Source organism: Pseudomonas quasicaspiana, assembly GCF_021147825.1.
Classification (GTDB): domain Bacteria; phylum Pseudomonadota; class Gammaproteobacteria; order Pseudomonadales; family Pseudomonadaceae; genus Aquipseudomonas; species Aquipseudomonas quasicaspiana.
Genome location: NZ_JAGTPI010000005.1, coordinates 56,538 through 170,647, shown reverse-complemented (window position 1 = coordinate 170,647; position 114,110 = coordinate 56,538). Strand labels below are relative to the sequence as shown.

The 114,110-nt window shown below is 57.4% G+C and carries 111 protein-coding genes and 1 other RNA gene (2 of these 112 cut by a window edge); 35 read left to right on the top strand and 77 right to left on the bottom strand.

All coding sequences use genetic code 11. The annotated features are described in order from the left end of the window. Window positions 1-645, top strand: the 3' end of a protein-coding gene (locus tag KDX30_RS05870) for a DUF58 domain-containing protein (RefSeq protein WP_406643754.1). Its footprint begins 699 nt before the window's first position; the window shows 645 of its 1,344 coding nt (coding positions 700-1,344); its start codon lies off the left edge, out of view; the stop codon is at window positions 643-645. Window positions 646-755: 110 nt separating this feature from the next. On the opposite strand, the gene KDX30_RS05865 is transcribed toward KDX30_RS05870, so the two are convergent. Next, window positions 756-1,115: a PilZ domain-containing protein gene (locus tag KDX30_RS05865; protein ID WP_231666322.1), complete on the bottom strand. Its 360-nt coding sequence runs from the start codon at window positions 1,113-1,115 to the stop codon at window positions 756-758. Between the two features lie 234 nt (window positions 1,116-1,349). Then, on the bottom strand, window positions 1,350-1,724 hold the full coding sequence (locus KDX30_RS05860) for a tetratricopeptide repeat protein (RefSeq protein ID WP_027900594.1): 375 nt from the start codon (window positions 1,722-1,724) through the stop codon (window positions 1,350-1,352). 176 nt (window positions 1,725-1,900) lie between these two features. Here KDX30_RS05860 and pyk point away from each other — a divergent pair, with 176 nt between their 5' ends. Then, window positions 1,901-3,352, top strand: coding sequence for a pyruvate kinase (gene pyk / locus KDX30_RS05855; RefSeq protein WP_027900593.1), 1,452 nt, complete (start codon window positions 1,901-1,903; stop codon window positions 3,350-3,352). Between the two features lie 144 nt (window positions 3,353-3,496). Here pyk and KDX30_RS05850 read toward each other — a convergent pair whose 3' ends face one another. Together KDX30_RS05850 and KDX30_RS05845 are read right to left on the bottom strand one after the other, a co-directional pair. Then, window positions 3,497-4,435 carry an iron-sulfur-binding ferredoxin reductase gene (locus tag KDX30_RS05850; protein ID WP_231675232.1) on the bottom strand — a complete coding sequence of 313 codons (939 nt, stop codon included), beginning with the start codon at window positions 4,433-4,435 and terminating at the stop codon, window positions 3,497-3,499. Further along, window positions 4,428-5,546, bottom strand: coding sequence for a GGDEF domain-containing protein (locus tag KDX30_RS05845; protein ID WP_231675242.1), 1,119 nt, complete (start codon window positions 5,544-5,546; stop codon window positions 4,428-4,430). Before KDX30_RS05845 ends, KDX30_RS05850 begins: the two co-directional genes overlap by 8 nt. 378 nt (window positions 5,547-5,924) lie before the next feature. On the opposite strand from KDX30_RS05845, the gene KDX30_RS05840 reads away from it, so the two are divergent. Further along, complete coding sequence (locus KDX30_RS05840) at window positions 5,925-7,448, top strand: fumarate hydratase (protein WP_122708130.1); 1,524 nt, start codon at window positions 5,925-5,927, stop codon at window positions 7,446-7,448. Window positions 7,449-7,626: 178 nt separating this feature from the next. Here KDX30_RS05840 and KDX30_RS05835 read toward each other — a convergent pair whose 3' ends face one another. The 6 genes from KDX30_RS05835 to KDX30_RS05810 form a co-directional block, all read right to left on the bottom strand. Continuing rightward, a complete protein-coding gene (locus KDX30_RS05835; protein ID WP_231675231.1) occupies window positions 7,627-8,319 on the bottom strand; it encodes an RES family NAD+ phosphorylase in 693 nt (230 codons plus the stop codon). Beyond that, on the bottom strand, window positions 8,313-8,717 hold the full coding sequence (locus tag KDX30_RS05830; protein ID WP_099270889.1) for an antitoxin Xre-like helix-turn-helix domain-containing protein: 405 nt from the start codon (window positions 8,715-8,717) through the stop codon (window positions 8,313-8,315). The genes KDX30_RS05835 and KDX30_RS05830 overlap by 7 nt, the downstream gene beginning before the upstream one ends. Window positions 8,718-9,074: 357 nt before the next feature. Next, complete coding sequence (locus KDX30_RS05825) at window positions 9,075-10,232, bottom strand: phospholipase D-like domain-containing protein (protein ID WP_231675230.1); 1,158 nt, start codon at window positions 10,230-10,232, stop codon at window positions 9,075-9,077. A 3-nt stretch (window positions 10,233-10,235) separates the two neighbouring features. Further along, window positions 10,236-10,817: a YceI family protein gene (locus tag KDX30_RS05820; RefSeq protein WP_122708138.1), complete on the bottom strand. Its 582-nt coding sequence runs from the start codon at window positions 10,815-10,817 to the stop codon at window positions 10,236-10,238. Window positions 10,818-10,897: 80 nt separating this feature from the next. Beyond that, on the bottom strand, window positions 10,898-11,230 hold the full coding sequence (locus tag KDX30_RS05815) for an amidase (protein ID WP_231675229.1): 333 nt from the start codon (window positions 11,228-11,230) through the stop codon (window positions 10,898-10,900). 233 nt (window positions 11,231-11,463) lie between these two features. Then, the gene (locus tag KDX30_RS05810; protein WP_231675228.1) at window positions 11,464-12,513 is read right to left on the bottom strand and encodes a serine hydrolase domain-containing protein; all 1,050 of its coding nucleotides are present in this window, start codon (window positions 12,511-12,513) and stop codon (window positions 11,464-11,466) included. Window positions 12,514-12,827: 314 nt separating this feature from the next. Here KDX30_RS05810 and olsB point away from each other — a divergent pair, with 314 nt between their 5' ends. Next, on the top strand, window positions 12,828-13,583 hold the full coding sequence (gene olsB, locus KDX30_RS05805; protein ID WP_231675227.1) for an L-ornithine N(alpha)-acyltransferase: 756 nt from the start codon (window positions 12,828-12,830) through the stop codon (window positions 13,581-13,583). Beyond that, window positions 13,583-14,422 (top strand): lysophospholipid acyltransferase family protein, encoded by an 840-nt coding sequence (locus tag KDX30_RS05800; protein WP_231675226.1) that lies wholly within the window; start codon window positions 13,583-13,585, stop codon window positions 14,420-14,422. Before olsB ends, KDX30_RS05800 begins: the two co-directional genes overlap by 1 nt. Here the strand turns inward: KDX30_RS05800 and KDX30_RS05795 are convergent. Next, entirely contained in the window at window positions 14,383-14,979 is a 597-nt protein-coding gene (locus KDX30_RS05795; RefSeq protein WP_231675225.1) for an acyl carrier protein phosphodiesterase, read from the bottom strand. The genes KDX30_RS05800 and KDX30_RS05795 overlap by 40 nt on opposite strands. 160 nt (window positions 14,980-15,139) lie before the next feature. On the opposite strand from KDX30_RS05795, the gene KDX30_RS05790 reads away from it, so the two are divergent. From KDX30_RS05790 to KDX30_RS05780, 3 genes are all read left to right on the top strand, one after another. Beyond that, window positions 15,140-15,454 (top strand): ArsR/SmtB family transcription factor, encoded by a 315-nt coding sequence (locus KDX30_RS05790; protein WP_231675224.1) that lies wholly within the window; start codon window positions 15,140-15,142, stop codon window positions 15,452-15,454. Window positions 15,455-15,578: 124 nt separating this feature from the next. Then, on the top strand, window positions 15,579-16,745 hold the full coding sequence (locus tag KDX30_RS05785; RefSeq protein ID WP_122708151.1) for an MFS transporter: 1,167 nt from the start codon (window positions 15,579-15,581) through the stop codon (window positions 16,743-16,745). Between the two features lie 21 nt (window positions 16,746-16,766). Then, window positions 16,767-17,816, top strand: coding sequence for an alkene reductase (locus tag KDX30_RS05780; protein WP_231675223.1), 1,050 nt, complete (start codon window positions 16,767-16,769; stop codon window positions 17,814-17,816). A gap of 98 nt (window positions 17,817-17,914) precedes the next feature. Here KDX30_RS05780 and KDX30_RS05775 read toward each other — a convergent pair whose 3' ends face one another. The 3 genes from KDX30_RS05775 to KDX30_RS05765 all read right to left on the bottom strand — a co-directional run bounded on the left by KDX30_RS05775 (window position 17,915) and on the right by KDX30_RS05765 (window position 21,020). Beyond that, window positions 17,915-18,769, bottom strand: a complete 855-nt coding sequence (locus KDX30_RS05775) for a hypothetical protein (RefSeq protein ID WP_027900297.1) — start codon at window positions 18,767-18,769, stop codon at window positions 17,915-17,917. Between the two features lie 78 nt (window positions 18,770-18,847). Continuing rightward, the gene (locus KDX30_RS05770) at window positions 18,848-19,840 is read right to left on the bottom strand and encodes an NAD-dependent epimerase/dehydratase family protein (RefSeq protein WP_122394646.1); all 993 of its coding nucleotides are present in this window, start codon (window positions 19,838-19,840) and stop codon (window positions 18,848-18,850) included. 280 nt (window positions 19,841-20,120) lie between these two features. Then, on the bottom strand, window positions 20,121-21,020 hold the full coding sequence (locus KDX30_RS05765; protein ID WP_231675222.1) for a LysR family transcriptional regulator ArgP: 900 nt from the start codon (window positions 21,018-21,020) through the stop codon (window positions 20,121-20,123). 117 nt (window positions 21,021-21,137) lie between these two features. Here KDX30_RS05765 and KDX30_RS05760 point away from each other — a divergent pair, with 117 nt between their 5' ends. The 9 genes from KDX30_RS05760 (at window position 21,138) to KDX30_RS05720 (ending at window position 32,483) form a co-directional block, all read left to right on the top strand. Further along, window positions 21,138-21,740: a LysE/ArgO family amino acid transporter gene (locus tag KDX30_RS05760; protein ID WP_122394644.1), complete on the top strand. Its 603-nt coding sequence runs from the start codon at window positions 21,138-21,140 to the stop codon at window positions 21,738-21,740. A 465-nt stretch (window positions 21,741-22,205) separates the two neighbouring features. After that, on the top strand, window positions 22,206-22,787 hold the full coding sequence (locus KDX30_RS05755; RefSeq protein WP_027900293.1) for a superoxide dismutase: 582 nt from the start codon (window positions 22,206-22,208) through the stop codon (window positions 22,785-22,787). A 304-nt stretch (window positions 22,788-23,091) separates the two neighbouring features. Beyond that, entirely contained in the window at window positions 23,092-25,143 is a 2,052-nt protein-coding gene (locus KDX30_RS05750) for a putative bifunctional diguanylate cyclase/phosphodiesterase (protein ID WP_027900292.1), read from the top strand. Between the two features lie 492 nt (window positions 25,144-25,635). Continuing rightward, entirely contained in the window at window positions 25,636-26,997 is a 1,362-nt protein-coding gene (locus KDX30_RS05745; protein ID WP_027900291.1) for an imelysin family protein, read from the top strand. A gap of 188 nt (window positions 26,998-27,185) precedes the next feature. Next, window positions 27,186-27,644: a thiol-disulfide oxidoreductase DCC family protein gene (locus KDX30_RS05740; protein WP_231675221.1), complete on the top strand. Its 459-nt coding sequence runs from the start codon at window positions 27,186-27,188 to the stop codon at window positions 27,642-27,644. A 72-nt stretch (window positions 27,645-27,716) separates the two neighbouring features. After that, window positions 27,717-28,502, top strand: coding sequence for a hypothetical protein (locus KDX30_RS05735; protein ID WP_231675220.1), 786 nt, complete (start codon window positions 27,717-27,719; stop codon window positions 28,500-28,502). A gap of 341 nt (window positions 28,503-28,843) precedes the next feature. Next, window positions 28,844-30,271, top strand: a complete 1,428-nt coding sequence (locus KDX30_RS05730; RefSeq protein WP_231675219.1) for a di-heme oxidoreductase family protein — start codon at window positions 28,844-28,846, stop codon at window positions 30,269-30,271. A gap of 33 nt (window positions 30,272-30,304) precedes the next feature. After that, window positions 30,305-31,369: an imelysin family protein gene (locus KDX30_RS05725; protein WP_099270906.1), complete on the top strand. Its 1,065-nt coding sequence runs from the start codon at window positions 30,305-30,307 to the stop codon at window positions 31,367-31,369. Window positions 31,370-31,385: 16 nt separating this feature from the next. Then, window positions 31,386-32,483, top strand: coding sequence for a DUF1513 domain-containing protein (locus KDX30_RS05720; protein ID WP_122708338.1), 1,098 nt, complete (start codon window positions 31,386-31,388; stop codon window positions 32,481-32,483). Window positions 32,484-32,578: 95 nt separating this feature from the next. Here the strand turns inward: KDX30_RS05720 and KDX30_RS05715 are convergent, their stop codons facing one another. The 10 genes from KDX30_RS05715 to KDX30_RS05670 form a co-directional block, all read right to left on the bottom strand. Continuing rightward, complete coding sequence (locus KDX30_RS05715; protein ID WP_099270907.1) at window positions 32,579-32,806, bottom strand: hypothetical protein; 228 nt, start codon at window positions 32,804-32,806, stop codon at window positions 32,579-32,581. Further along, on the bottom strand, window positions 32,806-33,522 hold the full coding sequence (locus tag KDX30_RS05710) for a lipopolysaccharide kinase InaA family protein (RefSeq protein ID WP_231675218.1): 717 nt from the start codon (window positions 33,520-33,522) through the stop codon (window positions 32,806-32,808). The genes KDX30_RS05715 and KDX30_RS05710 overlap by 1 nt, the downstream gene beginning before the upstream one ends. 5 nt (window positions 33,523-33,527) lie before the next feature. Next, complete coding sequence (locus tag KDX30_RS05705; RefSeq protein WP_231675217.1) at window positions 33,528-34,208, bottom strand: class I SAM-dependent methyltransferase; 681 nt, start codon at window positions 34,206-34,208, stop codon at window positions 33,528-33,530. A gap of 208 nt (window positions 34,209-34,416) precedes the next feature. After that, entirely contained in the window at window positions 34,417-35,697 is a 1,281-nt protein-coding gene (locus tag KDX30_RS05700) for a sensor histidine kinase (RefSeq protein WP_231675216.1), read from the bottom strand. Beyond that, window positions 35,687-36,370, bottom strand: a complete 684-nt coding sequence (gene colR, locus KDX30_RS05695) for a two-component system response regulator ColR (protein ID WP_027900279.1) — start codon at window positions 36,368-36,370, stop codon at window positions 35,687-35,689. The genes KDX30_RS05700 and colR overlap by 11 nt, the downstream gene beginning before the upstream one ends. 498 nt (window positions 36,371-36,868) lie before the next feature. Continuing rightward, a complete protein-coding gene (gene groL, locus KDX30_RS05690; RefSeq protein ID WP_027900278.1) occupies window positions 36,869-38,515 on the bottom strand; it encodes a chaperonin GroEL in 1,647 nt (548 codons plus the stop codon). A 51-nt stretch (window positions 38,516-38,566) separates the two neighbouring features. Beyond that, entirely contained in the window at window positions 38,567-38,860 is a 294-nt protein-coding gene (locus KDX30_RS05685; RefSeq protein WP_020292988.1) for a co-chaperone GroES, read from the bottom strand. Between the two features lie 258 nt (window positions 38,861-39,118). After that, the gene (locus KDX30_RS05680; RefSeq protein ID WP_099270911.1) at window positions 39,119-39,601 is read right to left on the bottom strand and encodes an FxsA family protein; all 483 of its coding nucleotides are present in this window, start codon (window positions 39,599-39,601) and stop codon (window positions 39,119-39,121) included. Between the two features lie 66 nt (window positions 39,602-39,667). Further along, window positions 39,668-40,399, bottom strand: a complete 732-nt coding sequence (locus KDX30_RS05675) for a HugZ family pyridoxamine 5'-phosphate oxidase (protein WP_231675215.1) — start codon at window positions 40,397-40,399, stop codon at window positions 39,668-39,670. A gap of 489 nt (window positions 40,400-40,888) precedes the next feature. Next, window positions 40,889-41,896, bottom strand: a complete 1,008-nt coding sequence (locus KDX30_RS05670) for a DUF481 domain-containing protein (RefSeq protein ID WP_099270912.1) — start codon at window positions 41,894-41,896, stop codon at window positions 40,889-40,891. Window positions 41,897-42,094: 198 nt separating this feature from the next. On the opposite strand from KDX30_RS05670, the gene KDX30_RS05665 reads away from it, so the two are divergent. Continuing rightward, a complete protein-coding gene (locus KDX30_RS05665) occupies window positions 42,095-42,424 on the top strand; it encodes an MGMT family protein (protein WP_122708340.1) in 330 nt (109 codons plus the stop codon). A gap of 42 nt (window positions 42,425-42,466) precedes the next feature. Further along, window positions 42,467-44,023, top strand: a complete 1,557-nt coding sequence (locus KDX30_RS05660) for an AmpG family muropeptide MFS transporter (protein ID WP_231666313.1) — start codon at window positions 42,467-42,469, stop codon at window positions 44,021-44,023. A 104-nt stretch (window positions 44,024-44,127) separates the two neighbouring features. Here KDX30_RS05660 and KDX30_RS05655 read toward each other — a convergent pair whose 3' ends face one another. Together KDX30_RS05655 and KDX30_RS05650 are read right to left on the bottom strand one after the other, a co-directional pair. After that, on the bottom strand, window positions 44,128-44,973 hold the full coding sequence (locus KDX30_RS05655; protein WP_099270914.1) for a mechanosensitive ion channel family protein: 846 nt from the start codon (window positions 44,971-44,973) through the stop codon (window positions 44,128-44,130). A 120-nt stretch (window positions 44,974-45,093) separates the two neighbouring features. Further along, entirely contained in the window at window positions 45,094-45,579 is a 486-nt protein-coding gene (locus tag KDX30_RS05650; RefSeq protein WP_027900271.1) for a YajQ family cyclic di-GMP-binding protein, read from the bottom strand. A gap of 157 nt (window positions 45,580-45,736) precedes the next feature. Here KDX30_RS05650 and KDX30_RS05645 point away from each other — a divergent pair, with 157 nt between their 5' ends. The 3 genes from KDX30_RS05645 to KDX30_RS05635 all read left to right on the top strand — a co-directional run bounded on the left by KDX30_RS05645 (window position 45,737) and on the right by KDX30_RS05635 (window position 49,359). Continuing rightward, window positions 45,737-46,657, top strand: coding sequence for a putative 2-dehydropantoate 2-reductase (locus KDX30_RS05645; RefSeq protein ID WP_231675214.1), 921 nt, complete (start codon window positions 45,737-45,739; stop codon window positions 46,655-46,657). A gap of 76 nt (window positions 46,658-46,733) precedes the next feature. Then, window positions 46,734-48,770, top strand: a complete 2,037-nt coding sequence (locus KDX30_RS05640) for a sensor histidine kinase (protein ID WP_027900269.1) — start codon at window positions 46,734-46,736, stop codon at window positions 48,768-48,770. Between the two features lie 13 nt (window positions 48,771-48,783). Further along, window positions 48,784-49,359 carry a cob(I)yrinic acid a,c-diamide adenosyltransferase gene (locus tag KDX30_RS05635; protein ID WP_231675213.1) on the top strand — a complete coding sequence of 192 codons (576 nt, stop codon included), beginning with the start codon at window positions 48,784-48,786 and terminating at the stop codon, window positions 49,357-49,359. 117 nt (window positions 49,360-49,476) lie between these two features. On the opposite strand, the gene KDX30_RS05630 is transcribed toward KDX30_RS05635, so the two are convergent. From KDX30_RS05630 to secA, 4 genes are all read right to left on the bottom strand, one after another. Further along, window positions 49,477-50,421: a Nudix family hydrolase gene (locus KDX30_RS05630; protein WP_231675212.1), complete on the bottom strand. Its 945-nt coding sequence runs from the start codon at window positions 50,419-50,421 to the stop codon at window positions 49,477-49,479. Further along, complete coding sequence (locus KDX30_RS05625; protein WP_231675211.1) at window positions 50,418-51,050, bottom strand: glutathione S-transferase family protein; 633 nt, start codon at window positions 51,048-51,050, stop codon at window positions 50,418-50,420. Before KDX30_RS05625 ends, KDX30_RS05630 begins: the two co-directional genes overlap by 4 nt. 195 nt (window positions 51,051-51,245) lie before the next feature. Beyond that, window positions 51,246-52,463, bottom strand: a complete 1,218-nt coding sequence (gene argJ, locus KDX30_RS05620; protein ID WP_231675210.1) for a bifunctional glutamate N-acetyltransferase/amino-acid acetyltransferase ArgJ — start codon at window positions 52,461-52,463, stop codon at window positions 51,246-51,248. 132 nt (window positions 52,464-52,595) lie between these two features. Further along, entirely contained in the window at window positions 52,596-55,328 is a 2,733-nt protein-coding gene (gene secA / locus KDX30_RS05615) for a preprotein translocase subunit SecA (protein ID WP_231675209.1), read from the bottom strand. Between the two features lie 307 nt (window positions 55,329-55,635). On the opposite strand from secA, the gene KDX30_RS05610 reads away from it, so the two are divergent. Further along, window positions 55,636-56,091, top strand: coding sequence for a DUF721 domain-containing protein (locus tag KDX30_RS05610; protein ID WP_027900263.1), 456 nt, complete (start codon window positions 55,636-55,638; stop codon window positions 56,089-56,091). 528 nt (window positions 56,092-56,619) lie between these two features. On the opposite strand, the gene KDX30_RS05605 is transcribed toward KDX30_RS05610, so the two are convergent. The 12 genes from KDX30_RS05605 to KDX30_RS05550 form a co-directional block, all read right to left on the bottom strand. Continuing rightward, window positions 56,620-57,294, bottom strand: a complete 675-nt coding sequence (locus tag KDX30_RS05605; protein ID WP_099270922.1) for a general secretion pathway protein GspN — start codon at window positions 57,292-57,294, stop codon at window positions 56,620-56,622. Next, on the bottom strand, window positions 57,291-57,728 hold the full coding sequence (gene gspM / locus KDX30_RS05600) for a type II secretion system protein GspM (RefSeq protein WP_122394975.1): 438 nt from the start codon (window positions 57,726-57,728) through the stop codon (window positions 57,291-57,293). Before gspM ends, KDX30_RS05605 begins: the two co-directional genes overlap by 4 nt. Beyond that, the gene (locus tag KDX30_RS05595) at window positions 57,725-58,843 is read right to left on the bottom strand and encodes a type II secretion system protein GspL (protein WP_147471334.1); all 1,119 of its coding nucleotides are present in this window, start codon (window positions 58,841-58,843) and stop codon (window positions 57,725-57,727) included. Before KDX30_RS05595 ends, gspM begins: the two co-directional genes overlap by 4 nt. A gap of 14 nt (window positions 58,844-58,857) precedes the next feature. Next, window positions 58,858-59,448, bottom strand: coding sequence for a PulJ/GspJ family protein (locus KDX30_RS05590; RefSeq protein WP_122394973.1), 591 nt, complete (start codon window positions 59,446-59,448; stop codon window positions 58,858-58,860). After that, window positions 59,445-59,810: a type II secretion system protein gene (locus KDX30_RS05585; RefSeq protein WP_122394972.1), complete on the bottom strand. Its 366-nt coding sequence runs from the start codon at window positions 59,808-59,810 to the stop codon at window positions 59,445-59,447. The genes KDX30_RS05590 and KDX30_RS05585 overlap by 4 nt, the downstream gene beginning before the upstream one ends. After that, a complete protein-coding gene (gspH, locus tag KDX30_RS05580) occupies window positions 59,807-60,256 on the bottom strand; it encodes a type II secretion system minor pseudopilin GspH (RefSeq protein ID WP_099270926.1) in 450 nt (149 codons plus the stop codon). Before gspH ends, KDX30_RS05585 begins: the two co-directional genes overlap by 4 nt. Window positions 60,257-60,258: 2 nt before the next feature. Further along, window positions 60,259-60,696: a type II secretion system major pseudopilin GspG gene (gene gspG / locus KDX30_RS05575; protein WP_122394971.1), complete on the bottom strand. Its 438-nt coding sequence runs from the start codon at window positions 60,694-60,696 to the stop codon at window positions 60,259-60,261. A gap of 18 nt (window positions 60,697-60,714) precedes the next feature. Then, window positions 60,715-61,917 (bottom strand): type II secretion system inner membrane protein GspF, encoded by a 1,203-nt coding sequence (gspF, locus tag KDX30_RS05570; protein WP_231675208.1) that lies wholly within the window; start codon window positions 61,915-61,917, stop codon window positions 60,715-60,717. A 3-nt stretch (window positions 61,918-61,920) separates the two neighbouring features. Beyond that, window positions 61,921-63,369, bottom strand: coding sequence for a GspE/PulE family protein (locus KDX30_RS05565; protein ID WP_122394985.1), 1,449 nt, complete (start codon window positions 63,367-63,369; stop codon window positions 61,921-61,923). A 5-nt stretch (window positions 63,370-63,374) separates the two neighbouring features. Beyond that, window positions 63,375-65,261, bottom strand: a complete 1,887-nt coding sequence (gspD, locus tag KDX30_RS05560) for a type II secretion system secretin GspD (RefSeq protein WP_122394984.1) — start codon at window positions 65,259-65,261, stop codon at window positions 63,375-63,377. Between the two features lie 62 nt (window positions 65,262-65,323). After that, window positions 65,324-65,743 carry a pilus assembly protein PilZ gene (locus tag KDX30_RS05555; protein ID WP_122394983.1) on the bottom strand — a complete coding sequence of 140 codons (420 nt, stop codon included), beginning with the start codon at window positions 65,741-65,743 and terminating at the stop codon, window positions 65,324-65,326. A 5-nt stretch (window positions 65,744-65,748) separates the two neighbouring features. Continuing rightward, window positions 65,749-67,401: a bifunctional UDP-sugar hydrolase/5'-nucleotidase gene (locus KDX30_RS05550; RefSeq protein ID WP_122394969.1), complete on the bottom strand. Its 1,653-nt coding sequence runs from the start codon at window positions 67,399-67,401 to the stop codon at window positions 65,749-65,751. A 232-nt stretch (window positions 67,402-67,633) separates the two neighbouring features. Between KDX30_RS05550 and KDX30_RS05545 the strand changes: the two genes are divergently transcribed. After that, entirely contained in the window at window positions 67,634-69,664 is a 2,031-nt protein-coding gene (locus tag KDX30_RS05545; protein ID WP_231675207.1) for a PhoX family protein, read from the top strand. Window positions 69,665-69,715: 51 nt separating this feature from the next. Here KDX30_RS05545 and gspK read toward each other — a convergent pair whose 3' ends face one another. Further along, a complete protein-coding gene (gspK, locus tag KDX30_RS05540; protein ID WP_231675206.1) occupies window positions 69,716-70,678 on the bottom strand; it encodes a type II secretion system minor pseudopilin GspK in 963 nt (320 codons plus the stop codon). Between the two features lie 161 nt (window positions 70,679-70,839). On the opposite strand from gspK, the gene tatA reads away from it, so the two are divergent. The 3 genes from tatA to tatC are packed head-to-tail and all read left to right on the top strand — an operon-like array spanning window position 70,840 to window position 72,103. Continuing rightward, complete coding sequence (gene tatA, locus KDX30_RS05535; protein ID WP_049826930.1) at window positions 70,840-71,049, top strand: twin-arginine translocase TatA/TatE family subunit; 210 nt, start codon at window positions 70,840-70,842, stop codon at window positions 71,047-71,049. Beyond that, window positions 71,049-71,339, top strand: coding sequence for a Sec-independent protein translocase protein TatB (gene tatB / locus KDX30_RS05530; protein ID WP_122394966.1), 291 nt, complete (start codon window positions 71,049-71,051; stop codon window positions 71,337-71,339). The genes tatA and tatB overlap by 1 nt, the downstream gene beginning before the upstream one ends. Beyond that, window positions 71,336-72,103, top strand: coding sequence for a twin-arginine translocase subunit TatC (gene tatC, locus KDX30_RS05525; RefSeq protein WP_231675205.1), 768 nt, complete (start codon window positions 71,336-71,338; stop codon window positions 72,101-72,103). The genes tatB and tatC overlap by 4 nt, the downstream gene beginning before the upstream one ends. A 35-nt stretch (window positions 72,104-72,138) precedes the next feature. Here tatC and KDX30_RS05520 read toward each other — a convergent pair whose 3' ends face one another. The 19 genes from KDX30_RS05520 to rsmI all read right to left on the bottom strand — a co-directional run bounded on the left by KDX30_RS05520 (window position 72,139) and on the right by rsmI (window position 92,843). Continuing rightward, window positions 72,139-73,095, bottom strand: a complete 957-nt coding sequence (locus KDX30_RS05520) for an alpha/beta fold hydrolase (RefSeq protein ID WP_231675204.1) — start codon at window positions 73,093-73,095, stop codon at window positions 72,139-72,141. Window positions 73,096-73,446: 351 nt separating this feature from the next. Beyond that, complete coding sequence (gene lpxC / locus KDX30_RS05515; protein WP_027900249.1) at window positions 73,447-74,358, bottom strand: UDP-3-O-acyl-N-acetylglucosamine deacetylase; 912 nt, start codon at window positions 74,356-74,358, stop codon at window positions 73,447-73,449. 112 nt (window positions 74,359-74,470) lie between these two features. After that, the gene (gene ftsZ / locus KDX30_RS05510; RefSeq protein ID WP_027900248.1) at window positions 74,471-75,658 is read right to left on the bottom strand and encodes a cell division protein FtsZ; all 1,188 of its coding nucleotides are present in this window, start codon (window positions 75,656-75,658) and stop codon (window positions 74,471-74,473) included. Window positions 75,659-75,725: 67 nt separating this feature from the next. Further along, window positions 75,726-76,985, bottom strand: a complete 1,260-nt coding sequence (ftsA, locus tag KDX30_RS05505) for a cell division protein FtsA (protein ID WP_027900247.1) — start codon at window positions 76,983-76,985, stop codon at window positions 75,726-75,728. A gap of 14 nt (window positions 76,986-76,999) precedes the next feature. Next, window positions 77,000-77,866 carry a cell division protein FtsQ/DivIB gene (locus KDX30_RS05500; protein ID WP_027900246.1) on the bottom strand — a complete coding sequence of 289 codons (867 nt, stop codon included), beginning with the start codon at window positions 77,864-77,866 and terminating at the stop codon, window positions 77,000-77,002. A 3-nt stretch (window positions 77,867-77,869) separates the two neighbouring features. Next, window positions 77,870-78,829, bottom strand: a complete 960-nt coding sequence (locus KDX30_RS05495) for a D-alanine--D-alanine ligase (RefSeq protein WP_099270933.1) — start codon at window positions 78,827-78,829, stop codon at window positions 77,870-77,872. Next, the gene (gene murC / locus KDX30_RS05490) at window positions 78,826-80,286 is read right to left on the bottom strand and encodes a UDP-N-acetylmuramate--L-alanine ligase (RefSeq protein ID WP_231675203.1); all 1,461 of its coding nucleotides are present in this window, start codon (window positions 80,284-80,286) and stop codon (window positions 78,826-78,828) included. The genes KDX30_RS05495 and murC overlap by 4 nt, the downstream gene beginning before the upstream one ends. Then, window positions 80,279-81,349: an undecaprenyldiphospho-muramoylpentapeptide beta-N-acetylglucosaminyltransferase gene (murG, locus tag KDX30_RS05485; protein WP_231675202.1), complete on the bottom strand. Its 1,071-nt coding sequence runs from the start codon at window positions 81,347-81,349 to the stop codon at window positions 80,279-80,281. The genes murC and murG overlap by 8 nt, the downstream gene beginning before the upstream one ends. Next, on the bottom strand, window positions 81,339-82,553 hold the full coding sequence (gene ftsW / locus KDX30_RS05480; protein WP_027900242.1) for a putative lipid II flippase FtsW: 1,215 nt from the start codon (window positions 82,551-82,553) through the stop codon (window positions 81,339-81,341). The genes murG and ftsW overlap by 11 nt, the downstream gene beginning before the upstream one ends. Further along, complete coding sequence (gene murD / locus KDX30_RS05475; RefSeq protein ID WP_231675201.1) at window positions 82,550-83,896, bottom strand: UDP-N-acetylmuramoyl-L-alanine--D-glutamate ligase; 1,347 nt, start codon at window positions 83,894-83,896, stop codon at window positions 82,550-82,552. The genes ftsW and murD overlap by 4 nt, the downstream gene beginning before the upstream one ends. Window positions 83,897-83,901: 5 nt before the next feature. After that, window positions 83,902-84,984: a phospho-N-acetylmuramoyl-pentapeptide-transferase gene (gene mraY / locus KDX30_RS05470; RefSeq protein ID WP_027900240.1), complete on the bottom strand. Its 1,083-nt coding sequence runs from the start codon at window positions 84,982-84,984 to the stop codon at window positions 83,902-83,904. Continuing rightward, window positions 84,984-86,354 (bottom strand): UDP-N-acetylmuramoyl-tripeptide--D-alanyl-D-alanine ligase, encoded by a 1,371-nt coding sequence (locus KDX30_RS05465; RefSeq protein WP_231671662.1) that lies wholly within the window; start codon window positions 86,352-86,354, stop codon window positions 84,984-84,986. The genes mraY and KDX30_RS05465 overlap by 1 nt, the downstream gene beginning before the upstream one ends. Then, window positions 86,347-87,810, bottom strand: a complete 1,464-nt coding sequence (locus tag KDX30_RS05460; protein WP_231675200.1) for a UDP-N-acetylmuramoyl-L-alanyl-D-glutamate--2,6-diaminopimelate ligase — start codon at window positions 87,808-87,810, stop codon at window positions 86,347-86,349. The genes KDX30_RS05465 and KDX30_RS05460 overlap by 8 nt, the downstream gene beginning before the upstream one ends. Then, the gene (locus tag KDX30_RS05455) at window positions 87,810-89,546 is read right to left on the bottom strand and encodes a peptidoglycan D,D-transpeptidase FtsI family protein (protein ID WP_027900237.1); all 1,737 of its coding nucleotides are present in this window, start codon (window positions 89,544-89,546) and stop codon (window positions 87,810-87,812) included. The genes KDX30_RS05460 and KDX30_RS05455 overlap by 1 nt, the downstream gene beginning before the upstream one ends. Then, the gene (gene ftsL, locus KDX30_RS05450; RefSeq protein WP_027900236.1) at window positions 89,543-89,836 is read right to left on the bottom strand and encodes a cell division protein FtsL; all 294 of its coding nucleotides are present in this window, start codon (window positions 89,834-89,836) and stop codon (window positions 89,543-89,545) included. Before ftsL ends, KDX30_RS05455 begins: the two co-directional genes overlap by 4 nt. After that, window positions 89,833-90,774, bottom strand: a complete 942-nt coding sequence (rsmH, locus tag KDX30_RS05445) for a 16S rRNA (cytosine(1402)-N(4))-methyltransferase RsmH (protein WP_080238117.1) — start codon at window positions 90,772-90,774, stop codon at window positions 89,833-89,835. The genes ftsL and rsmH overlap by 4 nt, the downstream gene beginning before the upstream one ends. A gap of 2 nt (window positions 90,775-90,776) precedes the next feature. Then, window positions 90,777-91,232, bottom strand: a complete 456-nt coding sequence (mraZ, locus tag KDX30_RS05440; protein WP_004881513.1) for a division/cell wall cluster transcriptional repressor MraZ — start codon at window positions 91,230-91,232, stop codon at window positions 90,777-90,779. A gap of 307 nt (window positions 91,233-91,539) precedes the next feature. After that, window positions 91,540-91,898, bottom strand: an RNA gene (rnpB, locus tag KDX30_RS05435) — RNase P RNA component class A. Window positions 91,899-91,970: 72 nt separating this feature from the next. Next, complete coding sequence (gene rsmI, locus KDX30_RS05430; protein ID WP_027900234.1) at window positions 91,971-92,843, bottom strand: 16S rRNA (cytidine(1402)-2'-O)-methyltransferase; 873 nt, start codon at window positions 92,841-92,843, stop codon at window positions 91,971-91,973. A gap of 283 nt (window positions 92,844-93,126) precedes the next feature. Here rsmI and KDX30_RS05425 point away from each other — a divergent pair, with 283 nt between their 5' ends. The 4 genes from KDX30_RS05425 to KDX30_RS05410 all read left to right on the top strand — a co-directional run bounded on the left by KDX30_RS05425 (window position 93,127) and on the right by KDX30_RS05410 (window position 96,658). Continuing rightward, window positions 93,127-94,941, top strand: a complete 1,815-nt coding sequence (locus tag KDX30_RS05425; protein WP_231675199.1) for a penicillin-binding protein activator — start codon at window positions 93,127-93,129, stop codon at window positions 94,939-94,941. Beyond that, window positions 94,942-95,313, top strand: coding sequence for a YraN family protein (locus KDX30_RS05420; protein WP_231675198.1), 372 nt, complete (start codon window positions 94,942-94,944; stop codon window positions 95,311-95,313). A gap of 176 nt (window positions 95,314-95,489) precedes the next feature. Then, a complete protein-coding gene (locus KDX30_RS05415) occupies window positions 95,490-96,083 on the top strand; it encodes a phosphoheptose isomerase (protein WP_027900231.1) in 594 nt (197 codons plus the stop codon). After that, window positions 96,080-96,658, top strand: coding sequence for a BON domain-containing protein (locus KDX30_RS05410; RefSeq protein ID WP_122394958.1), 579 nt, complete (start codon window positions 96,080-96,082; stop codon window positions 96,656-96,658). Before KDX30_RS05415 ends, KDX30_RS05410 begins: the two co-directional genes overlap by 4 nt. A 70-nt stretch (window positions 96,659-96,728) precedes the next feature. Here the strand turns inward: KDX30_RS05410 and KDX30_RS05405 are convergent, their stop codons facing one another. From KDX30_RS05405 to rplM, 7 genes are all read right to left on the bottom strand, one after another. Then, window positions 96,729-97,142 carry a ClpXP protease specificity-enhancing factor gene (locus tag KDX30_RS05405; RefSeq protein ID WP_231675197.1) on the bottom strand — a complete coding sequence of 138 codons (414 nt, stop codon included), beginning with the start codon at window positions 97,140-97,142 and terminating at the stop codon, window positions 96,729-96,731. Between the two features lie 17 nt (window positions 97,143-97,159). Continuing rightward, a complete protein-coding gene (locus KDX30_RS05400) occupies window positions 97,160-97,777 on the bottom strand; it encodes a glutathione S-transferase N-terminal domain-containing protein (protein ID WP_027900228.1) in 618 nt (205 codons plus the stop codon). Between the two features lie 225 nt (window positions 97,778-98,002). After that, window positions 98,003-98,785 (bottom strand): cytochrome c1, encoded by a 783-nt coding sequence (locus KDX30_RS05395; protein WP_231675196.1) that lies wholly within the window; start codon window positions 98,783-98,785, stop codon window positions 98,003-98,005. Then, entirely contained in the window at window positions 98,785-99,996 is a 1,212-nt protein-coding gene (locus KDX30_RS05390; protein WP_231675195.1) for a cytochrome b, read from the bottom strand. The genes KDX30_RS05395 and KDX30_RS05390 overlap by 1 nt, the downstream gene beginning before the upstream one ends. Further along, a complete protein-coding gene (petA, locus tag KDX30_RS05385; RefSeq protein WP_231675194.1) occupies window positions 99,996-100,589 on the bottom strand; it encodes a ubiquinol-cytochrome c reductase iron-sulfur subunit in 594 nt (197 codons plus the stop codon). The genes KDX30_RS05390 and petA overlap by 1 nt, the downstream gene beginning before the upstream one ends. Before the next feature lie 251 nt (window positions 100,590-100,840). After that, window positions 100,841-101,233 (bottom strand): 30S ribosomal protein S9, encoded by a 393-nt coding sequence (gene rpsI / locus KDX30_RS05380; RefSeq protein WP_002555064.1) that lies wholly within the window; start codon window positions 101,231-101,233, stop codon window positions 100,841-100,843. 14 nt (window positions 101,234-101,247) lie between these two features. Then, window positions 101,248-101,676, bottom strand: a complete 429-nt coding sequence (gene rplM / locus KDX30_RS05375; protein ID WP_027900224.1) for a 50S ribosomal protein L13 — start codon at window positions 101,674-101,676, stop codon at window positions 101,248-101,250. Window positions 101,677-101,932: 256 nt separating this feature from the next. Between rplM and KDX30_RS05370 the strand changes: the two genes are divergently transcribed. After that, window positions 101,933-102,970, top strand: a complete 1,038-nt coding sequence (locus KDX30_RS05370; protein ID WP_122394955.1) for an NADP(H)-dependent aldo-keto reductase — start codon at window positions 101,933-101,935, stop codon at window positions 102,968-102,970. A gap of 453 nt (window positions 102,971-103,423) precedes the next feature. After that, window positions 103,424-104,344 (top strand): GlxA family transcriptional regulator, encoded by a 921-nt coding sequence (locus KDX30_RS05365; RefSeq protein ID WP_176560700.1) that lies wholly within the window; start codon window positions 103,424-103,426, stop codon window positions 104,342-104,344. Window positions 104,345-104,465: 121 nt separating this feature from the next. On the opposite strand, the gene zapE is transcribed toward KDX30_RS05365, so the two are convergent. The 3 genes from zapE to KDX30_RS05350 all read right to left on the bottom strand — a co-directional run bounded on the left by zapE (window position 104,466) and on the right by KDX30_RS05350 (window position 107,625). Next, window positions 104,466-105,560 carry a cell division protein ZapE gene (gene zapE / locus KDX30_RS05360; RefSeq protein WP_027898482.1) on the bottom strand — a complete coding sequence of 365 codons (1,095 nt, stop codon included), beginning with the start codon at window positions 105,558-105,560 and terminating at the stop codon, window positions 104,466-104,468. A 61-nt stretch (window positions 105,561-105,621) separates the two neighbouring features. Next, window positions 105,622-106,971, bottom strand: a complete 1,350-nt coding sequence (locus tag KDX30_RS05355; RefSeq protein ID WP_231675193.1) for a tryptophan--tRNA ligase — start codon at window positions 106,969-106,971, stop codon at window positions 105,622-105,624. 24 nt (window positions 106,972-106,995) lie between these two features. Continuing rightward, complete coding sequence (locus KDX30_RS05350; RefSeq protein WP_231675192.1) at window positions 106,996-107,625, bottom strand: alpha/beta hydrolase; 630 nt, start codon at window positions 107,623-107,625, stop codon at window positions 106,996-106,998. 145 nt (window positions 107,626-107,770) lie between these two features. Between KDX30_RS05350 and KDX30_RS05345 the strand changes: the two genes are divergently transcribed. Continuing rightward, window positions 107,771-108,208: a YhcB family protein gene (locus tag KDX30_RS05345; protein WP_027898485.1), complete on the top strand. Its 438-nt coding sequence runs from the start codon at window positions 107,771-107,773 to the stop codon at window positions 108,206-108,208. A 340-nt stretch (window positions 108,209-108,548) separates the two neighbouring features. On the opposite strand, the gene KDX30_RS05340 is transcribed toward KDX30_RS05345, so the two are convergent. The 5 genes from KDX30_RS05340 to KDX30_RS05320 form a co-directional block, all read right to left on the bottom strand. Continuing rightward, a complete protein-coding gene (locus KDX30_RS05340) occupies window positions 108,549-109,037 on the bottom strand; it encodes a hypothetical protein (protein ID WP_231675191.1) in 489 nt (162 codons plus the stop codon). Window positions 109,038-109,431: 394 nt separating this feature from the next. Next, entirely contained in the window at window positions 109,432-111,330 is a 1,899-nt protein-coding gene (gene cysN / locus KDX30_RS05335; protein WP_231675190.1) for a sulfate adenylyltransferase subunit CysN, read from the bottom strand. Between the two features lie 53 nt (window positions 111,331-111,383). Further along, window positions 111,384-111,725 (bottom strand): four helix bundle protein, encoded by a 342-nt coding sequence (locus tag KDX30_RS05330; RefSeq protein WP_095096900.1) that lies wholly within the window; start codon window positions 111,723-111,725, stop codon window positions 111,384-111,386. A gap of 58 nt (window positions 111,726-111,783) precedes the next feature. Continuing rightward, a complete protein-coding gene (gene cysD, locus KDX30_RS05325) occupies window positions 111,784-112,701 on the bottom strand; it encodes a sulfate adenylyltransferase subunit CysD (protein ID WP_099270954.1) in 918 nt (305 codons plus the stop codon). Between the two features lie 152 nt (window positions 112,702-112,853). After that, window positions 112,854-113,612: a Nif3-like dinuclear metal center hexameric protein gene (locus KDX30_RS05320; RefSeq protein WP_027897824.1), complete on the bottom strand. Its 759-nt coding sequence runs from the start codon at window positions 113,610-113,612 to the stop codon at window positions 112,854-112,856. A 170-nt stretch (window positions 113,613-113,782) separates the two neighbouring features. Here KDX30_RS05320 and algW point away from each other — a divergent pair, with 170 nt between their 5' ends. Further along, window positions 113,783-114,110, top strand: the 5' portion of a protein-coding gene (algW, locus tag KDX30_RS05315; RefSeq protein ID WP_027897825.1) for a Do family serine endopeptidase AlgW. 836 nt of this gene lie beyond the right edge of the window; the window shows 328 of its 1,164 coding nt (coding positions 1-328); the start codon lies at window positions 113,783-113,785; its stop codon lies off the right edge, out of view.

Genomic DNA, 114,110 nt, shown 5'->3' with positions numbered 1-114,110 from the left:
GCCCGTGAGTATCAGGAGGAAACGGATCAACAAATCATTTTCATGCTCGACTGTGGTCGACGCATGCGCAGCCTGGACGGCGATCTTTCGCACTTCGATCACGCGCTCAACGCCCTGCTATTGCTTGGGCATGTAGCCTTGCGTCAGGGCGATGCGGTAGGTCTGTCGACCTTTGCCAGCGAGCAGGACCGCTACCTTGCTGCGGTCAAAGGGCCGAGCCAGTTGAATGTGCTGCTCAACAGCGTCTATGACCTGAACAGCAGTCGAAGAACCGCAGATTACAGCGCGGCTGCTCGCCAGTTGATAGCACGCCAGAAGCGCCGCGCGCTGGTGGTATTGATGACCAACTTGCGCGATGAGGATGACGAAGAGCTGTTGTCCGCGGTCAAACTGTTGGGCCAGAAACACAGGGTTCTGATCGTCAGTTTGCGCGAAGAGGTGCTGGATACCTTACGGCACGAACCCGTTCAGACTTACGAAGACGCATTGATGTACTGCGGAACCATCGACTTTCTGAACGCCCGTTCCGAACTGCATGACCGCTTGAGCGCACACGGCATTCCAATTCTGGATTCCCGCCCGGCAGAACTCGGGCCGGAACTGATCAGTCGCTACTTGAACTGGAAAAAAACCGGTGCGCTATGAAAGCGCCTTACCAACATCCGCTGTCGCATAGCGATCGCCGGTCTGTCTGGAAAAACGCTTCGCAGCCTTCGGCAGCTCCTACGCAATTAGCGTCAGTCAGTTAGTCGCTCTCAGACCGATGCTTCCATCGGATAAAAGCTGAAGTAATGCCTTAGAGCACCAATCAGTTCCGCGTACTCCGGCGGTGACTCCGTCAATATGAAACCCGAGTCATAGCTACCCGGCGTTTCATCTTCGTGACACCACAGACAGGTCGCCGTCACCTCCAGAGTGACAGGCATTCCACGCTCACAAGGTACCTGCAGACGCAATTGAAATTCAGCTCCCACCATCATCGGCAGATCACTGATCAGCATCAATCCCTTCTCGGACACGTTGCCCAGACAACCCAATTGCTTGTTGGTGTAGCGGTTGAACACCCGCAGATAGCCAGGCAATTGATGCCGTTCGATCCTTCGCTCTTTCAACATAAGTCAGCCGCCATAGGTAGCCATTGAGCATGGCCGCGCTAAAACTCCTGGGGTAGCCAACACTGCGCATTGGCACCGTCAATACGGACAAACTTGAGTTTGTCGTCGCAGAAACGAGACTCTGACCCGATACAGGCGCCACAAGTCACGTACGTCCGTCTGCTTTTCGTAAGACTAGACCACTTGCGGCATACAGCCACTCAAAAACATTACAAAGGATCCAAACGAATGTAATTAACGCTTTACAGGGCTAACCTGAGCAGTCTGGACGCGTGGATAGTGACCCAACTGCTGCAGCGTCTCCAGGCGAGCTCTCGCTCTGAATGCGTACTCGCTGTAAGGGTACTGAGTAATGATGAACTGATAAGTCTGTGCCGCGTCGACAAACAGTTTTTGCCGCTCCAGACATTGCCCGCGCAACATCGATACTTCTGGCTGAACGTAACGACGCGAGCGGCTTTGACGATCAACCTTGGAGAGGCTCAACATCACAGCCTCGCAATCACCCCGATCATAGGACCGGTAAGCGCTGTTCAAATTGGAATTCATTGCCATTCGGGTACAACCACTGACGGCTGCCAGCAATACTAAAATCATCACGATTCGCATGGGACTCTCCTGTGCTCTGCAATATATCGACCTGAAACAGGATTTCTTCAAGCAGTTTTCGGCACCGGTCGTCTGCCGGTTACCGGCTCGCAAAATCTCGCGACAATGCAAAGAAACATGACTACAGATCAAGACAGTAGTAGCCTCTCGCTGCGCTTCATATAAGGAGTTTATGCATGACCGTTCGCCGCACTAAAATCGTCGCCACCCTTGGCCCTGCCAGTAACTCGCCGGAAGTCATCGAACAATTGATCCTCTCGGGTCTGGACGTTGCTCGTCTGAACTTCTCTCACGGCACTCCGGATGAGCACAAGGCACGCGCCAGGCTGATCCGTGAGATCGCCGCAAAGCACGGGCGCTTCGTCGCACTGCTCGGCGACCTGCAGGGTCCGAAAATTCGTATTGCCAAGTTTGCCGGCAAGAAAATAGAACTGAAAGTCGGTGATAAATTCACTTTCTCCACTGTTCACCCGCTGACCGATGGCAACCAGCAAATCGTGGGTATCGACTACCCGGATCTGGTCAAGGACTGCGGCGTAGGCGACGAGCTGCTGCTCGACGACGGTCGCGTGGTCATGCGCGTTGACACCCAGACTGCCGACGAACTGCACTGCACCGTGCTGATCGGTGGTCCATTGTCGGACCACAAAGGCATCAACCGCCGTGGCGGTGGCCTCACCGCTCCGGCCTTGACCGAAAAAGACAAGCAGGACATCAAGCTCGCTGCCGAAATGGACCTGGACTATCTGGCCGTTTCCTTCCCGCGCGATGCCGCTGACATGGAATACGCCCGTAAGCTGCGTGACGAGTCGGGCGGTACCGCCTGGCTGGTGGCGAAGATCGAACGTGCTGAAGCCGTGGCCAACGATGAAGTGCTGGACGCATTGATCCGCGCCAGTGACGCGGTCATGGTTGCCCGTGGCGACCTGGGCGTTGAAATTGGTGACGCCGAGCTGGTAGGTGTTCAGAAACGCATCATCCTGCACGCTCGTCGCCACAATAAAGCGGTAATCGTGGCAACACAGATGATGGAGTCGATGATCTCCAGCCCGATGCCGACACGCGCAGAAGTGTCCGACGTGGCCAACGCCGTGCTCGACTACACCGACGCCGTCATGTTGTCCGCTGAAAGTGCTGCCGGTTCCTACCCGATCGAAGCCGTGCAGGCCATGGCCCGTATCTGCATCGGCGCTGAAAAGCACCCGACAGGTAAAACCTCCAGCCACCGCATCGGTCACTCGTTCACCCGTTGTGACGAAAGCATCGCGCTGGCAGCCATGTACACCGCCAACCACTTCCCTGGCGTGAAAGCGATCATTGCCCTGACTGAAAGCGGTTATACCCCGCTGATCATGTCGCGCATTCGCTCCTCGGTACCGATCTACGCGTTCTCCCCGCACCGCGGTACTCAGGCCCGCGCAGCAATGTTCCGTGGCGTTTACACCGTACCGTTCGACCCGGCCAACCTGCCACCAGGCCAGGTCAGCCAGTCTGCGGTAGACGAACTGCTCAAGCGCGGTCTCGTTGAGCAAGGCGATTGGGTCATCCTCACCAAGGGTGATAGCTACCACACCATCGGTGGCACCAACGGCATGAAGATCCTGCACGTCGGCGATCCGTTGGTCTAAGACGGTCGCGCGCAGCAAACAAAAAGCCCCGGTTCGCGAGAGCCGGGGCTTTTTTGTGTTTGATGACCGGGAGTGAATAGCAGCGCATTTCTGTAGGAGAGGCCCCGGCGTCTATGGCACCGCGCCATCTCGCGTTTGAATGCCTTATTCACGCCCCACAAACACATCCGCCAAGACCTGATTACGCGGAATACCCGCCAGATAAAGTCGCTTGGCAAAGGTCTCTACACTTTGTGGACTGCCGCAGACCAGCGCCATGGTCTTGCGCGACAACATGCGCAAGTCGGCCAGCGTCGCGTCCAGTTCATCAGACGTCACCAGTTGGACCTGAACGCTGCCATGAGTACTTGCCAACTCAGCCAATTCGGTACGCAGGTAATGTTCACTGCCATCGCGCGCCAGATGAATAAGCCTGACAGGTCCCTGATGCTCTTGACGAAGCGCCTCTCGAAGCACGCCCCACAAAGGTCCGAGACCCGTTCCAGCGGCCAACAGTAACAACGGCCGGTCTTGCCAGTCCGGATCATATTGCAATGCCCCACCTCGCAACTCGCCTAGCCCGATGCGCTCATCCACACGTAAATGGCGAGCTACGTCAGCAAAGGCGCCCGCCTGACGACAGTCGATGTGAAACTCCAGAAAGCGATCTTCGCCGGGTATGCTCGCCAGCGAATAAGGCCGCGCGACGCCGCTATCCGTCCACAGCACCAGATGCTGACCAGCCCGATAACGCAACGGCCGTTCTGGCTCCAGACGTAAACGCAGTACCGACGGGCTGAGCCAGTCACATTCTGCGACCCGGGCTGACACCCCATCACGTTGTGGATCAAATACCTGGACGGTCAAATCCTGCATCACCCGACACTGGCAGGCCAGACGCCAGCCTTGCTGACGCTTACCCGCATCCAGCGCCTCAGGCAGGGCATCCGCCGGTTCGCCACTAATGCAGCGCACCAGACAGGCATGGCAACTTCCGGCCCGGCAGCTATAGGGGACCCTGACGCCAGCCTGATTGAGGCTGTCGAGTACATTGCTTCCTGCCTCGACCGTCCAGTGACGCTCGCCTACATGCAGCTCAGGCATCAACGTTTTCCCAACCCGCCACACATCGGTTACGCCCACCACGCTTGGCGCGATAAAGCGCCTGATCTGCGCGGTGTAGCGCTTCATCCAGATTGTCACCCCGTTGCAGCAAGGTCATCCCCACTGACAGGCTGAGATTTGAGCCGGGTAACGCCGCCAGTTCAACACGGCTGAATGACTCCCGCACACGCTCACAACAATCCACCAGTTGTTTTTCGTCACAGAGCGGTATCAACAACACAAATTCCTCTCCACCGTAGCGCGCCAACACATCGCTCTCGCGCAGACAGTCCTGAGCGCGGGCTGCAAAAGCCTGCAACACCTGGTCGCCAGCCGAATGGCCATGGTTATCGTTGATGCGCTTGAAGTGATCAAGGTCAATCAAAGCCAGCCCGTGAGAAGTGTCATCGTTGAGTTGATTCAACTCCCGGGCAGCCATGCGCAAAAAGTAGCGGCGATTATACAGGCCGGTGAGTTCATCGGTTGCAGCCAGTTCCTCAAGCTGAGCCATCATGCCGCGCAAGGTGTCCTGGTGGGCTTGCAAGGCGTAGCGACGCTGACGCATTCGCTGGCGCTGGGCATGCACATAACCGGCAAACAGGCTGAGCCATAACAGCATGACGAACAGGGCACTGATCTGCAGAAGTACGGTGCCCGGTTTCTGCAGGGTTCCGTTGAAAAACTCCCACGCGTTGATGCCTGTGAAGCTCAGCAGTACGAGCAAGGCGCAGCGGGCGAAAACCATGGGCGTGAGCTGAAACAGACCGAACAGAAGGATCGGCGCATAGATAACCAGGAACACACCGCGCGCTTCGCCCAGGCATGACAACAGCCAGGTCAGCCAACACAAGGCCAGCACTACCTGGAATTCAGTCAGGCTTGCATCAGTGAAGCGCTGATTGAATCGGGTGAGGAAAACGATCAGCAAAACCAGTTGGCTGAGCAGCACCGATACACAAGTGATCGCCGCCACATGCAATGGTTGATGCAGCTCTCCAGCGTAAATGGCCAGCCCGCTCAGTAACAAAACCAATACGTAGGTCGCCACCGCCAAACCAAATCGCTTCAGGAAAATGGACTGCGTGGTCGGAGATATTTCCCGTTTGCTCATCGTGCTCAAAAGGATTCCTTCCCGTAGTGGCACCAAGCCCAGAACTTTAGACTCGCGTCAAAAAGTTTCCAGCGACGGGGGATAAATACGTTCAAATAGGTTCAATTGCAACTGACGCGGGGTAGCTCAAGTACACGGATTACACGGCTTGCAGCCTTTACGCATGAAAAATCCCGCAGTAGTAGGGATAAACCAGTCAGCGGTCCAATCCTGGCAAGGCGCAAAACCGATGGATGGACCAGCGAGGTTGCGGGTTATACTGCCGCGCCTTTTTGTCGCAGCCAGCGATGCTGCCGTAGCAATGAGACATCGCAACATGGCAGATGACTCAGACAATATTTTTGAATGTTCCCGTCCTAAACAGAGGAGCGCGCCCACATGACCGTGATCAAGCAAGACGACCTGATTCAGAGCGTCGCCGACGCCCTGCAATTCATTTCCTACTACCATCCGGTGGATTTCATTCAGGCGATGCACGAAGCGTATCTGCGCGAAGAGTCGCCTGCTGCCCGTGACTCCATGGCGCAGATCCTGATCAACTCGCGCATGTGTGCCACCGGCCATCGCCCGATCTGCCAGGACACCGGAATTGTGACCGTGTTTGTGCGCGTCGGTATGGACGTGCGTTGGGATGGGGCCACCATGGGCCTGGACGACATGATCAACGAAGGTGTGCGCCGCGCGTACAACCTGCCGGAAAACGTTCTGCGCGCTTCGATCCTGGCCGACCCGGCCGGTGCTCGCAAAAACACCAAGGACAACACCCCGGCCGTCATCCACTACTCCATCGTTCCGGGTAACACCGTGGAAGTGGACGTGGCTGCCAAAGGCGGTGGTTCGGAAAACAAATCGAAGATGGCGATGCTCAACCCGTCCGACTCGATCGTCGACTGGGTCCTGAAAACCGTTCCAACCATGGGTGCAGGCTGGTGCCCGCCAGGCATGCTCGGCATTGGTATCGGCGGTACTGCCGAGAAAGCCGCCGTCATGGCCAAGGAAGTGTTGATGGAATCCATCGACATCCACGAGCTGAAAAAGCGCGGCCCGTCCAACCGTATCGAAGAGATGCGTCTGGAGCTGTTCGAGAAGGTCAACCAACTGGGCATCGGTGCCCAGGGCCTGGGCGGTCTGACCACCGTGCTCGACGTGAAAATCATGGATTACCCGACTCACGCCGCTTCGCTGCCGGTGTGCATGATTCCTAACTGTGCCGCCACCCGCCACGCGCATTTCGTGCTCGACGGTTCCGGACCTGCATCCCTTGAAGCCCCGCCGCTGGACGCCTACCCGGAAATCGTCTGGGAAGCAGGCCCGTCAGCCCGTCGCGTCAACCTCGACACCCTGACCCCGGAAGACGTGCAAAGCTGGAAGCCGGGCGAAACCGTTCTGCTCAACGGCAAGATGCTCACCGGTCGCGATGCTGCCCACAAGCGCATGGTCGAAATGCTCAACAAGGGCGAAACCCTGCCGGTTGATCTGAAAGGTCGCTTTATCTACTACGTTGGCCCGGTTGATCCGGTGCGCGAAGAAGTGGTTGGCCCGGCTGGCCCGACTACAGCCACGCGGATGGACAAATTTACCCGGCAGATCCTCGATCAGACCGGCTTGTTGGGCATGATCGGCAAATCCGAACGCGGCCCTACCGCTATCGAAGCGATCAAGGACCACAAGGCCGTGTACCTGATGGCGGTCGGCGGTGCTGCTTATCTGGTGGCTCAGGCGATCAAGAAGTCGAAAGTCGTGGCCTTTGCCGAACTGGGCATGGAAGCGATCTACGAGTTCGAAGTCAAAGACATGCCGGTTACCGTTGCAGTCGACAGCAAGGGCGAATCCGTCCACGTCACCGGCCCGCAGATCTGGCAGAAAAAGATCAGCGACAGCCTGGCGGTGGAAGTGCAGTAAGCACGTCGGCCTCAATAAAAAACCTGCAGAGATGCGGGTTTTTTATTAGCGTTCGAGGGCTACTGTAGGAGCTGCCGAAGGCTGCGAAGCATTCATCCTGACACACCGCCATCGCAGCCTTCGGCAGCTCCTACAGGTCCAATGGTTTCTGCGCGACAGCGCGGCGCCATTAACACCTTCAAGCATTCGAAAGCCGACTCACACTGGTGATCTGCCCACTCCAGATCATTTCGTAATGCGCAGTCTGAACAATCGACTTCACATGCCTGGGTGTCATCAATGCCCAGCAATGATTGCCCGGCGAGCGAACCGAGTTGTAGCGCAGCCCTGGGCACCCTGCCCGCTTGGCGGCGTGGCCCAACTGGCGAGCACTGGAATACTCATCAGGATCGTAGATCGGCTCTGAAAGTGACAGCCCGGTAGCATCGCGATTGGCTACTTCATCGAAGGTGCAGAGCAGGCCACGAAACAGAAAACGCTCATAGTTGAGCCCTGCCACTCTCGACCAATAGTGGTTCTGGTGATGACGCACCTCGGCGATGGCGGTTTCCATCACATCGGCCAGATACAGCACCCCGAAAGCCCCTGAACTGAAACGCGAGCCCGCCGGATTCACATGGGTGAACGGCCCTACCGCGTAAGAACAGCCGGGAATGCCAAACGGAATCTCAGCAACCGGGATCAACGCGATGCGCCCGATTTCATTCTGCAATCGTGGATTGGTCATCGCCTGTAGCTGATACAGCCCCTCAAACTCGGCAGCATCGGCAACATCGTCGAACAGATCGATGGGCGGGAATCTGGAATTGACCAACCGATAAGCCCGCTGCTCTTGCTCGGCAAGAAGTGGCAGGCTGTCGAGCGTCACCATTGCGCGCCCCGGAGTGCGTCGACGCGGCGGAAGGTTTCATACAGTGAAACGATGTCGCCCTGAGCCATGATGTCCAAGGGCTTGCGACCGTTGAAAAACTCGTTGTCATTGGCCATGGCCGGGAAGCCGTACACGTTGTCCGGGTTGTCGAAAACCGTGCGCAGTGCCGCATGAATGTTCAGCACGAAGCTGATGCGGTGCATCTGATCCATGTCCAGCCCGACCGACCATTCAGAGCCTGTCTGCTTGGCGCGGGTATACGTGCTGCGGGAGATACGCAGAATCCGACACGCCTGCTCGCTGGACGCATCCCACTTGTCGAGAATGCGCAGCGCGGTGCGCAGACCGGAAACGCATTGTTCTTTGGAAAGAGGCTGGAGTTGTGGGACGGCGGACATGAGAAACACCTTTTGCATCTATAGACTCAAACATTAGCAATAAGACTCTCTAGATGCAAATCGATCTCTACGCCTTACGTCGCTCCCACTGGATCGCATCCAGCCAGCCAGAGGTGTGGCGCAAGTGATTCCCAGAATGGCCACAGCCCTGTGGGAGCCGAGCTTGCTCGCGATGAACGATAAAGCGATATACCTGCCACTGCGCTCGGCTTATCGCGGGCAAGCCCTGCTCCCACAGAACCTGCACAGTCCCGTAGGAGTGGCCTTAGCCGCGAGGCGTCGGGACATTCACTACATATTCCTCGTCAGAAATACCGCTCTCCCGGCTAAAGCCAGTCCTACGGTTTCAGCAACAGCTCAGCCGCGCCGATCCAGCAAGTTCACCACCAACCGATCCACCCACCCCCAAAGCCGCTGTTTGACCCGGCTCCACAATGGCCGGGCTTTCCATTCAGCCAGGGTGATTTGCTTGCTCACCGCAAAGTCTTTTTCGAAGCTGGCGACCACATCCCGCGTCAGTCCAACGTCAAGGGCTTCAAGGTTGGCTTCCAGGTTGAAGCGCAGGTTCCAGTGATCGAAATTGCATGAGCCAATGCTGACCCAGTCATCGATCAGGACCATTTTCAAATGCAGGAAGCACGGCTGGTATTCAAAGATTTTCACGCCCGCACGCAGCAAGCGCGGGTAGTAGCGATGCCCGGCGTAGCGCACTGAAGGGTGATCGGTGCGCGGACCGGTAAGCAGCAGTCGCACATCAATGCCTTGGGCCGCAGCCTTGCGCAATGAGCGGCGAACTTTCCACGTTGGCAGAAAATACGGCGTCGCCAGCCATATGCGTTTGTGACCACTGTTCAGTGCCCGCACCAACGACTGCAGAATGTCGCGGTGCTGGCGGGAATCCGCATAGGCAACACGGCCTAGCCCGTGACCGAAAACAGGAACCTTCGGCAAGCGCGGCAAGCCGAAATTTTCTGCGGGGCGCCAGGCCGTACGACGCGGGTTGGCGTGGAACTGGCGGTCGAACAATGCCTGCCAGTCGATGACCAGCGGACCGGTGATTTCCACCATCACTTCATGCCACTCACTGACGTCCTCGGCAGGCTGCCAGAACTCATCGGTAACGCCGGTGCCGCCGACCACTGCGAGCTTTTTGTCCACCAACAGCAGTTTGCGATGGTCGCGGTAGAAATTACGTATCCCGCGTCGCCAGTTAATGCGGTTGTAGAACCTGAGGATCACGCCCGAATCGGTCAGGCGCGTTCTCAGCCCCAAGGTGAAGGCCTGGGCACCGAAATCATCAAACAGGCAGCGCACGATCACGCCGCGTTGAGCCGCATCGACCAAAGCCCGAACCACCGCCTCGGCACACGCGCCCGCCTCGACCAGATAAAGCTCCAGCTCGACCTGCTGCTGAGCGCCGTCAATCGCGGCAATCATGCGCGGAAAGAACGCTGGGCCGTCGATCAACAACTGGAACTGGTTATTCTCACGCCACGGAAAAATCGCCCCGGCCATACTTCAGCGCGCCGTGAAGATCAAGACGGCACCCACGGGCACCGCGAGGCTGACCGCCGATAACCCGGCCGCATTGCGCAGTGTCGTGAAACCAGGCACCAGATCAAAATCCTGAGCATTGACCACTAAAGGCTCAAGGGTCACGACCTGAAAGCGTCGCTCATCAAGACGCGTGGCGAGCAGTTCAGCCCGGTAACTGTGGGATTTGCCATGCAGTTGCACCACCAGCGGCAGACGCAATTCCAGCTGCGCGCCGGGCGCCAGATCATTGATCGGGCCCAGGTCGAGTTGAGCATTGATTTTCGCTCTGGGAAATTTCGCGACGTTAAAAACCTGCTCACGAATACGCTCATCGCGCAGGGCGATGCCGGTGCTGACTGACTCCAGCTCGACTTCAAGCTCGGCCGCACCTTTACGATCGACTTTGCCGTGCAAGGTCAGAAAGCGATGCACTTCAGCAATGTTGGCGTTTTTAGTGGAGGTGAACGACAGCCGTGAGGATTCGTTGTCCAGATACCAGTTCGCCTGAGCGGGCAACGCTGTCAGCGCCAACAAGGCCAGCAGCAGGCGGGTTGTGATGGGCATGCAAACTCCAGATGCGCATTAAGGGGCAACCGTACCGCCTGTCTGACCGCCGGCGAGCTGCTACGTTCGCATTCGGGCTTTCAAGGCGCTGACGGTAGCAAGCGACAGCCTTGTCGCTCGCCCTGCCAGGTCGCCACATTACTGAGGCCAAGACCTTCGGCAGTTACCCGTTTATTCGCCGCGTCGTCGAGCAAACTGCTCGGTACGTACTGTTTGACGTAACCACGGCAATACTCGGCGGAATTAAGCATGACGTAGCGACAGGAGCAATACTCTTTGGCGGTATAAGCGCTGATGATGCTCGGAAACGCCGCCAATGCGACGCGGTTTTGCCAGACCAGTACGCCTATTACAATCAATATCAATAGCAGCAGGCTGCTGAACGGACGACGACGAATAAAACCTGTGGTCATTGGCCTCCCCTCTTTGGAATGCATTTTTTCGGAACCGCCGCACCGCCTTCGACGCTGCACTATCGCGCAGCAAACACAGCCCTGTAGGAGTGAGCTTGCTCGCGATTCGGTCTGTCAGTCGATGAATATGTTGCCTGTGCTGACGCTATCGCGAGCAAGCTCACTCCTACAGGGGCTGTGTTTGCTTCACGATAGTGCGGTCTCAGGGACACAGCGCAATCTCCTACAGAAAATCATTTAGGGCTTGGGCTCTCCCTGCTGAACGCCGCCATGGCCAGTTTTAGAAGCTGATCATGGGAGTAACTGCCATCCCGATCATCGGCATAGCGAACGATCACCAGCCCGGCACTGGGTATGACGTACAACGCCTGCCCCCAATGGCCCAGCGCCGCGAAGGAATCAGCGGGTGCGTTAGGCCATGGGCCTATTTGACCGCTTGCGGTGCGGTTGAGCCACCACTGGCCGCCAGAGACCTCGGCGTTTGGCTGTTGATTGGCGAACGGCGTCAGAACGAAGTCGACCCAGGCTTTGGGCACTAACTGTCGGTCATTCCACAGCCCGCCGCGTTGCACCAATAAACCGATACGGGCCAGATCCTGTGCGGTCATGTAGGCGTAGGAAGAACCGACAAACGTGCCGCTTGCGTCGGTTTCCCACACAGCGCTGCGAATGCCCAGCGGCTCGAACAGTGCAGCCCACGGATAGTCCGCGTAGGCCTTTTCCCCGACCATGCCTTTCAGCGCGGCAGACAGGATGTTGCTGTCGCCACTGGAATACAGGAACGACGTACCCGGTTTGTGGGCACTGCGGTGCTCGGCTGTAAAGCGCGCCATGTCGTCCCGGCCACGGGTGTAAAGCATGGCGACAACCGAAGAATTGAGAGGCGCGTATTCATAGTCCTCCTGCCAATCCAGGCCGGAGGTCCACTGCATCAGATGTTTGATCGTAATATCAGGATGAGCGCGCAACGGCGGATAGAATTTTGCGGCGGAATCATCCAGCGTGAAGCGTCCTTCACCGAAGGCTACGCCCAGCACTGTCGCCATGATGCTTTTGCTGATGGACCACGTGAGGTGTGGCGTTTGGGCAGTGGTCACTCCGGCATAGCGCTCGTACACCACCTCACCGTCACGCAGTACCAATAACGCGTCGGTGCGAATGCCCTCCCGGGTTTGATCGTTGCGGGTCGGGAATGCGTAACCTTCAAGGGATTTCACTGCCGCCGAGGGTTCAGCATGGGCATTGAAGGCCACAAACAAAAGCACCAGCCAGGCAAGCCGCATCGGGACACACCTCAAAATTGAATCGCCGGACTTTAGCAGGGGGTTGTGACAGATACAGGTAGTGAGAGCTCTGTGGGACCGAATTTATTCGGGAAGGCGGCATCACGCCGGACAGATATGCAGTGAACGCACGGCCCTTTCGCGAATGAATTCGCTCCCACAGGAAATACAGCGTTCCCTCAACCAGCGTCACACAACCATCACCAAACCTTCATGGTCATGACATCGCCTCTCCTTAGCCTGAGTTTGTACAGCAGCGCCAGGCCATTACAGCCAACGCCCGCACTTGCAGGGCAGGCTAACGGAGACTTCGCATGACTCAGATCGCCCGCATTCGCGACACAGCATCCGACCGCCGCCTTCAGGCAGAACGCCTGACCGGCAGCAAAGCCTTGCAGGAAGCACAGGCCCTGCGCTTCAGTGTGTTCAGTGGTGAATTCAATGCAAAACTCAAAGGTGCTGACCAAGGCCTGGATATGGACGATTACGATGTGCACTGCTCGCACATCGGCGTACGAGATCTGAACACCGGCAAGCTGGTCGCCACGACACGCCTGCTGGATCACAAGGCTGCCAACACCATCGGCCGCTTCTACAGCGAAGAAGAATTCGCCCTGCATGGCCTTGGCCATCTGCAAGGTCCGATCCTGGAACTGGGTCGTACCTGCGTGGATCCGGATTACCGCAACGGCGGCACCATCGCCGTACTGTGGAGCGAGTTGGCCGAAATTCTCAACGAAGGTGCCTACAGCTACCTGATGGGTTGCGCGAGCATCCCCATGCAGGATGGCGGCATTCAGGCCCACGCGATCATGCAGCGCTTGCGCGAGCGTTATCTGTGCAACCAGAACCTGCGCGCCGAGCCGAAAAACCCGCTGCCAGCCCTGGATCTGCCCAACAACGTGATCTGCGAAATGCCGCCGTTGCTTAAAGCCTACATGCGCCTGGGTGCGAAGATCTGCGGCGAACCGTGCTGGGACGAAGACTTCCAGGTCGCCGATGTCTTCATCCTGCTTAAACGCGACGAGCTGTGCCCGCGTTACGCACGTCACTTCAAGGCAGCAGTGTAATGAGCCGCTTGCGTGGCTACGCCCGAGTCGCACGGGTGCTGCTGGTCATTGCGTTGGGGCTGACCATTGCTGGCACGTTCGCCTGCATGGAGCGCATGAAGATCGGCAATTCAATGGCCCGGCGTCAGCGCTGGAGTCGATGGTTCATGGCGCGCCTGACCGCTGCCCTGCCGTTTCGCGTAACCGTCAGCGGCGAGCTGCCGCGTCAGCCGATGCTGTGGGTGAGCAATCACGTGTCCTGGACCGACATTCCGCTGCTGGGCATGTTGGCCCCGCTGTCATTTCTGTCCAAGGCTGAAGTACGCACCTGGCCAGTCGCTGGTTGGTTGGCCCTGAAAGCGGGCACGCTGTTCATCCGTCGCGGTTCGGGTGACAGCAAGCTGATCCAGAAGCAGATGGGCAATCACTTGCAGCAGAATAATGCGCTGGTGATTTTCCCGGAAGGCACCACCACTGACGGTACTGGCCTGCGTACATTTCATGGTCGCCTGATGTCGAGTGCGATTGATAGTGGGGTGTTGCTGCAACCAGTGGCGATTCACTATTCACGCAACGGCCAGCCAGACCCTATCGCGCCCTTCATCGGCGACGACGATTTGCTATCGCACTTGCGTCGACTGTTCGCCAACGAACAAGGCGACGTGCATATCCAGTTGCTGACGCCGATTGCCACCGAAGGCAAGGAACGCGCCGCGCTGGCTTATGAAGCGCAGCAAGCGGTGCAGATCGCTCTGTTTGGCGAGCCACCTGTGGTTGCCGAGCCTTTGGTTACCAAAAGCGACGAAGCAGTATCAGAAGTTCAGACTGCCGAGAGCCCGCGCTCGGCCAGGGCGGCCTGAGAGAAGTCCTGCAAGATCGGATAGAACTCGGCAAAGTCCGCGCTCAAGGGTTGGTAGAGGTCGCGCAATTCCTGCATGGCACCTGCCAACCCTTGCGGTCGTGACAAACGTCGGGAAATCCCCGCCAGTACCTGCTCCAGCACCGCAAACTCCTGATAGGAACCCAGCCAGTCGTGAGCGGCCATGTGCGGCGCGATCCTGGCCAGTCGTTCGGGCAACTCCGGCTCGGCAGCCAGCACGCCGTACACCTTGCGCGTGAACGCAGCCAGCGGCACATCCGCGTAATGCGCCCAGTCCCGGGCCAGGCAATGATCGAAAAACACGTCCAGCACGATGCCCGCGTAACGCCTTCGCTCGGACGGAAAGCGCGCAATCGCTTGCTTGATCAGAGGGTGACTGTCGGTGAATGCATCAATGCTGCGATGCAACTGGATCGCCTGCGCCAGATCATCGGGAAAGCGCCCGGCCACAGGCCCTTTGACGAAATCGCCATACAGACTGCCGAGGAGTTGCGCCGGACGTTGGCCGCCAAGGTGCAAGTGTGCGAGATAGTTCATGGCGCAAGCCTACGCCGAATTACGCCTCCCGCCTATATCGATATAACCCGATATAGCGTTTCTGACTATTCTCAGCAGAAAATCATATTTGTATATCGCGAAATACAAATATAAAGTTCGCTCCATCGCGATATAGCGTTAAACCCATATTGAGAACGACATGCCTATCGACCTCGACGAAATAATAAAAGCCCTGGCCCACCCTGTTCGCCGGGAGATTCTTGTCTGGCTGAAGGACCCGCTCAGTTGCTTTCCGGACCAGACCCACTCGACGGAAAACGGCGTTTGCGCGGGCCAGATCGACCAGCGCGCCGGGCTCTCGCAGTCCACGGTTTCGGCCCACCTGGCAACCCTGCAACGCGCTGGCCTGATCACCAGCAAAAAGGTAGGGCAATGGAGCTTTTTCAAGCGTAACGAAGAGGTGATTGCGGCCTTCGTCGAAGCGCTGGAGCTCGAGCTGGGTCCGCCGTCTTGAAATAGGAAAATTCCCCGTAGGAGCTGCCGAAGGCTGCGAAATCTTTCTTCCTGAAACACCGGGAATCGCAGCCTTCGGCAGCTCCTACAGGATTAACGAAACCTTTATCAACAGGAGACGCCCAGTGCCTCTTTCACTGTTTATTCTGGCGCTCAGCGCCTTCGCTATCGGGACGACCGAGTTCGTCATCATGGGTTTGCTGCCCGAAGTCGCTGCCGACCTGGGGGTTTCCATCCCCGGTGCTGGCTGGCTGGTAACCGGCTATGCGCTGGGCGTCGCGATCGGTGCGCCGTTCATGGCGATGGCCACTGCCAGGCTTCCGCGCAAGGCTGCGCTGGTCACGCTGATGGGCATCTTTATCGTTGGTAATCTGCTGTGTGCCATCGCCGCCGATTACAACGTATTGATGTTTGCCCGTGTGGTCACAGCGCTGTGCCACGGTGCGTTTTTTGGTATCGGTTCGGTTGTTGCTGCGGGCCTGGTGCCTGCCAATCGTCGCGCTTCGGCCGTTGCGTTGATGTTCACTGGTCTGACCCTGGCCAACGTGCTGGGCGTGCCGCTGGGCACTGCGCTGGGCCAATACGCTGGCTGGCGCTCGACCTTCTGGGCCGTCACCGTCATCGGTGTGATTGCATTGATTGGCCTGATGCGCTTCCTGCCCACCAACCGCGAAGAGCTCAAGCTCGACATGCGCGCTGAACTCGCCTCGCTCAAAGGCGCAGGCATCTGGCTGTCGTTGAGCATGACCGCGCTGTTCTCGGCTTCGATGTTCACCCTGTTCACTTACGTCGCCCCGCTGCTGGGCGAAGTGACCGGTGTTTCGCCAAACGGCATTACCTGGACGCTGCTGTTGATTGGCTTGGGCCTGACTGTAGGCAACGTGATCGGCGGCAAGCTGGCTGATCGTCGTCTGGCCGCGACGCTGATTGGAGTGTTCATTGCCATGGCTGTGATCTCCACTGCCCTGAGCTGGACCAGCGTCGCGCTGATCCCGACCGAAATCACCCTGTTCCTCTGGGCCACCGCCGCGTTCGCTGCCGTACCTGCCTTGCAGATCAACGTCGTGACCTTCGGCAAGGCCGCGCCAAACCTGGTGTCGACCCTGAACATCGGTGCCTTCAACGTCGGCAACGCACTGGGCGCATGGGTCGGCGGCAGCGTTATTGCCCATGGCCTGGGCCTGACCAGCGTGCCGTTGGCGGCTGGAGCACTGGCGATACTCGCGCTGATCGTGACCCTGATTACTTTTCGCCAGGGCGGCAACGCCGATCTGGCCCCTGCTATCAACTGATCAATTCAAGAGGTTTCACGCATGACTACTATCTTTGACCCGATCACCATGGGCGATCTGCAGCTCGCCAACCGCATCGTCATGGCGCCGTTGACCCGCTGCCGCGCCGATGAGGGCCGTGTGCCGAACGCGATGATGGCCGAGTATTACGTGCAACGTGCGTCAGCCGGTCTGATCATCAGCGAAGCTACTTCAGTCACGCCAATGGGCGTCGGCTACCCGGATACTCCGGGCATCTGGTCCACCGACCAGGTCCGTGGCTGGAGCAATATCACCAAGGCTGTTCACGGTGCAGGCGGCAAGATCGTTCTGCAACTGTGGCATGTGGGGCGTATTTCCCACCCTTCGTATCTGAACGGTGAAACCCCGGTGGCACCAAGCGCTATCAAACCAGAAGGCCATGTCAGCCTGGTTCGTCCGCTGTCTGACTACGTCACACCTCGTGCGCTGGAACTGGAAGAAATCGCTGACGTGGTAGAGGCCTATCGCACCGGCGCAGAAAACGCCAAGGCCGCTGGCTTTGACGGCGTGGAAATCCATGGTGCCAACGGTTACCTGCTGGATCAGTTCCTGCAAAGCAGCACCAACCAGCGTACCGATCAATACGGCGGCTCTCTGGAAAACCGTGCGCGTCTGATGCTGGAAGTGGTCGATGCAGCGATTGATGTCTGGGGCGCGGGCCGTGTCGGCCTGCATCTGGCACCGCGTGCCGACTCCCATGACATGGGCGACGACAATCTGGCCGAAACTTTCGGCTACGTTGCGGCAGAAATGGGTAAACGTGGCATTGCGTTCATTTGCTCCCGCGAGCATGAGGCTGGCGACAGCATTGGTCCGCAATTGAAAAAGGCTTTCGGCGGTGCGTACATTGCCAACGAGAAATTCACCAAGGACAGCGCCAATGCCTGGCTGGCCAATGGTTCAGCCGATGCGGTGGCCTTCGGTGTTCCGTTCATTGCCAACCCTGACCTGCCGGCACGTTTGAAGCAAGATGCGCCGCTGAACACTCCGCACCCGGAAACCTTCTACGGCAAAGGGCCAGTGGGTTATATCGATTACCCGGCGTTGTAATACATCTGCAGGAGGCAACTTGTTGGCGTGGCTTTGGACCTGAACACTGAGGAAGATCGCCTCGCGAACAAGTTCGCTCCTACCGGGGGATATAACTATTAACGACGCGCATTCACCTGCTGGGACAGGTTCTGAATCTGGCTCTGCAGGGTGTTGATGTTGCGGGTCATCTGCGCACGGAAGGCATCAAACTCAGCAGTGTTGCTGCTGGCCGCCGCTGGAGCCGGACGGTTTTCCTGTTCGCTTTTGAGCACGATCAAATCCTGCTCGAGACGCTCGATGGTTGCTGTCGGGTTGCCCTGCTTCTTCAGTGCGGCAACATCGGCGCTGAGGCTTTTCAGTTGGGTATCGACTTGATCGAGATTACCCTGAGCCGCTTTATGATCCGGAATCGAAGCCTTCACTGCGGCCAGCTCAGTGGTGACGGTTTTGAGCTGTTCCTGCAGTTGCGTATTGCTCGTCTGCAGCTGGGTCGCCTGCGTCGTGATCTGTTCCAGACGTTGCTGCAACTGGCTCTGCTGCCCGGTTGTGCCTTCCTGCTGTTTGTCCTGGTCAGCCAACTGGTCCTCGATAAGCTTGATGCGCTGCTTGAGCGCCTCTCCGTCCACCGCCACTGATTCAGTCGCAACCACTTTGCCGGAGATGTCCTGCAAACGGCCAGCGGCTTCTTCGCTGATGCGTGCAAAGCTTTCCTGAGTGGCCACCAGTTGCTGCTCCATCAGGGATATCTGCTGAAAGCTCCACCAGCCCAACCCGCAGAACGCAATGAACAACGCACCCACCAAGGCCCAAAGCGGTCCGGTGCTCGGTCCTTTGACTTTCACCACAGGCGTATCCCGGGAATACACCGTTGTGCGTTTGCGTGCCGCCGTGGTCGGCGCGAAATCGTCGTCATCGTCCTTGGCGCTGAGATTCGGAACGTCATCGACGTCGTCATAAGGATCGTTACGCATGAGTAACCCTGTGTAGAACCGTGATGAAAACTGCTTGAAGTTCGCGAGTATAACCGCTGAGGCCGCAGCCTAAAGCGCTCACCTGCTTTGTTGCGTTTGCCACCAGTCGCAAAACTCATCCAGTGCCGCCCACAGGCTGACTTGCGGGTCGTAGTCCAGATAATGCCGGGCGCGGCTGATATCCAGGGTGAAATCCTTGCTCATGACCTGCATCCCCAAGCGCGACAAGGTTGGCTCCGGGCGGCCCGGCCACAGCATGCACGCAGCCTCGTTGATCGCGGCTGCCGAATAGGCCAGGCCACAGGATCGATACCGCGTGACCTGTGGCAGCTGCATCCGGCGCATCACGTAGTTCACCGCATCCCACAGCGGCACAGGCGTCCCGTTGCTGATGTTATAGGCCTTGCCCAACGCCGACCTGTCAGCCAGCAAACTGCTGATCAGGGCCTGATTGAGGTTGTGCACACTGGTGAAATCAACCTTGTTCAAACCGTTGCCGACAATCGACAGACGCTTCTTGCGTTGCATGTGCAGCAGCCGCGGGAAGATGCTGGTGTCGCCTGCTCCGGTTACGAAACGCGGTCGCAGGGCGATCACTTCCAGTCCGAACTCTTCCGCGCCAAACACCTTCTGCTCAGCCAGATATTTGCTGGCGGCGTAGTGGTTGTTGAAGCGTTTGGGCACCTGTTCTTCTTTGAGGTCCAGGTGCGAGTGGCCATCGAAGTAGATTGAAGGCGACGACAAATGGACCAGCCTTCTGACCCTTTGTTTCAGACAGGCCTCAACGATGTTCTCAGTGACTTGCACGTTGCCCTGCAAGAAATCCTGCTTGCGCCCCCAGACGCCTACTGAACCGGCGCAATGCACCACAGCTTCAACGTCGTCACACAGCACGCGAACCAGATCGGGATTGATCAAGTCACCCTGGATAAATTCAGCACCGCGCTTGACCAGATGCGCGACACCTTCGGCACGTCGGCCATTGACCCGCACGCTAAAGCCCTGCTCGAGGGCGAACCGCGCAAAGCGCCCGCCGATAAAGCCGCTTGCGCCGGTGACCAGAATCTTCATTTACCGCTCCGTTAGATATTTTTTTGCTTGCTTCAAAACACAGGTCTTGTCTGACTTGATCGAGATCACATGCGGGAGATTCTATGTTGGCCTGCAAACACAAATCCGTGGGAGCGAATTCATTCGCGAAGGGGCCGGTACATCCGCAGTTGATGTATCGCTTGAAATGCCGCCTTCCCGAATGAAGTGGAGCGCCACCCCGGTCGGTCCCACAGGCTCATCATGAACCTGAAGCCTTACACAAGCCTCGCTCCCACAGGAACGCATTCCAACCTGAAAATCACTTCAGCCCCAACGGCACCAGCCACTGCCCCGCCTGCTGCGCCAGATGCTCCGTCAATCGGGTCAACAATTGACCGCCATTGCGCCAATGATGCCAGTACAGCGGCACATCCACCGGTTTGTCTTCAGCAAACTCCACCAGCAAGCCGCGCTGCAGTTGTTCGCGTACCTGTATTTCCGGGACCAGCCCCCAGGCCACTCCGGCTTCGGTCATGCGTAAAAAACCTTCGGACGATGGGCACACATGATGCTCGAACCCGCCCTCGATCCCTAGTGAAGCCAGATAACGATGCTGCAAAAAATCATCCGGGCCGAATACCAGCGCTGGAACACGGGCAAGTTTTTTCGCCTCGAAACCTTCCGGAAAGTGGCGCTCGATGAATGCCGGACTGGCGAGGCCACGGTAGCGCATCGCACCCAATAACAGACTGCGGGCACCGGCAACAGGGCGTTCGCTGGCGCACAAACAGGCCGCGACATCGCCTGCCCGCATGCGCTTGAGGCCCACGTCCTGGTCTTCGACAACCAGATCCAGCAACAGATTGTTCTGCGCGCAGAAGTCGCCAATCGCATCGGCCCACCATGTCGCCAGACTGTCGGCATTCAGTGCGATGCGCAGGCGCTCCGGCAGGCCTTCTTCGTCCAAGGCGGGCACCTGGCTTTGCAGATCACGCTCCAGCAACCGCACTTGCTGCACATGGTTGAGCAGGCGACGACCAATGTCAGTCGGGCTCGGCGGTGTGGCGCGAACCAGAACCGGCTGCCCCACCCGCGCCTCCAGCAACTTGATCCGCTGGGACACTGCTGACTGGGACAAACCCAATACCTGCGCGGCACGCTCGAAGCCTGCCTGTTCAATCACGGCTGCCAGCGCTGAAAGCAGTTTGTAGTCGAACATCAGTTCCCCTAATGGGCGATCAGTAATATTGTTTTTTCTTATACAGGTTTGCCACTCACAATCGCCACACAAACCTGCCGGACAGGCAGATTATTCAGTGCGTGGAGCATATTTTTCATGTGGCAAAGTTATCTCAACGGCCTGCTGGTGGCGGGCGGTTTGATCATGGCGATCGGTACTCAGAATGCTTTTGTTCTAGCGCAGAGTCTGCGTCGCGAACATCATTTGCCGGTAGCAATGGTATGCATCGTCTGTGATGCGATCCTGATTGCCGCCGGCGTATTTGGCCTGGCCAACCTGCTGGCGCAAAACCCGACACTGCTGGCGGTTGCTCGCTGGGGCGGCGTCGTGTTTTTGCTTTGGTACGGCAGCCTTGCGTTGCGCCGGGCCTGCTCCAGTCAGAGCCTGGAAAAGAGTGAAGTTGTTGGCCTGCGCTCGCGTCGGGCGGTTCTGCTCAGCGCCCTGGCAGTGACCCTGCTCAACCCCCATGTTTATCTCGATACGGTGTTGCTGGTCGGCTCCCTTGGCGCTCAGCAAAGTGTGCCAGAGGCTTATGTGGTGGGCGCAGCCAGTGCGTCACTGTTGTGGTTCAGCACCCTGGCGCTCGGCGCAGCATGGCTGGCCCCCTGGCTGGCGCGCCCGGCCACCTGGCGACTGCTGGACCTGATGGTCGCAGTGATGATGTTCAGCGTTGCCCTTCAATTGATCAGGGCTGCGTAAATCCATAACGCTAAATGCAAAACCCTGTGGGAGCAGAGCTTGCTCGCGATACATGAGACGCAGCCTCAAGGCACACAGCGTTATCGTTTATCGCGGGCAAGCACCGCCAACAGGCTCTACGCATTCAAGTGGGACCGAATTTATTCGGGAAAGCGGTAGGTCAGGCAGCACATAAGCTTCGATGTACCGGCCTCTTCGCGAATGAATTCGCTCCCACCGGGATCAACGCTTGCAGGCCAACATAGAATCCCTCACGCACCAGGGCCTTGTATCAGCTCGCATTTCCTTTCGGTAAATCCTCTGGAACCTCTATCCCACACAGTTGTTGCGTGGTTAACGGGCAGACCCGGTGCTATGATCCTGACCCTGCGCCGCAAAGAGTACAAACTCGCCGGTGCATGTTCTGTCTGGCCGCCCGTGATCGGCCTTGCGCTCACCGCAACTGACCTGATTAGGAGATAAACCATGGCTTTTGAATTGCCGCCGCTGCCGTACGCCAAAGATGCTCTGGTACCGCACATTTCCGCAGAGACACTGGAATATCACCACGACAAGCACCACAACACCTACGTGGTGAACCTGAACAACCTGGTGCCAGGCACCGAGTTCGAAGGCAAAACCCTGGAAGAAATCATCAAGACTTCTTCGGGTGGCATCTTCAACAACGCCGCTCAAGTCTGGAACCACACGTTCTACTGGGAATGCCTGGCACCAAACGCTGGCGGCGAACCTACTGGCGCACTGGCTGACGCTATCAACGCGGCTTTCGGCTCATTCGACAAGTTCAAAGAAGAATTCAGCAAAACCTCTATCGGCACCTTCGGTTCCGGCTGGGGCTGGTTGGTGAAAAAACCTGACGGTTCCCTGGCTCTGGCCAGCACCATCGGCGCAGGCAACCCAATGACCAGCGGCGACACCCCGCTGCTGACTTGCGATGTATGGGAACACGCCTACTACATCGACTACCGCAACCTGCGTCCAAAGTACGTTGAAGCATTCTGGAACCTGGTTAACTGGGACTTCGTAGCGAAGCAATTCGCTGCCTGATTTGAGATCCAGTCAAAAAACCCGGCATTGCCGGGTTTTTTTTCATCCATGAAATGTGCTTAATGTCTTGTCAGCCGACGATAGCGGACTAATATCATCCGCTGGGGTTTTTACAATTCTGTTCAAGTTTCAAAGGTTTTTGTCCGACACAGTGAGAATGCCTGACTTTATGATGAGGTCGGGATGGAGCAAGAGAGCAGGTGAAGAGGAGAAGAATCGCCGTTTAGCGATCTCGCTCTGGTTCCACTGTTTTTTGACGGTTGCAAAGGCTTGACGCACCCGGCACGGATTAAGGAATAGCCATTTGAAGCTGGAACTCAAAAACAGCCTGTCAGTAAAGCTTCTGCGCGTGGTGCTGCTCTCGGCACTGGTCGTGGGCGTTGTGTTGAGTTGTGCGCAGATCGTCTACGACGCGTACAAGACTCGCCAGGCCGTAGCCAGCGATGCAGAAAGGATCCTGGACATGTTCCGCGACCCGTCGACTCAGGCCGTATACAGCCTGGACCGGGAAATGGGCATGCAGGTCATTGAAGGTCTGTTTCAGGACAATGCGGTGCGGCTGGCATCCATTGGCCATCCGAATGAAACCTTGCTCGCTGAAAAAGAGCGCCCCCTGCAAACCACTTCAACGCGATGGCTGACCGACCTGATTCTGGGCAAGGAGCGCAGCTTCACTACTCAACTGGTCGGCCGCAGTCCTTACAGCGAGTACTACGGCGATCTGCGCATCACGATGGACACCGCCACCTATGGCGAAGGTTTCATCATCAATGCCGTGATCATTTTCATCTCCGGGGTGCTACGCGCATTGGCGATGGGCCTGGTGTTGTATCTGGTCTATCACTGGCTGCTGACCAAGCCGCTGTCGCGCATCATCGAACACCTGACCAACATCAACCCCGATCGCCCGAGCGAACACCAGCTTCCGCTGCTCAAGGGCCACGAGAAAAACGAGCTGGGCATTTGGGTCAATACGGCCAACCAATTGCTGGCGTCCATCGAACGCAATACGCACTTGCGCCACGAAGCTGAAATCAGCCTGCTGCGCATGGCTCAGTATGACTTCCTCACCGGCCTGCCCAACCGCCAGCAACTGCAACAGCAACTGGACAAGATTCTGGTCGATGCCGGACGTCTTCAACGTCGGGTTGCGGTGTTGTGCGTCGGGCTGGATGACTTCAAGAGCATCAACGAGCAATTCAGCTACCAGACTGGCGACCAATTGTTGCTGGCGCTGGCTGACCGGTTGCGGGGCCATAGCGGTCGGCTCGGCGCGCTGGCGCGTCTGGGCGGCGATCAGTTCGCCATGGTGCAGGCCGATATCGAACAGCCCTATGAAGCCGCAGAGCTGGCACAGAACATTCTTGATGATCTGGAAGCGCCGTTTGCCCTCGGCGATCAGGAAATCCGTCTGCGCGCCACCATCGGCATCACACTGTTCCCGGAAGACGGTGACAGCACTGAAAAGCTGCTGCAGAAAGCCGAACAGACCATGACGCTTGCCAAGTCACGCTCGCGCAACCGATATCAGTTTTATATCGCCAGCGTCGACTGCGAAATGCGCCGCCGCCGGGAGCTGGAAAAAGACCTGCGCGACGCTCTGCCCCGCAACCAGCTGTTTCTGGTCTATCAGCCGCAGATCAGCTATCGCGAGAATCGCGTGGTGGGCGTCGAGGCCCTGATCCGTTGGCAGCACCCGGAACACGGCCTGGTGCCGCCAGACCAATTCATTCCGCTGGCAGAACAGAACGGCTCCATCATTACGATTGGTGAATGGGTGCTTGACCAGGCTTGCCGCCAATTGCGCGAATGGCACGATCAGGGATTCACTGACTTGCGCATGGCGGTCAACCTTTCGACCGTCCAGTTGCACCACACCGAACTGCCACGGGTGGTCAACAACCTGATGCAGATCTACCGCCTGCCGCCACGCAGCCTGGAACTGGAAGTCACCGAAACCGGCTTGATGGAAGACATCACCACCGCCGCGCAGCATCTGCTCAGCCTGCGCCGCTCCGGTGCGCTGATCGCTATTGATGACTTCGGGACCGGCTATTCGTCCCTGAGTTATCTCAAGAGTCTGCCGCTGGACAAGATCAAGATCGACAAAAGCTTCGTGCAAGACCTGATCGATGATGATGACGACGCAACCATCGTGCGCGCCATTATCCAGCTGGGGAAAAGTCTGGGTATGCAGGTGATCGCCGAGGGCGTGGAGACCACCGAGCAGGAGGCCTACATCATTTCCGAAGGCTGCCATGAAGGTCAGGGCTACCTGTACAGCAAGCCGCTACCGGCTCGGGAGTTGCTGGCTTATTTGAGACAGGCACAACGCATCAATGTGGAAGTTTCATAAGGCTGCAGAGTATCGCCATCTGTGGGAGCCGGGCTTGCCCGCGACAAGAACAATCTGATTTATCTCGCGCACCGCATTGCCTGCATCGCGAGCAAGCTCTGCTCCTATCAAACATCACTCCAATAATGGATTTGAAACGCGGACCTTGTAGGAGCTAACTTGTTGGCGAAGCGGAATTTCTGACGATGCGGGTCCGACGTCTCGCCAACAAGTTGGCTCCTACAGGGTCATCCGTTTGCTTAGCGACAGCGCGGTGTCAGGGATACAGGGCTTAGCTCCCACGGAGCGCGAAGTAGCCGCCCTTACCAAGAAGCAATGTCAACGAACCTCGATGAGGCAACCTTGAAACTGACACTCTTTGTTACAACCCTACCCCAACTCATCTTTCCTCAAAGGCAATAGGCCTTTACACCGAATGCAAATCTTTCGCATTATGTTGCAGCTTTTTTTGGGCGCCTGGCGCCTTGAACCCTCTAGACGCAGGATTCCGTCATGATTCGTATGCCATTGGCAACCGCTAGTCTGCTGGCCATCGCTATTTCTCTCGCCGGCTGTGGCGATGAGAAAAAAGCCGCAGCACCAGCCACCGCTTCCGCACCGGCTCCAGCGCCTGCAGCTGCACCAGCGCCTGAAGCGACTGCTTCGGCACCGGCTGCTGCACAATCCAGTGACGCCGCTGCCAAGGCCGTAGTCGCCAACTACAGCAACATGGTTTACGCCGCGTTCAGCGATGCTGAATCGAGTGCCAAAACGCTGCAGACTGCGATCAAGGACTTCCTCGCCACCCCGAACGACAAGACCCTCAAGGCTGCGCGCGACGCCTGGGTTGCCGCTCGTGTGCCGTACATGCAGACCGAAGTATTCCGCTTCGGCAACACGATCATCGACGACTGGGAAGGTCAGGTTAACGCCTGGCCCCTGGATGAGGGCCTGATCGACTACGTCGCCAAGGACTACCAACACGCGCTGGGCAACCCGGGTGCAACCGCCAACATCATCGCCAACACCGAAGTTCAGGTCGGCGAAGACAAGGTCGACGTGAAAGAAATCACGCCTGAGAAACTGGCCAGCCTGAACGAGCTGGGCGGCTCCGAAGCCAACGTTGCAACCGGCTACCACGCCATCGAATTCCTGCTGTGGGGCCAGGACCTGCACGGTAACGAAGCGGGCGCTGGCGAGCGTCCAGCCTCTGATTACATCGAAGGCGCAGGCGGTACCGGCGGTCATAACGATCGTCGTCGCGCTTACCTGACCGCAGTGACTGACCTGCTGGTCAGCGATCTGGAAGAAATGGTCAATAACTGGAAGCCGGGCGTTGCCGACAACTATCGCGCCAGCCTGGAAGCCGAAAGCGGCGAAAGCGGCCTGCGTAAAATGCTCTTCGGCATGGGCAGCCTGTCCCTCGGCGAACTGGCTGGCGAGCGCATGAAAGTAGCGCTGGAAGCCAACTCCAGCGAAGACGAGCACGACTGCTTCAGCGACAACACCCACAACTCGCACTTCTACAACGGTAAAGGCATCCGCAACGTTTACCTGGGCGAATACACCCGTACAGACGGCACCAAGGTCAGCGGTCCAAGCCTGTCTTCCCTGGTAGCCAAAGCCGATCCAGCCGCCGACGCGACCCTGCGCGCCGACCTGGACGCCACTCAGGCAAAACTGCAAGTCCTCGTCGATCAAGCCAACAAAGGTCAGCACTTCGACCAGTTGATCGCTGCGGGCAACACCGAAGGCAACCAGATCGTTCGCGACGCCATCGCCGCCCTGGTCAAGCAGACCGGTGCCATCGAGCAAGCCGCTGGCAAGCTCGGCATCACCGACCTGAACCCGGACAACGCCGATCACGAGTTCTGATCAACGAGCTCTGAGCGTTTGTTTCTGAACGCTTGAAACGGGTGAATGAAATGCCAGTTGGCTTTGCTGACTGGCATTTTTTTTGGCTGTTAATTATCTCTGAAGCTGGAGCGGGATACTGAAGTGCCCATTGTCGGCCTGGAGGTTTGGGAATACTGTGTGGAAAACCGATACAGGGCCCCTCATCAATGTACGAGACAACAAAGTGGCCACTGACGCTCTATTTTGACGGTGAATGCCCACTCTGCGCTCGAGAAATCAAAATTCTGCGTTCGCGTGCTGCACCGGATCGGCTTCGTTTTGTCGATATCAGTGATGAAGCGTTTGATACCGGCTCTGTGGAATTCACGCTTGCGCAAATGGAGTCGTCGTTGCACGCCAGGTTTGACGACGGAACATGGGTCACTGGCCTTGACGCTACGCTCTGGAGCTGGCGAGCAGCGGGCCTGGGTGCATGGGCTGCACCGTTATCATGGCGGTTCGCCAGGCCGATGTTTAACATTGCTTATCGTCTCTTTTGCCGCTGGCGGCCGCATTTAGCGTGGCTGCCTCATCCTGATGGCGGCGCCCGTTGCCAGGGAAAAATTTGTGCAGTTCCGGAAACCGACCGTGCGACGCACGACCGGTCACCGCCTGATCAACGTTAGTCGTTTCAGCTCCCGGATGAGTGGCCGATAGACACAGGTGAACCTGGATTTTTCAAGATATGGAGATCAGATTTGGTCAGCTCAATCAATACCAGTACTCCCTCGAACCAGAACATCAAGGTGTCCGGCACTCAAGTCAGCCAAACCCTGTCAGTGCCCTCAACGGCGACCGACTCGCTGGCGAGCACGGTCGGAACCACAAACGATACGAGCTCACTGTCCTCACTGGCGCGCCAGTTGAGTGAAGCCTCTGCTCGTGCAGAAGCAAGAGACAAAAGTCTCAGCCGCAAAGAACTGGGTGAGAAAGCCGGACAACTGACAGAGCAACTGGTTGGCAGCAGCTACGACGCCAATAAAGCGCGGCACAATGCGGAAACTCCTGACAGCGACGATCCAGATCGTCTGGAGCGCGCAAAAAGCGCGACCCAATTCCTCAATGGCAGCGGAAAAAACCCGTTCGTCGGCATGTCACGAGAACAGCTTTCTGTCATCGCCTATGACGAAAGTAGTGATTTCACCGTCAACGAAAAAAAATCAGCCTGGCTGGAGTCTTACCGTCAGGAGCGAGTATGGCGCCAGCAAGTCGTGGCCCAAGGAAGCGCGGAGTACGGCGCGACAGGCAAGCTGACTGATTTTTACACCTCGGTTCTTGATCACTACAAAGGGCTGCCCGCCATTGAACAGTCGCAATACCCCAGCGACTATGAAACCAGGCTTCAGGACTGGATAGACCAGGACTTCAACTACAAAACCAACACGGCTGAAGGTAATACGGATGCCCAAAGTTTTCTGGACAAAGTCCTAAATCCTGAAAGCGATATCTTTACCGGCCAAGGCACCTCAGGCACTCAGTCCTGAAAGCCATTGTTGCCCCTTCCGCGACGTTCAAACCAGATGAAAGTCTGAATAATTTTCGATAATTTCCGCCCGGACCAAGCCTCAATCGGAGAAAAGAGCAGCCCAGCGATAAATTGCTCGAACAGAGCAAAGCAATGCGTAAAGTCTAAGGGCCGGGAAAAGTCCTTCTGAATATTTTCGGGAAGAAAATAGCTTCGGAACCAAACTGGATAAAGCTGCATGGCCAACGATTTCGTAACAACACATTGCACCCACCAAGGCAAACGATAATCCCTCTTATTCAAAAACGACGAGGCTGTTAAGCTTGCACGCCCTGATTTCGGGCTTGTTGCAGGATGGTTATGGCTACGCGGTTGCGTCCCTTTGTTGTGTTGCTCAGTGCTCTGATGATGGGCGCATGCGATGACGCCCCGCGTTTCACCCAGGCTGAGCCGGGTGAAGCACTGGCGGGTGGCAAGGCGACGGTGAACAAGCGGGACGTGAATGCGTTTTCGATGCCGTCGGCGAATCTGTCTCCGGTGCGGCGTCTGGACTTCAGCGTGGGTAACAGCTTCTTCCGCAGCCCTTGGGTGATTGCACCTTCCACCACAACGGCCCGCGACGGTCTGGGGCCATTGTTCAACACTAATGCGTGCCAGAACTGCCACATCAAGGACGGTCGCGGTCATCCTCCCGAGCAGGATGACGTCAATGCCGTTTCGATGCTGGTACGCCTGTCGATCCCGGATGATCCGGCGCAAGCTGAACTGATCAAGAAGAATGGTGTGCTGCCCGAACCTGTCTATGGCGGACAGTTGCAGGACATGGCGGTGCCGGGTGTTGAGCCAGAGGGTCGAGTGCGCATCGAGTACGAGCCCATGCCAGTCAGGTTCCGCGATGGCACTGTGGTCGAACTGCGCAAGCCGACCTTGAGCATCACTCATCTGGGCTACGGCCCGATGCACCCTGAAACCCGCGCTTCGGTGCGTGTCGCACCTCCAATGATTGGCCTGGGGCTGCTGGAGGCGATTCCCGATGCAGCGATTCTGGCCAATGCCGATCCAGATGACAAAGACGGCGACGGCATCTCCGGTCGCCCGAACTGGGTGTGGGACGATGAGCAACAGACCGTCGCCTTGGGCCGTTTTGGCTGGAAGGCCGGGCAGCCCAATCTGAACCAACAAAACGTGCACGCGTTTTCAGGCGACATGGGGCTGACCACCAGCCTGCGCAATTTCGATGACTGCACGCCCACACAGACCGACTGCCTTGCGGCCCCTAAGGGCAATGGGCCGGATGGCGAGCCCGAGGTCAGCGACAATATCCTGCGGCTGGTGCTGTTCTACAGTCGCAACCTGGGTGTTCCTGCCCGTCGTAATATTGAAAACCCGCAGGTATTGGCCGGCAAGAATCTGTTTTACGAGGCTGGCTGCCAGCAATGCCATACACCGCAGTTCAAGACACGCCATGACGCTGCGGAGCCGGAACTCGCCAATCAGGTGATACGTCCTTACAGCGACCTGTTATTGCATGACATGGGCGCCGAGTTGGCTGACAATCGCACCGAATTTCAGGCGACCGGGCGCGAATGGCGCACGCCACCTCTGTGGGGCATAGGTCTGACGCAGACCGTCAGCGGCCACACTCAGTTTTTACACGATGGACGCGCCCGCGATCTGCTCGAAGCGGTGCTGTGGCACGGCGGTGAAGCTCAGGCCGCGCAGCGTCAGGTATTGGCGTTCGATGCCGAGCAACGCGCAGCATTGCTGGCGTTCCTGAATTCGTTATGACTTCTTTCATTTAAAAACTATAAGGAGCCGGACATGTTCCGTCCCAAGTTGCTCTTCACCAGCCTTGCCGCGCTCGCCTTGGGTGCCTGCGCGCCTTCGGACCCGCAAGCGGTCACTTCGGCAGCGATTGCCAAGCAAGTGATCCTGCCGACCTACAGCCGCTGGGTTGATGCTGATCGCAAGTTGGCGACAAGCGCTTTGGCGTTCTGCGAAGGCAAGACTGATCTGGCCACTGCCCGCGCTGACTTTCTCTATGCCCAGAAGGCATGGGCCGAGCTGCAGCCATTGCTGATCGGGCCACTGGCCGAGGGCAATCGTTCATGGCAGGTGCAGTTCTGGCCGGACAAGAAAAATCTGGTCGGCCGTCAGGTGGAACAACTGGTGACCGCCCAACCGCAGATCACCCCCGATGCGTTGGCCAAATCCAGCGTGGTCGTTCAAGGCTTGTCCGCTTATGAATACATCCTGTTCGACGCTGCCATCGACATGGCCAACGCCGAGCAAAAAGCCCGTTATTGCCCGTTGCTGATGGCGATTGGTGAGCGCCAGAAAGCCCTCGCCGAAGAGATCCTCAGCCGCTGGAACAGCAACGACGGCATGCTCGCGCAATTGAGTAAATTCCCCAACCAGCGCTACGCAGACTCTCACGAGGCCATCGCCGAGTTGCTGCGCGTGCAAGTCACCGCACTGGACACGCTGAAGAAAAAGCTCGGCACACCGCTGGGTCGTCAGAGCAAAGGTCAGCCACAACCATTCCAGGCGGACGCATGGCGTAGCCAGTCATCCCTGAGCAGCCTGGAAGCGAGCCTGGCCAGCGCTCAGACGGTATGGGCCGGGGTCGACAACAAAGGTTTGCGTGGTCTCTTGCCCGCCGAGCAGAAACCGCTGGCAGACAAGATCGACGCTGCTTACGCTGCCAGTCGCAAACTGCTGTCGGACCTCAAGCCGCCCCTCGTCGACTTGCTGGCCAGTGAAGAGGGTCGTCAGCAGTTAAATGCCTTCTACGACAGCCTCAATGTCGTACACCGCCTGCATGAAGGCGAACTGGCCAAGGCTCTGGGCATCCAGCTGGGCTTCAACGCCAACGACGGCGACTGACCGGGAGATAAAGATGATGTTGCGACGCCAGGCTTTGGCACTCGGAAGTTTGCTGCTCAGTGCCTGCACCCTGGGCGGCTGGACGCTGTTTCGACAGAAAGGCAAAAGCCCGCTGCTGCTGTCCGCTCGCGATGATGGCGACGGCCAGCACTACGCCGTGGGTTATCGTCTGGATGGTCAACAAGTGTTCGCAACCCGGGTCGGCCAACGCTGCCACGACATCATCAATCATCCAACGCTGAATCTGGCGCTATTCGTCGCCCGTAGACCGGGCACTGAAAGTTATCTGATCGACCTGAATGATGGACGTCTGCTACAGACGATCCACTCGCAACCTGATCGGCATTTCTACGGCCATGCAGTCATCCACAGCAGCGGCGAATGGCTCTACACCACCGAGAATGACACCACCGACCCTGGGCGCGGTGTACTCGGCGTGTATCGGTTTGTGGACGAGCGTCTGGTGCATACAGGGGAAATCTCCACCCATGGTATTGGCCCGCATCAGGTGTCCTGGATGCCTGATGGCGAAACATTGGTGGTGGCCAATGGCGGGATCCGGACTGAAGCGGAAAGCCGCGTCGAAATGAATCTGAACGCCATGCAGCCAAGCCTGGTATTGATGCAGCGCGACGGCACGCTACTAAGCAAGGAAACCCTGGCGCAATCCATGAACAGTGTTCGTCACCTGGGTATCGCCAGCGACGGCACCATCGTCTCGGGTCAGCAATTCATGGGAGACGCCCAGGAGTCCTCGGAGCTGCTGGCGATCAAACGCCCGGGCCAGCCGTTTGTTGCGTTTCCTGTAAGCGAACAGCAACTGGCTTCGATGGGGCATTACACCGCCAGCGTTGCTGTACACAGCGAATTGCGTCTGGTGGCCCTTACCGCGCCACGAGGCAATCGGTTTTTCATCTGGGATCTGGACAGCGGCGCAGTCCGCCTCGACGCTGCCCTGCCCGACTGCGCCGGTGTTGGCGCGGTAACGGATGGATTTGTGGTGACCTCCGGACAAGGCCGTTGCCGTTTTTACGACTGTCGTCAAAACGAGCTGCTCGCAAAGCCTCTGGATCTGCCTGCCGGACTTTGGGACAACCATCTGCATCTGGTTTGAAGCAATCTGGTCTGCGCTGAGCTTGATCTAAAGCCCACATGCAACGAGGCCCCATCACAGGGGCCTTCAGTCAGTGAAGCAGCAAACGCCAATGGCTAGCGCCCGCTACCCGAGCCTTGAGCCAACCCAAACATCAATAACAGCAAGTCGTGACTTGGACTCACCAGGTCGGGAGCTTTTGCGATCCGAGGCAGCGGGCAATGCCCTTCGCCATGTAGAGCGCTCAAAATCTGTGTTCCCGGCTGTACCCAGGCGGCCATTGCAGCGGAGGTCACCGCCAGCGCACCCAGAATAAATAAACCTCGTGCCAGTTCTAGTTTCATCAGTCTAAACCCTTGATAGCGCTGCCAAACGCTGCCTGATAAAAATAGACCAACTTCTGCCAATCCGTTGAAGTGAACGACGAATGGCGACGTAGCTGCTTGAGGTCATGGCGCGCCGCGGCCGCTGCAGTCAGACGGCGGCGGCACTTCTCAAGATCAAGCAATGCGACTTCGGCTTTGGCGTTATCACCTTCGCCAACAACGCGTACAAATACGTGTTTTATATAAAGGCAACTATGCTGCCAGCGGCCCTTATGCATACGCGCCAGATTACCTGCCAATTCATGGAGCAGTTGATCATGCAACGCCTCGCCATGGTGCTCTCGTCCACCTGCGGCGTACCAGTCTTCGATCTCCACAAACCCGTCCAGGGCCGCAGTCACCAGAAGCGCACGCCACTCATGGCTTTTGTCTCGCTGTGCGCCACAGAAGATCAGCCTGGGCACGTTCACGTCAAGCCCGCTCAAGCCCTGAATCGCATCACGCTCGCGCAACACCGTCGGGCGCCCGAATGGATGCAGCCAACTGCGATAGGTATGCCCAACCTGCCGTTTGACATAAATCAGTTGGCCATCATCGGCAATTATCCGTTGCACACCGCTCTCACCGCCCCGACGCTGGTTGGGCTCTTCAACCCATTCGCCATGCTGAGTCCAGAAGGAATCGAAACGCTCTTCCTTTGAGTTTGTGGGCTCCATAGCGACTTGTACGCCCATCTTGTTTACCTCTTACGCAGTAAATACACACGCCACATGGCGTACATCGGTAGAAAATCCAGGCGATCCTGAATACGGAATCCAGCCTGTTCAAACTCGGCCTCAACGGTTGCGGCCGGTAACACAAAGCGATTCTGGTAACTATATTGCCCAATCTTCGCTTGCCGCTCTTGCTCAAGGCGCTTGCGTTTCCACGCTTTGAAATTGCCATCGACCCAGAGTGAAATGATCACACTGTCACGTGTAACACGCTGAAACTCCTTTAGCAGAGCGAGGCGATGATCGGCCTGACCGACATGGTGGAGCAACCGCATGCAGAAAATGCTGTCTACGGCGTTGTCGGGTAGATCGATGTCGAAGGCAGATGTCTGCAAGGGTTGTACCCTTTTCACCACTTCTGCTGGTTGAGCAGCACAAGCGGTCTTCAGCATGTCAGCCGAATTGTCTGCACCAATGATCATCCGGTTCGACTTTTCAGCCAGCAGTGGCCAGAAACGCCCGGCCCCGCAAGGCAGGTCAAGCACTAACCCCGGATCACCCGCACGATGCAAAGCAGTACGCGCCAATTGCTCATCGCGCCAATGAGACAGGCGGCGCGACAGATTGTCCTTATGCTTTTGCAAATATTGTTGGGCATGTTCGTGGTTGTACTTGCGTGAAAACTCAAGTTCGATTCGCTTGCTCATGGGGGCACCTGCTCATGTCGATGCCGGCAAGATAGTCAGGGCGCTGTCAGCGTCAGGTCATGTCCATGTGAAAAAAGTGTCGGAGGTCTGCGCAGATGTTTCCAGATACTTCAAAGGTTTAGCGTCCCTGAGGACGTAAGGTAAAGAAGACTGTCAGAGTTATTTCGGAGTTGAAACGAGGAGGCACGTATTGATGGACGCAGCCGGACTACTTCTTTAGCTTCACACTGAAGCGGCAACCGTTGGGCTCCATCGGGCTCAAGCTGACGCTCCACCCCTGGTTTTCGCAGATGCGCTGAACCAGCGAGAGCCCTAGCCCAAGCCCCTCACCACGCTGTTCGTTACCCCTTACAAAAGGCTCGAACATGGCCTCGCGCTTTTCTTCAGGGATACCGACCCCGCTGTCCTCCACCAGAAAACCTTCCTGCTGCAACGTCAACGTAATGAAGCCCTGGTCGGTGTAATGCAGGGCATTGCGCAGCAGGTTGCCCATGACAGCATGAAGGAAAGTGGAGTTGTACAGAGTTCCTGAGGGCGGACTGGTGCCAACTGAGCGCACAGTCAGTTGCAGTCCCTTGCTTTCAATAGGGCCGCGCCACAGTGCAATCAGGTCTTCGGCAACACTTTCCAGGGACACCCTGGGAACCATGTTGGCGTCTTCACGCTGGGTGCGCGCCAGCATGAGGAAAGTCTGGACCAGGTCACGCATTTCCTCACACGCCCGGGCAATTCGCTCGACCTGCGCCCTGGCACGAGCATCCAGCACGGGATTATCCAGCAACAGCTCGCAGGAGCTGGCCAGTACCATCAACGGGGTTCGCAGTTCATGGCTGACGTCGCTGGTGAACATACGCTCGCGGGTCAACGCCTGACGCAGGCGTCCCAGCGTGGCATCGAAGGCCACGGCCAGTTCCCCTACTTCGTCAGCCGCGTAGTCAGGCGCCAAAGGAGGTGCCAACCCAAGCAACTGGTCGCGATGACGCACCTGCCGTGCCAGCCTTACAACAGGCGCCATGACCCGGCGAGCCAGCACCCAGCCCAGAAATACCGCCAGTCCCAAGGCAAGCACGAAACCCACCAGCACGACGGCGAATAACACGCGCTCGCGCTCTTCAAAATCGCTTTGATCTTGAAGCAATGCATAACGTCGACCGTCGACCACTTCGATCATGGCGTGATAGGACAGCGGGCCACGAAACACTTCATGAAAGCCAGGCTCAAGATGCCTGAGGTCGCTGGGTATATCGAAATCGCCAGGGCCGCCGCTGAAATAGAAGAGCTGATCAGGCTCCGGACGGTGACTCCAGTCGCTGACACTGTCGAGCAGCAGTAAACGGTTCAGGTCGCCGCCAAGGCCGGCTGAAATCAGTTTCTCTTCTACCAGATGGACAGTCGCGACGATGCCCATGGCAAAAGAACCTGCCACCAGCGCGCTCATCAACGCGAAAGCGATGATGATGCGTTGGGCAAGGCTCTGTTTAAACTCCATCCCGGCCCTCGGCCAGACGGTAACCGACACCATGTACGGTTTGCAGCAGTGGCTTGTCGAAAGGCTTGTCGATTACCTGGCGCAGTTGATGAACGTGGCTGCGCAGACTGTCGCTGTCGGGGCAGTCATCACCCCACAGCGCTTCCTCCAGAACCTCACGACGCAACACGTGGGGGCTTTTCTGCATCAATACGGCAAGCAGCTTCAGACCAACCGGATTGAGCTTGAGCAGACGCCCTTCACGAGTGACTTCCAGTGTATCGAGGTCGTACACCAGTTCGGCAACTTGCAACGTTCGGCGACCACCGCCCTGAGCACGACGCAATACGGCTTCGATGCGCGCAGCCAGCTCGGACAGTGCGAAAGGTTTGAGCAGGTAGTCATCAGCACCGGAGCGGAAGCCTTGCAGGCGATCATCCAGTTGGTCACGGGCGGTCAGCATGATGACCGGGGTGTCACGGCGGGCGTCTTCACGCAGTCGCTTGCACAGGGTGTAGCCATCAATGCCGGGCAGCATGATGTCGAGCACGATGAGGTCGTAATGTTCGGTTGCCGCCAGATGTAATCCGGAGAGGCCATCCTGTGCACAATCGACGGTATAGCCTTTCATGCCCAGATAATCGGCAAGGTTGGCCAGGATATCCCGGTTGTCTTCTACAAGAAGAATTCGCATGTGCACGCCCTCCATCTGAAATAGGCTGGCGCAGCTTAAGGCCTATAGGGGGCAAGAGCCAGTGTCAGTTAGGGTTAAGGGTGAAGCGAAGTGATTTTGCTACTGAGTGGCAGCAAAAAAACTCTCTGTGCTTCTGAGTTCTGGTTTCGCCCTGACGGTCGACCCCCTTTGTTTCGGCAAAGGGGGGAAACCATTTATCGCTGACGTGCGGCCCCTGCTTCGCAGGGGGTACCTTCGACTCCGGTGCCGTGGTGTGGGCACGCGCCGACGGGCCATCCTTGGCCCAACGGCGCTCGCTCGGCATCCATGCCGAGCGACCCACACCACGACACCTGCGCTCAGCCTTCCGACGCTCGTTTGGCGTTGTTCTTGAGACTTGTATGGGGCAGAGGTCTGCTGAAGCAAAGCAAAGCAAAGCAAAGCAAAGATCCTGCCCATAAAAAAACCCCGCACAAGGCGGGGTTCTTTTATGGGGTACAGCTAGGGGGTGAAACTGGCTTACATCATGCCGCCCATACCACCCATGCCGCCCATGTCTGGCATGCCGCCGCCAGCTGGTGCTTTGTCGTCCGGAGCGTCAGCGATCATGGCTTCGGTGGTGATCATCAGGCTGGCGATAGAGGACGCGGCCTGCAGAGCAGAGCGAGTCACTTTAGCCGGGTCCAGGATACCCATTTCAATCATGTCGCCGTATTCGCCGGTAGCAGCGTTGTAACCGAAGTTACCCGAACCCTGCTTGACCTTGTCGACTACAACGCTTGGCTCGTCACCGGAGTTGGCAACGATCTGACGCAGTGGAGCTTCTACAGCGCGACGCAGCAGAGCGATACCGACGTTCTGATCGGCGTTGTCGCCTTTCAGTTCGGAGATTGCCTGCAGCGAGCGAACCAGCGCTACGCCACCGCCAGGTACCACGCCTTCTTCAACGGCTGCACGAGTAGCGTGCAGTGCGTCTTCAACGCGGGCTTTCTTCTCTTTCATTTCAACTTCGGAACCAGCGCCGACTTTGATGACTGCAACGCCGCCGGACAGCTTGGCCAGACGCTCTTGCAGTTTTTCTTTGTCGTAGTCCGAAGTGGTGTCACCGATCTGCTGACGGATCTGCGAGATACGACCGTCGATGTCAGTGCGAACGCCAGCACCGTCGATGATGGTGGTGTTTTCTTTGTTCAGCACAACGCGCTTGGCATTACCCAGGTGTTCCAGGGTAGTGGTTTCCAGGCTCAGGCCGATTTCTTCGGAGATAACGGTACCGCCAGTCAGAACAGCGATGTCCTGCAGCATTGCCTTGCGACGGTCGCCGAAACCTGGAGCCTTGACGGCTGCAACTTTGACGATACCGCGCATGTTGTTCACAACCAGAGTCGCCAGGGCTTCGCCTTCAACGTCTTCAGCAACGATCAACAGCGGACGACCGGCTTTGGCCACTGCTTCCAGAACAGGCAGCATTTCGCGGATGTTGGAGATTTTCTTGTCGACCAGCAGGAGCAGCGGGCTGTCCAGCTCGGCAACCATGGTGTCTGGCTTGTTGATGAAGTACGGGGACAGGTAACCGCGGTCGAACTGCATGCCTTCAACAACCGACAGTTCGTTTTCCAGGCCCGAGCCTTCTTCAACGGTGATAACGCCGTCTTTGGTCACTTTTTCCATGGCTTCGGCAATGATGTCGCCGATGGAATTGTCGGAGTTCGCGGAGATAGTACCTACCTGAGCGATGGCCTTGGTGTCAGTGCAAGGCTTGGACAGCTTCTTCAGCTCGGCAACGATCGCGATGGTCGCCTTGTCGATGCCGCGCTTCAGGTCCATCGGGTTCATGCCGGCAGCGACGGCTTTCAGGCCTTCGTTGACGATGGCCTGAGCCAGAACGGTTGCAGTGGTAGTACCGTCACCAGCGTCATCGTTAGCACGGGAAGCAACGTCTTTGACCAGCTGCGCGCCCATGTTTTCGAAACGGTCTTTCAGTTCGATTTCTTTGGCAACCGAAACACCGTCTTTGGTGATCAGAGGAGCGCCGAAGCTCTTCTCAATAATAACGTTACGGCCTTTTGGGCCCAGGGTTGCTTTTACTGCGTCAGCCAGGACGTTGACACCGGCGAGCATTTTTTTACGGCCAGAATCGCCGAATTTTACTTCTTTAGCAGCCATGATCGATCTTCCTTAAATACTTTGAGTAGTAACGGAAACTAGTGGGGTGACTCAGGCTTCGACGACCGCGAGAATTTCGTTCTCGCTCATCACCAGCAGGTCTTCGCCATCTACTTTCACAGTGTTGCTGCCGGAGTACGGGCCAAACACCACTTTGTCACCCACTTTCACGGCCAGCGCACGTACTTCACCGTTGTCCAGCACGCGGCCGGTACCCACAGCGAGGATCTCGCCACGGTTAGGCTTTTCAGCAGCCGAACCTGGCAGAACGATACCGCCAGCAGTTTTGGATTCTTCTTCGCTGCGACGGATTACGACGCGGTCATGCAGAGGACGAAGCTTCATTGTCGATCTCCTGATTATGGTTTTTAAACCGCCGGTGATTACACCAGCGAGTTAAACATCCGGCGTTGCCGGTTACGGTTCGACGAGCGAACCGCAGAATACGGTCTGGCAAAAAGGCCAGAAACCTTGCGGTGACCCATACATAAGGGCGGGCATGGTGATTACAAGGCCAGCCGTAGAATTTTTTTGTCGAAAGTTACTGCGTCATGAAACGCACGCGGCACCCTGAGGTGCCGCGTGGTGGGGCTATGAAGGGATTTATTTGTCGCGATGCTCGAACTCGCCTTCGATCACATCAGGTTCGCGGGTAGGAGAATGAATCGCACCCGGACGACCCGGATCATTGCTCGCCGGCATGTCCTCTGCAAAAGCACGCTGGCGGATAGCTTGCTCTTCAGCACGTTTGCGCATGGTATTGACCAGCACCTTGCGCGTGATCGGTAGCAGGCAGATGACACCCAGAATGTCGCTGATAAAACCTGGCAACAGCAGCAGGCCACCACCAACGGCAATCATCAGACCTTCGAGCATCTGCTGGGCGGGCAACTCGCCGCGAGACAGACTTTCACGCGCGCGCATTGCCGTTGCAAAACCGGCCACGCGAATCACGAACAGGCCCAACAGCGAGGTTGCGACCACCATCAGGAATGTCGGGAAGAAGCCTATCGACATGCCCACCCGTACCAGAACGAAGAGCTCCAGTACCGGAAAAAGAAGGAACAGCAGTAGAAAAACACGCATCAATTGAATTCCTCAACGCAAGAATGCCTTGCAGTAGACCCTACGTGACGTCATCAAAGCGTGAATTCAAGCCTCTTGAGTATCACGAGTGGGCCATTTTTCCGCGTGAGCCAGCTTAACCAAGGCTTCGCGGACTTGTTTCGGTGTGTTACAGGGTTCACTGAATGCCAGCCAGTATAGGCTCTGACCGATGCGCAGGTGCATGCCTTCGCTGTCGATACCTGCCAACTGCGCAGCCTCATTTTGCGGCAGACCGGTGAGCTGAACATAGTGAGCAATGGCTTTGGCGTGATCAGCATTCATGTGCTCGACCATGCCGGCTTCAGCGGACCCGGCAAACGGGTTTGCCAGTTCGACATGATCGAGCCAGTGAATGGCACCAAAGCCGCCAATGAAGCGATAGCGCACGGGCACCAGTACCCAGAAATCGAAATCATGGGCGGTGTGATAGCTTTTCGATTCAGGAAAAAAACGGTAATAGCGCTGAGACGCTGACTCGACGGCGTCGGGATCAACAAGCTTCTGTGCCTCAGCCATCACGGTCACCCGCCCAGTCGCCTGGACATCGTCAGCTTCGCGCTCGCCCACCAGTAATGAGCACTTCGCGTCCTTGCCCAGATTGTGAGTGTGCTGAGCGATGCGGCTGATCAATATCAGCGGTCGCCCGAGATCATCAAGACAATACGGAACAGAAGAGCCAAACGGGAAACCCGGCATGGATTTGGAGTGCGTTGACAGCACGCCCCGGTATTCCTTCAGCAACAACTCTCGCGCCTGCCTGATAGCCTTCACACTCATCCAGTGACACCTCGCAATGAACGCGCCGATGATCGGCGGTTGCCTAAATAAAGCTGAATATTAGCCAGCTGATTGAGCACGCGGATGGGTTTGGAAGACAAGCTAATAATTATTGCGATCAGCTTTTTTGCAGCTCTTGGGGGGAAGTTTCGTGCTGAGATTGGCGTTGACTGTGGGACCGAATTTATTCGGGAAGACTGCATGTCAGGCGACACACCGGCTGAGGATGAACTAGCCCTTTCGCGAATGAATTCGCTCCCACACAGACTGTGTGAAAACTACTGCGCTCGGCAATACTGCGTTAAAAACAGGCGAAAAATGCTCATTTAGAACACCTAGACTCCGCTTTTTCGCCTGTTTTTGCCTTGTCTTGCCGTCGCTCGCTACGTTTTCACACAGTCTGCACGGGATGTTTGGCGCACTACATAATGACGCTCCCGCCGAATCAGGGATGCAACGGGAGATATTTGGAACAGGCTTGCCAGGCGCTTACCAGGTCACACCAAAACCTGCGGTGTAGCGGGTTTTGTCCAGGTCGCCATCACTGGAACCGCTGATGACGTTCTTCTCTGCCTTGAGGTTCAACGATGCCCAGTCAGTGACTTTGTAGCGCAGGCCCACTTCCGCATCCAGCGCGTAGTCAGCGACGTTGCTCAGTGGTCTGCCGAGCTCACCATTGGTGAAGAATTCAACTTTTTTGCCGATCAGGAAGCGGTTGTAGTCCCAGGTGCCGGCGACTGAATAGAAGTTTTCCTTGCTGCCGTTGGAGAACTCGTAGTCAGTGCGGTTAAGCAAGGCGCCCAACTTGAATGCACCCAGTTCGTCATCCCAGAACTGATAGCCAGGACCGGTACCGACGACGCGCTGACGACTCAGGTCTTCAACCTTGTCGCGCTTGTAGCTGATCCGGCCATCCCAGAAAAATTTCTCGGTCAGGAAGCGGTCGATGGAGTACTCGGCACTCCAGTTGTCGGTACTGACCAGATCATCCTGAGTCTCGCGGTTGTAATCGCCTTTGGCGTTATGACGCCACTGGCCATGCCGTGCCGAAGTCTTGAAGGCTACGTTGTAATCATCGGTGTCGTTCTCGGCCTTCTGGAAGTCCATGGCAACATCGATATTGCCCTTCCAGACCAGATCGGTGATGACCGGCTTGGGTTTCAAAATCTGCTGGATGCTGGCCAACTCGACCGTTTTAGGCGCGTCACCGTTGGTCAACGTGACTTTGCCGTCATCAGACGCTTGCAAAGATTTGGCAATTTCGCCCTGATACTGGTCCTGTTTGACCATCAACTTCTGGTCGCTCTCCAGCGTTTTGACCTGTTTCCAGTCAACCGGAATAGAACCGCCATAAGCGGTGTCAATCACCAGCTTGCCGCCGTCGAAAAGCTTGATGGTGCCGGTGATTTTGTCGCCATTCTTCAACCAGACGGTATCGGCGAGCAAAGGAGTAGTGGCAACGGAGGCAGCGAGGAACAGCAGAGTTCTAGTCAGCATAAGCAACAAGGAGGCTCAGTTAGCGGAAAATCGGGCATCATCCATAACGGATGACGTCAAGGCAATCGAAGACCGCCGCAGGAACAGAAAAGACAGACAGCAGGAAATCCTTGTAGTTCAAATACCAAGGCCCGCTTATCTAGAAACAGGAGCAACGCGTTGACCAAAAAGCAGCCGGACTCATCGGATCCTGCCGGTATGGACCCGGCTCAGGCGCGGCGTACGGCGCTGTACCTTACGCTCAATCAGGTGCCGGAAGGGAAAGTTGTCAGTTATGGGCAATTAGCGGAGTTGGCGGGTCTGGGTCGCGCGGCGCGCTGGGTCGGACGGACCTTGAGCCAGTTGCCGGACGGCACGTCGCTGCCGTGGCATCGGGTCATAGGCGCTGGCGGCAAGGTCAGTTTGCCCGTCGGCACACCGTCAGGCGACGAACAGCGCGCGCGATTACGCGCAGAAGGCATCATTGTGCAGAACAATCGGTTAGATATCCGGCGTCATGGCTGGCGTCCGATAGAGCACAGCGGTTAGAGTGCGCCCTTTGTTTTCGTAACCTGAGGCAGACTCCAGCCCATGCCCCGTAAAACCTGGCGCGCCGCGCTCGCCGCATATGCCAGCCCTTCGACTTTAGTGCTGTTATTGCTCGGATTCGCTGCGGGCATGCCCTACATGTTGGTGTTTTCTACTCTGTCGGTCTGGTTGCGTGAAGCCGGTGTCGCTCGAGAAACCATCGGCTATGCCAGCCTGATCGGGCTGGCCTATGCCTTTAAATGGGTGTGGTCCCCCCTGCTTGACCAATGGCGCCTGCCACTGCTGGGCAAATTGGGTCGGCGTCGCTCCTGGCTCGTATTGTCCCAAAGTCTGGTTATTCTGGGCCTCATCGGCATGGGATTCTGCGATCCGCAGCAGCACTTGTCCTGGCTGATCGCGATCGCTGTTGTCGTGGCTTTTTCATCCGCGACCCAAGACATCGCCATCGATGCCTATCGCCTGGAAATTGCCAACGATACTCAGCAAGCCGCCCTCGCAGCCAGTTACATGTCCGGCTACCGCGTTGCGGCGCTGCTCGCCACCGCAGGCGCGCTGTATTTTGCCGAAGGTTTCGGTTCCACAGGTTTCGCCTATAAGCACTCGGCATGGACAGGTACCTATGTGCTGTTCGGCCTGCTGATGCTGCCAGCCTTGATTACTACGCTGATCATGCGCGAACCTCCGGTGGCGCTGCGCACTCAACTGTCGGCTGCTCGCTATGGTTTCGTGCACCAACTGGCGTCTGTCTTTGTGCTGATTGTGCTGCTGGTGTCGGTTCCGGCGATGTTCACCCAGCTCTACAACACGGACTTCGCCAGCGTGCTGTTTCAGGACGCCAGCTGGACTGACCTGTTGATGGAAGACCGTGCCTTTCTGCGCGCCATCCTTTATATCGTGCTCACCGTAGCGTGCCTGTCCTCGATGGGCCGGCGCGGGCTGGCTCCAGTGCTGACGCCAATCAATGACTTCATCCTGCGTTATCGCTGGCAGGCATTCCTGTTGCTGGGTTTGATCGCGACTTACCGCATGTCAGACACGGTCATGGGTGTCATGGCCAACGTCTTCTACATCGATCAGGGCTTTACCAAGGACCAGATCGCCAGTGTCAGCAAGATATTCGGGTTGATCATGACGCTGCTGGGCGCAGGCTTTGGCGGGCTGCTGATCGTGCGCTTTGGCATCATGCCGATCCTGTTTATCGGCGGCCTGACCTCGGCGGCCACCAACCTGCTATTCCTGATGCTGGCCGACATGGGTCCGAACCTCAAAATGTTGGTGCTGACCATTTCGCTGGACAACTTCAGCTCCGGATTGGCGACCTCAGCGTTCGTGGCGTATCTATCCAGCCTGACCAACCTCAAATTTTCGGCGACACAATACGCGCTGCTCAGCTCGATCATGTTGCTGCTGCCGCGTTTGCTGGGGGGGTATTCGGGGGTTGTGGTGGAGAAGTACGGCTATCACAACTTCTTCCTGATCACTGCGCTATTGGGCGTGCCAACGCTGATCATGATCATCCTGCAGTGGAGCAAGGAGGCGCGCCAGGACAAGGCGGCTGAGGTGCTTGAGGCTGAGAAGCCCTCGCAAGATCAACTTTAAGGCTGCAACGCTGAATCTGTAGGAGCTGCCTAAGGCGGCGATGGCGGCGTGTCAGCCAGAATGCTTTCGCAGCCTTCGGCAACTCCTACAAAGTCATATGCTAATTACTGCGGTGCTGCTGAATCCTGAACCACACGAATCACTCGCTGCGGGAACGGGATATCAATATTGGCAGCACGCAGACGGTCACGGGCCTCGGCGTTGAAGCGGTTCGACACATCGCCGAAATCACCGGTTTTGACCCAAACTCGAAGCGATACAGTAATCGAGCTATCACCCAGCGCAGCCACCACGGCCTGCGGTGCAGGGTCCTGCAGTATGCGAGGATCATCTGCCATATCCATCAGGACTTGCAGCGCCTGCTTCAGATCGGCCTCGTAATCCACGCCCACATCGAACGTGATCTTACGGGTCGGCTGGCGATTGGTGTTGGTGATAATCCCGTTGGACAGATTGCCGTTGGGCAGGATCACTGTCTTGTTATCGCCGGTGCGCACCACGGTATGGAATATCTGGATACTGTCGACAGTGCCCGCGATACCTTGGGCTTCGATCCAGTCACCGATACGGAACGGGCGAAACAGCAGAATCAGCACGCCACCCGCGAAGTTCGCCAGACTGCCTTGCAACGCCAGACCAATCGCCAGACCTGCAGCACCGATAGCGGCCACGAACGAGGTGGTTTCAACCCCGATCATCGACGCAACGCTGACAACCAGCAGAATCTTGAGAATGATGTTGGCCAGGCTGCTGATGAAACCTTGTAGCGCGAGATCAGCATTGCGCAATGCCAGTAGCGCACCCACTTTGGTGGTCAAACGGTTGATCAGCCACCAACCAATTGTCAGGGTTACCAACGCCAACAGCACACGGCTACCGTATTCCATGATCATCGGGATCCAGGCCTGAGAGGCCTTTACCAGATGATCCATTTCGGCATTCAAATCCATCTTTCTCTCCTCACATTTCCCGACCTGACGGCGCAACCATCAGACCGGGCCCGATGGTTACACCCTTGCACAAGCCATAGGCGCCGAAGGAAAACGAATTCCTGCGCCCAGGCCAGTCAATCAGTCGCGGAAGTTATTGAATTGCAGCGGCATGCCAAATTCATTGGCACGCAGGACAGCCATCGCTTCTTGCAGGTCGTCACGCTTCTTGCCGGTCACTCGTACTTGCTCGCCTTGAATGGCGGCCTGGACCTTGAGCTTGGCTTCCTTGATGTGAGCGACGATTTTCTTCGCCAGCTCTTTGTCGATGCCTTCCTTGAGAACGGCGTCCTGCTTCATCAATTTACCCGAAGCAAAGGCGTCTTTGACTTCAAGGCATTTGACGTCGATCTTCCGCTTGACCAGGCATAGCTTGAGGATTTCGATCATCGCTTCAAGCTGGAACTCTGCCTCGGCGGTCAGGCTGACCGTCAGGTCCTTTTCCTTGAACTCGAATTCGCCTTTACCTTTCAAGTCGTAGCGACGGTCCAGCTCTTTGATAGCGTTGTCGACGGCGTTAGTGACTTCGTGTTTATCCAGTTCGGACACTACGTCGAACGAGGGCATGTCATTTCTCCAATGGATGGCGCTCAAACGCCTGTCTTTGATGTGAATAAAACCCGGTTATTATAACGAGACTTTCCCGCGTTCACTGCGAGCCATCCATGTCGACAGCCAATTTCTCGCTCCTGCTCAGTTTTCTTCGCCTCGCCGTGAGCCGCTAATGGCCGTCGTCTGGCATGTGTTGGGGGCCGGGAGTCTGGGCAGCCTTTGGGCAGTGCGACTGGCAAGAGCAGGTTTGCCGGTGCGATTGGTTCTGCGTGATGCCGCGCGTCTTGCCGCATACGAGGCCAATGGCGGGACTCTGGCGCTGGTTGAGCAAGGTGTTGAGAGTCGAATGACAATCAGCGCGCAGACGCTCGACGGCAAAGAGCCCATCGAACGCCTGTTGCTGGCGTGCAAGGCCTACGATGCCGAGCAGGCCGTAGCGGCTTTGGCGCACCGGCTGACACCTGACGCGCATATCATCCTGCTGCAAAACGGTTTGGGCAGTCAGGACGCAGTCGCTGCAAAATTCCCGAAAGCGCGTTGTATCTGCGCCTCCAGCACCGAAGGAGCGTTCCGCCAACGAGACGGAACCGTGGTGTTTGCCGGGCATGGTTATAACTGGCTGGGCGACCCTGCCCATCCTTCCCCGCCTGAGTGGCTGAGTGATCTGCAACTGGCAGGCATTCCCCATGAATGGACGCCGGATATCCTCACCCGGCTCTGGCGCAAGCTGGCACTGAACTGTGCGATCAACCCACTGACCGTACTGCACGACTGCCAGAACGGTGGCTTGATGCAACATCACTGCGAAGTTGCAACGCTGTGCGCGGAGCTGAGCGAACTGCTTCAACGCTGCGGACAGCCAGACGCGGCCGAAGACTTGCACAGTGATGTGCTGCGAGTCATTCAGGCCACAGCGGCCAATTACTCCTCGATGCATCAGGATGTCGCGCAAGGACGCCGCACAGAGATCAACTATCTGCTGGGTCATGCCTGCGCAACGGCTGAGCGCCATGGCATCGTTGTTCCACATTTGCAGCAACTGAAAGTCAGACTTGTAAAACACCTTACGGATAGAGGGCTGCCTGCGAACTAGCTCCGGCCACGTGTTTGCCCAATGGCTGGGGTGCGCGCTACCCTGAACATTCCTCATCCCAGTGTGATCCGTCCCCATGCCATTGCGCCAACGCCTGGAAAACCTGCCGGTCGGCCAGAAGCTACTGGCAGCCTTGCTGGTCCTGCTGACCACGGTCCTGCTGGTTGCCAACCTGACGTTCATCAGCGCCGCCTATTACATTTCCCAAGAGGCCATGGCCCCTCAGGCACTGCAGACCATTGGCCGCCTGATCAGCAACCCGAACCTCGCGGAACAGGCACTCAGTTCACCTGCGGATGCCGAATCGCTGCTCAAGGAGCTGAAAAATTACGGCCCTTTACGTGCTGCCGCACTTTACGACACCAATGGCGAACGGATCGGCCAACTGCAACAAGGCGACAAGCTCAGGCTGCCGGTACGGTTCAAGGACATTGAAGGCTGGCGCATCACCGAGTTTCGTAACACGCAGTTGATCCCGGTACCGAAAGCAGGTCAGGCACCGGGCCACCTGTTGCTGGTTGCCAGCAGCGAATTACCAACTGCGTTCTACACCGGCACCCTGACTGCCAGCCTCGGCATTCTGGTGTTCAGCGTGCTGCTCTGGCTGGTCATTGCCCGGCAGATTCGGCGCCTGATCACCGAACCCATTTATCAGTTGGAAGAGCTCTCACGCCAGGTCACGCGGGAAGAGAGCTACGCATTGCGCGCAGCGCCAGGCAACAAGGATGAAATCGGCAGTCTTGCTGAAGCCTTCAACACCATGCTGTCGCGAATCGAAGCTCGAGAGCAGCAACTCAAGCGCGCTAGGGACGACTCCCAGGAAGCCTACGATCAGGCTCAGGGCCTGGCCGAAGAAACCCGGAACACCAACCGCAAGCTGGAGCTTGAGGTGAAGGTGCGCAGCAAGATCGAGAAGAAGCTCACCGGGTTCCAGAACTACCTGAACAGCATCATCGACTCGATGCCTTCGGCGCTGATTGCGCTGGATGAACAGCTGTATGTCACCCAGTGGAATCAGGAAGCCAGCGCACTTTCCGGCACGCCTCTGGATGAAGCACTGAATCAACCGATATTCCTGGCCTTCCCGCCCATGAAAACCTTCCTGCCACAACTCAAGCAGACGGTGGAGAAACACAGCGTCACCAAGATCGAACGGGTCACCTGGATCAAGGACGAAGAGCGTCGTCACTATGCCCTTACCTTCTACCCGCTGACTGGCGGCGCGGGGCAAGGCGTGGTGATTCGTGTCGATGACATCACTCAGCGGTTGTCGCTGGAAGAGATGATGGTGCAGTCCGAGAAGATGCTTTCCGTCGGCGGTCTTGCGGCAGGTATGGCCCATGAGATCAACAATCCGCTGGGTGCGATCCTGCATAACGTGCAAAATATTAGGCGGCGGCTATCAACCGACCTGCAGAAAAACATTGAGCAGGCCGAAGCCGAAGGCATTGAGCTGGAAACAGTGAATCGTTATCTGGTCAGCCGGGAAGTACCCAAACTGCTCGACGGCATTCAGCAAGCCGGCGCACGGGCCGCGAAGATCGTCAGTCACATGCTCAGTTTCAGTCGTCTCAGCACCCGGCAAATGGCTCCGTGCGACTTGCCGGCATTGATTGATCAGGCGGTAGAGATCGCCAGTAACGACTTCGATCTGACCATCGGTTTCGACTTCAAGGGCCAGGCCATCATTCGTCAATTTGACCCGGAACTGGGGCCGGTGCCGGGTACGGCCAATGAACTGGAACAGGTGTTGCTGAATCTGCTGAAGAACGCTGCACAGGCCATTCACCAGCGTCCAGACGATGCCGAGCCGGGGCGGATCATCCTGCGTACCAGACTGAATCCGCCCTGGGCTGAAATTCAGGTCGAAGACAATGGCGTCGGCATGACCGAACAAGTGCGCAAACGTACCTTCGAACCGTTCTTCACGACCAAGGAAATCGGTCAGGGAACCGGGCTGGGGCTGTCGGTTTCGTACTTCATCATCACCAACAATCACAAAGGCCAGATGGAGGTGCACTCTTCTGTCGGCCAGGGCACCTGCTTCACCTTGCGCCTGCCCTTGGCGGGCAGCCAGGTGAACGTGCCTGAAGCGGTCATTTCGCCGCTATAACGGAGCATTGAGAATGGGTTTTCGCTTGTCAAAGATTTACACACGCACTGGCGACACCGGCGAAACCGGCCTGGGTGACGGCCGACGCGTACCGAAGGATCACCCCCGGGTCGAGGCGATCGGCGAAGTTGATACGCTCAACAGCCAGCTTGGATTACTCCTCGCCGGGCTGGCCGAGCAATTGTCGGCAAAGCCGGCTCTCGCGGAAGTAATCGAAGTGCTCGCGCCGTGTCAGCACCGGTTGTTCGATCTCGGCGGTGAATTGGCGATGCCGGTCTATCAGGCGCTGGATCAGGCAGAGATTGATCGACTGGAAGCAGCTATTGACCTATGGAATGAAGAGCTGGGGCCACTGGAGAATTTCATTCTGCCAGGCGGCTCAGCGCTGATCGCCCAGGCCCACGTCTGCCGCAGCCTGGCCCGCGGTGCCGAAAGACGCTGTCAGCATCTGAATGCTGTAGAGCCTTTGACCGGGGTCGGGCTGGCGTATATCAATCGGCTGTCGGATCTGCTTTTTGTCGCAGCGCGGTTGATTGCCAAGCGGCAGGGTATTGCGGAAATATTGTGGGAGGCGGCCAAGAAGCCGTAGTCAGGCGATTAGTGTGTGTGTTGGAGCGAGGCTTGCCCGCGAAGTCGTTGCTCGGGTGTATCAGGCACACCGAGTTATAGTTCTTCGCGGGCAAGCCTCGCTCCAACAGGTCGGGGGTCATTCCTCAGGCCAGAACGCTCTGATCCCCGCTACACCTTGCGCGCCGCTCTCCCAGGCTTTTTGCTGTTCAGCAGGGCCGACACCGCCGAGCAGATAAACCGGTTTGCTAAACCCGGCAATCAACTCCTGAGCCTGTTCCCAACCCAACGGTTGAGCATCAGGGTGAGTCTGGGTTGGCTGGACGGGTGACAAAGTGACGAAGTCGACGTCCATCAGTTCGGCCAAGGCCAGCTCTTCAGCGTTATGGCAGGACGCTGCCAGCCAGCGATCCTTAGGAAACGGACGCCCATTCGGGGCGAGTTTGCGCAGTTGTGCCGACGTCAGGTGCCAACCCGCAGCGGGAAAGTCGCCCAGCCACTCCAGAGGTCCCTTGAGCATCAACTGCGCCTTACCGGCACACAAACCCACGGCGTCCACCGCCAGATCGCGGTATTGCGGGTCATAGCCATTGGGTGCGCGCAGCTGAACCAGTTTGACGCCGCCCGCGATAGCCTTCTGCATGCCGCGCAGCAATTGCGGGGTTTCCAGTTCACCGGGAGTAATCAGGTATTCGCCGGGCAGGCGCGCCGCCGCGACGATAGGCCGATTGGCCGCCGGGAACTCATAATCAGCCAATTCGCGATGGGTTACCCAGGCCAGTGGCTGCCCTTCGACACCATGCGGTTCGCCGGTAAATGCCGACACTTCCCAGACGTCCAGCAGCACCTGCTTGTCCGGATAATCATGCTGAATCTTGATCAGCGGCCGCGCTTGGGTGAGGACGATGTTCAACTCTTCCTGAAGCTCACGGGCAAGCGCAGCCTCGACAGCTTCTCCCGGTTCGACCTTGCCACCGGGAAACTCCCACAAACCACCCTGGTGCTGGGTATCGGCACGCCGTGCAATAAGGATCTTGCCGTCAACGCCGCGGATAACCGCTGCTGCTACATGAATACGTTTCACCCTTCGACTTCCTCTAAAGCACCCTTCTGCCAACGCTGAAACAGCGGCCATTGGTAGAGGGTTTCGATGTACGCCAACGCTTCGGCAGGCAGTTCGATTCGATACGTGCGCAAGCGAATCGCGACAGGGGCAAAGAACGCGTCAGCTGCGCTGGCCTTGCCGAACAGAAACGGACCGTCTTCAGTGGCAGCCGCACGGCATTCAGCCCACAGCTGGACGATACGTTCGATGTCGCTCTGAGCTTCAACCGAGATGACTTCCAGTGCCGCGTCCCGATGCAAGTCCATTGGCAGGTTGGAGCGCAGCCCCATGAAACCGCTGTGCATTTGCGCACAGGCCGAACGCGCCTGTGCACGAGCAGCCGTGTCGCTGGGCCACAAACCTGCATCAGGGAATTGTTCCGCAAGGTATTCGATGATCGCCAGCGAGTCGGCAATTGAACCATGCGGGGTTTTCAACAAGGGCACTTTGCCGGACGGCGAGTGCTCGAGAATCTGCTGGCGGGTGTTGCTCTGATCCAGACGGATCAGTTGTTCGGTATGCGCCGCGCCGGTCATGTACAGCGCCAGCGCCGGTCGTAGCGACCAGGAGGAGTAGCGTTTGTCGCCGATGATCAGGTGCAGGGTCATGAGGAATTCTCCAGATAGAGCGAGCTGATCATGTTTCTGTGGGACTTCACACTGCCTGCAAACTGATCGGCGCCTGAATCGACGCCATCGCGAGCAAGCTCACTCCTACAGAGAACTGTGGTCCGTGGAAGCGAATTCAAGCGCAAAAGAGACTTCGCGAATGAATTCGCTCCCACAGGTCCGATTATCTTCAGATCAGGTGCGATATTCCGCGTTGATCTTCACGTACTCGTGGGACAGGTCAGTAGTCCAGATGGTCTCGCTGCAATCACCACGGCCCAACTCGATGCGAATGGTGATTTCCGCTTCGGCCATCACTGCCGAGCCTTGCTCTTCAGTGTAGGTGGTCGCGCGGCAGCCCTTGCTGGCGATGCAGACGGAGCCCAGGAACACGTCAATCTTGCTCACATCAAGATCCGAAACACCGGCACGGCCTACAGCAGCCAGGATACGGCCCCAGTTAGGATCGGAGGCGAACAGTGCGGTCTTGATCAATGGCGAGTGAGCCACAGCGTAACCAACGTCCAGACATTCCTGATGATTGCCACCGCCGTTGACTTCAACCGTCACGAACTTGGTAGCGCCTTCGCCGTCACGGACGATAGCCTGCGCCACTTCCATGCACACGTCGAATACTGCGGTTTTCAGCGCGTCAAACAGCGGCCCCTTCGCTTCAGTCACTTCCGGCAAATTAGCCTGGCCCGTTGCGATCAGCATGCAGCAGTCGTTGGTCGACGTATCGCCATCGATGGTGATGCGGTTGAACGACTTGTTGGCACCATCACGGATCAGATCCTGCAATACGCTCTGCGAAACCTTGGCGTCAGTGGCGATGTAGCCCAGCATGGTTGCCATGTTCGGGCGAATCATGCCTGCACCTTTACTGATTCCGGTCACAGTGACGGTCACGCCATCAATCTGAAACTGACGGCTCGCGCCTTTCGGCAGCGTATCGGTGGTCATGATGCCGGTAGCTGCAGCCGCCCAGTTATCCACAGACAGGTCATCGAGGGCGGCTTGCAGTGCGCCTTCGATCTTTTCCACAGGCAACGGCTCGCCGATCACACCAGTGGAATAAGGCAGCACGGCATTGGCATCCAGGCCCGTCAGCTCAGCCAGTCTGGCGCAGGTGCGCGCAGCGTTGGCCAGACCCGGCTCGCCGGTGCCCGCGTTGGCGTTACCTGTGTTGGTCAGCAGGTAACGCACGGGGCCGTTGACGCGTTGTTTGGCGAGGATGACCGGCGCGGCGCAGAACGCGTTAAGGGTGAAAACACCCGCCACACTGGAGCCTTCGGCGCAGCGCATGACCACAACGTCCTTGCGACCCGGACGTTTGATACCGGCAGAAGAAATACCCAGTTCAAAACCGGGAACCGGGTGCAATGTCGGCAAAGGACCAAGACCAACAGCCATGAGGTGCGCTCCTTGAAAGATATCTGCGCCGCCCGCTTCGGTACGGCAATCGATTGAAAAACGCCGCGACGGGTAAGCCGGTCGCGGCGTTAGTGCTGTTACTTCAAAACCACTACCGGTTCAAAATCAGGATCAGCCGATTTGACCATGGCAGTGTTTGTACTTTTTGCCGGAACCACACCAGCACAGTTCGTTGCGACCTTGCTTCTGGTCGTTACGGACCGGAAGGGTAGCGACATCGACGCCCTCTTCAACCAGTGCTTCTGGCTGCTCAAGGCCCGGTGCTTCAGCGTGTTCGAACTGCATGCGCTGCGCCAGCTCTTCGGCGTCGCGACGCAGACGAGCTTCCTCTTCTTCCGGATCTTCGCGGCGAACCTGAACGTGAGACAGCACACGAATGGCATCGCGCTTGATCGAATCCAACAGTTCCTGGAACAGCGTAAAGGATTCGCGCTTGTATTCCTGCTTCGGGTTCTTCTGAGCGTAGCCACGCAGGTGAATACCGTGACGCAGGTGATCCATGGTGGACAGGTGGTCCTTCCAGAGATCGTCCAGAACGCGCAACAGAATCTGCTTCTCGAACGAACGCAACGCTTCGGCGCTGGCCTGCTCTTCTTTCTCGTTGTACGCGGCGAGCAGCTCTTCGAGGAGCTTCACGCGCAACGTGTCTTCGTGCAGGTGATCGTCTTCGTCCAGCCATTGCTGAATCGGCAGCTTCACACCGAAATCGCTTTCCAGTGCAGCTTCCAGACCGGCAACGTCCCACTGTTCCGGCATGGATTGCGGCGGAATGTGCTGGCTGATCAGGCTGTTGAGTACGTCTTCGCGGAACTCGGCGATAGTGTCACCAATGTTGGTAGCGGCCAGCAGGCTGTTACGCATGTGGTAAATCACTTTACGCTGCTCGTTGGACACGTCGTCGAACTCGAGCAATTGCTTGCGGATATCGAAGTTGCGGCCTTCAACCTTACGCTGTGCCTTCTCGATCGCGTTGGTCACCATGCGGTGTTCGATCGCTTCACCGGACTGCATGCCCAGTGCTTTCATGAAGTTCTTCACTCGATCAGAAGCGAAGATGCGCATCAGGCTGTCTTCCAGCGACAGGTAGAAACGGCTTGAACCGGTATCACCCTGACGACCGGCACGACCACGCAGCTGGTTATCGATACGGCGCGATTCGTGGCGCTCGGAAGCAATAACGTGCAGGCCGCCCGCTTCGATCACTTGCTGATGGCGTTTCTGCCAGTCGGCCTTGATCTGAGCGATTTGCTCCGGGCTCGGGTTTTCCAGCGCAGCAACTTCAACTTCCCAGTTACCGCCCAACAGGATGTCAGTACCACGACCGGCCATGTTGGTGGCGATGGTCAGGGCGCCCGGACGACCGGCCTGAGCAATGATCTCGGCTTCTTTTTCGTGGAACTTGGCGTTCAGAACCTTGTGTTCGATACCTTCCTGGTTGAGCAACCGGGACATGTGCTCGGAAGTTTCGATGGTCGCAGTACCAACCAGTACCGGACGATTCTCGGCCAGGCAGGCCTTGATGTCAGTCACGATGGCGGCGTACTTCTCTTCCGCCGTCAGGTACACAAGGTCGTTGAAGTCTTTACGCGCCAACGGCTTGTTAGGCGGAATGACCATGACCGACAAGGTGTAGATCTGGTGGAATTCGAACGCTTCGGTGTCGGCTGTACCGGTCATGCCGGACAGTTTGTTGTACAGACGGAAGTAGTTCTGGAACGTGGTCGAAGCCAGCGTCTGGCTTTCGGCCTGAATATTCAGGTTTTCCTTCGCTTCGATAGCCTGGTGCAGGCCTTCGGACAGACGGCGACCCGGCATGGTACGACCGGTGTGCTCGTCGACCAACAGAACCTGGCCGTCCTGAACGATGTACTCGACGTTGCGATTGAACAGCGTGTGCGCACGAAGACCAGCATAAACGTGAGTCAGCAGACCCAGGTTGTGTGCCGAGTACAGGCTTTCGCCTTCAGCCAGCATGCCGACTTCGGTGAGCATCTCTTCGATGAACTGGTGACCGGCTTCGTTCAGCTCGACCTGACGGGTCTTCTCGTCAACGGTGTAGTGACCGGCTTTGGTCACCTCGCCTTCCACTTCTTCGATATGTTGCACGAGACGCGGAATCAGGCGGTTGATCTCGGTGTACAGCTTGGAGCTGTCTTCAGCCTGACCGGAGATGATCAGCGGCGTACGCGCTTCGTCGATGAGGATCGAGTCCACTTCGTCGATCACGGCAAAATTGAGTTCGCGCTGGAACTTGTCGTCCATGCTGAACGCCATGTTGTCGCGCAGATAGTCGAAACCGAACTCGTTGTTGGTGCCGTAGGTGATGTCAGACGCGTAAGCCGCACGCTTTTCTTCTGGCGGCTGGAATGGCGTGACGATGCCAACGCTCAGGCCGAGGAATTCGTACAGTGGACGCATCCAGTTGGCGTCACGACGAGCGAGGTAGTCGTTGACCGTTACCACGTGCACGCCCTTACCGGACAATGCATTGAGGTAAACCGCCAGTGTACCCACCAGGGTTTTACCTTCACCGGTACGCATTTCGGCAATCATGCCTTCGTGCAGAGTCATGCCGCCAATCAACTGAACGTCAAAGTGGCGCATACCCATGACGCGCTTACCGGCTTCACGTGCAACCGCGAAAGCTTCAGGAAGCAGCTGATCGAGGGTCTCACCTTTGGCTAAGCGGGCCTTGAACTCTTCGGTCTTGGCACGGAGTTGCTCGTCCGAAAGGGCCACCATTTGCTCTTCGAAGGCATTGACGATCTGTACCGTCTTGAGCATGCGCTTCACTTCACGCTCGTTCTTGCTTCCAAAAAGTTTTTTTAACAAAGGCGCAAACATATCGACAGGATCTTCCAGACATAGGAATGGAGGGCGGCCCCGTGAGTCGCCCGTGCAGCCCTCATGGCCGCATGCGAACGAGTATTCTACCCGGAAACGATGGTGAGGAAAGTGGCGTTATTCCACGATGCTGGCACAGCGCTGTGACGGGGCTGTTTGTAGATAGGGTCATTTCCCGAGAGTTCAACCCGTCCAGACTAGAAGTTAGCCATTGATTTTGCGGGTAAAACCGGCAAACCCGCATGGGACAAGGGGTTGCGGGCGCTTTCTGATAACATGACAAACTTGTCATCCAGGGTTGTAGCTCATGGCGTTTCGTCCACTCCCCGCTCGGGCACCCGCAGTCTTGCTGCGTGAAGCGAAGCCTTTGAAGGGTATTTTTCATCACGCCCAGCGTTTGGGGCACCTGCAACGGCTGCTTGAAAGCCAGTTGCAGCCCGCTGCGCGCGAACATTGTCATGTTGCTTCGTGGCGCGAAGGCAGTTTGCTGCTGATAGTGACCGACGGTCATTGGGCGACGCGTCTGCGCTATCAACAAAAGCGCCTGCAGCGACAGCTGACCGCCTTCGACGAGTTTGCCAGCCTGACGCGGATTGTCTTCAAGGTTCAACCCCCTACGCCGGCTCAAGGGGCGAAGGGGCATACGATGGACTTGTCGACGGTAGCCGCCGAGAGCATTCAGGCGACAGCTGACGGGATTACCGATCCGAAACTGCGCGCCGCGCTGGAGCGTTTGGCGGCGCATGCCAAACCGAAGGCTTGATTGCGAATCGCTTTATTCTTCCACGCCTGACCTGATCCTGCAGGAACTCACCCGGTGCCCCTGACACAGCGCTGTCGCCCAGCAAGCGGGCCCCTGTAGGAGCGCGCATGGTCTGGGCCGCATCCAGACGATGCGGTGCGTCAGCGAAAAATGTGCTGCCTGAACCGATGTAATCGCGGGCAAGCGCGCTCCTACACAGACTGTGTGAAAACGTAGCGAGCGACGGCAAGACAAGGCGCAACGAGCGGAGCGAGTAACAGCCGCAGGCTGGCCCGGAGGGTGAGCAAAGCGAATCAAAACAGGCGAAAAACGGCCGGGGTCGCGTCCGACTCTAGTGTTCTAAATGAGCATTTTTCGCCTGTTTTTAACGCAGTATTGTGCGCGTAGCACCGAAGGTGCCCAGCCTGCAGTAGTTTTCACACAGTCTGCACAGTTGAAAAGCATTCCAGGCCGAATAGTTATTTCATGTTTGATGAGAACTCACCGAGGTTACGAGGCCGTTATTGCGAAGGCCTGAGCTCAGCGTCCTCAACGCTTGCCCAGCACCGTTTCAAATTGCGAAGCACCTGCCTGGAGCATCCCCGCCTGCACTAAAAGGGGCGTGACCACTGCGTCCGGTTCGACCCAGCCACTGATCTTTAGCTGACGCTTGTCAGGCTCCAGCCGGGCCTCGAAGCGGTGCTCGCCCTTTTGCTGCACGTCGACCAAAAACCGCAGGCCGTCCCGGCATTCAAACTTTAGCTGCGCGTTACCGAGGACCACTGTCCATGGTGAAAGCAGGGCCACATCCTCCCCCTGAAGGTCGCCCGTACTGGACAGACACCTGGCACCTCGACCGTTCAGTTGTAACCGGCCTTGCCATTGACCATCAAGCAGATAACCGGTTGCCGGAGTCAGTTGACTGGCGACGGGCTCAAACTGCGCCTGCCAGGCCCAAGGCCAGCCGCTGACCTTCAACTCCCATATGCGTTGCTGGAAACCAGCACTCAAAGTGGCCTGTCCGAACCAGGGTTGAACACGCCAGACCAACGGTCCCAGCGCACCGAGCCTGTCCATGCGACCGTTCCACAGGGTGCCGGTAACAGCTACTGGCTGCCAGGCTGGGCTCCACGGTACAAATCTGGCCAAAAATGCAGCCGGTGTGTTCAGCATCAGCGTCGAGATAAAAACCACTGCTCCCAGTACCCATGATCTGCGACTCATGGCTGACCGCCTGTCCGGCCGACGTCCAGACTGAACACCAGGCTTTGATGTCCCTGTTCAAGGCTCCAGCGCAGAGGACGGCCGCCCTGTGCCTGGATGCTGCTCAACAGTTGCGCCAGGCCTTCGGCACGCGTCAGCTCACCCTGCAATTGCCAGACCTCTCCCCGCGGCTCGACCCGCGTCAACACCAGTCCACGTGCACTGGCCAAGGCTTGCCAGTACTCGCTGGTGAAGGTGATGCCGGGCGTTAGCGCCCGGGCCTGCTGCGCGAGCATTGGCCACTGCCGCAATTCCTTGCTCAACGCCAGCAACGGGCGACCGATCAGCACCAGCAGTAAAGTCAGCACCACTACCCACCCTGCCAGCAAGGTATAACGGCGCGTGGCGGGTAAGGCGCTGAAGGCCATGAAAGCCCGATCAATAAAAGCCTTCATGGCTGTCCGTCCAGATTGAAGTGAAGGGTCAACAACGAGGTCTTTGCATCCGGCTCGACTCTCACCTTCGCGCCCGCATTCCGGGCGATCGCTTGCCAGTGATCCGCCGCCGACTCCGGTTTACTGCCGTGGAGCACCACCCGCCAGTTTTGCCCGTCGAAGTAGCTACCGGATACGCCCCAACCCTGCTGAGTGTCGAGCCAGCGCCCTACTGCTTTTTCCAACTCCACCATCTGCTGTTGGCGGGTTCGCCAGTCCAACTGATCGGCGTGCATCCGCGACAGCAATCGCTCCGCCTGGCGGGCGCTCGCCACCGGACCTGTGACTGCCTCGACCTGCGCTTTCCAGGCAGGCACCTGCTGCCAGAACTGCCCTAGCGCCAAAGCCCCCCAACACAGCGACAACAACAAGCAGGCCGCCACCAAACGACGCTGGGTTTGACTGAAAGGCAGCGTTCGCCGCGTCGCGTTCATCTTGCGACGGCCAACACCGCTCAGCAGGTTGGGCAGACGATCCAGTGATGCCCACTGCGACGGCCATGATCCGGATATTTCATGGTCAACAGGCTTCCATCCTTCGGGCAGCTCGCCCAGCACATCAGGCCAGCGCAGCCAGCGCTGCACACCATTGGCATCGGTACGCTTGAGGCAACTGTCATCTGCGCGTGTCCAACGCCACAACTGATCAGGCTCCGGCGCTGGCAATAGCTGCATTTCCGCCCATAGATGGCTGGGCGAAAGACCCAATGCGTCGCACTCTGCCAACCAGCGCTCGACGAGCACTCGTTCCACTACGATTAATTCAAGATGCCCGGCCATCCGGGAAAGGCAGCTAACCTGCAACTGATCGGCAGGCTGTTGCAAGGATTCCTCTAATAGCTGCGGCCATTCGTAGGGTTTGAGTCCTGGCGGCGCAGACACCTGGAAATGGCTGCAATGCGCAGCGGGCATTATCAGCGCGACGGACTCTTGCGCTGAGTGTGCAGGCGCAGGCCAGTTACCTGACTCAGTTCCGGGCAAACGTCGCCATTGCCAGGGTGCCGAATCATCAAGGCCCGGACGCACCAGCAACCACTGTCGCGCAGCGGATCGGTCAGCAAGCCAACGGTCAAACATGGCAGCAGACCGGATCACAATGAGCTATCCGGCAAATTGAAGGTGCAGACATAAGGCGCTCCATGACGCTCGAATTCGAGTCGCACACCCCGATTGGGCTGCTGGGCGACCGATGAAGGAAACGCCAGCCAGCGGGTTCCCTGAAAAAAACTGAACTGGACCTTATCGACGTCATCCAGCCGCTCCCGGCGCTGCCATCGGGCGACACTGGCAGCATAAAGATCGCCCGAGGTGGAGACCTCCAGACTGCGCTTACCCGGGCTGAACTCAAGCCGCTGTCGTTGCAACCGCGACTGTCCGTCAGTGTCGGGCCAGGCGGTCAGTGCCACCCAGTCGAGCTGCCGGGCTGCAGGCTTCCAGTCCAGCCAGTTCACTGGCAGTGGCAGGCGCTGTTCGTACAATTGGCGCAGGACCATGCCGTCCAGCCTTCGCTCCAGCGCCAGACAGAACTCCAGCACCAGTGGCTCGTTTCCTGGTTCGGCAAGACGCTCACGAACGCTCAACCAACCATTGACCAACGCGGCAAGCATCACGCCAAGCACGGCTGTCAACGCCATTGCCACCAGTAATTCGACCAGGGTCAGGCCATGTTCCGGTCGCCTCATGGCCGCACCAGAAACAGAGTGAAATGTCCGAGCGGCTCGCGCTCATCGCGAGCGGCAAACAGTACCAGTTCGCCCCGCCTCAAGTTCTGCACGCGCGTCATGCCCAGATCCAGACGCCAGTAGCAGGTCATCTCACCCTGACGCAATTCACCACGCACCTGATTAATCTGCGGCCAATACCGCTCGACCCCAAATCGCGCTTCCAGTTCACGCGCACATAGACTGCCCAATCGATGCTGTTGAACCGACTGATGAACAGCGATGCGCTGGCGCAACATTTGACTGACCATCACCGCCATCACGGCCGCAATACCCAGAGCGACCATCACTTCCAGCAATGTAAAGCCGCCCTCGCGTTTCATGGCAGGCTCACCTGAACAAGGCTGTTGTCAGTGCGCCATTCCCAGCGCTGCTGTCCTTCGGGCCATTGCCAGTTCAGCGTCACAGGCCTTGCCACCCCGGCAGGCGTGAACACCACCTGTGGCTCAGTGGACACTGGCCAGTCTGCCGCCAATTGCGCTGGCCAAGGCTTGAGTCGAGTCGGATCAACCACCCAGCGCGTCTGGTCCCGGTCCTGCTGCAACTTAACAAATTCGGGCTGACGACCATTCCAGCGCAATCCCAACACCTGACCGCTGTGCCGGGCCTGCGCGGCGCGGATTCGCGCCTCGACCGACAATTGCTGCAAGGCTTGCTGCATCGGTGCCTGACCTGAGTCCAGCCATGCAACACTCATCGCACTGAACAAGCCGATTATCAGCAACACCACCAGCATCTCCAGCAGCGAGAAGCCTTGCGAGAACTTCACGATCAGAGGTTCCAGTTACCGATATCAGCGTCGGTCCCCTCGCCATGCGACGCGCCGTCAGCCCCCAGCGAATAGATATCAATACGTCCATGCTCGCCTGGAGCACGGTAGTGGTAGGGGTTGCCCCAAGGATCATCTGGCAGACGCCGGATGTAACCATCGGCGCGCCACGAGCGTGGCAGTGGTTCGACCTTGGGCGCGCTGACCAGGGCGGTCAGTCCCTGCTCGGTACTGGGGTAACGCAAGTTATCCAGACGATACATATCCAGGGCCTGTTCCAGCGTGGACAGATCAGCCAGGACCTTCTGGCGCATGGCCTTGTCCTGATTGCCGAGCACGCTGGGCGCAACGACTGCAATCAGCAAACCAATGATGAAGATCACCACCATGATTTCCATCAATGTGAAGCCGCGCTGGCGCTTTTGATTCAGAGGGGGCATCAGAAAACTCTCCATGGATTAAAAAGCGAGCCCTTGATTGAGCTGCATGATCGGTAACAGCACGGCCAGGACGATGAACAGCACCACACCGCCCATCACCAGAATCATCAGTGGTTCGAACAAGGCCATTAGCATGTCCACGTGCCGGGTGAAACCGCGTTCCTGGTTGTCCGCGACCCGTTCGAGCATGTCCGGCAAAGTCCCGCTGGCCTCGCCACTGGCAACCATGTTGAGTAGCAGTGGCGGGAAATGCCCGGCGGCATTCAGGGCGCGATGCAGGCTGACACCACCTTCCACTTGTTCACGAACGATGGTCAGCGTGCGATGTATTTCACGATTGCTGACCGTCGCTGTCGCAACCTGCAATGCCTCAAGCAACGGCACTCCACTCCCCACCAGAATCGCCAGGCTACGCGCGAGCCGCGCACTCTCCAGCACCGTCAGCAAGGCCCCGACTTTTGGCAGCCGCAGCAAGCTCCGATCAAGACGCAAACGCCAGTGCGGCTTGCGCAGCAGATATCCGGCAGACAGCGCGGCAAGTACAGTCAGCACCAGTAGCCAGGGCCCGACGTTGACCAGCCCGCGGCTGATGCCGATCAGCAGTTGGGTGACCAGTGGCAGAGCTTGTCCGGTATGACTGAACTGCTCGGTGAGTTTGGGCACGACGAATGTCATCAGGCCAACCACGACCAGCAGCGAAACCAGCATCAACACCGCCGGGTAGATCATCGCGGTCCGTGCCTTGTGTCGTTGCCGCTGTACCTGTTCGAGATGCTCGGCAAGGCGATCAAGTACCGGCGCCAACTTTCCGGAACGCTCCCCCGCTTCCACCAACGCGCAATACAGACCGTTGAACAAACCGCCTTGGCGACGCAGGCTTTGCGCCAGGCTGTGCCCTTCGCCGAGAGCGCCGCGCACCGCCACGAGCAAGTTGCGAATCGCAGGCTCGGCAAGCTGGCGCTCAAGCGTCGCCAGGGCATCGACCAACGGAATGCCGGCACTTAACAGCGTCGCCAGTTGCCGCGTCAGTTCGCACAACTGGCTGTAATTGAGGCGCTGCCCGCGAGGGCTGCGAGACGTCGAATCCTGAATCTGCAACTCGCGCGCAAACAGCCCCTGCTCACGCAACAATTGCCGGGCATGGCGTTCGTTCTCCGCCTGAATGCTGGCCTTGCGCGAACGTCCGGCGGGATCAAGGGCCTGATAGCGATAAGTCGGCATGGATTAGCCCCGAACCGCGCGCAGCACTTCGGCGAGGCTGGTCTCGCCGCGTCGCAGGCATTCACTGGCCATGGCAGCCAGACTCTGTCGCTTGTCAGCCAGATAATCATGCATGGCCACTTCGCTGGCACCGTCGTAAAGCAGGGCGATCAGTCCCGCATCCAGCTCAATGAATTCGTACAGCCCCATCCGCCCGTCATAGCCGCTGCCCTGACAGTCTTCACAGCCTTGTGGATGAAAGCTTTCGGTCAAACCAGACAATTCTGGCCACAAACTGCGCTCAGCTTGCTGCAGCGGATGTGCGGTAGCGCAATGACACAAGCGGCGTACCAACCGTTGCGCCAGCACTCCCTTGAGGGTCGAGGCGATCAGAAAAGGCTCAATGCCCATATCGCGCAGACGGGTCACGGCGCCGACGGCACTGTTGGTGTGCAGCGTGGAAAGTACCAGGTGGCCGGTCAGGCTGGCCTGCACTGCAATTTGCGCCGTCTCCCGATCCCGGATTTCACCGAGCATGATGACGTCTGGATCCTGACGCAGAATGGCCCGCAATCCATTGGCAAACGTCATCCCTGCACGCGGATTAATCGCGGTTTGACCAATGCCGGTGATGGCGTATTCCACCGGATCTTCCACGGTCAGGATGTTGCAGGAGCCATCGTTCAGGCTGTTGAGACTGGCGTACAGGGTGGTGGTTTTGCCCGAGCCGGTCGGCCCGGTGCTGAGTACGATACCGTTGGGTCGCAGCAGGCAGGCGCGCAGACCACTCTCCACTTCAGGCGGCATGCCGAGGTTGGTCAGATCGAGCAGGCTAGCCTGTTTGTCGAGCACGCGCATCACCACACGTTCGCCGTGAATCCCCGGCAACGTCGAGACCCGTATGTCCACTTCCCGCCCGCCGGAGCGCAGCGTAATTCGCCCATCCTGAGGTTGACGCTTTTCAGCGATATCCAGACGGGCCATGACTTTTATGCGCGAGACCAGCATCGTCGACAGAGCACGGGGCGGTCGCAATACTTCACGCAAATGACCATCCACCCGCAGACGAATGACCAGCGTGGCCTCGAATGTCTCTACGTGGATATCCGAGGCACGCAATCGCAAGGCTTCACCAAACAGGCCGTTGATCAAGCGAATCACGGGGGCGTCGTTGTCGTTCTCCAGCAAGTCCTCGATCTTCGGGAGCTCACTCATCAGGCTATCCAGATCGACCTGTTCGCCGATGCCCTCAATCAACGCGGCGGTGGCCGATTCTCCAGACTGATACAGGGCGCCGAGCCGGGCCTCGTAGTCCGGCGCCGACAAATGTTCGACGAGGTTCGGCACCCCGTGGACGCGAATAACCTCCTGCAAAATATCGGTGTCGCCGCCGGCCCGCAGCAGCAATCCCCAGCCGTGCGGCGCAGGGACTTTCGCGACACCGGTCTGCCGCGCAACGCGATACGGCAGCAACGCAGTCACCATGAGCCTTGTTCCAGACGGTCGCGGCTGGCCGGGAACAGCTGCAGCAAGTTGTCGCCATCAGCCAGGGCGGGCAAAGCCAACGAGGTGCTGGCTTTGAGGTTGCTATATTTCTCGCTGCTGAGTTGCGCCAGGGTCTGACCGTCGCGCACGATGCGCGGACGGATAAACACCATCAGGTTCTGTTTGACCCGCCTTGTGGAGTCGGAGCGAAACAAACGGCCCACCACCGGAATATCACCCAGCAAGGGCACGCGCTGATCACTGGTGGTCGACTCATCCCCAATCAGACCGCCGAGCACCACCAGGCCGTTGTCTTCGACCATGACCTTGGTTTTGATCTCACGCTTGTTGGTGATGACATCGCTGGCGGAAGTGCTTTCGGCGATGGACGAGACCTCTTGCACAATGTCCAGGCGCACAGTGTTGTCGATGTTGATCTGCGGTTTGATGCGCAGCTTCACACCCACTTCCTTGCGCTCGATGGTCTGGTACGGGTTGGCGTTGTTCTGGGTCACCGAACCGGTCACGAAGGGCACTTCCTGACCAACCAGTATCGACGCCTCAGCGTTGTCGAGGGTCAACAGGGTCGGAGTCGATAACAGGTTAAAACCACTCTGGCTTTTCAACGCGTTAAGCAGCGCGAGGAAGTTAAGCCCGCCGCCACTCAAGTTGCCAACTCCAGCCGTGACGCCTTGCACCCCGGACAGTAACTGCCCTAGCCCCGTCGTGTCATTGGCCTGCGCGAGCGCCCCGACAGCGGTGACGCTCGCGGCATTACCGCCGCTGAAATTAACGGCACCGCCACCGAAGTTGTCGCCTTGAAACAGCCATTGCACACCCAGCTCCTGAGCACGTGTGTCGGAGACCTCCGCGATGATTGCTTCAACCACCACTTGAGCACGACGAATGTCCAGTTGCTCGACGATGCTGCGATAAGCAGTCAAATCGCTGTCGGGGCCGACCATCACCACCGCGTTGGTGCCTTCCTCATATTCAATGCGAATCCCGGAGGTACTGACCGGCGCGGCTTTTTCGCTCTCCTGCCCTCCCGCTGTCGGGGCGGCCGCCTCCTGGCTCAGGCCGCGTAACACCTTGACCACTTCAGAGGCGTTGGCATGGCGCAGATACATCACCACGGTGTTGGAGTTGTGCAGCGGGTCCTGAGGTTTATCCAACTGTTTGAGCAGCGCTCGCACGCGCTCGCGACTGTCGACACTGCCACGCACCAGCAACGCGTTGCTGCGGGGGTCGGCCACTACCTGAGCACTGTCAGCTCCCTGTTCGCGCGCCAGTAAACGGGTGACCAGTTGTGCCGTGTCATTGGCGTTGGCGTTCTTTAACGGCAGAACCTCCAGCGGCTCCTGGCTCACTTGATCGAGCTGTACCAGCAGGCTGTCGATACGATTGAGGTTGCTGCGCCAGTCTGTGATCACCAGCAGATTGGCCGACGGATACGGTGTGATCACTCCCACGCGCGGATCGATCAATGGCCTGAGAATGTTGAGCATCTGTTCACTGGCCGCATTGCGCACGCTAAATACCCGAGTCGCCATGCCGTCATTGCCCCGTCCGGCTTCAGGCTTTGACTCCACCGGCACCGGTTCCAGACGTGCGGCCTGATCAGGGACGATCTTGACGCTACCGTTGGGCAAATCAACAGCTGCAAAACCCTGAGCACGCAACTGCGCGAGAAAAATATCGTAGATCTCATCGCCGCCCAGCATCTCATTGCTACGCACTGTTACTTTGCCTTGCACCCGCGGGTCGATGATGAACGTGGTGTGGGTGATCCGTGAAACGCTGTCGATGAACTCGCTGAGCTCGGTATCAACGAAGTTGACTTCGTACAATGGTTCTTCTTCTGCGCGGGCCCCGGTCATTGCCAGGGCGCACAGCAAAAGAGCCAGACGCAGCGGTTGCTTGAGGCAATCAATAGTCATGCTTATCCCTGTGGCTTGAAGCCGAAAGACGGACGCTGAGGAGGCCAGACCAAACGTTCGCGCTTGCCGCGGTTATCAAGCACAAGCCCCAACTCGTCGATGTCATGCAGGACGATCCCCGGGGCCAGTTTCTGACCACGGGCGAGGCTGCGTTGGCGTTTCTCAAAACTGAGCACCACAACCGTCGCGCTCAGCGGGCTGGCCTTGAAACCGCCTAGATATTTGATGTCGAGCGTGGTCAGCGGCAGCTCATTGCTCAGGACGGGACCGGCTTTCCAGTGCTGGCTCAGCAGTTGCGCAACCGGAGCACTGGCGCTGCTGTACGGCACCGGTTGCGCCAGTCCATGCCAGACTTGAAGCACGCACTGGGCCGCAAGCCAGCCAAGCAGAATCACCAGCACGATCTGGCTAGTCACGCTCAGGCGACTCAAATGGCCGACTCGCGTGGGTGCCAACCGGGATGGCCTTGCACGTAGCGCATTTGCGGCAACTGCAAGCGGCTGATTTGCCAACCGGTCGGTCGGTCGCGCAGCCAGGCTTCAACGTGCTGCCATAGTGGCTGGCCCGCTCGTGCATCAAAGCCCAGTCCAAACGTGCGGCACTGGCCTGCAGGTTCACCCAGGCCAGTGACCCGTTTTCCGCTGGCGCTGTAAGTGACCTGCCATGGCTGGCCTTGCCAACGCGGCAAGTCCTGGCTGTTGTCCAGCAACAATGGCTCACCGAACAATTGCTCAGCGGCATTTTCCAACACCTGCGGGACCTGTTTGGCAGAGACACTCACCACCGGCGCGGGGTAGCTGGCAGTCAGGCTGATCAAATGTTCGCGGGTAATCATCTGCCCTTGAGCCAAGGGGCTGTCGTAGCGCAAACCGGGTAGCAATACTGAACTGTCCGGGCGCTCTGCCAATGCGTCATGCAGCAGCCGGTCCCAACTGCCGCCGCGTACATCACGCCGCCACAGATTTTCCGGAGCGCTTGCCAGCGGCTGGTCCAGCCAATTGGCGTGAGCGGCCCGCTGCTGGTGCGTAATCAGTCGAATGCGCTGGACATTAACCTGGTCGCCAGCAGTCAAGCCGGTGGCTACCGCGGGATGAAAGCGGGCCGCAAACTGCCATTGCCCGGCGACTTGCTGGCAACGAATACGGAATGCGCCGCTGGCCCGGGTCCCGGCAAAAACTACCGGCACCCGCTTGCCTGAGGCCTGCAAGATGTCCACCGGAGTTGGCCAGAAATCCTGACCGCGAGCGCACAACACCAAATCTACCTGCGCCAGGCGCTCCGCCAGCCAGAACCCTGGCCCTGTACCCACGTCCGCAAGAGCGATGACCAGATCAGCATCGGCCCGTGCGCGATCCAGCGCGGGCTGCAAGCTATCGTGCCATTGTTTGAGTGAGGCTTTCTGGTCCCGTGCATAGGGATCGGTGATACCGACCACGGCGATGCGGATTCCCCCTCGCCGAAAAAAGACAACTGCTTCAGTGCCGAGCCGTTGACTGATATCGGCGGCCAGACCGGCCCCTAATACTGGATGACCAAACTGGTGGTAGAGACCGCTGCAGCGTTGTGGCCAGAGCAGACGCTCATCGCTGCTGACCCGGACCTCTGTACCGAGCAATGCGCTGCCTTGAGCGCCCGAAAGACCTTGGGTGAGATAAGCAAGGCCGCTGCCATTCCAGCATTGGCCGTTTTCCAGAGTGAGGCTGTTGCCTTCTCCCGCTTCACTGCGCAAACGTTGCAACAGCGCAGCCAATACCGGATAACCGCCAGTTTCCAACGGCTGACCCAGGCCTGCATCAAGCAAGCCATTGAGGGCGTGTTGGCCATCCCCCTGAACGCGGGCGTTAGCTCCGCTGATCCATGGCGCCTGCCCAATACGCGTTGCGGGCCCCAAGCGAGTAGCGGGAACCACCGGTTGACCGGGCTGGCGAGCATCAAGCGTGTCAGCCACATACAGTAGATCCACACTACTGCTTTCAGCGACAGCGCCTGATCCCTGAAGGCTTGAGCATGCCGACAGCAGCGGAGCAAGTGCTCCCACCGTCATCCATCCCAATACATCGCGCCGAGCCATTGATGCCATTGTTCTCTCACCCTGAGGGTAACTCTTCACAGGGGCGGCATATTGGCGATCAAAAATGACAGTTTGAAGGCAATTTCTTGAACGGGCGCATCATTCTTCGACCGTTACAATTCGAAATAACTTGAATGTTTTTTAGATGATTTTTTAATAAAACTGCCGCCGAATCATCACACTCGACTTCTACAGTCCCGGTTCCTTTTCAAAACCATCTCTCATAAAAAGGACCTGATGAATGAGTCGTGATACCGGCGATAACCAGAACCGCAATCTGAGCACCAATGAACCAATGTCGTCTGTGCTCGACACTTACTTGAGTCGTCGAAGTGTCATGCGGGGAGGTCTGGGTGCTGCCATTGCAATGATTGCGGGGACTGGCTTGACGGGTTGCTTTGACAGTAGCGACGACAACGACGACAACTCGTCGCCTACTCCAGATCCAGTCAAAAAGCTGGCCTTGGGCTTTACCTCGATCCCGGGTTCGCGCACTGACGCAGTCACCATCGCTGCCGGTTACACGGCCTACGTATTGGCGCCATGGGGAACGCCGCTGAACAGCACTGCCGCCCCGTGGAAAAGCGACGGTACCAACACGTCCACTGATCAGGCCAACTCCGTCGGCATGCACCATGACGGCATGCATTTCTTCCCGATCAATGGCAGTTCCACTGAAGGCTTGATCGCCATCAACTTCGAATACATTGATCAGGATGCGCTGCACCCTGCAGGCGCGACGCTGGTCAACGGCGTTCGTCCGGTGGAAGAGGTACGCAAGGAAATCAACGCCCATGGCGCAGGCGTAATACGTGTTCGCAAAACCGGCAACCGCTGGCAAGTTGTGGAAAACGACCCGCTGAACCGTCGCTTCACAACCGCCTCGGTCATGAACCTCTCTGGCCCCATGAAAGGCACCGACCACGTCAAAACCAGGTTCTCCACTGACGGCAGCCAGACAAGAGGCACAAACAATAACTGTGGCAACGGGTATACCCCTTGGGGCACTTACCTGACTTGCGAAGAAAACTGGCCCGGTATCTTCGTCAATACGGGTACTCGACCGGCTGATCAGGTCCGGATCGGCGTCGCCACCAGCGCTGGCAACTATCGTTGGGAGACTGCTGCCGGTGACGCCACGGAGGTCAACGATGAGTTTGGGCGTTTCAACATCACGCCAAGTGGTGCGACAAATGTCGACGACTACCGCAATGAAGCCAGCACCTTTGGTTATATCGTTGAAATCGACCCCTATGACGGCACGACTCTACCTGTCAAACGTACCGCGCTAGGGCGCTTCCGGCACGAAGGCTGCTGGCCAGGCCTGACCACCGTCGGCAAGCCAGTGGTGTTCTATATGGGCGACGATTCCCAGAACGAATACCTCTACAAATTTGTCTCCACGGCCCTTTGGGAAGCGGCAGATGCCACGCCGAGCAATCGTCTGGCCACCGGCGCCAAGTACATGGACAGCGGCAAACTCTATGTTTCGCGCTTCAACGCAGACGGCAGCGGCGACTGGTTATTACTGGATGTGATCACCCCGACCGCCGATGGCAGCACCCTGGGCGCCAAATTCACTGATTTGCCAGGCATTATCCTGAACACTCGTGGCGCGGCAGATGCAGTGGGCGCGACCCCGATGGATCGTCCGGAATGGACAGCCGTAAACCCGCTGAACGGCGATGTTTATCTGACCTTGACCAACAACACCAGCCGCACCACCGCAAACGCGGCCAACCCGCGAGTCAACAACCGACACGGTCATATCATTCGCTGGCATGACGCAGACAGTCAGGTGTCGTTCACCTGGGACATTTTTGTCTTCGGTGCCAACGCCTCAGGAACAGCGGACATCAATCGCTCCGGCCTGACCGAACTGAACCAGTTCGCCAGTCCAGATGGCATGACGTTCGACAGCCGGGGAATAATGTGGATCCAGACGGACAACGGCGAATCCACCCTCACCAGCTACACCAACGATCAGATGCTTGCGGTTATTCCGACAAATCTTGTCGACGCCCAAGGTAAGCAGATTCCGGTTAACGCCCAGAATCAGACAGAACTGCGTCGTTTCTTCGTCGGCCCCAATGGCAGTGAAGTGACGGGCATCACATTCACGCCTGACAACAAGACGATGTTCGTTAACATCCAGCACCCAGCTAACTGGCCATCCACGGATGTCGCCACTGACGTCACGGTTGGCACCGTCCGTCCACGAGCATCCACAGTGGTTATTCAACGCGCCGATGGCGGCGAGCTGGCAGTCTGAAGTTGCGGGCTGCACGCCGGGATCGTCCCGGCGCGCAGCCCGCTCGGTCTGCTACCTGCCCACTTGCCGCTCGCGGATCACAATCGCCTGGGCCGGCACTCGACTGTGCCACTTCACCACGCCCAACGCCTCGATTCGGTATTGACTGCGAAATACCTGGTCGTCCAGCCGCACCTCCAGTTGCAACAGAAACTGATCGCTGTTGAGCTGCAAGCCTTCGCTCAGTCTTGCGAATGCCTCGTCATCCATTGCTCCCATAGCTTCGCGCAACCCAATAGCATCGCTATAACCGCCCGCAGGCCTGGCGCTGATCAGGCGAGTCAGCTGCGCACGGCTGATTTCCCCCTCGTACATAGCCTCCAGCAACGGCAGTTCATCGAGACTCAACGCATTGGCATTCAGACGCCAGCCGGACGTGTCCGGCAGTGCACACAGGTTGCGATAGCGTTGCTCCCGGCCTTTGTCAGCAGGCAACAGTAAGTTCAATTCACTGGTATCAACCATCATTTGATTCGCTGCCAGCCGTGACGGTGACAAGCGCAGGTATTCACCGTCTTCGGCACCTTGTGAGCGACTTTGATGGTCAGCATCCAGCCAGTCGGCAAGTCTCTGGGTAAGGAGCTCGGCAGCCATATCGTCACCCAACAGGTAGTTCAATTGCCTTTGTGCACGCTCAGCTTCTGGCCCTATGAGGCTGTTGACGTTGAAGCAGCGATGCAGATCCACGATCCGAATACTTGCCTTGCCGCCCTTGAAATCGTAGCTCAGCGGCTGACCACGCAAGGCTTGCCAGAACAAAGGGCTGGCACGCCAGGCCGGGTCTTTTAACGCCTGCCCGGTGAAAGCCAGCGCAGCGCTTTCAACTGATCGGGCTTGTACGCGCTGTTGCAATAAACGCACGCTGTCGACCTCCTGGCGGCCCTGCTCGACCATCCATGTCAACCCGGCGGCAAGCATTGCCAATACCAGCAACGCCATCAGTAATGCCGCGCCTTGCTGTTTGTTGCTGTTCATTTTCCAGCCTGCATGTTCAACGTCAGGCGACAGTCAACACCGACAATGTTGCAAGCAGGTGGCAGGCACTCGAAAACAACTCAAAACCTTAACCGGCTCGTCACAATCGGCCGCCAAAATGCTCGTTTATATCTAAAAATCAATAACCTGGAGCGTACTTCGTGGGCGGAATCGGAATCTGGCAACTGGTGATTGTGCTGCTTATCGTGATGATGTTGTTTGGCACCAAGCGTTTGAAGGGACTCGGCGCAGATGTCGGCGACGCAATTAAAGGCTTCCGTACATCCATGGGTTCTGATGAATCCAAAACAGAAAAAGGCTGCCTGAACGACAGCACTCCGACATCCAGCCAGACGGAACATAAACACTGATGTTCGAGATTGGTTTTACCGAGCTGCTGCTGGTGGGGACGGTTGCTTTGCTGGTACTTGGGCCGGAACGCCTGCCCAAGGCAGCGAGTACTGCGGGGCGGTGGCTGGGACAGTTCAAGCGCGGGCTAAATGGTATCAAGCTGCAGATGGAGCGCGAGCTGGATGCCGAACAATTGCGCAAGGAACTTGACCATCAGCCGTTACGTCAGCTTGAACAGGAACTGCGCGAGGGTGTGCGTATGGACATGCCTGGCCCGAGCGCAACCGCGTCCGGACAACAGCCGCTATGAGCACCTTCGAATTTGGCGAAGCACTGAGCATTACCGGGCACTTGCGCAAGTTCAGGACGCTACTTTTGCGATCCATCCTGGTCATCGCTTTGCTGTTCGTCGGCCTTTTTCCGTTCGCGCAAAAGCTTTACACGTTCATATCCGCACCACTCAGGGCGTTCCTGCCCGAAGGCGCGAGCATGATCGCCACCAGCGTGACTTCTCCATTGATGGCGCCGTTCAAGCTCACCATGATGGTTGCCTTGTTCCTGGCCATGCCGATAATCCTTCATCAGGTATGGGGTGTCATCGCTCCAGCGGTTTACCGCGAAGAACGACGCACTGCAATATGCCTGATGGTCGCCAGTGTTTCGCTGTTTTACGGAGGAATGGCCTTCGCGTTCTATCTGGTATTTCCAATGATGTTCGGGTTCTTCGCGAGCGTGACACCCGATGGCGTGGAAATGATGACGGACATCGGCCTATATCTGGATTTCATCCTTGCGCTGTTTCTGGCATTCGGGCTGGCTTTCCAGATTCCCGTGGCGACCTTCCTGGTCATATGGGCAGGCTTTATAGACGTTCACACGTTGAGCAAGAGTCGTCCGTACGTGATCGTCGGGTGTTTCGTCGTGGGTATGCTGCTCACACCGCCAGATGTGTTCTCGCAGACCATGCTCGCAATACCTATGTGGATGCTTTTCGAACTGGGCCTGCTGGCGAGCAGGATGGTTTGCAGACCCAGGCAGCGAACGGATATCCCGGGGGAAACGCAGGTTCTATAGACGCAGCAGGCCGACGCTCCTGTAATAAGGAGCGACTACTGTTTTGCGTCTAGAAACTCCATCAGGACTTTCAACATCTCTTGAGGGGCTTCTTCCTGGGGATAGTGCCCAGCGCCGTTGATGACACGGGCAGTCACATTGACCGCAACCGGGTCCAGCATCGCTTTGAGTCCATCGCCTCGTGCGAACTCACCACCCACCGTCAGCACGGGCATTGTCAGCGGCACAGCAGCATGCTTTTTATTCTGTTCGATTGTTTCCGGGATAGCCCTGTAATAAGCGAAACCAGCCCGCATCGCCCCGGGTTTGGAATAAGCGCGGACATACTCTTCGGTTGCCAGATCGCTCGGCCTGTAAGCAAAGCTATTGAACAGCCATTCTAGGTAGATACGTTCCTTACCCTCAATCAGCGCTTCTGGCAGATCCACAAGTTGATTGAAAGCGAAGTGCCAGGAGCGTAATGGATCAAAGCCGGGTATGCCCGCTTCAGAAAGCACAATGCGCGTAATGGCATCGGGATAGTTAGCCGCCATCGAGTAACCAATCCACATCCCGACATCATGCCCGACGACTTGATAAGTCGAGTGACCGAGCTGTTGCATCAGCTCGTGCAAATCGCGCCCCACATTATCCGTATCGTATCCGGCCACGGGCCTGTTCGAGTCGCCCAAACCTCGCGGATCAACGGCTATGACAGTGAATTTCCGGGCCAGCTCCGGCATGATCTTGTGCCAGGTATGTGCGGTCTGGGGCCAGCCAGGAATCAGCAAAAGCGCAGGTCCTTTGCCACCCGCGACGTAATGCAACCGCACTTTATCCTGATTAACAATGGCGTAACCGTCTCGAAAATTGCAGCTCTCGCAGGTCGCCAGCATCGAAGCGGCATTCGCCGCAGACTCGCCAATCGGCAGCGAGCCCGACAGCAAGCCAATGCTCAGAGATAGCGAAAGAGTGGAAAGTAATGAACTCCCTTTAGGGGGTGGAAATTCCATGATTTAGTCTCCGTCAGGATAAGCAACTCAAAGGAGTATCGAAAAGCAGCACAACTGCTAATACCCAACGAGCGACTTTGGACGAAGGCCTCAGGAATTAATGTGAGAAACAGCCTCGCTGCACGTAGGACAACTCCTAAAGAATAGCTCATGGGAAGCTTTGAGCTGGACGCATCGAGGAAATACTGGCCGATTAAAGGAGGACCTAGGCAGATACTGCTGCGAAGTTTGACGATCAGACTTCAAGTACCTGGCTTACGGGAACCCTGGAGAACAAAAACTGACAATAAAAAAAGGCCGCCCGAGGGCAGCCTTTAAAAACATCAAAAAGGAAGGAGAGTAGAGCTGACCTTACACGGCCGCTACAGGGCGCATGTAAGAAATCGGTGCAGTACTGGCATCTTCGAAGGTCACAACTTCCCAAGCGTCTGTCTCTGCGATCAATTTACGCAGAAGGCGGTTGTTCAGTGCATGCCCCGACTTGAAGCCAATGAACTCACCTATCAGGCTGTTGCCCAGGAGGTAGAGGTCACCAATTGCATCAAGAATCTTGTGTTTGACGAATTCGTCCTCGTAACGCAGGCCGTCTTCGTTCAGTACGCCATCCTTATCAACCACGATGGCATTTTCCACACTGCCGCCGAGTGCGAGGTTGTGCTTGCGCAGGTACTCGATGTCACTCATGAACCCGAAGGTCCGGGCACGGCTGACTTCCTTCACGAAGGAAGTGCTGGAAAAGTCCACGCTTGCACTTTGGGTGCGATCGCGGAATACCGGGTGATCGAAATCGATCTCAAAACTGACTTTGAACCCTTCGAAAGGCACGAAAGTAGCGCGTTTACCGCCCTCTTCCAGCGTGACTTCCCGCAGGATCCGGATGAATTTTTTCGGCGCGTCCTGTTCTTCCAGGCCAGCCGACTGAATCAGGAATACGAAGGGCCCCGCGCTGCCATCCATGATTGGAACTTCGGAGGCAGAGAGTTCAACGTAAGCGTTATCGATGCCCAGGCCAGCCATGGCCGAGAGCAAATGTTCTACGGTGTCGACTTTGACATCACCGCTGACCAGCGTGGTCGACAGAGTGGTGTCACCGACATTTTCCGCGCGGGCAGCAATATGCACGACGGGGTCGAGGTCAGCACGTACGAACACGATACCGGTATCCACAGGTGCAGGCTTGAGGGTCAGGTAAACCTTCTCCCCGGAGTGCAGACCGACACCTGTGGCACGGATAATATTTTTCAGGGTGCGTTGTTTAATCATGGCATTGGCCGCTTCAGCGCAAGTTGCGAACTGGTATCAACAAAGGCTGGCGATAATAGCAGACCCGGCCTTTGCTGAACACCAATCACCCTAATACCCCTGATACATTTCATCAATCAGCCTGACGACGCAGGAAAGCCGGGATGTCCAGGTAATCCAGATCGTCATTCGGGCTCATTTTTGCGGCTGTAGCGCCTGCGTGAGCCTGATTGCGCATCACGGTAGGACGATCCAGGTCGCGGTAGTTAACCGAAGGGGCTTCCTGACGAGCGGCAGCAGGCTGAGCCTGAGACGGCTGGGCAGTTTGCAGCGTGTTGTCGATAACCTTGACCGGCTTCTCGATTTTCGCGCCCAGACCTGTTGCAACCACAGTCACGTGCAGCTCGTCGCGCATGTCCGGATCGATAACAGTACCGACCTTGACCATTGCGTGCTCAGAGGCGAACGCTTCGATGATGCTACCCACGTCCGAGTACTCACCCAGAGACAGGTCAGGACCGGCAGTGATGTTGACCAGGATGCCGCGAGCGCCCTGCAGGTTGACGTCTTCGAGCAGCGGGTTACGAATGGCTGCTTCAGTCGCTTCACGTGCACGGTTCGGACCGCTGGCGCAGCCAGTGCCCATCATCGCCATACCCATTTCGCTCATCACGGTACGTACGTCGGCGAAGTCGACGTTGATCATGCCCGGACGCTTGATGATGTCGGAGATACCGCGAACGGCACCGGCCAGAACATCGTCTGCCTTGGCGAAAGCCGACAGCAGGCTGGCGTCTTTACCGAGGATGGTCAGCAGCTTCTCGTTAGGAATGGTGATCAACGAGTCGACGCTTTCGGACAACATGCGGATGCCTTCATCGGCGATCTGCATACGCTTGCGACCTTCGAACGGGAACGGACGAGTCACCACCGCTACGGTGAGGATGCCCATTTCCTTGGCCACTTCAGCAATGATCGGAGCTGCACCGGTACCGGTACCGCCGCCCATGCCAGTGGTGATGAAAACCATGTTGGTGCCCTGCAGAACTTCTGCAATGCGCTCACGATCTTCCAGAGCAGCCTGACGACCTACTTCAGGGTTGGCGCCAGCGCCAAGACCTTTGGTAACGCCAGTACCCAGTTGCAGGATGGTACGCGCGCCGATGTTTTTCAGCGCTTGAGCATCGGTGTTCGCGCAGATGAATTCCACGCCTTCGATGTTGCTCTTGACCATGTGATTAACGGCGTTGCCGCCACCACCACCCACACCGATAACTTTGATTACCGGGCTTTGCGGGACGTTGTCTACGAGTTCGAACATTTTCCCTCTCCTTTCATTCTCTAGTTTTTTTGCCTGGTGCCCACTGCTGCCATTACTGCTTTGAGGCTTAGAAGTTGCCTTGCACCCAGCGCTTGAAGCGTTCAAGCACTGGAGCTTTAGGCTCATCTCCATAGCCGCTACTGCTACTACTGATGCCAGACAAAGAGAAACCGTCAGACTGCTTTTGCAGGCCGTACAGCAACAAGCCGACACCGGTGGAATAAATCGGGTTACGCACGACATCTGCGAGCCCTTTGACGCTATGCGGCACACCCAGGCGCACCGGCATATGGAAGATTTCTTCGGCCAGTTCGACCGCGCCTTCCATTTTCGAGGTACCACCGGTCAGCACTATGCCGGCCGGGATAAGATCTTCGTAGCCACTGCGACGCAGTTCCGCCTGAATCAGGGTGAACAGTTCGTCGTAGCGTGGCTCGACCACTTCGGCCAGCGCCTGACGCGACAGCTCGCGCGGTGGACGGTCGCCGACGCTTGGCACTTTGATGGTTTCACCGGCACCGGCCAGCTTGGCCAGGGCGCAGGCGTAACGGATCTTGATTTCTTCGGCGTATTGCGTCGGTGTACGCAACGCCATAGCGATGTCATTGGTGACTTGATCACCGGCAATCGGGATCACCGCTGTATGGCGAATCGCACCCTCGGTGAAGATCGCGATGTCGGTCGTGCCGCCACCGATATCCACCAGACACACGCCCAGCTCTTTTTCGTCGTCGGTCAGAACCGAATAGGCCGAAGCGAGCTGTTCCAGAATGATGTCGTCAATTTCCAGACCACAGCGACGCACGCACTTCTCGATGTTTTGCGCGGCGTTCACTGCGCAGGTCACCACGTGCACTTTGGCTTCCAGACGTACGCCCGACATGCCCAGTGGCTCGCGAACGCCTTCCTGGTTATCGATCACGTAATCCTGCGGCAAGGTGTGCAGCACGCGCTGATCAGCCGGAATCGCAACCGCCTGAGCAGCGTCAAGTACACGCTCCAGGTCCGCCGAGCTGACTTCACGATCACGGATCGCGACGATGCCGTGGGAGTTCAGGCTGCGAATGTGGTTGCCCGCCACGCCGACGAACGCCGAGTGAATACGGCAGCCCGCCATCAGTTGGGCTTCCTCCACTGCGCGCTGGATCGACTGCACGGTGGACTCGATATTCACCACCACGCCCTTCTTCAGGCCGCGGGATGGATGGGTACCGATGCCGACGATTTCCAGCGTGCCATCGGCCGCGACTTCGCCTACCAGCGCCACCACCTTGGAGGTGCCGATATCCAAGCCAACGATCATTTTGCCGCTTTGCACGTTTGCCATGGTCCTGCCTCTTGTCAATTCTTCGCGACGGCGGGTTTGTCCGTCGGGGGCGCTGCCTGCTCGCGCCACCCGACGGCAAGGCCGTTGGAGTAACGCAGATCGACGCGCGCAATATTCGTGATCTGTTCTTTAAGCGTTTTGTCGTAAATGGCGATAAAACGGCGCATTTTTTCTACAAGGTGATCGCGTCCCAGCAACAGCTCGATACCGGGTCCCGCACTGCCCGCCCCCGTGGTCAAAAACCAGCTGCCACGTTCACGTAATTCCAGCCGAGCGATGGAAAACCCCATTGGGCGCAACATCTGACTCAACACCTGATACTGCTGCATCACCTGCTGCTGGGCCCGCTGCGGGCCAAACAATTGCGGCAGGTGTTCGTAATTGGCCAGCTCGCGTGGTGTAAATGCTTCGCCCTGATTGTTGAGCAAAGCTTCATCACCCCAGCGCGCCACCGGCAGTTGCTCCTCAAGACGGATCACTACTTGATCCGGCCATACACGCCGTACTTCTGCGTGAGCAATCCATGGCATCTTTTCCAGCTCGCTGCGCATGGCAGCAAGGTCGATGGTGAAGAAGCTCGCCGCGACATAAGGCGCGATCCGCTGCTGCACCGCCTGCTGGCTGATATAGCTCAGGTCGCCCTGAACGTTGATCTTGGTGATGGGCCGGTCCGCATAAGGCAGCAACCGCTGTGCGCCCTCGTAAACGCCGTAGCCCAGCGCAACCATCAATATCAACCAACCCAGCTTCTTGAAGAAACCGCCTACTTTGGCTTTCGGCACACGCGCCGAAAGCGGCTCTCTGGTCACCGTGCGACTGGCACCACGCGGCACCGGCTTGCGGCCGGATGCTGGAGGCTGATGACGCGCCGTCGCGTTCATGACTTAACCTCGCGCCTGGACGCTGTCGGCCAGAATCGCCAACACCAGTTGCTGAAAATCCAGACCTGCAGCACGGGCCGCCATCGGCACCAGACTGTGGTCGGTCATTCCCGGTACGGTGTTCACTTCCAGCAGCCAGAACTTGCCGTTTGCGTCCTGCATGACATCAGTACGCGCCCAGCCGGTAACGCCAACGGCTTCGCACGCGCGAGCGGTCAGTTGTTTGAGTTCCTGTTCCTTGGTGTCATCGAGCCCGCACGGAATCCGATACTGGGTATCGTCAGCCAGGTACTTGGCGTCGTAGTCGTAAAAGCTGTGAGGAGTGCCCAGGCCGATGGGAGGCAATACCTGGCCACGCAGGGATGCGATGGTGAACTCCGGACCTTGAATCCATTGCTCAACCAAAACTTGCGAATCGTAGGTACTGGCGGCTTTCCACGCGACGATCAATTCCTCGACGCTGGTCACCTTCGCCATACCGATACTGGAACCTTCATGAGCCGGTTTGACGATCAAAGGCAGGCCCAGTTCCGCGGCTGCTGAAATACAATCCGATTCACTGCCAAGCACTGCGTGCAAAGGCGTTGGCAGGCCAAGACTCTGCCAGACCTGCTTGGTCCGCAGCTTGTCCATAGCCAGCGCAGAAGCCAGCACGCCGCTGCCGGTGTAAGGAATATCCAGACACTCCAACAGGCCTTGCATGGTGCCGTCTTCGCCACCGCGTCCGTGCAGGACAATGAACGCACGATCAATCTTTTCACTGACCAGACGCTGCAGGAAATCGTCGCCGACATCGATGCCGAATGCATCGACACCGGCACTCTGCAACGCTTGCAACACCGCTTGCCCGGACTTCAGGGAAACCGGGCGCTCAGCACTCTTGCCACCGAACAGCACGGCAACGCGGCCGAACGATTTCGGCTCCAGCGTCGAGAGCAGGGACGATTGCAGTGGCGCAGTCATTTCAGCTTCCCTTCAGTAGGCGCAATGACGGCTCCCACGAACAACGGGCTTCTCAACAATTGCGGAGCCAGCCCGCCGATATCACCAGCGCCCTGGCACAGCAGGATGTCGCCCGCACGCAGCAGAGGCTTGACCAACGGCGCCAGCTCGACGCCGCGATCAATGTAGATAGGGTCCAGTTGACCACGCTGACGGATGCTGTGGCACAGGTTGCGGCTGTCCGCCCCCGGAATTGGCTCTTCGCCTGCCGGATAGACTTCCATCAGCAACAGCACGTTGGCCTCGGCCAGTACTTGCACGAAATCGTCGTACAGATCACGAGTCCGGCTAAAGCGGTGAGGCTGATAAACCATGACCAGACGACGGTCCGGCCAGCCGCCACGAACAGCGTTGATCACTGCAGCAACTTCGCGAGGGTGGTGACCGTAGTCATCAACCAGCATGACGTTGCCACCTTCGACCGGCAACTCGCCATAAACCTGGAAACGTCGACCAACACCCTGGAAGCCCGACAGGCCCTGGACAATGGCTTCGTCACTGACGCCTTCATCCGTAGCAATAGCGATGGTTGCCAGCGAATTAAGTACGTTGTGGTTGCCCGGCATGTTCACCGACACGTCCAGCGGCTCACGGTCGCGACGTAATACGGTGAAGAACGTCAGCATGCCTTCCTGGCGCACGTTGATAGCGCGCACGTCGGCCGTTTCGCTGAAGCCGTAGGTCACGGTTGGACGCTTGACCTGTGGCAGGATTTCACGCACGACCGGATCATCGATACACACCACCGCCAGACCATAGAAAGGCAGGTTGTGGAGAAACTCGACGAAGGTTTTCTTCAACTTGTTGAAGTCGCCTTCATAGGTCGCCATGTGATCGGCGTCGATGTTGGTGACCACTGCAACCAATGGCTGCAGATGCAGGAAGCTGGCATCGCTTTCATCGGCTTCGGCAATCAGGTAGCGACTGGTGCCCAGCTGCGCATTGGTACCGGCAGCGTTCAGACGACCACCGATCACGAATGTCGGGTCCAGACCACCGGCCGCGAACACCGAAGCGATGAGGCTGGTAGTGGTAGTTTTGCCATGCGTACCGGCAACGGCGATACCGTGGCGATAACGCATCAGCTCAGCCAGCATCTCGGCACGCGGCACCACCGGGATACGACGTTCAAGAGCAGTCGCCACTTCCGGGTTCGAAGTGTTCACGGCACTGGAAACAACCAGCACGTCAGCGCCGACGGTGTTTTCTGCGCGATGGCCGATGAAGATGTGCGCACCAAAGGACTCCAGGCGCTCGGTCACCGGGGAGGCCTTCAGGTCGGAACCGGAGACTTCATAACCCAGGTTCAACAAGACTTCGGCAATCCCGCACATACCCACGCCGCCGATACCGACGAAGTGGATGCGACGGATACGGCGCATTTCCGGCTGTGGCATGGCGCGTTGATTCTCAACCATTAGCCACCTCCAGGCAGATATCTACAACGGTATTGGTTGCATCAGGCTTGGCCAGCCGGCGGGCGGTGCGCGCCATTGTGTTGAGTTGTTCGGGTTGCATCAAAACCTCTTTCAGACGCGCCGCCATATCGGCTGCGTCAGTTGTCGCTTGTGGCATGACGAAGGCTGCGCCCTCGTGAGCCAGATAGTCGGCGTTACGGGACTGGTGATCGTCGATCGCATGGGGCAATGGCACCAACAGCGAGGGCAGTCCGGCCGCCGCCAATTCACTGATGGTCAGCGCGCCTGCGCGACAGACCACCAGGTCGGCCCAGCCATAGGCTTGGGCCATGTCTTTGATGAACGGGGCGACCTGCGCCTCGACACCGGCAGCGCGATAACGCTCTGAGGTGATTTCGTCGTGATTCTTGCCAGCCTGATGAAACACTTCAGGCCGAAACTCCGCAGGCACCTGCGAAAGGGCCTCGGGTAATAATTTGTTCAGTGGCTCGGCACCGAGGCTGCCACCCAATACCAGCAAGCGCGCCTTGCGCCCGGCCAGCGCCTGACGCGGTGTTTCCAGAAACAGCTCGGCACGTACCGGGTTACCCGTAGTGCGGCGTTTTTCGGAAGCTGCGAAGGTGTTCGGGAACGCCTCACATACACGGCTGGCGAACGAGGCCAGACTGCGATTGGCAGTACCCGCAACCGCGTTCTGCTCATGAATGATCAAAGGTACTTTGCCCAGCTTCGCGGCAAGGCCGCCTGGACCGGTGACATAACCACCGAAGCCCACTACGCAAACCGGCTTGAGCTCACGCACGACTTTACGAGCCTGCATCAACGCTTTGAGCAACATCAGAGGTGCCTTGAGCAAGGAAAGTCGACCCTTGCCGCGCAAACCGGTGACGTTGATCAGGTGCAGAGCAAACCCGGCCTGTGGCACCAGTTCGTTCTCGATGCCCCGAGGCGTACCGAGCCAATGCACCTTGTAACCACGGGCCTGAAACTCGCGCGCGCAGGCCAGCGCCGGGAATACATGTCCGCCGGTGCCGCCAGCCATGATCAGCACGTTAGCGTCCATGATTAGGCTCCTCGGCGAAGTCACTTTCATTGAATTCCGCTTCTTCGCTGCCCATGTTGTTGCGCGATTCCCACTCGATCCGCAACAGCAGACCCAGGCTTGCGCAGCAGATCACCAACGAGCTGCCGCCGTAGCTGAGAAACGGCAGGGTCAGACCCTTGGTTGGCAACAGGCCGACGTTCACACCAATATTGATCAGGAACTGGCCGATCCACAGGAAGGCCAGGCCGTAAGCCACGTAAGCGCCGAAGAACTGCTTGGCGCGCTCGGCCCACATGCCGATGTACATGGCGCGGATACTGACGAACACGAATAGCGCGACGGTCAACAACGAACCCACTACGCCCAGTTCTTCAGCGAGTACCGAGAACACGAAGTCAGTGTGGGCTTCAGGCAGATAGAACTGCTTCTGCACGCTGTTGCCCAGACCAACGCCCAGCCACTCTCCACGTCCAAACGCGATCAGAGCCTGAGTCAACTGGTAGCCGGAACCGAACTGGTCGGACCATGGGTCGGTGAAGGTAATCAGACGCGCCATCCGATACGGTTGAGCCTGAACCAGCACGAACACCGCGCCAACCGCCAGGGCAACCATCAGACTGAAACGGAACAGCCCTACGCCACCGAGGAAGAGCATCGCAGCCGCTGCGCCCATCATCACGACGGTGGCACCGAAGTCCGGCTCCATGAGCAACAGACCGGCCATTGGCAGCAGGACGATGAATGGCTTGAAGAAGCCCATCCAGCTTTCGCGAACTTCCTGCTGGCGACGAATCAGGTAACCGGCGAGGAAAATCACCACGAAGACCTTGGCGATCTCCGAAGGCTGAACGTTGAACATGCCAAAGCCGATCCAGCGCATCGAGCCGTTTACCTCACGGCCAACACCCGGTATCAGCACCATGACAAGCAGACCAAATGCGCCCAACAGCATCATCCAGCCCAAACGCTGCCAGGTGGCGACCGGAATCATCATGGTCAAGCCACAGGCGAAGATGCCGATAATCATGTAGATCAAATGGCGAGTCATCATGTAGAGGGTGTTGCCGGAGTTCACCGCCGCCACTTCCGAGGAAGCAGAGGTGATCATCACCAGACCCAGGCCCAGCAACGCCAGGCAGCCCGCCAGCATCGGGAAGTCGACATCAATGCCACGGCCGCTGATGATCGGGGACGGGAAAGGCTTGATTACGCCGAAGATCATGACAAGTCCCCCACGGCTTGCGCGAACAGACGACCGCGCTCTTCGTAGTTCTTGAACATGTCGAAACTGGCGCACGCCGGAGACAGCAGAACGGCGTCGCCCGCCTGCGCAATATCGGCGCAGCGCAAAACAGCGTCTTCAAGCGTTGCAACCCGGATCAGTTCTACGCCATCGCCCAACGCCTGCGCGATCAGCTCGGCGTCGCGGCCGATGAGCACCACAGCGCGGCAGTTGGCAGCAACCGGCGCACGCAGACCACTGAAATCGGCACCCTTGCCATCACCGCCGGCAATCAGCACCAGTTTGCCGTCGATGTCTGCACCGAGGCCTTCAATGGCAGCCAGTGCGGCACCCACGTTGGTGGCTTTGGAGTCATCGTAATAGCTCACGCCATTGCGCTCACGCAGCCATTGGCAACGATGCTCCAGGCCGCCAAAAGTGCGCAGGCTGGACAGCATGGCGTCCATCGGCAAACCGACAGCGTGGCCCAGCGCAAGCGCAGCCAGAGCATTGGACTGATTATGAGCGCCACGGATTTTCAATTCGCGTACAGGCATCAGGTTGTCGAACTGGAAGGCGAGATATTTTTCGCCGTCTTCTTCGCGCAAACCAAAGCCATGGAAGTCGGGTTTGTTCAGGCCAAAAGTCCAGCACGGCAGACCTTCACCAATCAACGGCCGGGTCAGGACGTCCTGACGGTTGACCACCACCTGACGAGCGCCACGAAATACACGGTGCTTGGCGAGATGGTAAGCAGGCAAACCGCTGTAACGGTCCATGTGGTCTTCACTGATGTTCAGCACGGTCGCCACTTCTGCGCCGAGCTGATCAGTGGTTTCCAGTTGGAAGCTGGAGAGCTCCATCACGTAGAGTTCGACATCGTCGCTGAGCAGATCCAGCGCGGGCGTACCCAGATTACCGCCGACCGCCACACGCTTGCCCGACGCCGCAGCCATCTCGCCGACCAGCGTGGTCACGGTGCTTTTCGCGTTGGAGCCAGTGATCGCAATGATCGGGGCCTTGGCGTAACGGGCAAACAACTCGATATCGCCGGACAGCTTCACACCACGCGCAGCGGCTTGCTGCAACGCCGGGGTCGCCAGTGCGAGACCCGGGCTCACGTAAAGCTCGTTGGCACGGCACAGGAATTCAACGTCCAGTTCGCCACAACGCACATCCACCTGCGGATAGTCACGACGCAAAGTCGCCAGCTCCGGTGGATTTTCCCGCGTATCGGCCACGGCAAAGGACACGCCCCGGCTCGCCAGGAAGCGAACCAGGGACATGCCGCTCTTGCCGAGGCCGACAATGATGCGGAAATGGTCTGAAGCGATAAGAGACACTCGTTCTACCTCAGTTTCAGCGTGGCAAGGCCGATCAACACGAGAATCACGGTAATGATCCAGAAGCGGACGATCACACGCGGCTCGGGCCAGCCTTTGAGTTCAAAGTGGTGGTGGATCGGAGCCATGCGGAAAACGCGGCGGCCGGTCAATTTAAAGGATGCAACCTGAATGACGACTGACAGGGTTTCCATCACGAACACGCCGCCCATGATGAACAGGACGATTTCCTGACGAACGATGACGGCAATGGTGCCCAGCGCTGCACCGAGTGCCAGCGCGCCCACATCGCCCATGAAGACCTGAGCCGGGTAGGTGTTGAACCACAGGAAGCCAAGCCCGGCACCGATCAATGCCCCACAGAACACAATCAGTTCACCCGCGCCTGGTACATAGGGGATCAGCAGGTATTCAGCGAATTTCACGTTACCTGACAGGTAGCAGAAGATGCCCAGCGCGCCACCCACCAGAACCGTTGGCAGAATCGCCAGACCGTCCAGGCCGTCGGTCAGGTTGACCGCGTTACTGGAGCCCACGATCACGAAGTAGGTCAGCACGATAAAGCCGATGCCCAACGCAATACTGGCGTCTTTGAACATCGGAATAATCAGCGTGGTTTCCACAGCCGAAGGCGCGGTTACGTACAGGAAGATAGCCGCGCACAAGCCAAATACCGACTGCCAGAAATACTTCCAGCGGCTCGGCAGGCCTTTAGAGTTCTTTTCAATGACCTTGCGGTAATCGTCCACCCAGCCAATGCCGCCGAATAGCAATGTCACCAGCAGCACCACCCAGACATAGCGGTTGCTCAGGTCAGCCCAGAGCAAAGTGCTGATACCAATGGAAGACAGAATCAACGCCCCGCCCATGGTCGGCGTACCGGATTTGGACAGGTGAGACTGTGGCCCGTCATTACGAACGGACTGGCCGATTTGGCGCATCTGCAATGCACGGATCATCCAGGGACCCAGGCACAGCGAGAGCGACAATGCAGTGAGCACGCCGAGAATCCCGCGCAGGGTCAGGTATTGGAAGACCGCGAAGCCTTTGTGGAACTGTTGCAGAAACTCGGCCAGCAGCAGCAGCATTAATGTGTCTCCAGGCTAGAACCGCAGAGGGCGGCAACGACGTTTTCCATCGCAGCGCTCCGCGAGCCCTTGATCAAAATAGTGGTTTGAGGATCCTGTTCGGCGCCCAGCGCAGCGATCAGGTCAGTCTGATTGGCAAAATGGCGCGCATGCTCACCGAAGGCACTGACCGCGTGGGCCATCAACGGACCAACGGCATACAGCGCGGAGACCTTGCCAGAGGCATAGGCACCGACGTCGCGATGACCTTGTTCGGCCCAGTCGCCCAGCTCGCCGATATCACCGAGGACCAACACGGTACGGCCGGAAAAACCGGTGAGAATATCTACGGCAGCATTGATGGAGCTCGGATTCGCGTTGTAGGTGTCATCGATAACGCGCACGCCATTAAGACCGAGCTGCGCAACAGTGCGACCTTTGACTGGCTGCACAGCATTGAGCCCGGCGACGATGCCGTTCAGATCGACGCCCATGGCGTGACCTGCAGCCGCCGCGGCCAACGCATTGGCCACATTGTGCGTACCCAGCAGATTGAGCTGCACCGCTGCCGAGCCCAGTGGGCTATTCAGCATGAAGCCAGGGCAACCCCGAGCATCAAGGCTCAGTTCCTGAGCATGGAAATCGGCGCTTTGATCAGCGATCGCGAAGCTCACGATGCGGCGATCACCTGCGCGGGCTGCCCAGATCGGGAAAGCCTTGTCTTCTTTATTAAGAACAGCGACGCCAAAGCTATCGAGTCCTTCGAGAATTTCGCCTTTGGCTTCGACAATTTTGTCTGGCCCGCCAAACTCGCCAACGTGAGCCGTGCCCGCATTAGTAATCAGCGCGACGTGAGGCTTGGTCAGACTGACAGTGAACGCGATTTCGCCCACACGAGAGGCGCCCATTTCGATGACGGCAGCCGAGTACTCAGGCGCCAGTTCAAGGAGGGTCAACGGAACGCCAAGCTCGTTGTTCAGGTTGCCACGGGTAGCCAGAACCGGCCCGCGAGTGCGCATCACGCTGGCGAGCATTTCTTTAACCGTGGTTTTGCCGCTGGAGCCTGTAATCGCTGCAACGGGTCTGTCGACAAACGCATTGCGATTGAGCGCACCCAGTTGGGCGAGCGCCTTGCGGGTATCGAGCACCACCAGTTGCGGCAATGCGGCATCCGGGATTTCACGCTCGACCAATGCACCTACCGCGCCTTTGGCGGCGACTTGTTCCAGGTAATCATGACCGTCAAAACGCGGCCCCGTCAGTGCCACGAACAGTTGACCCGGCTTGATAGCGCGGCTGTCGATGCTCACGCCATCAAAAGTACGATCATCGCCCACGAGACGCGCATCGAGCACTGTGGTCAATTCACTGAGAGATAACGGCCTAAGCATTCGTCACCCCCCATACGGCCAACGCCTTGGCAGCCTCTTCCAGATCGGAGAATGGCTGGCGCTGATCGTTGATTTCCTGATAGTCCTCGTGACCTTTGCCTGCGAGCACAATCACGTCGCTGGCTTCAGCGCTGGCGATGATTTCGGCAATTGCCTGACCACGGCCTTCGACGAAACGAACGTTGTGCGCAGCGCTGAAACCTTGACGAATGTCATCGAATATCTGCGCTGAAGCTTCTGTACGAGGATTGTCATCAGTAACAAGGACGCAATCAGCCAGACGCTCAACGACTTCCGCCATCAGCGGACGCTTGCCGCGATCACGATCACCGCCGCAGCCGAACAGGCACAACAAGCGGCCTTTGGCGTGCGGGCGCAAAGCGGTCAGTACTTTTTCCAGAGCATCCGGAGTGTGGGCATAGTCGACCACCACCAGCGGCTTATCACCGCCGCCCAAACGCTGCATGCGCCCCACCGGACCTTCCAGCTTCGGCAGAACTTTAAGAATCTCGTCCAGGGCATAATCCAGGCCGAGCAAGGCGCCTACTGCGCCGAGTACGTTGCTCAGGTTGAATCGACCCAACAAACTGCTGCGCAACAGGTGTTGACCCTGCGGCGTGACCAGTGTGGCGCGAACACCTTCGTCATCGAATTTCGCATCACGGCAATACAGATAAGCGCTGGAATCTTCCAGGCTATAAGTAATGAGACGGGACTCGCGCTTTTCAGCCGCCAGCGTACGACCGAAATCATCGTCGATATTGATCACGCGGCAACGCAGATCAGACCAGGCGAACAGCTTGGCCTTGGCCGCGCCGTAGGCTTCCATCGTGCCGTGGTAGTCAAGATGGTCACGGGACAGGTTGGTCAACACGGCGACATCAAAAGCCAGAGCGGTTGCACGCCCCTGGTCAAGACCATGAGACGAAACTTCGATTGCGATCGCACGTGCACCGGCCTTCTTCAGGTCAGACAACGTCGCCTGCACCGCGATAGGGTCAGGGGTGGTGTGTCGACCGCTTTGCAGTGAACCGTAAAATCCAGTACCCAACGTGCCGACGATGCCGCAATGCTGCCCCAGCAGATCCAGCGCTTGCGCGACCAGTTGGGTGACACTGGTTTTGCCATTAGTGCCCGTCACGCCAACCATGTTGAGGCTGCGGCTCGGATCACCATAAAAACGCCCGGCAATATCCGACAACTGGGCAGCAAGACCTCTGACCGGAATCATTGGCACGTCGGTGATCGGCAGTACTTTCGCACCTTCGACTTCATAGGCCACTGCTGCGGCCCCATGCGCCAGAGCGTCGACGATATGATCGCGGCCGTCAGAGCGGCCACCGGGGACGGCGAGAAACAAATCGCCGCCGCGCACTTTACGGCTGTCCAGCGTCAGCTCGCGAATCATCAGATCGCTGGAAGCGTGGGCGAAAATCTTGTTCAGGCTGGACGACATCAACCACGCCCTCCTTTAACGACTGGAGCTGCATTGACCTGCTCTACGGGAATCGGAGCGAGGTTGTCAGGTGTCACGTTCATCAGACGCAAGGTGCCGGACATAACCTTGCTGAACACAGGCGCCGATACCAGACCGCCGTAGTAACCGCCCTTGCTTGGTTCATCAATGACGACAACCACGGCGTAGCGCGGATTGCTCATCGGACCGAAGCCCGCGAACAGCGAGCGATAGGAGTTTTCTGCGTAGCCCTTGGTACCGACCGACGTTTTACGTGCCGTACCACTCTTGCCTGCTACGTGATACGAAGGGACACGTGCGCGATAAACACCACGAGAATCTTCAATCACTGCCTGCAGCATGGTTTGCAGGGTCTTGGCGGTCGGCTCCGGAATAGCCTGGGTTGCTACCGGCGGCTTGTCGCTTTTCAAAATGGTCAGCGGCACGATGCGGCCGTTGTTGGCGATGGCCGCATAGGCGTGCACCAGTTGCAGCGCCGTGACGGACAAACCGTAGCCGTAAGATAGCGTTGCAGTTTCAGCCTTGCGCCACTCACGATAATTCGGCAAGTTACCGACACGCTCACCCGGGAAGCCCAGGCCGGTGTACTGCCCCAGGCCCACGCGCTGCATGGCCTGGAAAATCGCTTCACCACCAACGTCAAACGCGACCTTACTCATGCCGACGTTACTGGAGTTGATCAGGATGCCGGTCAGGTCGAGAACCGGACCTTCAGTCTTGGTCACGTCGCGGATCGTGTATTTGCCAATCTGCAAGGTGCCGGGATAAACCTCAACCTTGTCAGTCGGTTTCCAGCGACCACTGTCGAGCGCGGCGGTCATGGAGATCGGCTTCATGGTCGAACCAGGTTCGAACACGTCAATGATCGCCCGGTTACGCATGGCTGCCGGAACCATGGTGCGACGGTTGTTCGGGTTGTAAGTCGGGAAGTTGACCATGGCCAAAACTTCGCCGGTCTTGACGTCCATGATGACCATGCTGCCGGCCTTGGCTTCGTTCTCGACGATTGCATTACGCAGTTCGCGAGTGGCCAGATATTGCAGGCGTAGATCAATGGACAACGCCACGGTCTTTCCAGCCTTGGCGTTTTTGGTGACCTGAACGTCTTTAATCAGTCGTCCTCGCCGATCCTTGATGACCTGTCTTTTCCCGGGAACACCCGCGAGCCAGTCGTCATAGGCCAGCTCGACACCTTCGCGACCGTGGTCGTCGAGGTCAGTGAAGCCAACCATGTGGGCGGTCACGTCACCAGCAGGATAAAAGCGGCGGAACTCTTCAATGCCGTAAACGCCTGGCACTTTCAGATCAAGCACAGCCTGACCATGCTCAGGCGTCAGGCCGCGGACCAGATAGATGAATTCCTTACCGGCCTGCGAGTCCAGGCGCTCAGCCAGGGCCTTGGGATCCTGCCCCAACGCGGTAGCCAGAACAGCCCACTTGCTTTTATCCAGCTGCATTTCTTTCGGGTTGGCCCACAAGGTCGTCACCGGCGTACTGACAGCCAAAGGCTCGCCATTACGATCGGTAATCAGACCACGGTGTGCCGGAATGGGAATATGCCGAAGACTGCGCGCATCACCCTGCTCCTTGAGGAACGTGTGATCGACCACTTGCAGGTCGATGATCCGCCAGCAAATAGCTGCGACCAATGCCAGCAACAAGCCGACAACGACGCGAAAACGCCATGGGTAAAGTGCGCCGTCTAGCTTCATCATGGCGCCACCATCCGCACTTCCGCTGCGCTAGGGATGCGCATCTTCAGTTGTTCAGTGGCGAGGGTTTCGATACGGCTGTGGGCGGTCCAGGTGCTCTGTTCGAGAATCAGACGGCCCCATTCAGCCTGCGCCTTGTCACGAATGCTCAGCTCTGAGTACAGCGAATTGAGCAACTGACGATTCCAGTGGGCACTGTAGGAAACACCAATCGCCGAAACGAGGACGGCGAGAAACAGCAGCAGCATGAAGAAGCTGCCGCCTGGTAAAGGCTTGAGGAACTGACGGCTCACCTGAGCTTCTCCGCGACACGCATGACAGCGCTGCGCGAGCGTGGATTGGCTTTGGTTTCTTCGTCCGAGGCGAATTGTGCTTTGCCGATGAGTTTGATCTTCGGCTCAAAGGCCTTGTACTGGATCGGCAAGTTGCGCGGCATATTGTCCGCTTCACCCTTGACGAGTTTGCGCATGAACAGTTTTACGATGCGGTCTTCAAGGGAGTGGAAGCTGATGACAACCAGGCGCCCGCCCACTTCCAGCGCTTCAAGCGCAGCTTCAAGACCCGCTTCAAGGTCGCCCAGCTCGTTATTGACATGAATGCGCAGGCCCTGAAAAGCACGTGTCGCCGGATTCTTGCCTTTTTCCCAGGCCGGGTTGGCGACCTTGAGTACTTCAGCCAGATCAGCCGTGCGCTCGAAAGGCTGCACTTCACGGCGTGCAACGACAGCACCAGCCATACGCTTGGCGAAACGCTCTTCGCCATATTCCTTGAATACACGGGCAATTTCTTCGACGGGTGCAGTGGCGATGAACTCGGCAGCGCTGACGCCACGGGTCGGGTCCATGCGCATATCCAGCGGGCCGTCGTTCATGAAGCTGAAGCCGCGCTCAGGATCATCAAGCTGTGGCGAGGAAACACCGAGATCCAGAAGAATCCCACTGACCTTGCCCGCAATGCCGCGTGCTTGAGCCTCCGAGCCCAGTTCAGCGAAGCTGCGCTGCACAATGACAAAGCGGCCGTCTTCGGCCGCTAGCGCTTGCCCGGTGGCAATTGCTTGAGGATCTTTGTCGAATCCTAGCAATCGGCCATCAGGGCCAAGCTTCTCCAATACGAGTCGGCTATGTCCGCCGCGCCCGAAAGTGCCGTCCATATAGCAGCCATCAGCACGCACCGCGAGAGCCTCTACGGCTTCGTCGAGCAGTACGGTGATGTGGGTAAAGCCGCTATTCATAGTCACAGGATCAGATCACGTAATTCATCAGGCATCGCGCCCGGTTGTTGAATGGCCGCCAGATCCGCATCAGCAAGAGCGTTCCAGGCGTCCTCGTCCCACAGTTGAAACTTATTGAGCTGGCCTACTAACATCACGCGCTTATCCAATTTGGCATATTCACGAAGACGCGGCGGAACCAGGAAACGCCCACTCCCATCCAGCTCCAGATCAACCGCATTACCAATCAGCAAACGCTGCAGGCGGCGGTTTTCTTCGCGGAAAGTAGCGAGCTCACGCAATTTCGCCTCGATCAGCTCCCATTCGGAGAGCGGATAAAGGCATAAGCAAGGGTCTACAGCATCAATGGTCACGATCAATTGCCCGGCGCTACGCGAATCCAACTCGTCACGGTACCGGCTCGGCATAGCGAGACGGCCCTTTGCATCGAGATTGATTGCGTTGGCACCACGAAACACAGGCGCTTTCTCCGAATTCTAGCTTTTTGCGTTAAAAAAACCCACTTCGCGCCACTTTCTGCCACTTGCGCACACTATAGGAACCCGCCCACCACACAGTCAAGGCACGGTCTTAAGGAAAACCCTTACATAACTGGGATTTAGGAGCGATATCGGACGGTTAGCGCGAATTTCAGGAGGGGTCTTACGGAAAATTCCGACACAGCTCAAAACGCTGCAGCGCGAACTTAAAGTGATTTGTGAGGTTTAAGATTTTTTTGGTATTACGGAGGGTGTAATACAGCTGAAACGAGAGGGGAGAAAAAAGGTGGAGAGTCGATCTATAAGCCGGGTTCTGTCGAGGACAGTCATTCCTCTACGACGGCCATCACTGGACGTCTTTAGCAACCTACCCGGTTCCAGCGCGGGCCACGCCTAGGAACCCTATTTGGTCTTGCTCCGAGTGGGGTTTACCTTGACCACGAACTGTTGCCAGACGCGCGGTGCGCTCTTACCGCACCTTTTCACCCTTACCGGCGCCGAAGCGCTTAGGCGGTTATTTTCTGTGGCACTTTCCGTAGGCTCACGCCTCCCAGGCGTTACCTGGCACTCCGCCCTATGGAGCCCGGACTTTCCTCCCCCCCTTAATTGCGAACAATAAGAGGCAGCGACTGTCCAATCGACTCTCCGCCGACAAGGTTAGCGGCACAGCTACCTCAGAACAAGCTTTAATACGTCGCGAACTCGGGTTGCAGGGATTTATTCGCCCTTTTGCTTGTCCAGAGCCACCTGATAAAGCAGATTTTTACGCACACCGGTAATTTCCGCTGCCAGGGCTGCGGCACGCTTGAGCGGCATCTCTGCAAGCAGGAGATCCAGAATCCGTCGCGCCTCGCTACCGATGACGTCTTCATCTTCCGGCTCGGTCCAGCCCGCCACCAACACCACACACTCGCCACGCTGCTGATTGCTGTCGCTTTCGACAAATTCACGCAGCTCAGCGAGCGGCAACCCTTTGAGGGTTTCGAAGGTTTTAGTCAGCTCGCGGGCCAGCAATGCAGGTCGCTGCGCACCGAAGACCAGTTCCAGATCCTGCAGACATTCAAGAATACGATGCGGCGCTTCATAGAAGATCAGGGTGCGTGGCTCTTCTTTAAGCAGCTCCAGGCGAGCGCGACGGCCTACAGCCTTGGCAGGCAAGAAACCCTCGAAAATAAAACGATCAGACGGCAGACCAGCCGCCGAGAGCGCAGCAATCAACGCGCAGGCACCTGGCACCGGGACGACTGCAATACCCGCAGCGCGAGCCTGACGCACCAGGTGATACCCAGGATCAGAGATCAGTGGCGTCCCCGCATCGGAGATCAGCGCAACATCATCGCCCGCCAGCAGACGAGTAATAAACCGACTGCCCTCTTCGCGTTCGTTATGCTCGTGACACGCAGCCAATGGCGTTGATATGCCGAAATGCTGCATCAATCGTGATGAGTGGCGCGTATCCTCGGCGGCAATCAGCGCCACCTCGCGCAAGACCTTCAATGCCCGCACGCTCATGTCATCCAGATTGCCGATTGGCGTGGCCACTACATAAAGCGAGCCCGCGGCGGAATTCAAAGCAACTGGAGCAGTCAAAGCGCAGACCTCATGATTTGTTACCCTTCAGGGCGAAGGTCATCATTGTACAGACTACGACCGCGACCAATGACTCGCAGACTCAAGGAAGACCTGAAAAAGGGAGGAAAAGTCATGATTGGCGCCCGATATCTGCCAGCGCAACATTTCGTAAAGGCCGTATTACCTCGTGTAATCAGGCACTGCGACTTATATCACTGCTTTAAATGTTAACGACGTCGCACCCATGCCAGTGCTTGGGTACAATTCCCCGCTAATTTGCTCGAGTATCAGGAACATACACATGATCGCTTGCCTGCGGCTGTTCTCTGCCCTCTGCCTTGCTGCCCTGTTGGCGGCTTGCGCCAGCTCGCCTTCGTCCAGCCTTGGCGAACTTCCACGCACCCCTGACGCCAGCATCGAGCAGTTACTCGATCAGGCGGCCGCCGCGAAAACCCCGGAACAGGCCTCACTGCTCCGACTCAGCGCTGCGGATCTGGCCAACCGGCAGAACAATCCCGGACGCGCTGCGCAAATCCTCACGCAAGTGCAGATTGAGTTGCTCAAGCCTGGCCAGCAGGTGTTTGCTGCGACTCTGGATGCTGAACTGGCGATGGGTCGCAATCAGCCAAAAGCCGCACTGACTGCGCTGAGCCACCCGAGCCTGCAACGCCTGAGCGAGCTGTCCGTTGAACAGCAGATTCGGACCCACACCGTCCGCGCTCGCGCACTCGAAGCTGATGGCCAGATCCTGCCGGCGATCAGCGAGCGAGTCTTCGTGGGTCCATTGCTGCAAGGCAACGACCTGAGCGCCAACAACGACGCTATCTGGAAACTCGTTGGGGCACTGCCTCCGGAACAACTGCAAAGCAACGCGACCGACGATCTGGGCGGCTGGCTAAGCCTTGCGCGCAGCATCAAAGGCGCGGGCACGCTGGAACAGCAACAAGCCGCTATCGACACCTGGAAAGCACAGAATCCAAAGCACCCCGCTGCTATCCAGCTGCCTGCGACACTTGCGCAATTGCGCGCCCTGACCAGCGAGCCGCTGACCAAAATCGCCCTGTTGCTGCCACAGGAAGGCCCACTTGCAGCCGTCGCCAAGGCTCTGCGTGAAGGCTTCATGGCCGCGCATTATCAGGCGCAACAGGCCGGTCAGAATCCTCCGGCCATTCAGGTATTCGACAGTTCGCGCCTGACCTCTATGGATGACTTCTATCGCGAGGCTCAAGCAGCAGGCGTGCAACTGGTTGTCGGTCCGCTGGAAAAACCACTGGTCAAACAATTGAGCACCCGCCCGCAACTGCCTATCACCACATTGGCGCTGAACTACAGTGATGCAGGCCCTGAAGGCCCTCAGCAACTGTTCCAGTTCGGTCTGTCCGCTGAAGACGAAGCCCGTGAAGTAGCACGCCGCGCCTGGGCAGATGGCAAACGCAGCGCTGTGGCGATGGTGCCGAAAGGTGAATGGGGCGACCGCGTTCTGGACGCTTTCCGCCAGAGCTGGCAAGCCAAAGGCGGCACGCTGATTGCAGCTGAACACGTCGACCAACCTGTTGCACTGGCACAGCAAGTTGCTGACCTGTTTCAGCTGCGCAACAGCGAAGGCCGTGCGCAACGCCTGCAGAGCACTGTAGGGACTCAGGTAGCCGCCCAACCGACGCGTCGTCAGGACATTGATTTCATGTTCCTGGCTGCAACCCCGCAACAGGCGCAGCAGATCAAGCCAACCATGGTCTTCCAGTACGCCGGTGATGTTCCTGTCTACGCCACATCGCACCTGTTCACCAACAGTAACGATCACGCGCAATACATGGACCTGAATGGCGTGCGCTTCTGCGAAACTCCATGGTTGCTCAACGCCAATGATCCACTGCGTCAGCAGGTCGTCACCCAGTGGCCTCAAGCTTCAGGCAGTCTGGGCCGCCTCTACGCTATGGGCGTCGACGCCTATCGCCTGGCTCCGCGCCTGGGCCAACTCAAAACCATGCCTGAAAGCCGCATCGACGGCCTGTCCGGCAGCTTGAGCATCAACCCGGCTCGCCGCGTGGAACGTCAATTGCCATGGGCCGAATTCGTTGACGGCAAGATTCAGCGCCTGCCGGATACCGCTCAGTAAATGCCCGGCAACACCCGCCAAACTGCAGGGCGCGAGGCTGAAACCCGCGCCCTGCAGCATTTACAGCAGCACGGTTTGCAGCTCATTGCACGAAACTGGTTATGCAAACGTGGTGAGCTTGATCTGGTCATGCTCGACGGGGATACAGTAGTATTCGTCGAAGTTCGCTACCGCCGCCATTCGACATGGGGTGGAGCGTTGGAAAGCGTTGATTTTCGCAAGCAGCAAAAGCTGGTTATGGCGGCACAATTGTTCCTGCAGAGCGACACACAATGGGCAGATGCGGCATGTCGTTTCGACGTCATAGCCATTGAGGGTGATCCGCGTGGCGGCCCATCCTTGAACTGGATCAAGCATGCATTCGAGAGCTGAAATCCCTGGCGTCCACGCCATGCGGGCAGACCCCGGAACTGAAATGCCGACTCACGCAATATGCCATCCAACACAGATTTCGCTTTTCGCTTTGCGGGCCGTACCGCCTTGCGCCGAGGGCTTCCCCTTCTGCGCCAGCCGATAAGCCGCGATACGTTCTAATTAAGGTCACCCAGATGGACATGCAATCCCGAATTCGCCAGCTTTTTCAGGCCAGCATCGACACCAAGCAGCAGGCGATGGAAGTCCTTGCACCCCACATCGAGCAAGCCAGCCAGGTCATGGTCAATGCGCTGCTCAACGAAGGCAAAATGCTCGCTTGTGGCAACGGCGGTTCGGCGGGTGATGCTCAGCACTTCTCATCCGAGCTACTCAACCGCTTCGAACGTGAACGCCCTAGCCTGCCGGCCATTGCACTGACAACCGACAGCTCGACGATCACGTCGATTGCCAACGACTACAGCTACAACGAGATCTTTTCCAAGCAGATCCGCGCGCTTGGCCAACCGGGCGATGTGTTGCTGGCGATATCCACCAGCGGCAACTCGGCGAACATAATTCAAGCGATCCAGGCCGCACATGATCGTGAAATGATTGTCGTAGCATTGACGGGACGCGACGGCGGCGGCATGGCCTCGCTGCTTTTGCCTGAGGACGTGGAAATCCGCGTACCGGCAAAAGTCACCGCACGAATTCAAGAAGTCCATCTGCTGGCGATTCATTGCTTGTGCGATTTGATCGACAGCCAACTGTTCGGGAGTGAAGAATGACCGTTAATCGTCTCAGCCTGCTGGCCCTGACCCTGTGCGTAAGCATCAGCGGATGCAGCTCGGTGCTGACTGCTACCCGCGACAACCCGATTGAAGACGATCGTGGAACGCGAACGTTCGGCAGCAAAATCGATGACTCGCTGATTGAAACCAAGGCAGCGGTAAACATCGCCAAGGCGAGCCCTGATCTGGATCAGAACTCGCATATCGTCGTCACCAGCTATAACGGCATCGTGCTATTGGCTGGCCAGACTCCCCGTGAAGACCTCAAAGCCCTGGCCGAAAAAGAAGCCAGCGGCGTACAGCGGGTAAAAAAGGTCAACAACGAGTTGCAGGTCATGGCGCCTTCGTCCTTGCTGGCCCGCAACAATGACGCCTGGCTGACCACCAAGATCAAAAGCCAGATGCTGACCGACAGCGCCATCCCTGGATCACGCATCAAAGTCGTGACCGAGAACGGCATCGTTTTTCTGCTTGGTCTGGTGACGCAACAGGAAGCCACCCGCGCGACCAGCCTGGTACAGAGCGTGTCTGGCGTGCAAAAAATCGTGAAGCTGTTCGAGTACATCGACTGATCAGCGACAAAATCTGCACCATGAAAAAGGCGACCCTGAGGTCGCCTTTTTTTGTTGCGTGTGAAGCTGATTACTTGACCACTTTCAGACTCGGCCTGCCGCTTGGACGCGGTGGCTCAGTATCCGGTGGTGGAAGATCATCATCCCCATCGACGCTGTCGTCATCCTCGAAAGGAGGCTCCAGCTCGAAAACCATACCCTGACCATTCTCCCGGGCATAAATGCCCAGAATCGCCCCCACAGGGACGTACAGGGTATGCGGGACACCGCCAAAGCGGCCTTCAAAACTGACTGCATCGTTGTCCATGTGCAAATGACGCACAGCGGACGGAGAAACGTTCAGGACAATCTGCCCATCATTGGCAAACCCTTGCGGGACCTGCACTGATGGATACTCCGCATTGACCAGCATATGCGGGGTGCAATCGTTATCGACGATCCACTCATAGAGAGCACGAATCAGATAAGGGCGACTGGAGTTCATCAACGGCTCCTTAGGCCTTAGCGCATATCACGTTCGGCAGCAGACAGACTTGCCTGGAATGCCTCACGCGCAAACTGGCGCTCCATATAATCAAGCAACGGCTTGGCAGGCCGCGGCAATTCGATACCCAAAACAGGCAAACGCCAGAGTATGGGCAATAGACAGCAGTCAACCAGACTTTGCTCGTCACTGAGGAAAAAAGCTTTCTCGGCGAACAAAGGCGAGACGCCGGTCAGACTCTCACGCAGCTCCTTACGGGCTACCGCACGAGCAGATTCCTTGCTGCGCGGATCCAGAATCAGGTCCACCTGAGCGCACCAGTCGCGCTGAATCCTATGGATCAGCAGGCGGCTATTGGCGCGTGCGACCGGATAAACCGGCAGCAATGGCGGGTGCGGATAACGCTCATCCAGATATTCCATCACCACAGTCGACTCGTACAACGCCAGATCACGATCGACCAGGGTAGGTACGCTGCCGTATGGGTTCACCTCGATCAATTTCGGCGGCTGGGTACCCGTCACAACATCAATGATCTCGGCGCTGACACCTTTCTCGGCGAGCACAATGCGCACGCGGTGGGAATAGTGGTCGGCGGGGTCGGAGTAACAGGCCAACCGATTGGTCACGCCCATGGCGATCCTCCTCGCTTGTTAAATTTATCGGATACACAGAAACGGACGCGCCCTCGGACGCCTCCGACAACAACCGCATTGAGGCAGTGGTCATCGCGGGCGACAAGATAGCTCATTTACGCTTGGTAAATTCTGCAATCTTGCCGTCACAACCAGATTTGCCCTGCATTTATTGCCTAAATGGGACGCACGAGCGCGCGAGTGTTACCTCAGCGTTACATACGGTCAGTGAATGTCCTTCCAGTATTCACGCTTGAGCAGGTAAGCAAAGACAAAGAAGAAAGCCAGGTACAGCAACACATACATCCCGATGCGCTGATGCTGAAGCTTCGTCGGGTTCGCGGAATAAGCGAGGAAGGTCACCAGATTCTTGACCTTCTCGTCGAACTGCTCTGCATTCAGGCTGCCCGTATTGGGGACAATCGTCAGTTGATCGCATGCTTCGTACGTCAGTGGCGCACCCGTCAAGGGGTCGTACTGCTTCTTGCCCTCCTCGACCAACTGAATCTGCTTGCAGCCGATGATCTGACGACCTTGCAAGCCAGCCAGCACGTTGGGCATCCCTACATTAGGAAAGACTGTGTTGTTCACCCCGAATGGACGCGCCGGATCCTCGTAGAAAGAGCGCAGGTAGCCATACAACCAGTCCGTGCCGCGCACTCGCGCCACCAGAGTCAGATCCGGCGGAGCAGCGCCAAACCAGACTTTCGCGTCTGCTGACTGCATACCGATATTCATGTGATCGCCGATCTTGGCACCGGTGAATACCAGCTTTTCCAGCATCAGCTCATGAGGGATGCCCAGATCATCGGCAACGCGCTCGTAACGCTGGAACTTAGCGCTGTGACAGCCCATGCAATAGTTGACGAACGTGCGCGCCCCATCTTGCATGGCAGCCTTGTCCGACACATCGATATCGATGCTTTCCAGCTCAGGACCGCCGTGCTCGGCAGCAACGGACAACATTGGCAGAGCAACAAGCATCAATACAGCAAATAGCTTTTTCATCAGCCAGTCACCCTTTCCGGAACCGGTTTGGTTTTCTCGAGCCGGGTATAGAACGGCATCAGAATGAAGTAGGCGAAGTACAGGAAGGTGCAGACCTGCGACAGCAAAGTGCGTCCTGGCGTTGGAGCCAAAACACCCAACACACCGAGGATTACGAAAGACACACAGAACGCCAGTAGCCAGATTTTGCTCAGCCATCCTTTGTAGCGCATTGACTTGACGGGGCTTCGGTCCAGCCAGGGCAGCACAAACAGCACTGCAATTGCAGCTCCCATAGCCATGACCCCCATCAGCTTGTCAGGAACGGCGCGCAGGATCGCGTAGAACGGCGTGAAATACCAGACAGGTGCAATGTGCTCTGGCGTCTTGAAGGGGTTTGCCATCTCGAAGTTGGGTTTTTCGAGGAAGTAGCCACCCATTTCCGGGAAGAAAAACACGATGAAGCAAAACACGAAGAGGAAGACGACAACGCCAACGATATCTTTCACGGTGTAATAGGGGTGGAACGGAATTCCATCCAGAGGGATACCGTTTTCGTCTTTGTGTTTCTTGATGTCGACGCCATCGGGGTTGTTCGAACCCACTTCATGCAACGCCAGAATATGCAGTACGACCAGGCCAAGCACGACAATTGGCAGAGCAATCACGTGAAGCGCAAAAAAACGGTTCAGGGTAATCCCGGAGATCAGGTAGTCGCCGCGAATCCATTGCGTCAGGTCATCGCCGATAACCGGAATGGCGCCAAACAGCGAGATGATCACCTGCGCGCCCCAGTACGACATCTGCCCCCAGGGCAGTAAATACCCCATGAACGCCTCAGCCATCAGCGCCAGATAAATGAGCATGCCGAAGATCCACACCAGCTCACGAGGCTTTTGATACGAGCCATACAGCAGGCCGCGGAACATGTGCATATAAATGACAATGAAGAACGCCGAAGCACCGGTGGAATGCAGCAAACGCAAAATCGACCCGTAAGGCACATCACGCATGATGCCCTCGACAGACGCAAACGCCTCTTCAGCCGTCGGCGTGTAGCTCATCGTGAGCCAGACACCGGTCAGGATCTGATTGACCAACACCAGCAGGGCCAGTGAACCGAAGAAGTAGAAAAAGTTGAAGTTTTTGGGGGCGTAATACTTGCTGAGATGGTCTTCCCACATTTTTGTGGCGGGGAAGCGAGCATCGATCCAATCCATGAACTTGCTCATCACGCGCTCTCCTGATCGACGCCAATGACAATAATGTTGTCCGACTCATAGGAATGCGGCGGCACTGGCAGATTCAAAGGTGCAGGTTGGGATTTATAGACGCGGCCAGCGAGGTCGTAATGTGAGCCATGACAAGGGCAGAAATAGCCACCCACCCAATCTTTGCCCAGATCGACTGGCGCTACTTCAGGACGGAAAGTCGGGGAGCAACCCAAGTGGGTGCAAATACCGATCAACAGCAGGATTTCAGGTTTGATGGATCGTACAACAGGGTCGACGTAAGCGGGCTGGAGCGAGTCCCTGGATTCGGGGTCCGACAACTGGCTCGTAATTTTGCCGAGGTTGCCCAGTATTTCATCGGTACGACGGACAATGAAAACTGGCTGACCGCGCCACTCAGCAATCATCTGCTGCCCTGGTTCGATCTTGCTGATATTCACCTTTACCGGTGCGCCTGCGGCTTTCGCCTTGGCACTGGGAAACCATGACCCTACGAACGGGACCGCCGCCCCCACCGCTCCTGCTGCACCAACCACAGATGTGGCCGCCACGAGGAAGCGACGCCGGCCTGCATTCACGCCGTCATTGCTCATTCCGTCCTCTCCCATCAGCTATGTGGCCTGTTCGATCAGGCGTCTAATTTAAAAATTCATGTATCCAAATTTTGCCGGATGGTAGATAAAAACCCTTCAAACCACAAGGGAATTACTTTTCACGAAAAGCTGAAAGCCTTGTAATACGGGGCCTGCGCTGAATGAGTCATGTTGTCACAGGTATACGACGCGCATAAAAAAACGCCCAGCTCCGTGAGGAGGCTGGGCGTTCTTCTTGAACGAAGTGCGTATTAACGCTTCGAGTACTGCGGACGCTTACGCGCTTTACGCAGACCGACTTTCTTACGTTCAACTTCACGGGCGTCGCGTGTAACGAAGCCAGCTTTGCGCAGAGCGCCGCGCAGGGTTTCGTCATACTGCATCAGAGCGCGAGTGATACCGTGGCGGATTGCGCCAGCTTGACCACTTACACCACCGCCAATCACGGTGACGTAGATGTCGAACTTCTCGACAGTCTCAGTCAATTCCAGCGGCTGACGAACTACCATGCGGGCAGTTTCACGGCCGAAGAAATTATCCAGCGAACGGTTGTTGATGGAGATGTTACCGGTACCTGGACGCAGGAAAACGCGTGCGGTAGCGGTCTTGCGACGGCCAGTGCCGTAATTTTGAGTCGCCGACATAATCAACTATTCCGTTAAAACTTCAGTTCTTGGGGCTGCTGAGCAGTATGAGGGTGTGCAGTGCCCGCATAGACTTTCAGCTTACGGTACATGTCGCGACCCAGCGGGTTCTTAGGCAGCATGCCTTTAACCGCGGTCTCGAGCACACGCTCAGGAGCTTTGGCGATCAGCTTTTCGAAGTTGATCGACTTGATCCCGCCCGGAAAACCGGAGTGAGAGTAGTAGATTTTGTCGGTGGTTTTAGCACCGGTAACACGGATTTGCTCAGCGTTGATAACAACGATGTAGTCACCAGTGTCAACGTGCGGGGTGTATTCCGCTTTGTGCTTACCACGCAGACGGCTCGCGATTTCTGTAGCCAGACGACCGAGGGTCTGACCAGCAGCATCGACTACGAACCATTCGCGCTTAACTGTTTCCGGTTTAGCAGTATAAGTTTTCATTATTTAGCCTCAGGGGCCGCCCTGATAAATTGAGACGGCGGATCTTACTGAATAGATCGTACTTTGACAAGCAGCATGTCAAAGGCAGCCGTTATACAGACGCTGCCGAGGGCTCGGGTCGGCGCATCTGTGGTACGGCAAAGATGTCTCTCCGGCAGATGGAGCATCACTTCCACTGCAAAGAGCCGCGGGATTATGCGGATTGCGAAATAAATATCAACCTGCTTTTATGGTTCTCTTACTTGAGGAGAAGCAAATGGACTATCGCCAACTTGGCCGAACCGACCTGAAAGTCAGCGCAATCTGCCTCGGCACCATGACCTGGGGCGAGCAAAACAGCCAGTCTGAAGCCTTTGCGCAGATCGAACGCGCCAAAGAAGCCGGTATCAATTTCCTTGATACCGCCGAGATGTACCCGGTACCGCCAAAAGCAGAAACCTACACCGCCACCGAGACAATCATCGGCAACTGGTTCAAGCAACAGGGCGACCGCGCCGACTGGATTCTGGCCAGCAAGATCGCGGGTCCTGGTAATGCCATCGAGCATATTCGTGACGGCAACCTCAAACACAACCGCAAGCATATTGTGGCGGCCCTCGATGCCAGCCTGGCGCGCCTGCAGACCGATTACCTCGATCTGTATCAACTGCACTGGCCTGAGCGCAGCACCAACTTCTTCGGCAAATTGGGTTACACCCATAAAGACGAGGATTTCACCCCACTGGAAGAAACCCTCGAAGCTCTGGACGAGCAGGTCAAAGCGGGCAAGATCCGCCACATTGGCCTGTCCAACGAAACGCCATGGGGCACCATGAAATTCCTGCAGTTGGCTGAAAGCCGGGGCTGGCCGCGAACGGTGTCAATCCAGAATCCCTACAACCTGCTCAACCGCAGCTTTGAAGTGGGCCTGGCCGAAATTGCCATTCGCGAACAATGTGGACTGCTGGCTTACTCCCCCCTCGCGTTCGGCATGCTTTCAGGCAAATACGAAGGTGGCGCTCGCCCGGCCAAAGGTCGCCTGAGCCTCTACAGTCGTTTCACCCGCTACTTCAATCCGCAATCGGAAGCAGCGTGCAGCCGCTACGTGGCGCTGGCCCGTGAGCACGGTCTGGAGCCAGCACAAATGGCGCTGGCCTTCGTTACCCGCCAGCCGTTCGTGACCAGCAATATCATTGGCGCGACCACCCTTGAGCAACTGGACAGCAACATCGCCAGTTTCGGGCTGAAGTTGTCGGACGAGGTGTTGGCGGGTATCGAGGCGATTCACAAGGATCATCCGAATCCTGCGCCCTGAACTGCCAGCTCGACTTTAACGCAGCCCTGTGGGAGCGAGCCTGAACGCTATAAGGCTGGACGCGATGTACTTTAAACCGCGTCGTACTTATCGTCGGAATGCCGCCCAGACCAAGCCTCGCTCCCACATGAAATTGCGCTATTCCGTAGGACCGGCTTTAGCCGGGAGGGCGTCGGGACACCCACCCATTCTTCTTCGCCAGAAATACCGCCCTCCCGGCTAAAGCCGGTCCTAAGGGACTTCGGGCCAACATAGAATCCCCCACATGATCAACATCGGCCAATAGCCTGCTCAGCATTCCATCGCTGGACACACCCGAAAAAAAATAAGACGATCCAGCCGTAACCTGACCACTTCCCCATATAAGAATAAAAGAATATGTCGACTCACGCCTCCGCGCCCCTGCGGCGCGTCAGCATCCTGGCTATTGACGGGGTGTTCGCTTCCACATTGATGCAAGCCAAGGATTTCTTCCATCTTGCCGCTCTGCGCTACAGCAAACAGCTGGGCCTTGGCAGAGTCCCTGCGTTCGAAACCCGCTTGGTCAGCCCGGACGGCAAGCCCGTGCGTAGCTTCAGCGACGTCGTACTCCCCGTCGATGGCGACCTCGACCAAAGCGATGTCATCGTGATCCCGGCATTCTGGGACAACTTCGACGCGCTTCGTTTGAGATACCCTCAGGTCATTCCCTGGCTACGTGAACAGCATGCCAACGGCGCAGTGCTCTGTGGTGAAGCCAGCGGCGTGTTCTGGCTGGCAGAATCCGGCCTGCTCGATGGCAAGGAAGCGACAACCTACTGGCGATTTTTCAACGACTTCGGTGAGCGTTTTCCGAATGTTTTGTTGAACCAAGAGAAACATCTGACAGACGCGGACAATCTGTACTGCGCAGGCGGCACGACTTCAGCCTGTGACCTGTACATTTATCTGATTGAGCGCTTCTGCGGTGCAAACGTCGCGCAAGCCGTGGCTCGGGACATTCTGTATGAAGTGCAGCGCAACTACGCACCGGGCCGAATGGGTTTTGGCGGGCAGAAACTGCATCAGGACGTCGTGATCCTGCAAATCCAGCACTGGCTGGAAGAGCATTTCGCCGACAAGTTTCGCTTCGAAGATGTGGCCCGCAATCACGGCATGAGCATCCGCAACTTCATGCGCCGTTTCCAGACTGCCACCGGAGACAAGCCCCTGCACTACCTGCAACGGCTGCGCATCGAAACCGCCAAAGGCTTGCTGTCTGGCACGCGCAAAAGCATCAAGACCATCAGCTATGAAGTCGGATACGACGACGCCAGCTTCTTCGCCCGACTGTTTCGTCAACATACAGAGTTGTCGCCGAATCAGTATCGGCAGCAGTTTCAGCAAGCGGCTTGATCCCCCGGCATCAGACGATCAACTGTAGGAGCGCACGAGCACAGCGAGGCCGCGATAGCGTTCTGCTTGATTCACCGCCATCGCGGACTCGCGGTGCTCGTGCGCTCCTACAGATCCAAACTTAGGGTTTATGCGCCCGCGACAAGAATTCATGGGACTGCATTTCCAGCAACCGGCTCAACGTGCGCTGGAACTCGAAGTTCAGACGCCCACCGGTGTACAAATCCTTCAACTCAACTTCAGCCGAGATGATCAGCTTGACGTTACGGTCGTAGAATTCGTCGACCATGTTGATGAAGCGTCGGGCGATGTCGTCGGTGGTGACGCTCATCTGCTCAACGCCACTGAGCAACACGGCGTGGTAGATCTTGCCCAGTTCGATGTAATCGTTCTGGCTACGCGGGCCGTCGCACAGTTCGCGGAAGTCGAACCAGGCCACGTCATCACAAGTGCGCAGTGCACGGATTTCGCGATTCTCGATCATCAGCACATCGTTTTCGATGGTCTCGGCGCAATCAGGCGTAAGGGCCTTGAAGCTCTTGCGCAGACTTTCCTGCGCGGCTTCATTCAGCGGGAAGTGGAACAGCTCAGCCTGCTCAAGGTGACGCAGGCGATAGTCCACGCCGCTGTCGACGTTGACGATTTCGGTGTTCTGTTTGATCAGCGCGATGGCGGGCAGGAAGCGCGCACGTTGCAGGCCGTCCTTGTAGAGGCCATCCGGGACGATGTTCGAGGTCGCAACCAGAGTCACGCCATTCTTGAACAGTTCTTCCATCAAGGTGCCGAGGATCATGGCGTCGGTGATGTCGGACACGAAGAACTCATCGAAACAGATAACCCGTGCTTCATCTGAAAAACGTTTGGCGATGAGGGTCAGCGGGTTCTTTTCACCCTTGAGGGTCTTCATCTCTTCGTGCACGCGCTTCATGAAGCGGTGGAAGTGGGTACGGACTTTCTGCTCGAACGGCAGGGCTTCGAAGAAGGTGTCGACCAGATAAGTCTTGCCCCGGCCAACGCCACCCCAGAAGTACAAGCCCTTGACCGGCGCCTGTTCCTTCTTGCCAAACAGCTTGCCGAACATGCCCGGCTTGCTCTGGTTAGCGGCAACCAGATCGTCATAGAGACGCTGCAAGTGACGCACAGCCGTTTCCTGCGCCGCGTCATGGAAGAAGTCAGGGCGTTTCAGATCAGCTTGGTATCGTTCTAGAGGGGTCATATTCGCTAACAAGGCAACAAAAACGGGCCGTCACTGTAGCGACGGCCCGGCAGATTGGCAATCAATCCTGTTGGGGGGCAAGGGCCAGCTTGAGGCTTTCGATAGCGGCATCACGCGCTGCAGCGTCGACGAATTGCGGACTTTCGGCGATGTGCTCACCATTGATCCAGAGGGTAAACCCAAAATGCTCTGGACGGAGCTCGAATTCACTGCCCTGCTGCAGCTGTTTGCTGACTGCGCCAGCGGCCTTGCCATCAGCAAAGTTGCGAGACAACAGCAACTGCTCGCCATCGGCTGCCAGCAGACGGAAACGGAAGCTGCCATCGTCTTCACGGAAGCTGACAAAGCGTGCACCTTTGACGGCTTTTTTCTTGCTGGTCTCGGCCACTTGCACATTGCTGCGGAATGAACGCAGGCCTACCGCTTCACGTAACTCGCCGAGGAAAGGTGTGGCGACTTTGCGGGCTTTCTCTGCGCCAGCCAGCAGAATGTCTTCCAGGTCAGCCGGACGTTCGATCAGACGATGGTAATTCTCACGAGCTTCGCTCAGCTCACTATCCAGCAAGGTGAACAGGCGACTCTTCGCTTCGCCCCAACCCAGACCTTGCAACAAGTCGGAACGGAACTCTGTGATCTGCTCCGGGGTAGCGAAGGCCTGATAGAGCGTGAAGAGATGGGAGTTGTCAGGGTCCTTGGCTTCGCCGGGAGCTTTGGAGTCAGTCACGATGCGCGAAATCGCATCCTTCATGTCCTTGGCGCTGCTGAACAACGGAATCGTATTGTCGTAGCTCTTCGACATTTTACGGCCGTCGAGACCTGGCAGCGTGGCGACGCTTTCCTCGATCAGGGCTTCAGGCATGACGAAGAACTCTCTGCCCTTGCCGAAAAGATGGTTGAAGCGTTGGCCGATATCGCGAGCCATCTCGACGTGCTGAATCTGGTCGCGACCCACCGGAACCTGATGCGCGTTGAACATCAAAATGTCAGCTGCCATCAACACCGGGTAGCTGTACAAGCCCATGGTGACGCCAGCATCCGGGTCTTCACCGGTTTCGACGTTCTTGTCCACGGACGCTTTGTAGGCGTGAGCACGGTTGAGCAAGCCTTTGGCAGCAACGCAGGTCAGCAGCCAGGTCAGCTCGGTGATTTCCGGGATATCGGACTGGCGATAGAAAGTCACGCGATCCACATCCAGGCCAGCAGCCAGCCAGGTTGCGGCGATTTCCAGACGCGAGCGCTGAATGCGCAGCGGGTCATCGCATTTGATCAAGGCGTGGTAGTCAGCCAGGAAGTAGAACGAATCAGCATCGCTCTGGCGGCTGGCAACGATAGCCGGGCGGATTGCGCCCGCGTAGTTACCCAGGTGAGGCGTGCCGGTGGTGGTGATACCGGTCAGGATACGAGTGGTCATGGCAGGTCGCTTATGGGGCTGTCATCAGTTCGAAAGGCGTGGCGCAACCAGATCTTTGAGATCAGTGAGCTTGCCGTGAAAAAAGTGTCCACATTCTGCCACTTTCAGCAGTTCATGTGGGCGCGGCAATGCTGCCGACCAGTTGTAAACCAGTTCAGGCTCGACGACTTCGTCGGTCTCCGGCTGGATGACTGTCAGTGGGCAGTTCTGCGGCAGAGGATATTGCTCGCTCAAGCGCATGACCGCAGGCGCGACCATGAACAGATGGCTAATCGTCTGTCCAGCGCCCTCAAGCCGGCCGGCAAGACTGGCTGCAACGAAACCACCAAAGGAAAAACCGAACAGTGTCATGGGCAGATCGGGGTGTTTTTCCAGCAGCCAGCGAGCGACGGCCTGAGCATCTTCGATTTCGCCTGGGCCCGCTTCAGACGTACCGGCGCTCGCCCCCACGCCACGATAATTGAAACGCAATGTAATCAAACCCGCATCGCGAGCCGTACGTTGCAGGGTCGAGACGACCTTGTTGAGCATGGTGCCGCCCTGTATCGGGTTAGGATGGCAGATCAACGCCACGCCTGTAGCATCAGGCAAATCAAGGTAAAGGGCTTCAAGCTGGCCCACCGGGCCATCGATCAATACGGGGGTTTCGCGCATGAGCAAAAAGGAACTCCGTGACCTCGCAATGGGTCGACTCGTCTAGCTGATTGTCTGCAAATAGCATATCCGTGAGCGTGTCGCGGTATACAGAGCAGGTTCGAGCCGTTAACGTAAAGCAAAGCCGTTTATAGAGGAAGGACTCGTGGAACTGTCGCTCTTAGTTTGGTTGTTGCCGACCATTGCCCTGGTTGTCGGTGTTGTCATCGGTTTTCTGGTCGCACGTCTGGTGCCCAACGCTGCTCCCAATGGAACCCAGCGTCAGCTGGATGACGTTCAGGAGCGTTTCGATGCCTATCAGAACGAGGTGGTCACTCACTTCAATAGCACGGCCAATCTGGTCCAGAAGCTTTCGCAAAGCTATCAGGACGTGCAGGAACATCTCGCCGAAGGTGCCAACCGTCTTGCTACCGACGAGTTGACTCGTCAGCGTCTGCTGGCTGCCCTGCACCCTGAAGCCAGCCAGGTCCACCGCGACCGTCTGACTCCGCCGCGCACAAATGAAGCACCGAAAGACTACGCGCCAAAATCACCCAACGCTCCCGGCATGCTCGATGAGCATTACGGTTTGAAAAAGCCGTAAGCGAAAGCTGGATCAGGAAAGCCTGCCATTCGTGAGAATGGCGGGCTTTTTTGTAGATCAGTCAGGGATAAAATCCTGGCGAGGAAACTTCCTACGCAGTTTAAGGAATACAGCGGCTATATATATTTTGTTGCGACCTCTATGCTTTTTGGAAAACGGAGGAAGCATGAAAGCAATTAAAATATTCGCAGTATGGATTTTTTTATCAGGTTGTGTGCCGGGGGATTGTATAAATAACTGTTACTTATGGAGCAGAGCAGACCCAGAGCTTTTACATAAGTGTAATATCGACCCACTCAGACCTGACTGCCCAGTTCAACGCTAGGCAGAAAGCCAAACTTCAAAATCTCCAGATTTCTTGCGGCGAACTCATGAACCAGACCGTCTCCTTTTTCTTGGGTGGAAGCCGTCCAGGCCTGAATCCAAAACGCGCCCAAAGAAGGTTGCCAGTTCGCTGATCATAAATCACCAGATTCCCGTCATCCTGCATCGACATATGGCTGTGATACCAGTACGACTTATCCTTCGTATCAGTGCTTTGCGCGGTCCACAGCCTTGATCTTGCGGGATCATAGAGGAATCCGCTGTTGCTTACGACAAACCACGGAGCACCTCGTTGCTTACGGGAGAGCGTACGACTGTAGGGCTGATTGCTATCAGCGACCCAAACAACACTGCCACTATCTTTAATAACCAGGTTGCCATCGCTTTGCAGTTCCAGACGAAAATGTCCACTGGGCGATTGTAAAAACTGCCCCGGTGTCATTTTTTGATTGGGCGGCAATACCGGAGCTCCATTATTTTTAAACGCACCATACTGAATACTCATACTTTCACCTTTGAAAGTTCTTGATTGAGCACTCAACTAATCACCCACCGACTTACAACATGCGATAACTATATACCGCACCTGAATTATTCTTAACGCCGTGATTATTCTTGCAGTGGCCGCGCCAGTGCCCATGACTCTCTACATACAAAATCTGTGGAGCGGGCTTCAGACAGACTGCGTAATCGTTCATCGCGAGCAAGCTCGGCTCCTACAGAGATAAGCGATACCTGTAGGAGTCAAGCTTGCTCGCGATGAACGATAACGCGGTATACCTGACGGAGCGAGTCGCCTCAATCGCGGGCAAGCCTCGCTCCCACAGGATTCTCTGGAGCCCCCGCACAAACAAAAAACCCGCCATCTCTGGCGGGTTTCCTGTGACAGAAAGCGATCGTCAGATCGCGCCGCGACTGCGCAGCAGGTCCAGCACTTGCTTGACGCTGTCTTCGAGACTCAGGGTTTGAGTATCGATGACCAGATCCGCATTGAGCGGTACGTCGTACGGGAAGGACTCGCCCGGGATGTTATCGCCCTCGGCTGCGTACAGGCCCTGTGGATCGCGTTCGCGGCAAACCGCAGGGGATGCCTGGACGTATACGGTCAGCAGGCGATCAGCACCGATCAGAGACTTGGCCTGCTCGCGACCTTCGCCGTCAGGCGCAACGAACGCAGCCAGGGTAATCAGCCCCGCCTGGTTGAACTGACGCGCAACGTGAGCGGCACGACGCCAGTTCTCGGTACGCCCGGCGCGATCCTGTGGCAGACCTTTGTTCAGGTCGTGACGCAGGTTCTGGCCATCCAGCACGTAAACCGCGCGTCCCATGTCGAACAGCTTGCGCTCGACCGCATAAGCCAAGGTGCTTTTGCCAGCGCCCGACAGGCCGCTGAACAGCACAGTGGCTGGCTGCTGACCAAAACGCTGAGCTCGCTCTTCAGTCGCAACGTGAGCCAGAGCGCCGTGATGAATGGCACCTGCGCCGCCAACGGGCTTGGCGATGATCATGCCCGCGGCCACTGTGCCATTGGTCAAACGGTCAATTACGATGAACGAACCCGTGGTGCGGTTGCTGTCGTAACCGTCCAGCGCGATGGCCGAGTCTAGGCTGATCTTGACGCGACCAATCTCATTCAGGCCCAGCGAACTGGCAGGCCCTTCGGCCAAGGTATTCACATCGACACGATGGGTGATGCTGGCAATCGAGCCCGGCACATAGCTGGTGGCACGCTTGATGTCGTATTTCTTGCCCGGCAGCATCGGCTCTTCAGCCATCCATACCAGCATGGCATCGAATGCATCAGCCACTTGCGGAACGTTATCGGCGTGTACCAGCAAGTCACCACGGGAGATATCAATCTCGTCTTCCATGGTCAGAGTGACGGCCTGACCCGGCCCGGCACTCTCCAGCTCACCTTCAAAGGTGACGATGGATTTGACACGACTGCTCTTGCCCGACGGAAGCACGACGACTTCGTCACCCTTGTGCACGATACCGCTCGCCAGCGTACCGGCGAAACCACGGAAGTTCAGGTTTGGACGGTTGACGTACTGCACCGGGAAACGCATGTCGGTGTAGTTGCGGTCGTTGGCAATCTCGACGGTTTCGAGGATCTCCATCAAGGACTGGCCGGTGTACCAGGGCGAACGCTCGCTCTTGTTCACCACGTTGTCGCCCTTGAGAGCCGACATCGGCACGAAGGCCATGGTGGTCGGTTTGAACGCGATGCCGTCGGCGAACTTCAAGTAGTCGGACTTGATCGACTCGAAGACGCTTTCGTCGAAGCCATTGAGGTCCATCTTGTTGATGGCCACAACGATATGTTTGATGCCCAGCAGCGATGCGATGTAGCTGTGACGGCGGGTCTGGGTCTGTACGCCGTAACGGGCATCCACCAGAATAATCGCCAAGTCGCAGGTCGATGCACCGGTTGCCATGTTGCGTGTGTACTGCTCATGGCCCGGAGTATCGGCAATGATGAACTTGCGCTTGGCGGTGGAGAAATAACGGTAAGCAACATCAATCGTGATGCCCTGCTCCCGCTCGGCCTGAAGGCCGTCAACCAGCAACGCCAGATCGACGTCTTCGCCGGTGGTGCCGGACTTCTTCGAATCGCGGGTAATGGCTTCGAGGTGATCTTCGTAGATCATCTTGGAGTCGTGCAGCAGACGCCCGATCAGCGTGCTCTTGCCGTCGTCGACGTTGCCACAGGTAAGAAAGCGCAGCATTTCCTTGCGTTCGTGCTGGCCCAGATAGGCGAGGATGTCCTCGCTGATCAAATCAGATGCGTGACTCATTTCATTCGAGCTCCAAGCTGTAAGCTTCAAGCGGCAAGCTTGTCGGCGTACAGCTAGTCAGAAATTTTATTGATCAGCCCGCAAAGCATTTTTGAAAGCTCACGGGTTTCGATAATCCAGGCTGCTGCAAGTGGTTCAGCGATATAACCAATTTCACCGCCGATGATGAGCTGAGTTCTTAGCTCGCCACAGGATGCTTTAGCAATCGATAGAAAGCGGCATTTGTCCTTCGCAGTGAAACGCTCCATACCTTCCGCAATATTGCTCGGCACCGACAGCCCAGAGCGCGTGATCTGACTCCTGAAAGCCAAATCGGGACAGGAAGCCATCTCCTTGTAAAGATTGACTGCCAAAGCCTTGGCTCTTTGCCAAACCAAGAGTTTCTCGAAATCCATTTCGATCACCTGCTTTTGATTCACTTGCAGCTTGCCACTTGAGGCTTGTAGCTGCTCTTTAGAAATAACCCTGACGTTTCTTTTCTTCCATCGAACCAGCGCCATCGTGATCGATGACCCGGCCTTGACGTTCGGAAGTACGCGTCAGAAGCATTTCCTGAATGATGTCAGTGAGGCTGGTGGCCTCGGACTCGACTGCGCCCGTCAACGGGTAGTCGCCAAGTGTACGGAAGCGGACTTTCTTCTTGACGATGCGAGCCTTGTCTTCATCGCTCAGGTGATTCAGAAGACGCTCGTCGTCGATCATGATCCAGGTGCCGTTCATCTCGATGACATCGCGCTCGGCGGCGAAGTACAACGGGACAATCGGGATGCCTTCCAGATAGATGTACTGCCAGATGTCCAGCTCGGTCCAGTTGGACAGAGGGAACACGCGAATCGACTCGCCTTTATTGACGTTGCCGTTATAGACGTTCCACAGCTCCGGACGCTGGTTCTTCGGATCCCAGCGGTGCTTGCTGTCGCGGAACGAGTACACGCGCTCTTTGGCACGGGATTTCTCTTCATCGCGACGCGCGCCACCGAACGCGGCATCGAAGCCGTGCTTGTCCAGGGCCTGCTTGAGACCTTCGGTCTTCATGATGTCAGTGTGCTTGGAGCTGCCGTGGGTCAGTGGGCTGATGTTTTGAGCCACGCCGTCCGGGTTGATGTGGACGATCAGGTCCAGACCCATTTCCTTAACCATCTGGTCACGAAAACGGTACATTTCCTGGAATTTCCAGCGGGTGTCCACATGCATCACCGGGAATGGCAGCTTGCCCGGAAAGAACGCCTTGCGCGCAAGGTGCAGCATTACGGCAGAGTCTTTACCGACGGAGTACAGCATCACCGGGTTATCAAACTCGGCGGCGACCTCGCGGATGATGTGGATGCTTTCCGCCTCCAGTTGCTTAAGATGCGTCAGTTTATCGACCATGGTTACTCACGGGTTGCATTCATTATTGACCGGACAACGCCCGGGACGGCCAGCGGGCCGTGTTCGAGGCCGCACTCTAGCACAGCACCTGCTTCTATTCAGGGGCCCCAATAGATCGAAACGTTCTATGGATATACCGTCTCGTTAGGTATTCAAACCGGATTCGGACAGTCGATAAACAGGTGCTCCAGTGCAAACCGCCGCGCCAGATAGTCACCCAGCGCCTGAACCCCGTAACGTTCAGTTGCGTGGTGTCCGGCGGCAATAAAGCTGATGCCGTTTTCCCGGGCACTGTGAACGGTCTGCTCAGACGCTTCGCCGCTGATGAACAGATCGACACCCGCAGTGATTGCCTGATCGATGTAACCCTGCCCGCCTCCGGTACACCAACCCACCCGGCGAATCATATCGGCACCTTCAATCAACAACGGCTCGCGCCCCAGTGCTTCCTGCACGCGACGGGCAAAGTCGCGGGGCATCATGGGTTCATTCAACGAACCGACCAAGCCGACGACGCGGGCGTTATCAGGATCCAGTGGGCCTTCCACGGTGATATCCAGCTGGCGCGCCAACTGCACGTTATTACCCACGTCCGGATGCACATCCAGCGGCAAGTGATAGGCCAGCAGGCTGATGTCGTGCTTGAGCAGGGTTTTCAGGCGGCGCTGTTTCATGCCGACGACGCAAGGGTTCTCGCCTTTCCAGAAATACCCGTGATGCACGAGAATCAGATCGGCCTGCGCATCCACTGCGGCATCCAGCAAAGCCTGGCTGGCAGTGACGCCGCTGATGATGCGCATGACCTGCGGACGACCTTCGACCTGCAAGCCATTGGGGCAATAATCCTGGATACGCGAACTGCCGAGATAACGGTTGGCTTCTTCTACCAGAGTGCTGAGCGCAACAGCCATAAAAGACTCCTGAATGTGTGGTTTGAAGCTGATAGGGTCGTACTGCTGAAATGGTTCACTTCAGACGATCTTATTTGCGAGACACAACCCCAAGTGCTCGTATAATGCCGCCCATTATGGCGCAGTTGGGCAGCAAGCCGCAGCGTCGGATCACTTTCAGGATTTGCTCAATGTTCAAGGCACTGCGCTTTTTTGGTTGGCCATTGCTGGCAGGCGTACTCGTCGCACTGCTGATTATTCAGCGTTTCCCGGATCTGGTGGGTCTGCCAAGTCTCGACGTCAACCTGCAACAGGCGCCACAAACCACCTACGTCCAGCAAGGCCCGGTCACGTATGCCGATGCAGTTGGCATGGCGGCACCTGCGGTAGTCAATCTCTACACCACAAAGATGGTCAACAAAGCGGCAAATCCGATGTTCGAGGACCCGCAATTCCGGCGTTTCTTCGGTGACAACATGCCCAAGCAGAAACGCATGGAGTCGAGCCTCGGTTCCGGCG

Excerpts from the sequence above, each read along its gene's own strand:
- KDX30_RS05865 (WP_231666322.1), bottom strand. The coding sequence starts at position 1,115 with ATGTTGAAAGAGCGAAGGATCGAACGGCATCAATTGCCTGGCTATCTG.
- KDX30_RS05860 (WP_027900594.1), bottom strand. The coding sequence starts at position 1,724 with ATGCGAATCGTGATGATTTTAGTATTGCTGGCAGCCGTCAGTGGTTGT.
- pyk (WP_027900593.1), top strand. The coding sequence starts at position 1,901 with ATGACCGTTCGCCGCACTAAAATCGTCGCCACCCTTGGCCCTGCCAGT.
- KDX30_RS05850 (WP_231675232.1), bottom strand. The coding sequence starts at position 4,435 with ATGCCTGAGCTGCATGTAGGCGAGCGTCACTGGACGGTCGAGGCAGGA.
- KDX30_RS05845 (WP_231675242.1), bottom strand. The coding sequence starts at position 5,546 with ATGAGCAAACGGGAAATATCTCCGACCACGCAGTCCATTTTCCTGAAG.
- KDX30_RS05840 (WP_122708130.1), top strand. The coding sequence starts at position 5,925 with ATGACCGTGATCAAGCAAGACGACCTGATTCAGAGCGTCGCCGACGCC.
- KDX30_RS05835 (WP_231675231.1), bottom strand. The coding sequence starts at position 8,319 with ATGGTGACGCTCGACAGCCTGCCACTTCTTGCCGAGCAAGAGCAGCGG.
- KDX30_RS05830 (WP_099270889.1), bottom strand. The coding sequence starts at position 8,717 with ATGTCCGCCGTCCCACAACTCCAGCCTCTTTCCAAAGAACAATGCGTT.
- KDX30_RS05825 (WP_231675230.1), bottom strand. The coding sequence starts at position 10,232 with ATGGCCGGGGCGATTTTTCCGTGGCGTGAGAATAACCAGTTCCAGTTG.
- KDX30_RS05820 (WP_122708138.1), bottom strand. The coding sequence starts at position 10,817 with ATGCCCATCACAACCCGCCTGCTGCTGGCCTTGTTGGCGCTGACAGCG.
- KDX30_RS05815 (WP_231675229.1), bottom strand. The coding sequence starts at position 11,230 with ATGACCACAGGTTTTATTCGTCGTCGTCCGTTCAGCAGCCTGCTGCTA.
- KDX30_RS05810 (WP_231675228.1), bottom strand. The coding sequence starts at position 12,513 with ATGCGGCTTGCCTGGCTGGTGCTTTTGTTTGTGGCCTTCAATGCCCAT.
- olsB (WP_231675227.1), top strand. The coding sequence starts at position 12,828 with ATGACTCAGATCGCCCGCATTCGCGACACAGCATCCGACCGCCGCCTT.
- KDX30_RS05800 (WP_231675226.1), top strand. The coding sequence starts at position 13,583 with ATGAGCCGCTTGCGTGGCTACGCCCGAGTCGCACGGGTGCTGCTGGTC.
- KDX30_RS05795 (WP_231675225.1), bottom strand. The coding sequence starts at position 14,979 with ATGAACTATCTCGCACACTTGCACCTTGGCGGCCAACGTCCGGCGCAA.
- KDX30_RS05790 (WP_231675224.1), top strand. The coding sequence starts at position 15,140 with ATGCCTATCGACCTCGACGAAATAATAAAAGCCCTGGCCCACCCTGTT.
- KDX30_RS05780 (WP_231675223.1), top strand. The coding sequence starts at position 16,767 with ATGACTACTATCTTTGACCCGATCACCATGGGCGATCTGCAGCTCGCC.
- KDX30_RS05775 (WP_027900297.1), bottom strand. The coding sequence starts at position 18,769 with ATGCGTAACGATCCTTATGACGACGTCGATGACGTTCCGAATCTCAGC.
- KDX30_RS05770 (WP_122394646.1), bottom strand. The coding sequence starts at position 19,840 with ATGAAGATTCTGGTCACCGGCGCAAGCGGCTTTATCGGCGGGCGCTTT.
- KDX30_RS05765 (WP_231675222.1), bottom strand. The coding sequence starts at position 21,020 with ATGTTCGACTACAAACTGCTTTCAGCGCTGGCAGCCGTGATTGAACAG.
- KDX30_RS05760 (WP_122394644.1), top strand. The coding sequence starts at position 21,138 with ATGTGGCAAAGTTATCTCAACGGCCTGCTGGTGGCGGGCGGTTTGATC.
- KDX30_RS05755 (WP_027900293.1), top strand. The coding sequence starts at position 22,206 with ATGGCTTTTGAATTGCCGCCGCTGCCGTACGCCAAAGATGCTCTGGTA.
- KDX30_RS05745 (WP_027900291.1), top strand. The coding sequence starts at position 25,636 with ATGATTCGTATGCCATTGGCAACCGCTAGTCTGCTGGCCATCGCTATT.
- KDX30_RS05740 (WP_231675221.1), top strand. The coding sequence starts at position 27,186 with ATGTACGAGACAACAAAGTGGCCACTGACGCTCTATTTTGACGGTGAA.
- KDX30_RS05730 (WP_231675219.1), top strand. The coding sequence starts at position 28,844 with ATGGCTACGCGGTTGCGTCCCTTTGTTGTGTTGCTCAGTGCTCTGATG.
- KDX30_RS05725 (WP_099270906.1), top strand. The coding sequence starts at position 30,305 with ATGTTCCGTCCCAAGTTGCTCTTCACCAGCCTTGCCGCGCTCGCCTTG.
- KDX30_RS05720 (WP_122708338.1), top strand. The coding sequence starts at position 31,386 with ATGTTGCGACGCCAGGCTTTGGCACTCGGAAGTTTGCTGCTCAGTGCC.
- KDX30_RS05715 (WP_099270907.1), bottom strand. The coding sequence starts at position 32,806 with ATGAAACTAGAACTGGCACGAGGTTTATTTATTCTGGGTGCGCTGGCG.
- KDX30_RS05710 (WP_231675218.1), bottom strand. The coding sequence starts at position 33,522 with ATGGGCGTACAAGTCGCTATGGAGCCCACAAACTCAAAGGAAGAGCGT.
- KDX30_RS05705 (WP_231675217.1), bottom strand. The coding sequence starts at position 34,208 with ATGAGCAAGCGAATCGAACTTGAGTTTTCACGCAAGTACAACCACGAA.
- KDX30_RS05700 (WP_231675216.1), bottom strand. The coding sequence starts at position 35,697 with ATGGAGTTTAAACAGAGCCTTGCCCAACGCATCATCATCGCTTTCGCG.
- colR (WP_027900279.1), bottom strand. The coding sequence starts at position 36,370 with ATGCGAATTCTTCTTGTAGAAGACAACCGGGATATCCTGGCCAACCTT.
- groL (WP_027900278.1), bottom strand. The coding sequence starts at position 38,515 with ATGGCTGCTAAAGAAGTAAAATTCGGCGATTCTGGCCGTAAAAAAATG.
- KDX30_RS05685 (WP_020292988.1), bottom strand. The coding sequence starts at position 38,860 with ATGAAGCTTCGTCCTCTGCATGACCGCGTCGTAATCCGTCGCAGCGAA.
- KDX30_RS05680 (WP_099270911.1), bottom strand. The coding sequence starts at position 39,601 with ATGCGTGTTTTTCTACTGCTGTTCCTTCTTTTTCCGGTACTGGAGCTC.
- KDX30_RS05675 (WP_231675215.1), bottom strand. The coding sequence starts at position 40,399 with ATGAGTGTGAAGGCTATCAGGCAGGCGCGAGAGTTGTTGCTGAAGGAA.
- KDX30_RS05670 (WP_099270912.1), bottom strand. The coding sequence starts at position 41,896 with ATGCTGACTAGAACTCTGCTGTTCCTCGCTGCCTCCGTTGCCACTACT.
- KDX30_RS05665 (WP_122708340.1), top strand. The coding sequence starts at position 42,095 with ATGGACCCGGCTCAGGCGCGGCGTACGGCGCTGTACCTTACGCTCAAT.
- KDX30_RS05660 (WP_231666313.1), top strand. The coding sequence starts at position 42,467 with ATGCCCCGTAAAACCTGGCGCGCCGCGCTCGCCGCATATGCCAGCCCT.
- KDX30_RS05655 (WP_099270914.1), bottom strand. The coding sequence starts at position 44,973 with ATGGATTTGAATGCCGAAATGGATCATCTGGTAAAGGCCTCTCAGGCC.
- KDX30_RS05650 (WP_027900271.1), bottom strand. The coding sequence starts at position 45,579 with ATGCCCTCGTTCGACGTAGTGTCCGAACTGGATAAACACGAAGTCACT.
- KDX30_RS05645 (WP_231675214.1), top strand. The coding sequence starts at position 45,737 with ATGGCCGTCGTCTGGCATGTGTTGGGGGCCGGGAGTCTGGGCAGCCTT.
- KDX30_RS05640 (WP_027900269.1), top strand. The coding sequence starts at position 46,734 with ATGCCATTGCGCCAACGCCTGGAAAACCTGCCGGTCGGCCAGAAGCTA.
- KDX30_RS05635 (WP_231675213.1), top strand. The coding sequence starts at position 48,784 with ATGGGTTTTCGCTTGTCAAAGATTTACACACGCACTGGCGACACCGGC.
- KDX30_RS05625 (WP_231675211.1), bottom strand. The coding sequence starts at position 51,050 with ATGACCCTGCACCTGATCATCGGCGACAAACGCTACTCCTCCTGGTCG.
- argJ (WP_231675210.1), bottom strand. The coding sequence starts at position 52,463 with ATGGCTGTTGGTCTTGGTCCTTTGCCGACATTGCACCCGGTTCCCGGT.
- secA (WP_231675209.1), bottom strand. The coding sequence starts at position 55,328 with ATGTTTGCGCCTTTGTTAAAAAAACTTTTTGGAAGCAAGAACGAGCGT.
- KDX30_RS05610 (WP_027900263.1), top strand. The coding sequence starts at position 55,636 with ATGGCGTTTCGTCCACTCCCCGCTCGGGCACCCGCAGTCTTGCTGCGT.
- KDX30_RS05605 (WP_099270922.1), bottom strand. The coding sequence starts at position 57,294 with ATGAGTCGCAGATCATGGGTACTGGGAGCAGTGGTTTTTATCTCGACG.
- gspM (WP_122394975.1), bottom strand. The coding sequence starts at position 57,728 with ATGAAGGCTTTTATTGATCGGGCTTTCATGGCCTTCAGCGCCTTACCC.
- KDX30_RS05595 (WP_147471334.1), bottom strand. The coding sequence starts at position 58,843 with ATGTTTGACCGTTGGCTTGCTGACCGATCCGCTGCGCGACAGTGGTTG.
- KDX30_RS05590 (WP_122394973.1), bottom strand. The coding sequence starts at position 59,448 with ATGAGGCGACCGGAACATGGCCTGACCCTGGTCGAATTACTGGTGGCA.
- KDX30_RS05585 (WP_122394972.1), bottom strand. The coding sequence starts at position 59,810 with ATGAAACGCGAGGGCGGCTTTACATTGCTGGAAGTGATGGTCGCTCTG.
- gspG (WP_122394971.1), bottom strand. The coding sequence starts at position 60,696 with ATGCCCCCTCTGAATCAAAAGCGCCAGCGCGGCTTCACATTGATGGAA.
- gspF (WP_231675208.1), bottom strand. The coding sequence starts at position 61,917 with ATGCCGACTTATCGCTATCAGGCCCTTGATCCCGCCGGACGTTCGCGC.
- gspD (WP_122394984.1), bottom strand. The coding sequence starts at position 65,261 with ATGACCGGGGCCCGCGCAGAAGAAGAACCATTGTACGAAGTCAACTTC.
- KDX30_RS05550 (WP_122394969.1), bottom strand. The coding sequence starts at position 67,401 with ATGGCATCAATGGCTCGGCGCGATGTATTGGGATGGATGACGGTGGGA.
- KDX30_RS05545 (WP_231675207.1), top strand. The coding sequence starts at position 67,634 with ATGAGTCGTGATACCGGCGATAACCAGAACCGCAATCTGAGCACCAAT.
- gspK (WP_231675206.1), bottom strand. The coding sequence starts at position 70,678 with ATGAACAGCAACAAACAGCAAGGCGCGGCATTACTGATGGCGTTGCTG.
- tatB (WP_122394966.1), top strand. The coding sequence starts at position 71,049 with ATGTTCGAGATTGGTTTTACCGAGCTGCTGCTGGTGGGGACGGTTGCT.
- tatC (WP_231675205.1), top strand. The coding sequence starts at position 71,336 with ATGAGCACCTTCGAATTTGGCGAAGCACTGAGCATTACCGGGCACTTG.
- KDX30_RS05520 (WP_231675204.1), bottom strand. The coding sequence starts at position 73,095 with ATGGAATTTCCACCCCCTAAAGGGAGTTCATTACTTTCCACTCTTTCG.
- lpxC (WP_027900249.1), bottom strand. The coding sequence starts at position 74,358 with ATGATTAAACAACGCACCCTGAAAAATATTATCCGTGCCACAGGTGTC.
- ftsZ (WP_027900248.1), bottom strand. The coding sequence starts at position 75,658 with ATGTTCGAACTCGTAGACAACGTCCCGCAAAGCCCGGTAATCAAAGTT.
- ftsA (WP_027900247.1), bottom strand. The coding sequence starts at position 76,985 with ATGGCAAACGTGCAAAGCGGCAAAATGATCGTTGGCTTGGATATCGGC.
- KDX30_RS05500 (WP_027900246.1), bottom strand. The coding sequence starts at position 77,866 with ATGAACGCGACGGCGCGTCATCAGCCTCCAGCATCCGGCCGCAAGCCG.
- KDX30_RS05495 (WP_099270933.1), bottom strand. The coding sequence starts at position 78,829 with ATGACTGCGCCACTGCAATCGTCCCTGCTCTCGACGCTGGAGCCGAAA.
- murC (WP_231675203.1), bottom strand. The coding sequence starts at position 80,286 with ATGGTTGAGAATCAACGCGCCATGCCACAGCCGGAAATGCGCCGTATC.
- murG (WP_231675202.1), bottom strand. The coding sequence starts at position 81,349 with ATGGACGCTAACGTGCTGATCATGGCTGGCGGCACCGGCGGACATGTA.
- ftsW (WP_027900242.1), bottom strand. The coding sequence starts at position 82,553 with ATGATCTTCGGCGTAATCAAGCCTTTCCCGTCCCCGATCATCAGCGGC.
- mraY (WP_027900240.1), bottom strand. The coding sequence starts at position 84,984 with ATGCTGCTGCTGCTGGCCGAGTTTCTGCAACAGTTCCACAAAGGCTTC.
- KDX30_RS05465 (WP_231671662.1), bottom strand. The coding sequence starts at position 86,354 with ATGCTTAGGCCGTTATCTCTCAGTGAATTGACCACAGTGCTCGATGCG.
- KDX30_RS05460 (WP_231675200.1), bottom strand. The coding sequence starts at position 87,810 with ATGTCGTCCAGCCTGAACAAGATTTTCGCCCACGCTTCCAGCGATCTG.
- KDX30_RS05455 (WP_027900237.1), bottom strand. The coding sequence starts at position 89,546 with ATGATGAAGCTAGACGGCGCACTTTACCCATGGCGTTTTCGCGTCGTT.
- rsmH (WP_080238117.1), bottom strand. The coding sequence starts at position 90,774 with ATGAATAGCGGCTTTACCCACATCACCGTACTGCTCGACGAAGCCGTA.
- KDX30_RS05425 (WP_231675199.1), top strand. The coding sequence starts at position 93,127 with ATGATCGCTTGCCTGCGGCTGTTCTCTGCCCTCTGCCTTGCTGCCCTG.
- KDX30_RS05420 (WP_231675198.1), top strand. The coding sequence starts at position 94,942 with ATGCCCGGCAACACCCGCCAAACTGCAGGGCGCGAGGCTGAAACCCGC.
- KDX30_RS05415 (WP_027900231.1), top strand. The coding sequence starts at position 95,490 with ATGGACATGCAATCCCGAATTCGCCAGCTTTTTCAGGCCAGCATCGAC.
- KDX30_RS05410 (WP_122394958.1), top strand. The coding sequence starts at position 96,080 with ATGACCGTTAATCGTCTCAGCCTGCTGGCCCTGACCCTGTGCGTAAGC.
- KDX30_RS05405 (WP_231675197.1), bottom strand. The coding sequence starts at position 97,142 with ATGAACTCCAGTCGCCCTTATCTGATTCGTGCTCTCTATGAGTGGATC.
- KDX30_RS05400 (WP_027900228.1), bottom strand. The coding sequence starts at position 97,777 with ATGGGCGTGACCAATCGGTTGGCCTGTTACTCCGACCCCGCCGACCAC.
- KDX30_RS05395 (WP_231675196.1), bottom strand. The coding sequence starts at position 98,785 with ATGAAAAAGCTATTTGCTGTATTGATGCTTGTTGCTCTGCCAATGTTG.
- KDX30_RS05390 (WP_231675195.1), bottom strand. The coding sequence starts at position 99,996 with ATGAGCAAGTTCATGGATTGGATCGATGCTCGCTTCCCCGCCACAAAA.
- petA (WP_231675194.1), bottom strand. The coding sequence starts at position 100,589 with ATGAGCAATGACGGCGTGAATGCAGGCCGGCGTCGCTTCCTCGTGGCG.
- rpsI (WP_002555064.1), bottom strand. The coding sequence starts at position 101,233 with ATGTCGGCGACTCAAAATTACGGCACTGGCCGTCGCAAGACCGCTACC.
- rplM (WP_027900224.1), bottom strand. The coding sequence starts at position 101,676 with ATGAAAACTTATACTGCTAAACCGGAAACAGTTAAGCGCGAATGGTTC.
- KDX30_RS05370 (WP_122394955.1), top strand. The coding sequence starts at position 101,933 with ATGGACTATCGCCAACTTGGCCGAACCGACCTGAAAGTCAGCGCAATC.
- KDX30_RS05365 (WP_176560700.1), top strand. The coding sequence starts at position 103,424 with ATGCAAGCCAAGGATTTCTTCCATCTTGCCGCTCTGCGCTACAGCAAA.
- zapE (WP_027898482.1), bottom strand. The coding sequence starts at position 105,560 with ATGACCCCTCTAGAACGATACCAAGCTGATCTGAAACGCCCTGACTTC.
- KDX30_RS05355 (WP_231675193.1), bottom strand. The coding sequence starts at position 106,971 with ATGACCACTCGTATCCTGACCGGTATCACCACCACCGGCACGCCTCAC.
- KDX30_RS05350 (WP_231675192.1), bottom strand. The coding sequence starts at position 107,625 with ATGCGCGAAACCCCCGTATTGATCGATGGCCCGGTGGGCCAGCTTGAA.
- KDX30_RS05340 (WP_231675191.1), bottom strand. The coding sequence starts at position 109,037 with ATGAGTATTCAGTATGGTGCGTTTAAAAATAATGGAGCTCCGGTATTG.
- cysN (WP_231675190.1), bottom strand. The coding sequence starts at position 111,330 with ATGAGTCACGCATCTGATTTGATCAGCGAGGACATCCTCGCCTATCTG.
- KDX30_RS05330 (WP_095096900.1), bottom strand. The coding sequence starts at position 111,725 with ATGGATTTCGAGAAACTCTTGGTTTGGCAAAGAGCCAAGGCTTTGGCA.
- cysD (WP_099270954.1), bottom strand. The coding sequence starts at position 112,701 with ATGGTCGATAAACTGACGCATCTTAAGCAACTGGAGGCGGAAAGCATC.
- KDX30_RS05320 (WP_027897824.1), bottom strand. The coding sequence starts at position 113,612 with ATGGCTGTTGCGCTCAGCACTCTGGTAGAAGAAGCCAACCGTTATCTC.